The sequence below is a fragment of the Dyella subtropica genome, from assembly GCF_026283965.1.
Taxonomy (GTDB): Bacteria; Pseudomonadota; Gammaproteobacteria; order Xanthomonadales; family Rhodanobacteraceae; genus Dyella_D; species Dyella_D subtropica.
On sequence record NZ_JAPDPD010000007.1, the window covers coordinates 115,344 to 208,082 of the forward strand.

Consider the following 92,739-nt stretch of genomic DNA (forward strand, 5'->3'; position numbering starts at 1 on the left):
CCTGCTGACCGGCGTCTGGTTTGGCCTGGGTTGCTTCGTAGGCCCGCTGATCATCTGGCTGATGAAGAAAGACACCATGCCTTTCGTGGATGACCAGGCGAAGGAAGCGCTGAACTTCAACATCACCATGGCCATCATTGGCGTGGTGCTGCTGCTGATTACCATACTGACCCTTGGCATCGGCGCGATCCTGGCGATTCCTGCTGGCATCGTGATCGGCATTGCCTGGCTGATCCTGGTGATCATGGCGACGATCAAGTCCAACGAGGGCGAGCGTTATCGCTACCCGTTCTGCCTGCGCCTGATCAAATAAGGTTCGACCGTAGTCATCGCTTAGAGAGGCAGCCTTTGGGCTGCCTCTCTTTATGCGGACTTTACTCAGTGATGGCGCTTGGCTGCGTATCGAGCCAGCTCTTCCAGCAGCACGCCGCGTTCACCTAATGGAGCGATCGCATCCAGCGCGGTGGCGGTGAGTTCGGCCAGGTGAGTGCGAGAAGCGTCGAGGCCGATGATCGAGGGGAAGGTGGGTTTATCGGCCGCCGCGTCTTTGCCGGCGGTCTTGCCGATGACGGCGGATTCACCTTCTACATCGAGGATGTCGTCGCGCACCTGGAAGGCCAGGCCGACAGCGTGTGCGTAGCGATCCAGTGCGTCGAGCGTGCGTTCGTCCGCACCGGCGGCCAGCGCGCCGAGGCGCACCGAGGCGCGAATCAGGGCGCCGGTCTTGCAGGCGTGCATATGTTCGAGTTCAGCCAGGCTGAGTTTACGACCGACGGCGGCGAGATCGAGCGCTTGTCCGCCAGCCATGCCTTCCGCGCCGCAGGCGCGTCCAAGCACGCGCAGCATGTTCATGCCGTTGGCGGCATGCACGTCATGGGCGAGCAGCTCAAAGGCCAATGCCTGCAGCGCGTCACCCGCCAGGATCGCCATGGCCTCGCCAAACACGATGTGGCAGGTGGGGCGGCCGCGGCGCATATCGTCATCGTCCATCGCCGGCAGGTCGTCGTGCACCAGCGAATAGGCGTGGATCAGTTCGACCGCGCAGGCGGGGGCATCGAGCTGCGGGCCGTCTTCGCCCAGCGCATGCCCGGCGGCGTAGACCAGCAGCGGACGCAGGCGCTTGCCGCCACCCAGCACGGCATAGCGCATCGCGCGGTGCAGCTCGGCGGGGGATTGCTCTTCGGGAGGTAGGGCCTGCGACAGCGCCTGGTCAGCGCGGGCAATCAGCGACTGCAGGGAGGGCACAAGTTCAAAGTTCGGGTTCAAACGGTTCTGCGCTGTCGGGGGCTTCGGGATCCAGCAGCAGCCTGACGCGCAGTTCGGCCTGTTCCAGGGCTTGCTGGCAATGGCGGTAGAGGCCGATGCCGCGCTCGAACGAGGCGAGGGATTCGTCAAGGCTCAGCTCACCGCCTTCCATACGTGCCACCAGCTGCTCGAGTTCGTCCAGCGAGTGTTCGAAATCGGCGGCGGGAGCGGGTTCTGCAGGGGCGGGAGCGGGCTTGGCCATGACCGGCAAAGCTAACTCAGCACCCGCGCGGAATCAATCCGCGCGGGTGCCTTACGCATCTCAATCACGGTCGTCATGCTTGTCGTGATCACGCCCGTGACCACGTCCATGGTCATCATCGTGCTTGTCGTGGCCACGCTCATGGTCGCGGTCACGATCACGATCCCAGTCGTCGCGGTCATGGTGTGGAGGACGGCCGCCATAATGCTCAATCACGTAGGTGTGTTGCACATACGGCCGGTCCTCATCCAGATCGATGCTGACGCCGCCGGTGCGGACATAGCCCTGGAACTCCATCGGCAGACTGATGCCGCTGCGCCAGTTGCCGCCGTCCAGCCAGAACCACACGCGAGTGTCGGGGGCGTAGTAGACCTCGCCTTCCGGGTAGTAGGTGTAATGGTGCTTGGCGCGCCAGCCATGCGCAGGCGCCCAAGGGGGTGGGCCGCCGGCCCAGACCGGGGCGGCACAGGCGGTGCCGAGAACCAGCAGGGCGGCGCTGAGTAATAGGGTTTTGTGAGACATCGGATGACTCCGCGTGGTGGCAATGCGAACGCTAGGACGTGCCTGGGAAATTCTGGCTGAATGTTCTTAGGCCAGCTGTGACTCAGTCAGCTGGCCGCCAGCATGGCTCGCCTCCGGCCTGTCGAAACCAGGTGTCTCCCGGGTCGCTGCGCCAGCGATCCGCCACGGCGATCAGTTCCCCATCCGCATAGATCAGCGGGCAAGCGGCGCGTTGCCAGGGTGGCATCGTGGCCTTCTGGAATAGATCGCGCAGCTCGCGGGTGTGGCGGTCACCGGCGGGGCGGATACGTTCGCCGCCACGGCGGAGACGCACGATCAGTGGCACGGACAGTGGCGGCCCGGACCATTCCAGCATGCCGCCGTCAGGCAAGGCCAAAGCTTCCCCCTGCCACCTGGCCTGCCAGTCCTCAGGGATCGGCGGACGCGGTGGCAGCGCCCATAGTCGATCCTTCCACACGTGCAGATCGGTGCCCGGCCAGTGAATGCAGGGCAGGCGGCCTGCGCGTGCCTCGCCCACCTGTCGCTCGATCTGGCGGCGCTGAGCGAAGGTGGGTGCCGTGAGGCCACGGGCATGCAGCCAGTGGTCAAGCAGCGGTTCGCGCATTGCGGCCGGCAGGGCCAGCCAGGCTTTGGCGTCCAGGCTGTCGGTGGCTGGATCGCGCAGATGCTCCAACTCGGCCATCCATTGCACGCGCAAGGCATCAGCCGCTGCTCGGCTGTGGGTAGCGCTATGCAGGATCGAATCCACTGCGTGTGGCCAATGTTGCGCAAGGCGCGGCAGGATCTCGTTGCGCAGATAGTTGCGTGACAGCCGGATATCGGCGTTGGACGGATCGTCGATGACGGGCAGATGGTGTCGCTCGACGTAGCCGCGCAACACTGCGCGAGGCGTCGTCAACAGTGGCCGCCAAAGCTGCCCTTGGCCGAGAGAGCGGATTTCGCGCATGCCGCCCAACCCTTCCGGCCCGCCGCCGCGCAATAACTTGAGCAGCACGGTTTCCGCCTGGTCTTCGCGGTGGTGGCCGAGCATCAGCCATTCGCCAGCGCGCAGCGCATCGGCCATCGCCGCATAGCGCGCGTGCCGTGCCGCGGCCTCCAATCCTTCGCCGCTGTGGACGTCCACATTCACGCGCAAGACTGTGCAGTCCAATTCCAGTACCGAGCAGTAGCGCCTTGCCTGTTCGGCCCAGCGGCCGCTATCCGGATGCAAGCCATGATCAACATGGACCGCGCGCAGCTGGCGCACGCGTGCTTCCCGCAGTTGAGCCAGCGCGTGCAGTAATGCGGTGGAGTCCGGTCCGCCGCTGAAGGCGACGCACAGCGGGCCGTCGGGCCGGTCGCGAAGGGCTTGCCGCAAACGATCGGCGAGGGGATCCGGCTTACTCACGAGGCTCCGGCTTCTTCGACTTGTTGCGGATGTAGATCACCTTGGGTCGGCCTTCGCCGGGACTGCGTCGATCCATCTCGAACAGCGTCGTCGCGGAGATCAATTCGCTGAGCTTGCCGTAGCCGTAGCTGCGCGCGTCGAAGTTGGGCCGTTGCTTGGTGATGATCGAACCGACGCCACCGAGCCCAGCCCAGCCATCGTCGTCGGAGGCGGCATCCACCGCATTGCGCAACAGGTTCACCAATCCGCCGTCCTGCTTCAGTTGAGCCGCGGTGCGCGGTTTCAGCGGCTGTTCTTCGTCGGGTTTGGCGACCAGGATGTCGGTGTAAATGAACTTGTCGCAGGCAGCAACGAAAGGATCTGGCGTCTTGCGCTCGCCGAAGCCGTACACGATCAGGCCCGATTCGCGAATGCGCGCTGCAAGACGCGTGAAGTCGCTATCGCTGGAGACGATGCAGAAGCCGTCGAAGCGCCCCGAGTAAAGCAAGTCCATCGCGTCGATGATCATCGCCGAGTCCGTGGCGTTCTTGCCGCTGGTGTAGCCGAACTGCTGGATCGGCTGGATCGACTGCGTGAGCAGTTGCTCCTTCCAGCCTTTCAGGTGGTTGCTGGTCCAATCGCCATAGGCGCGCTTCACGTGCGCGGTGCCGTATTTGGCCACCTCGGCAAGCAGCGCTTCGGCAATCGCCGGCTGCGCGTTGTCGGCATCGATCAGGACGGCAAGCTTGGTGGCGGGCTCGTTGGCCATGGCGCGGTTCGCAGTGATGGACTGCGCCGATGGTACAGCGGCCCTTGCGCGCCGCGCGTCGAAAAAACGACAAGGCCCCGGTGCGTGGCCGGGGCCTTGGATGGATGTACAAGCTTGCCGATGCCGGGGCGAGCGGTATCAGAAGCCGAACGGTGGTGTCAGGCCGGTGAAGTCGCCGATGACTTTGGCGTCGTACGGGCCGTTGAGTTGATTGAAGCTGCTACCGGGTGCGTTGAGGCTTCCCTGGGTAAATACGATGCCGCCGGCGGGAGTGACTTCGATCACGCGGTCGTTGAATTGGTCGCTGATCAGCGTGTCGCCGTTGCGCAGGCGTATCGCACGGGTAGGGAGCGGTGCCGGGTTGCTTCCCGGGTCAAGGTTAGTGATGTATTGCCATACGAAGCCATCGTTGGCATCGACCTCCACGGCGCGGCTGTTGTTGGAATCCGTGAGCAGCGTGTCGCCGTTGTCGAGTCGGCTTGCGAAGGCCACGCCACTTGTCGTGCGACCATCGCTGAACGTCTTGAGGACGTGTTTGCTCACGCTCACCTCGATCGCCCGGTTGTTGTTCTCGTCGGCGATTAGGATGTGGCCGTTCTCGAGCACCTCGGCACTGTTGGGATTGTTGAGGAAATTGTCGGTGCTGCCGGTGACGCCGGTGGTGCCGTACTGCCAGACGATCTTGTGCGCAAGGTTGACCAGGATGATGCGTTCGTTGACCTGGTCGGTGATCAGCACGTGCGCTCCGGGATGGCCCGGAAAATTAGTGACGAACAGCGAGTGCACCGGCGTGTTCAGTTCATTCGGGCCGGAGCCGCCCACACCGGCCTTGCCGTATTGCCAGAGGATCTCTCCGCCGGGGGAGACGATGATCACCCGGTTGTCCGGGCAGCCGTTGACGAGGTCGCTGCAGCCGGGGAAGCCCGGTGGCGTGCCGGTGCCCGACATCAGCGTAAGCGGGCCGATACGTTCGGCATCGTTAACGCCGATGATGGTGTGCGGACCTGGAATGTCCGAGCCGGTGCCGAAACTCCACACGATGCCGTGGGTGGAGCGGTTGACTTCGATCACGCGGTTGTTGAACTGGTCGGCGATCAGCACGTTGCCGTTGTCGGGCCGCGCCGCTGCCGGCGGAGACCAGGCGGCGCCAAGGCCGAGGCCGATGGTTATCGCCGCAGTCAGGGTGCGGCGAAGCATGGGTTGTTGAAACCATCTGCGTGTCATCTGGAACCCCTCCATACGAGTCAGGTCAGCACAAACGCAGGCGCAGGTGCACTTGCCGCACGTCGGCGCCCAACTACGGGCGCGGCACGTCGCGGGTCTCGCCTCGAAGTGTGTGCCGCCGCCGCGAGGCGAGACCCGAGACGTCCTTCTGCCATGAGCGTCGAAGATCCCTGAATCTGCCGGCGCGGCTAGGGCTTCCATGCCTTGCCAGAGTCAATACTCGTGCGTGGGGATACGGTTCAATCAGCCGTTGGAGATAGGCAGGGCGTTGCGGAAATGGATTCCAGCCCGATGCCGGCCGGATCGGCGAGGAGCAGCGGCGTAGGCGGTGTCACGCGGCGGGCATGGCCGTCGCCGCGACAGTCACGCGCAGGCGCCCGATCAGCTCGGTGGGGCGCGTACGTTAACGCGGCCGACGCCGCGCACGCTCAAGGGCGGTTTATTCCTGGTAGGCGCCGTAGCTTCGCAGGCGGCGGTAGCGCTGTTCGAGCAAGGCGTCGACGGGCATGGATTCCAGCTCGTCCAGCTGGTTGAGCAACACGGCCTTCAGGCGCACGGCCATGGAGTGCGGGCTGCGATGCGCGCCGCCTAGCGGCTCGCGCACTACCTTGTCGACCAGGCCCAGTTCCAGCAAGCGCGGCGCGGTAAGGCCCAGGGCCTCGGCGGCGTCCTTGGCCTTGTCCGCACTCTTCCACAGGATGGAGGCGCAGCCTTCTGGCGAGATCACCGAATAGGTCGAGTACTGCAGCATCACGGTGCGGTCGCCCACGCCAATGGCCAGCGCGCCACCGGAGCCGCCTTCGCCGATCACGGTGCAGATGATCGGTACGCGCAGATCGGCCATTTCGAGCAGGTTGCGGGCGATAGCTTCGCTCTGGCCTCGCTCCTCGGCACCGACGCCAGGGTAGGCGCCTGGGGTGTCGATGAGGGTGAGCAGCGGCAGCTTGAAACGCTCGGCCATCTTCATCAGGCGCAGCGCCTTGCGATAACCCTCGGGGCGCGGCATGCCGAAGTTGCGGCGTACCTTGCCCTTGGTGTCGCGTGCCTTCTGGTGACCAATGATCACCACCGAGCGGCCGTTGATGCGACCGATGCCACCCACGATGGCCGCGTCGTCCGCATAGGCGCGGTCGCCGGCCAGCTCGTGGAATTCCTCGCACATCACGCCGATGTAATCGAGCGTGTAGGGGCGGCCCGGATGGCGCGACAGCTGGGTGACCTGCCAGGAGGTGAGGTTGCGGAAGATCTCGGCGGTCTTGACCTTGAGCTTCTCGCGCAGCCGGTCGACCTCGTCCTCGATGTTGAACGCCTGCCCATGGCTGGCGTGGCGAAGCTCTTCAATCTTCGCTTCCAGCTCGGCAATCGGTTGTTCGAAATCGAGGAAGTTAGAGTTCATTCGGTGCAATTCATGACACGGAAGCGGCGCAGTATACCGGGCTGGGAAAAATCCGGAGAACGGAACCGTATGGGTTGCCCGTAGGAGCGCACCTTGTGCGCGACAAACCGGCAGGACTGCTGGTTTGCACGGCGCGAGCCGCCCGGAGCGCGGCCCTCGCGGGCCGGGTCGCCCACAGAGTGGGCTCCTACAAGGGTCAGTCGGATTGCTTCACGATACGCAGCCGCGCCGCCTGCACCCCGGGTAACGCGCGCACGGCACGCAGCAGCTCTGGAATGGCCTCGACGCGCCATTCCTCGCCCAGTTCCAGATCAGCCTGGCCGATTTGATTGTGATAGCCGTGCAACACCACCGTGGCACGGCCATTGCGGTAGCCGGCCAGCGCATGGCGCAGCTGTTCGACGAAAGCAGGGCTGACCCCATTCAGTTTCAGATGCAGCACGCGCGCGAAGCGGCGACAGGCGTCGCCCAGGGTATAGGCGCTGCGGGCACGCAAGGCAAAGCCACCGCCGGAGAAGTCGTCGATGCGCAGGCCGCCTTCGACCACCAGCATTTCGTCGCGGGTGAGCAGCGGGGCGACTTGCTGATATAGCTCGCCGAAGAAGCTCACCTCGATGATGCCGGTGCCATCTTCCAGCCGAACGAAGGCATCGCTCTCGCCACGTTTGCGGATGGCGGTGACCATACCGGCCACGGTCCACGGCGTATCCGGGCCGCGGCGGAAACGGTTGCCGTCGTCGTTGTCGTTCTTGCGCGGCTTGGGCGGCTGGTAACGGTCGGCGATTTCGCCCAGCGGGCAGGTGGACAGCTGCGCCAGTTCTTCGCGCCATGGATCGGTGGGGTGGCCGGAGAGGTAGTGGCCGAGCGTGTCGCGCTCGCCTTGCAGCTTCCGTTCGAGCGGCCATTCTGGCGCGGTCGGCAGGTCAATCTGCACGACCGGTGCCGTCATCCCCATCGCTGCGCCGAACATGTCGTTCTGGCCGGACTGCTTGTCGCGAAGGTGCTGCTCCGCCGCCTTGATAGCGTCGGGCAACTGCAGCATCAGGCTGGCGCGCGTGGGCGCCAGCGCATCGAGCGAGCCAGAGAGGATCAGCGCTTCCAGCACACGGCGATTGAGCTTGGTGGGATCGACTCGGCGACAGAAGTCGGCCAAGTCGGTGTATTTGCCGTTCGCGCGCGCGGCGACGATGGCTTCGCAAGCGCCTTGGCCCACACCCTTGATTGCGCCCAGGCCGTAGCGAATCGTCCGGGCGCCTTGGCGCCGGGACGAAGAAGGCTCGGCGCGTTCGACCGCGACGAACATGAAGTCCGAGGCGTTCACGTCCGGCGGCAACACGGTCAGGCCGATGGCCCGCGATTCGTCGAGGAAGGTCACCGCCTTGTCGGTGTTGTCCATGTCCGACGAGATCGTCGCGGCCATGAACTCGGCGGGGTAGTGCGCCTTCAGCCATGCCGTTTGATACGACACCAGCGCATACGCGGCAGCATGCGATTTGTTGAAGCCGTAGCCGGCGAACTTCTCCATCAGGTCGAAGATCGAGTCGGACTTGTCGGAGGTCAGCCCGTCCTTGGCGGCACCCTCGCGGAACTTGGCGCGTTCCTTCGCCATTTCCTCGACTTTCTTCTTGCCCATCGCGCGGCGCAGCAGGTCGGCGCCGCCGAGCGAGTAACCGCCGACGATCTGCGCCATCTGCATCACCTGCTCCTGATAGACCATGATGCCGTAGGTCTCTTTCAGGATCGGCTCGACGCGCGGGTCGGGATACTCCACTTCCTCGCGGCCATGCTTACGCGCGACGAAGCTGGGAATCAGGTCCATCGGGCCGGGGCGGTACAGCGCCACCAGCGCGATGATGTCCTCGAAGCGGTCGGGCTTGGCATCCTTGAGCATGCGCTGCATGCCGGTGGATTCGAGCTGGAACACCGCCACCGTCTGCGCTTTCTTCAGCAGGTCGTACGGCGCTGGGTCGTCCAGTGGCAGCGTCTCGATGTTCAGCGGTTCTTCGCCGGACGTCGCGCGACGCGCGTTGATGGCTTTTACCGCCCAGTCGATGATGGTCAGCGTACGCAGGCCGAGAAAGTCGAACTTCACCAGGCCGACCGCTTCGACGTCGTCCTTGTCGTACTGAGTGACTACGCCGCCGCCGCCCGCTTCACAGTACAGCGGGGCGAAATCGGTGAGCGGTGTCGGCGCGATCACCACACCACCGGCGTGCTTGCCGGCGTTGCGGGTAAGGTTTTCCAGCTTCAGCGCAAGATCGATGAGCGACTTGGCTTCTTCGTCCTGCTCGTAAAGCTCGCAGAATTCCTTGACGACGCGATCGGTCTCTTTCTTCGACTTCTCCGAACGGCCGAGCGCGTCCGATAGCGTGAGATCGAGCGGACGCGGCGGAATCAGCTTCGCGATGCGATCGACCTGGTTGTAACCCATGCCGAGTACGCGGCCGGAGTCGCGCAGCACAGCCTTCGCGGCCATCGAACCATAGGTGATGATCTGGCTGACGTGGTCGCGGCCGTATTTGCGCGCGACATAGTCGATCACCTCGTCACGGCGATCCATGCAGAAGTCGATGTCGAAGTCGGGCATCGACACGCGTTCGGGGTTGAGGAAGCGCTCGAACAGCAGGTTGAACTGCAGCGGATCGAGGTCGGTGATCTTCAACACCCAGGCCACCAGCGAGCCCGCGCCTGAACCACGTCCCGGACCCACCGGAATACCGTTCTGCTTACCCCAGTTGATGAAGTCCGCCACGATCAGGAAGTAGCCGGGGAAGCCCATCTCGATGATGACGTCCAGCTCGCGTTCGAGACGCGCTTCGTAGTCGGCCAGCGTGTGTCCTGCCGCCAACGGCGCGTCGGCAAGGCGCTCCTTCAAGCCTTCGCGGGAAATCTCGCGGATATAGCTGGCCAGGTCGTGGCCTTCCGGTACCGGGAAGTCGGGCAAGTAGTAGGTGCCGAACGACAGTTCCAGCGTGCAGCGCTTCGCCAGCTCGACGGTGTTCTCGATCGCTTCGGGAAGGTCCGCGAAGAGCGCGGCCATGTCGTCGGGCGTTTTCAGGTATTGCTGGTTGCTGTAGTCGCGCGGGCGCTTCGGGTCGGCCAGCACGCGACCCTGGTTGATACACACGCGCGCTTCATGCGCCTCGAAGTCGTCCTGCTTGATGAAGCGCACGTCGTTGCTGGCGATGACCGGCAGATCCAGCTCGGCGGCCAGCGCGAGCGCGGCGGCGTTCCAGTTTTCCTCGCCTTCGCGACCGCAGCGGGTGAGTTCGAGATAGAGACGGTCGGTGAATTGCCGGGCGAACGAACGCAATCGCACAGCCGCCGCACCTGCGCCCTGGTTCACCGCCACACGGCCGGCTTCGCTGTCGCGGCCAAGCAAGGCGATCAAGCCATTCGTCGCATCGGGCGTGAGCCAGCTGGCATCGACCAAGGGGCGGCCGCTGTGCTGGCCATCGCGCCAGGCACGGGAGACCAAGCGCGAGAGATTGAGGTAGCCCTCGCGGTTCTGGCACAGCAAGGTCAGGCGCGAGGGGCGCGGATCGTCCGGCAGGCTCACCCACAGGTCGCAGCCGCCGATCGGCTTGATGCCGGCGGCGCTGCAGGCCTTGTAGAACTTCACCAGCGCAAACATGTTCGTTTCGTCGGTGAGCGCGACCGCTGGTATGCCATCGCGCACGCAGGCTTCGACCAGCGCCTTGATGCGGATGGTCGAATCGACCAGCGAGTATTCGCTGTGCAGATGGAGGTGGGCGAAGCGGACGGTCATGCAGACTCACGCGGTGAGTAGGAGAAGGCTAACCGCCGCCTCTGTGGCCGGCAAGATTGACATAAGTGGCTTTTGACGGTTGCGGGCATCCACGCGGGCTGGCATGGTTCGACGCTTTGCGCCGCGCTCCTGCGGCATGGCCCTTCCACGCCGCTAGGTTGCTGTCCAATGTCGTTGATCCGCTCGTTGTTCGCCGTCAAGCCCGTCGAGGCTTCCCTTTCCAGTGACGATTCATTACGGCGAACGCTCGGCCTGAAGGAACTGATTGTGCTGGGCGTGGGAGCGGTGATTGGCGCCGGCATTTTCGTCATCACCGGACAGGCGGCGGCCGAGCATGCCGGCCCGGCGCTGACTCTGTCCTTCGTGCTCGCCGGCCTGGCTGCGGCTTTGGCAGCGCTGAGTTACGCCGAGTTCGCCGCGATGCTGCCGGTCTCGGGCAGCGCCTATGTCTATGCCTACGCGACGTTCGGTGAGCTGCTCGCCTGGTTCATCGGCTGGAACGTGGTGGCGGAATACCTGCTGGCGGTGTCCTCGGTGGCGGTTGGCTGGTCTGGCTATGGCGTGGGCCTGTTGCACAGCTTGGGCATCCAAGTGCCGGACGCACTGGTGCATGCGCCACTGAGCTTTAAGGACGGCCGGCTGGAAGCCACCGGAGCGTTGCTCAATCTGCCGGCCTTGCTGGTCGTCGCCGCGCTGACGGCGCTGCTCTACCGAGGCACCAAACAGTCCACTGCATTCGCCACCATCGTGGTAGCGCTCAAAGTGGTTGTGGTGGTGCTGTTCGTGGTGATGGGCGTGCAATACGTCGATCCGTCCTTGTGGCACCCCTTCGTGCCGGCGAATCAGGGCGGCGACCACTACGGTTGGAGCGGCGTGTTCCGCGCAGCTACCAGCGTGTTCTATGCCTATATCGGTTTCGACGCCGTGGCTACAGCGGCGCAGGAGACCCGCAATCCGCAACGCAACGTGCCGGCGGGCATCCTGATTTCGCTGGCGATCTGCACGGTGCTGTACATCATCGTGGCGGCCGTGCTGACCGGTTTGGTGCCCTATGCGCAATTGGGCACAGCGGAACCGGTAGCGACGGCGTTGGCCGCCCATCCGTCTCTTGCGTGGCTGAAACTGTTGACCCAGGTGGGCGCGGTGGCGGGGCTGACGTCGGTGATCCTGGTAATGCACCTGGGCCTGTCGCGCATCCTCTACAGCATGGCGGGTGACGGCCTGTTGCCGAGCTTCTTCGGCGTCGTGCACGACAAGCATCGCACACCGCATCGCACCACTTTGCTGGTGGGCGTTATTGGCGGCCTGCTGGCGGCGGTGTTCCCCCTCAGCCTGCTGGGCGATTTGTTGTCGATGGGCACCTTGCTTGCCTTCGCTACGGTATGCATCGGCGTGCTGGTACTGCGGCGCACTCATCCCAACTTGCCGCGCGGGTTCCGTGTGCCGGCGGCACCGGCGGTATGCAGCCTTGGCGTGCTGGTCTGCCTGTTCCTGCTGGCGCAGATGAACACCGCCAACTGGCTGCTGCTAGCTGGCTGGACGACGCTCGGCATGCTTATCTACATCGGCTACGGGTATCGTCACAGCCGCTTGCGCGGGCGCGGCTGACCGCGCCGCCACATAGCGCCCGCAGCTCATCAACGCGGGCTACGTGGAGATCGTCAACCGGCGCTCAGGTGACGTGGAACCGTTCGTCGCCGACCAGTTGCTCGATGTAGTGCTCAAGGCCGTCGACCTTCAGTGGATGAAGGTTGTAGTCAACGTGCGGATTCTCTCCCGGTTTGACCGTGGCAACGGCCTCCGTGGCTGTGGGTTGCGGCATGGCCTGATCGGCCGGCGTCACGTTCGTGCCGTCAGGCGGGGGGGCGATGGGGCGGTTGGGAAGCATCATGGCTGTGAACTCCTGCGGATCGTCTGGATGCGCCGCTGAGGATGTTCCGCGTGGTTTCGAAAGCCGGGACGCGCGCGGAGGGTTGCACCATGCGTCCTTGCCTCTACGAAGTAGCGGCCGCGCCGTTGGGTCTGGATGGGGGGCGTGGCGGTCGATGACGCAGTCAGTCCACTTCGTCCTGCTCTAACCGGTTGGATGCAGTCCGTACCGAAAACGTTGATTCAGCGCGAAGCATCCGAAGGGATAGAGGCTGAATGACCGAGCTAAGTTCCTCATGAAAACCGGCCCCTGCCGGAGGTCATGCTGTTCGGCCGACGTGCGTATTTTATGCCTTTCGGTGCGTACTGACACATGTCGAAAGGCATGAAGAAATGCGCGTGTGGACCAGGGTGTTTGGCCTTGTCGATGCTTCGTTCGGGCTTCGTTCCGATGAGCGGTAAATAAACGTTTGGACGTCCGGATGCGAGTCGACGAGTCAGGATCAGAACAGCGTGCCCTGATCCAGCAGGAGCTTCACGGGCGCGAAGCTGCGCCGATGTTCGATACACGGGCCAAGGCGCTTGAGCGCCTCGAAATGAGCCGGTGTGGGGTAGCCCTTGTGCGTGGCAAAGCCATACCCGGGATGCATGTCTTCGAGGGCGACCATCATGCGGTCGCGGGTGACTTTGGCCAGGATAGAAGCGGCGCTGATGGCCGGTTCCAGCGCGTCGCCGCCGACGATGGCGCGTCCGGGGCAGGGCAGGTCTTTGGGCAATTGATTGCCGTCGACCAGAGCTTCGTGGGCACCAGGTGAGAGACCGGCGACGGCCCGGCTCATGCCCGCCATGGTCGCCTGGAAAATATTCAGCTGATCGATCTCGGTGACGCTCACGGCGATCACGCAATGCGCGAGCGCCTGCGACAGGATCAGTGGGTAAAGCGCTTCGCGTTTTGCTTCGCTCAGCTTCTTGGAGTCGTTGAGGTCAGCGATCGGGCGCGACGGATCCAGAATGACGGCGGCGACCACCACCGGGCCGGCTAGCGGACCGCGTCCCGCCTCGTCGACGCCGGCCACATACCGCTTAGCCACGGGGACGCTCAATCAAATCGGCGATCGCGGCGGCGGCATGATCGCCGGCCTGGCCTTCCAGCTCGCCGCGCAGCGCGCGGTGCAGCTGTTCGAATGCAGCGACGATCTCTCCGCGCCGCTGGCTGTCGTGGAACAGCGCCAGGGTGGCCGCGGCAAGCTTGTCCGGCGTGCAATCGTCCTGCATCAGCTCCGGTACCAGCATGGCGTGCTCACCCAGGCCGCAGGCGCGCGCGAGGATGTTGGGCAGGGCATAGACGTCGGTCTTGAGCATCTTCAGTGCGCGCGCGATGCGATAGCTCACCGGTGACACGCGATAGCCCACCACCATCGGGCGCTTGGCCAGCATGGCTTCCAGCGTGGCCGTGCCCGAAGCCAGCATCACCACGTCGGCGGCGAGCATCACTTCGTGGGCACGACCTTCCAGCAGCAACGGTGTGTCGTCGTTCTGTGGGGCGTCGCCAAGCAGGGCTTTCAGGCTGGCGTACACCTGGGCATTGGCGGCCGGGATAACGATGCGCAGGCCCGGTAGCTGCGCGGCGACCTGGCGCGCGGCGTCGAGGAAGATGCGGCCCAGGCGCGCCACTTCGGAAGCACGGCTGCCTGGAAGCACGGCGAGTACCGGTGCGTTTTGCGGCAGCTGCAGGAAATCGCGCGCACCGACGCGATCGGAGACCAATGCGAAGCGATCAGCCAGAGGATGCCCCACAAAGCGCGCGTCGACGCCGTGCCGCGCATAGATGTCGGGTTCCATCGGAAACAGGCACAACACGCGGTCTGCGCTGTGGCCGATTTTCTCCGCGCGCTTCTCGCGCCAGGCCCATACGGACGGACTGACGTAATGCACGGTGCGAATGCCGGCGGTGCGCACGCGTTGCTCCACGCCCAGATTGAAGTCGGGAGCATCGATACCGATCACGACGGCGGGTTTCGCCGCAATGAGACGGGCCACCAGTGCCTTGCGCAGACGCAACAGACGCGGCAGGTGGCTGACCACCTCGGCAAAACCGAATAGCGACAGTTCGCGGATGTCGTACCAGGACTCGAAACCCTGCGCTTGCATGCGCGCGCCGCCGATGCCGACGAAGCGCGCCTGCGGATAGCGCTGGCGCAGAGCGTGGATCAGATCGGCGCCGAGTTGGTCGCCGGAGTCTTCGCCTGCAAGGATGGCGATGAGTTGAGTCTTGTCATTGGACATGACTTAACCGCCAGAGCCAGGGCGCATACTTGATTTGTTGATATGCGCGAAGCGCATATCAACGGGCCAACGCGCGTTCGCTGCGGTCGAGGAAGTCCAGCATGGCGCGCACGTCGTCGCTCCCCTGGGCCTGTGTCACCAACTGCTCGCGGGCATCGGCCTGAGTCAGGCCGGCCATGTACAGCGTGCGGTAGGCGCGCTTGATGGCGGCGATGCGGGGTGCTTCGAAACCGCGGCGCTTCAGGCCTTCGCTGTTGATGCCGCGCGGGCGGCCACGCTGCTCGTTCGCCATCATCACGAACGGCGGCACGTCGGAGCCCACCAGGCAACCCATGCCGATGAAGGCATGCGCACCCACTTTGCAGAATTGATGCACGCCGGAGAAGCCGGACATGATCACGAAATCGCCGATCTCCACGTGCCCGGCCAACGCCGAGTAGTTGGAGAACACGGTGTTGTTGCCGATCTGGCAGTCGTGGGCGACGTGCACGTAGGCAAGCAGCCAGTTGTCGTTGCCGATGCGGGTCATGCCGCCGCCGTCGCCGGTACCGCGATTGATGGTGACGAACTCGCGGATCAGGTTGCGATCGCCGATCACCAGCTCGGTGTGTTCGCCGGCAAACTTCTTGTCTTGCGGGGCGCCACCGAGCGAAGCGAACTGGCTGATGCGGTTGTCGCGGCCGATGCGGGTCGGCCCCTCGATCACCACATGGGGACCGATCACGGTGCCCTCGCCGATCTCCACCTCGGCGCCGATCACGCTATACGCGCCGACGCTGACGTTGGCGCCGAGCTTCGCAGTGGGATCGATCTGCGCGGTGGGATGGATCATTTTTCGGACCTCGCTGCGCACATCAGCTCGCAGGAGGCGACCTCCTTGCCATCCACCGTGGCGCGCGCCTCGAACAGGCCCATGCTGCGCAGCAGGCGCTTGAGGGTGACTTCCATGCGCAATTGGTCGCCCGGCGACACGATCGCGCTGAAACGGGCGTTGTCCACCTTGGCCAGGTAGAACAGCGGATTGCCGGTATTGCCCTTGAGGCGGTTGCTGATCTGGGTCAGCAAGCCGGCGCTCTGTGCCATGGCTTCCACGATCAGCACGCCCGGCATCACCGGGTGACCGGGGAAATGACCTTGAAAGAACGGCTCATTGATGGTCACGTTCTTCAGTGTGACCACGCGTTTGTCCGGATCGAGCTCGATCACGCGGTCCACTAACAGGAAGGGATAGCGATGCGGCAACAGATGCTGGATCTGCTCCACGTTTACCGGCAGATGGAAGGGCGTGGTCTGCTCATTCATTGTTACTGTCCTTCTCCAGCGCCGAGAGTCGGCGCACGTACTCATCGAGATGCTTGAAACGGGCCGCGTTGCGCCGCCACTGGCGGTTGTCCTGCAACGGGACCCCCGAAGAATATTCGCCGGGCTCGCGTATCGAATGCGTGACCAGGCTCTTGGCCGTAATGGTAACCCGGTCGGCCAGTTCGAGATGACCCAGCACGCCGGCGTTGCCGCCGATCATGCAGTAGCGGCCGATTTTCGCACTGCCGGCCACAGCAGCGCAGCCGGCCATGGCCGTATGCGCGCCGATATGGACGTTGTGGGCGATCTGGATTTGATTGTCCAACCGCACGTCCTCTTCCAGCACCGTGTCGTCGAGCGCGCCGCGGTCGATGGTGGTGTTGGCGCCGATCTCGCAGTCGTCGCCAATGCGCACGCCGCCGAGCTGAGGCAGTTTGATCCAACTGCCTTGATTGGATGCGCTGCGATCGAAGGCAAGGCCGAAGCCATCAGAACCGATTACCGCGCCGGGATGGACGATCACGCGCTTGCCCAGCGTGACGCGGATGACCAGGGTGACCCGCGCAACCAGACGCGATTGCGCGCCGACCACGCAACCGGCGCCGACGATGCAATGCGGACCGAGAATGGCGCCGTCCTCAATGACGGCATCTTCTTCCACCACGCAGCCAGGGCCGATGCTGGCGGTGGGAGACACGCTGGCGCTGGGAGCAATCACGGCGGTGGCGTGGATACCGATCGGGGAGGCCGCCACGCGTTCGAACAGCGCTGCGATCTTGGCGTAGGTCACATAAGGGTCGTTTGCGAGCAGGGCGGAGGTAGGGCAGTCGCCGAGGTTCTCTTCGCGCAGCACCACGACACCGGCGTGGCTATTCGCCAGCTGTGCGCTGTATTTGCTGTTGGAGAGAAAGCTGAGTTGGCTGGAACCTGCACCGGCCAGGGTGCCGACGCCATCGATGACGCGCGCGCCATCGCCCTTGAAAGCAAGACCGAATCGCTCGGCCAGGTCGGCCACGGTGTATTGGATCGTACTCATGCGGGCTCCCTGACGTTGCGCGCATTGTAGGACGCCAAGCGCAATAACGTCTGTGCAGCGATACAGGCAAAAGAAAGCGCGGCATGGCCGCGCTTTCTCAGGTACAACCTGGGCACAGGTTTAGAACTGGCTGCCGAAGGTGAACTGGATGCGCTCTTCGTAGTGACGGTCTTCTTTCTTGGAGCGAATCGGCACGGCGAAGTTGATGATCAGCGGGCCGATCGGCGCCTGCCACTGCAGGGAGAGACCGGTGGATGCGCGCAGTTCGCTAGCCTTGAAGCTCGAGTAATCCTTGTAGGCATTACCCATGTCGACGAACCAGGATACGCGTGCCGTGTTCACGTCCTTGAGGAACGGTAGCGGCAGGAACACCTGGGCCGTACCCAGCACCTTGAACGCACCGCCGATCGGCTGTGCGTAGCTGTACACGCTGCCGTTGCATCGGCCGTTGGCGTCCGGCCGGATGGGGATTTGCTTGGTGGGATCATTCGGATCGGGGATGGTGCCCACGCATAGACGCGGACCCAGCGTGTTGTCCTGGAAGCCACGTACGTCGCGCACACCGCCGGAGTAGTAGTTCTCCCAGAACGGGAAGTCGATGCTCTCGCCCTTCTTGTAGGTGCTGCCGCCGTCGTAGCTATAGCTCTGGCCATAGGTCTTGCCGTAGCCGAACTGGCCATCCAGGTACAGCACGAAGCCGCGGCCGATCGGCCAGTAGTGGTTGGCTTCACCAAAGATCTTGAAGTACTGCACGGTGGAGCCGGGCAGGGCGATGTCGGTGGAGAGCGACATCACGCCACCGCGAGTCGGTGCCCAATAGCCGTTACGTGTGTCGTGGGTCCAGCCGAGCGTGCCGGTCCACGAGTGGATCGTTTCATGGCCGATCGCGTTCTGGTAATCCACCAGAATCTGCGGCGAGTAGGACACCGAGCTGCCATCGAGATAGCGGTAAGTCAGCAAGATCTTGTTGCTGCTGATGCCCAGGCCTGCACGGATGTTGTCGAAGTCCGTGATGGGGATGCTCAGGAAGCTGGAGAACGACTTGGCACTGCTGCTGTAGTTGACGAAGTCGCTGTTGGTGTTGCCGAAGTCGCTCTTGGTATAGCTGGCGTTGTAACCGATACCCACACCGCTATCGGTCAGGTAGGGGTTGAAGTAGTTCGCACTGATGCTGGTGGTGTAGTCGCTTTTCTGCGCGGCCACCGAGAAGCTGTCGCCCGTGCCGAGGAAGTTGTTCTGCGACACCGAGGCGGACAGGATGATGCCGGAGTACTGCGAATAGCCCACGCCGAACATCAGGCTGCCGGCGGACTGTTCTTCCACCTTCACCGTCAGGTCGACCTTGTCCTCGGTGCCCGGCACCAGCTTCTTGTCGATGTCGACCTTCTTGAAGTAGCCCAGCTGCTGCAGGCGGATCTTGGAGCGGTCGATGGCCGGCTGCGAGTACCAGCTGCCTTCCAGCTGGCGCATCTGGCGGCGCATCACATCGTCTTCGGTGCGGGTGTTGCCCTGGAACACCACGCGGCGCACGTATACGCGCTTGCCCGGCTCAATAAAGAGCGTGAGGTCGACGGTGCGCTTGTCCTTGTCCAGCTTCGGCACCGGCGTCACCTTGGCGAACGCATAGCCGATGCTGGCCAGGATGCCCTTGATGGCGTCGCTGCTGGCCTCGATGGCTTTGCGGTTGAAGGTGTCGCCCTTCTTCTGGAACACCAGCTGGCGCAGGGTGTCTTCCGGCAGTATCAGCTCACCGAGCAGATGAATGTCCGAGACGGTGTAGATATCGCCTTCCTTCACGCTTGCGGCGATGTACATCGCGCGTTTGTCGGGGGCGATAGTGACCTGGGTGGAATCGACGCCGAAGTCGGCGTAGCCGCGGTCCATGTAGTACGACTGCAGCTTCTCCAGGTCGCCGGAGAGCTTTTCGCGCGAGTACTGGTCGTCCTTGGAGTACCAGGACATCCAGTTGGTGGTGTCGGATTCGAAGCCCTTGCGGATCTCCTTGTCGGTAAACGCGGTGTTGCCGACGATGTTGATCTCTTTGATCTTGGCGACCTTGCCTTCGCGGATTTCGATATCGATCGACACGCGGTTGCGATCAAGGTTGGTCACGTGCGGATCGACCGACACGTTGTATTTGCCGCGGTTGTAGTACTGGCGGATCAGTTCCTGCTGCACGCGGTCCAGCGAGAGACGGTCGAAGGTTTCGCCCTCGGACAGGCCGATCTCCTTCAGGCCTTTGCGCAGATCATCTTCTTTGATGTCCTTGTTGCCGCGCAGGGCCAGCTTGGCGATCGAGGGACGCTCGGTCACCTTGATCACCATGATGTCGCCTTCGCGATCGATCTCGACATCGCTGAAGAACTTGGTCTGGTACAGGGCCCGAATGGCGCGCTGGGCGGCATCGTTGGTGAGGCGGTCGCCCTTGTTCACCGGCAGATAGTTGAGCACCGTGCCGGCCGAAATACGGCTGAGGCCGTCGATACGGATGTCGGAAATGATGAAGGGCTCAAACGCAAGCACGTTGGCTGAGAGGGAGGCGAGCAGGATCAGGGCGGCGATACGCTTCATCGTCGATTCCGTTGGTTATTCCGACGAGGCAGCCGTCATGGCCACCCCAATCAAAGAGTGAAGCTGGGAGATTCCCTGCCTCGAAGGAGAAACCGCACCCGCGAGGGATACGGCAGAAGACACCTCAACGCATGGCGCCGTGGCTATGGCGGCAGCATGCGCTGCCACCTCGCCACGGCAGGCCCATCGTCCCCGGACGCTGGCGTTGACCGCGCACGTCACAAAGGCAGGCTGCGATGGATATCGTTGTAAAACGCCAGCCCCATCAGGGTGAACAGCAGGGCGAGACCGATGTACTGCCCGGCCATCATCGCGCGCTCACTCAACGGGCTGCCTTTGACCAACTCGATAAGGTAATACAGCAGGTGACCCCCGTCCAAGACGGGAATCGGCAGCAGATTGAGAATCGCCAGGCTGAGCGAGACCATGGCCAGGAAATTGAGGAACCAGCCCACCCCCATGCTTGCCGATGCGTTGGCGACCTGGGCGATGCCGATCACACCGGAAAGATTCTTGGTCGAGGCCTGCCCGCTAAGCATCTTGCCGATCATGTTGAAGGTCTGGGTCGTGCCATTCCAGGTGGTCTGCAAGGAAGCACCCATGGCCTTCAGGGGCCCGTAGCGCAAGATGGCCGGCTCGCGCTCCAACGAGGACACACCGATCACCCAATTGGTGGGTTGGCCTTCCAGCGATTCCATTCGCGCAGTGACTGGCAGCTGCAGCGTCTTGCCGTTACGTTCGATGGCCAGGTTCAGCGTCGGGGACTTGGCCGCCTCAAGCGGTATCAGCCGCTGAAAGTCGGGATAGTCGGCGACGTTTTGCCCATTGATGCTGAGAATGCGATCCCCGCTCTTCATGCCGGCCTGCGAAGCTGGTTTGCCAGGCAGGACGGTGGCGGCAATCGCCGGCATCGGCGCGAGTTTCAGGCCCAGTTTGTCCAGGTACTGGCCGACATCCTGTCCGGCCGGCAGCTGATTGAGTGGAAGCACTACATGGCGTTCGACACCGTCGGCGCCGCGCACCTGCAGGGGCAGCGGCTCACGGCCGAGCGTGGCATTGGCCACGGCGTCCATCGAGTCGCTCCACGTGGCCATGGGTCGGCCATCGATGCTGAGCAGGCGGTCGCCCGTGCGAATGCCGGCTTCCGCGGCCATGCTTTGCGGTGCGGCCGCGACCACCGGGGCCACGTCGGGCCTGCCCAGCACGAACATCAGCCAGAACGCAGCGATGGTGAAGATGAAATTGAAGCCCGGGCCGGCGGCAACGATGGCGATACGCTGCCAGACCGGCTTGCCGGTGAACTCCTGGCCACGATCAGCTGGATCCACCTCGCCTTCGCGCGCGTCCAGCATTTTTACGTAGCCGCCGAGCGGAATCGCGGCGACCTGGTACTCCGTGCCGTCACGGCCTACGCGTTTCCAGATCGCCTTGCCGAAGCCCACGGAAAAGCGCAGCACCTTCACGCCGCAGCGGCGGGCGACCCAGTAGTGGCCGAATTCGTGAAAGGTCACCAGCACGCCAAGCGTGACAAGTAACCAGAACACTGAGCCGAGGAAAGGATTCATCTGCAAGAGCTTATCAGCATGCGTTGCGAAGGATGCGCCGGGCGGCCTCGCGGGCTGCCCGATCGCGTTCAGTCAGGGACTGCACATCGACCACGGCTTGCGGCGTCAGTTCCACAAGCACGCTTTCGACGACGTCGGCAATCGAGAGGAAGGGAAGGGCGCCGGCCAGGAAGGCTTCCACCGCTACCTCGTTCGCCGCATTCAGGATCGCTGGTGCGTCGCCGCCTGCGCGCAGTGCCTGGAAAGCCAGCGCGAGGCAGCGGAAGGTGGCGAGATCCGGTGCCTCGAAATTCAGCGCCGCATGAGTCGCCAGGTCTAGCGGCGGAACGCCTGCGGTGACGCGCTCTGGCCATGCCAGCGCGTGCGCGATGGCAGTGCGCATATCGGGGTTGCCTAACTGGGCCAGGACCGAGCCGTCCACGTATTCAACCAGCGAATGCACCAGGCTCTGGGGGTGCACCAGCACGTCGATCATCTCGGCGGAGGTGTTGAACAAGTGGTGTGCCTCGATGACTTCGAGGCCCTTGTTCATCAGCGTGGCCGAATCGACCGAAATTTTGCGGCCCATCACCCAGTTCGGATGCTTGCAGGCCTGCTCGGGCGTGATGGCCGCCAGTTCGGCGCGCGTACGGCCGCGGAACGGGCCGCCGGAGGCGGTGAGGATAAGTCGGCGTACACCACTACGACCCAGGTCCGGGCGGCCGCCTGGCAGGCACTGAAAGATGGCGTTGTGTTCCGAATCGACCGGTATCAGTTCGCCGCCACCTTCGTTCAAAGCAGCCAGCAGCAAGGGGCCGGCCATCACGATGGATTCTTTGTTCGCCAGCAGCAGGCGCTTGCCGCTGCGGGCGGCGGCAAGGGTGGAATCCAGTCCAGCGGCGCCGACGATCGCCGCGACAACGATGTCGCATTGCGTGCTTCCGGCGGCAGCCGTGATGGCGTCATGCCCGGCAGCTACGTCGCATGGCACGCCTGCGGCGGCAAGCCGACGCGCGAGTTCGCCTTCCAGGGCCGCGTCACCGATCACGGCCAGCGATGGGCGATACCGGACGCAAAGCTCGACCAGTGCTTCGACCTGGCGATGCGCTGTCAGCACGTTGGCGCGAAAGCGCTCTGGGTGCTGTGCGATGACATCGAGCGTGCTGCCACCAATGGAGCCGGTGGCGCCCAGAACGGCAACGTTCTTGATTGAGCTTGAACTCATAGGCCCAGCAGCAATTTACCGGCCGCGAAGACCGGTATGGCGGCGAACACGCTATCCAGCCGATCCATTAGTCCACCGTGTCCAGGGAACAGGCTGCCGGAATCCTTCACGGCAGCATGGCGCTTCATCAGGCTTTCCAGCAGGTCACCGATGATCGAGGCTACGACGGTGACCATCGATAGCAGCAGCAAACCAACTAGTTGGATGCCCTGCACGCCAAGCAGCCAGCCACCCACGCCAGCCACCAGCGCGCCGACCACGAAAGCGCCATACACACCCGCCCAGGTTTTGCCGGGGCTGATGGTGGGGGCCAGTTTGCGCTTGCCAAACAAACGCCCGCTGAAATAGGCGCCGATATCGGCCGCCCAGACGATGACCAGGGCCAGGACGGTCCACCAATGTCCATGCGGTTCGCTGCGATGGATGGTCATGGCGGCGACCCAGGTGGGGATGATCACGAAGGCGCCGGCACCGAGCTTGATCAGGAGGTTTTCGCGCGTGGGCGCGGCACCGAAAGCGAAATGACGCAACCACAGGCAGACGATCGCCCACCACGCGACGCCCACGCCGATCAGCATCGGCCACAGCGCGGTATCGCGTGCCCGCCAAAGCAGGGCGAAGAGGATGGCGGCAGCTAGCAATAGCGCGCCGCGCACGCGGTCGTCCTTGAGGCCGGCCAAGCGCGTCCACTCCCAGAGCGCGGCAAGAAAGGCGGCGGCAATGGCCGCCGCGAAGAGCCAGGTCGGCGGCCACAGGATCAGCAGGATCGCGAGCGGCGCGAGCAGCAGTGCGGTAAGGGTGCGCTGGAGCAGCATGCGATTCCTTGGGTTACGCCTTGGCCTGGGTGACCTGTTCGCCGGTGCGCCCGAAGCGGCGCTCGCGGCGGGCGTATTCTTCGATGGCCTGTTGCAGGCAGGTCTGGTCGAAGTCGGGCCACAGGGTGTCGGTGAAATACAACTCGGCATACGCCGCCTGCCACAGCAGGAAGTTGCTGATGCGCAAGTCGCCGCCGGTGCGGATGAATAGATCCAGTGGCGGTAGCTCGGCCAGGCTCATCCAGTGGCCGAGCAGTTTTTCGTCGATCTCGTCGGCGCGAAACTCGCCGCGCGCCACCGACTCGGCCGCCTTGCGTGTGGCCTGCACGATGTCCCAGCGCCCGCCGTAGTTCACGGCCACGTTCAGCTGCAGCTTGTCATTGCCGGCGGTATGCGCCATGGCATGGGTCATGCGCTGACGCAGCGAGGTGTCGAACGCGCCGAGATCGCCGATAAAGCGGATGCGCACGCCGTGGCCGTGCAGTTCGCCGACTTCCTTGTCCAGCGCACGGAGGAATAATTCCATCAGCGCGCCGACCTCATCCTGCGGGCGCTGCCAGTTCTCGCTGGAGAAGGCGAATACGGTCAGCGCTTCCACACCCTGGCGTAGGCAGCCTTCCACCACTTCGCGCACAGCTTTGCGGCCGGCGTTATGGCCGAAACTGCGTGGGCGATGGCGCGCCTTGGCCCAGCGGCCGTTGCCATCCATCACGATGGCGATGTGGCGCGGAACCCGTGGAGCCTCGGCGCCGTTCATTCGGCTAAACGTGATGGCGCTCAGAGCGCCATCAGCTCCTCTTCCTTGGTCTTGACGACAGCGTCGACGTCCTTGACGAAACGATCGGTCAGCTTTTGGATTTCGTCCTCAGCCTTGCGCTCGTCGTCTTCGGTAATCAGCTTTTCCTTGAGCAGATCCTTGACCTGCTGCATGGCGTCGCGGCGCACGTTGCGGATGGCAACCTTGGCGTCCTCGCCCTCGTGCGCCACGTGCTTGGCCAGCTCCTTGCGACGCTCTTCGGTGAGCGGCGGCATGTTCAGGCGGATCACGGTGCCGGCAGTGGTCGGGGTGATGCCGATATCGGAAGCCAGCAAAGCCTTCTCCGTAGGACCTACCAGACTCTTGTCGAACGGAGTGATGATGATCGAACGCGAGTCGCCCAGGGACACCGAGGCGACCTGATTGAGCGGCATATCCGACCCATAGGCAGGCACCTTGATGCCGTCCACCAGCGCCGTGCTGGCGCGACCGGTACGCAGGCGGGTCAGGCTGTGCTTGAGCGAGTCGATGCTCTTGCCCATGCGGGTCTGGGCATCGTTCTTGATGTCGTTGAGCATGGGTAGTACCCCTTGAGCGTGCAAGCCTGTGAGTATATCAGGCGGGGCTTGTTGTTAGCCTCCGGTGAAAGGCCGCCCATTGGCGCGAGTGGCTGGAGGGCGGTCGCGGTTCGGAGGTTAGTTGTCCGAGACGAGAGTGCCGATCTGTTCACCGCGCATGATGCGCATAAGGTTGCCCGGCACGGTCATATCGTAAATACGCAGCGGCATGCCATGGTCGCGGCATAGCGCGATGGCGGCCGTGTCCATGACGGCCAGTTTGCGCTCGATCACCTGGTCGTAGGTGAGCCGTTCGTAGCGGGTGGCATCCTGGTGCTTGGCCGGGTCGGCGGTGTACACACCGTCCACCTTGGTGGCCTTCAGCAACAGGTCGGCGCCGGCTTCCACGGCGCGCAGGGCGGCTGCGGAGTCGGTGGTGAAGAACGGGTTGCCGGTGCCGGCGGCGAACAGCACGATGCGGCCCTTCTCGATGTGGCGGATGGCGCGACGGCGGATGTAATCCTCGGCGACATCGTGGATCTGGATGGCGCTCATCACGCGGGCGTAGCCGCCGCGGCGTTCGATGGCGTCCTGCATCGCCAGTGCGTTCATCACGGTGGCCAGCATGCCCATGTGGTCGCCGGTGACGCGGTCCATGCCCGCGGCGGCGAGGCCGGCGCCGCGGAAGATGTTGCCCCCACCAATGACTACGCCGATTTGTATGCCGGCCTTCTGTATCTCGATGATCTCGTCGGCCAGGCGGCCGATGACTTTCGGGTCGATGCCGTAGTCGGCTTCGCCCATCAGTGCTTCGCCGGAGAGTTTGAGCAGGATGCGGCGGTAATTAAGCGGGTTGCTCATGAGATCTCCGGATTGTGTGTGGCAAAACGCACGTATTGTAGCGGCTGGTCGACAAGCGTGCAGCGCGCAGAACGTCCGTAGGACGGCCACGAAGGGGCGATGCGAGCCGTCCAGGTAGGCGGCCGCGTTCTTGTTGGCAGGACGCAAAAAAAAGCCGCGGTTTCCCGCGGCTTTTCGTGGGTTCGAGAGTGAGAGGCGCTTAGACCTGCATCGCCTTCTGCACTTCGGCCAGATAGTCTTCCTGCACCTTCTCGATGCCTTCGCCCACGGCCAGACGGACCACGGCGACAACGTCGGCGCCTTCCTTCTTGAGCGCGTCGCCGACGGTGACATTGGTGTCCAGCACGTACGGCTGACCGACCAGGGTCACTTCCGAGACGATCTTGTTGATCTTGCCGGCGATGATCTTCTCGAGGATTTCGGCCGGCTTGGCCTTGTCCTTCTCGGTCATCTGGCTCAGCGCGATCTCTTTTTCCTTCGCGACGAAATCGGCCGGAACGTCTTCAGCCTTGACGTACGGCGGGTTCATTGCCGCCACGTGCATGGCGATGCCCTTGGCGAGTTCTTCCGAGCCGCCCTTGAGTGCCACGATCACGCCGATCTTGCCGCCGTGCGAGTAAGTGGCGATCGGGCCGTCGTTCTCGACCTGCGCCATGCGACGCACCTGGATGTTCTCGCCGATGGTGGCGATCTTGGCCTTGGCGGCTTCCTCGACGTTGGCGGCGATCGGATGGGCGGCGGCCTTGAGCGCGTCGATGTCCTTGGCAGCGGCCTTCAGGCCAGCCTCGGCCACGGAGTCGGCGAAGGCGACGAATTCCGAGTTCTTGGCGGCGAAGTCGGTTTCGCTGTTGACTTCGACCAGGATCGCCTTGCCATTGGCCTGTGCCGTGGCAACGCGACCCTCGGCGGTGACGCGGTCGGACTTCTTGTCGGCCTTGGCCAGGCCGGTCTTGCGCAGGTGCTCGATGGCGGCGTCGATGTCACCGTTGTTCTCGACCAGCGCCTTCTTGCAATCCATCATGCCGGCGCCCGAACGCTCACGCAGTTCGCTAACCAGTTTTGCGGTAATGGCAGTCATCTGGGTTCCTCAAAATCTTTGGTGCGTCCCGGCATCGAAGGATGCCGGGACGGGAAGTGCTTACTCGGCGTCCGAAGACTCTTCGCCACGGCCGCCGCGACCGCGGCCACCGTCACGACGCGGGGCGCCAGCGCCCTTCTTGGCCGGAGCCGGGCGACGCGGGGCGGCAGCCTTGCGCTCGTCCTTGGCGACCGGGTTGCCTTCCTCGTCGAGCTCGACGAATTCGTTGGCGTCACCCTGGGCGGCGGCCGGGGCGGCAGCCTTGCCTTCGAGGATCGAGTCGGCGGCAGCACGGGCGTACAACTGGATCGCGCGGATGGCGTCGTCATTGCCCGGGATGGCGTAGTCCACCAGTTCCGGGTTGTAGTTGGTGTCGACCACGGCGATCACCGGGATGCCGAGCTTCTTGGCTTCCTGCACGGCGATGTCTTCGTGGCCGATGTCGATGATGAACAGCGCGTCCGGCAGACGGTTCATGTCCTTGATGCCGCCCAGCGAGTTCTCGAGCTTGTCGCGCTCGCGGCGACGGGCCAGCACTTCGTGCTTGACCAGCTTGTCGAAGCTGCCATCGGTCTCGGCGGCTTCCAGCTCCTTGAGGCGGGCCACGGACTGCTTGACGGTGCGGAAGTTGGTCAGCATGCCGCCGAGCCAGCGGGCAGTGACGAACGGCATGCCGGCGCGTGCGGCTTCCTCGGCCAGGGCCTCACGGGCGGAGCGCTTGGTGCCGACGAACAGCACGGTGCCGCGCTTCTGGGCCAGGCCCGACAGGAAGTTCATCGCGTCGGTGAAAAGGGGGAGGGTCTTTTCCAGATTGATGATGTGGATCTTGCCGCGGGCGCCAAAGATGTACGGAGCCATCTTCGGGTTCCAGTAGCGGGTCTGGTGACCGAAATGCACGCCAGCTTCGAGCATTTGGCGCATGGTGACTTGAGCCATGGTGTTACTCCTTCATTGGGCCTTGTGTAGGTGGCCCGGGGGTTGGGACCTCCACGCATCCCCGGCTTCGACCGCGGGCTTCCCGTGCCCATAGGGCGTGGTGGGAATGACCGCGGCACCCCGAAGACGGTGCCGACGCGTGTGTGGCGTTGGTTTGTCCGATTGGCATGTCCAATCAGAGACTTGGGCGATCATGCCGCGTCGCGGTTACAATCGCTTTTCGCTTTGCGACTGCTCGTTCAGGCTGTAAAAACAGTCTCGTGCAGTCAGCAAAACTCCGAAATTATAGCCGGCACCCCGGCGAAGCGGCAAGCAACGGCGGATTCCGTTGAACCGTGGGGCTTGCGGCGCCATTTGAGTGGAACTATGGCCGTTACCCTGAAATCCCCCGCAGACATCCAAGGTATGCGCGAGGCCGGTAAGTTGGCCGCCGAAGTGCTGGCCATGCTCAAAGAGCATGTGAAGCCCGGCGTGACCACCGAGGACCTGGACCGCCTCGCCTACGAGCACATCGTGAACGTGCAGAAGGCCACGCCGGCCAACGTCGGCTACAACGGCTTTCCCAAGACCCTGTGCACTTCGGTCAACCACGTGATTTGCCATGGCATTCCCAGCCCGGGCAAGGTGCTGAAGGACGGCGACATCATCAACCTCGATGTCACCGTCATCAAGGACGGCTGGCACGGCGACACCAGTCGCATGTACTTCGTTGGCACTCCCAACGTACTGGCGAAGCGCCTGGTGGAGGCCACCTTCGAGGCCATGATGCGTGGCATCGAAGCGGTGCGTCCCGGCGCCACTCTGGGCGACGTCGGCCACGCCATTCAGAAGCATGCCGAGGCAGCCGGCTTCTCGGTGGTGCGCGAGTACTGTGGGCATGGCATCGGCAAGGTCTATCACGACGAGCCTCAGGTCCTGCACTACGGCAAGCCGGGCACCGGTCTGGAGCTGAAAAAGGGTATGACCTTTACCGTCGAGCCCATGATCAATGCCGGCAAGCCGCAGACCCGCCAATTGCCGGACGGCTGGACCGTAGTGACCAAGGACCACTCGTTGTCGGCGCAGTGGGAGCACACCATCGCGGTCACCGACGACGGTTTCGAGATCCTCACACCGTGGCCGGATGCCTGACAGCGAGAAGTGAGTGAATAGGAGTAAGAAGTGAGTAAAAGCGAAGAGCCGCTCTCTCCACTTCTCACTTCCATCCACTCACTTCTCATTCGCTATGTCTGCGTTCTACGCCCCTCTGCCACCCTTGCCTCGCCTGCCCACGGCGGTGCCACGCTCGGGTGTGTCGACGGAGGCGCGCCGTGCGCTGCGGCAGTTGCTGGGCGACGTCGATCGCGCGCTGGCCACGGCCTTCCGCCACGGCGCCGATGCCAGCGCGCTGGCACGTCGGCGTGGCGATTCGGTGGCCCGCATCGTGGTGCACGTGTGGACAGCCTGCCTGGGTGAAGTAAACGGCGCGGCATTGTTTGCCGTAGGCGGCTTCGGCCGCGGCCTGCTGTTTCCCTATTCGGATGTGGATTTGCTGGCGCTGGTCGAACAGGCCGAGCCCGCGCGTCTGCGCGCGCTGGAGCAATGCTTCGCCACACTATGGGACATCGGTCTAAAGGTTGGGCATGCCGTGCGCGAGCCGTCGCAATGCCGCGCCCTGGCCGTGCAGGAAGCCAGCGTCTTCACCAGCCTGCTCGATGCGCAGCGACTGGCTGGCGATCCGTCGATGGAAGAAAGCCTGAAAGCGATCGTCGACGATTCCGCACTCTGGCCGCCAGCGACCTATCTGGCCGCACGCCTTGCCGAGCGCGACGTCCGCCACAGCCGCTACAACGACACGGCCTACAACCTCGAGCCGAATCTGAAAGATGGCCCCGGCGGCCTACGCACGCTCGATGCACTGCGTTGGCTGGGGCGTCGCCTGGCGCACGCGGACGACTTCGACGACATGGTCGACGAAGGGCTGCTCGATCCGGCCGAACGCGCCACCCTGGAGGAAGCCGAAACCACGTTGCGCCGTTACCGCTTCGCCCTGCACCTGGAAGCGGGGCGTGCCGAGGAGCGCCTGTTGTTTGACTACCAGCGTGCCCTGGCGGCACGGCTGGGCTTCGAAGATGAGCACGAAAAGAACCTCGGCGTCGAACAGTTCATGCAGGGCTATTACCGCGCGGCCAGCCAGGTGGAGCGCCTGGGTGTGCAGATCGCCGAGCGCTTCGAAGAAATGCTGGAGCCGCCCAGCGAACCCAAACCCATAGGCGAGGATTTCTTGCGCTACGGATCGCGCATCGCCGTGCGCGATCCAGACCTGTTCGTGCGCCGTCCCGCCGCGCTGGTGGAAGTGTTCACCCTGCGCCTGGGCGAGGCGGGCATCGTCGGCTTCACGGCCGAGACCATGCGACGTATTCACCAGGCCACGGCGCTCTTCGGTGTCTCGCTGGCTGACCATCCCGACGTGATGGCCGCCTTCCTGCGACTGCTGCGCATGGGTGCTCCGGCCGAGGAGGCACTGTGGCGGATGAACCGGCACGGCCTGCTGGCGGCGATCCTGCCGGCGTTCGGCAAGGTGTTCGGCCGCATGCAGTACGACCTGTTCCACGTCTACACGGTGGACGAGCACACGCTGCGCGTGCTGCGCAACGTGGCGCGCTTTGCCGATCCGGCCGCGCGCGGCGATTTTCCCATCGCGTGCGGCATCTGGCCGACGCTGGAGAAGCCGGAGCTGCTGCTGCTCGCTGCGCTGTTCCACGACATTGCCAAGGGCCGCGGTGGCGACCATTCGGTCTTGGGTGAAGAGGAGGCGCGCTCGTTCTGCGCCAAGCTAGGGTTGCCGGCCGAAGACGTGGAACTGGTGGCGTGGCTGGTGCGCTGGCACCTGCTGATGAGTGTGACCGCGCAGCGTCAGGACATCACCGACCCGGACGTGGTGCAGCGCCTTGCGGAGGCCGTGGGCGATCGGCTGCGGCTGGATCTGCTCTATCTGTTGACTATCGCCGACATCATCGGCACCAGTCCCAAACTATGGAACGCCTGGAAGGATCGTCTGCTATCGGACCTCTATACGGCTACACGCTACGCGCTGGCTAGCGAAGATGAGCTGCCGCGCGATGCGGCTGCCCGCGTAGGCGAGTGTCGCGAGGCCGCACTCGCGCTGCTGTTGGCGGAGGGCTTCTCCGAAGCGGCCAGCCTGCGTGTCTGGACGGATTTTCCAGAGCAGAGCTTCCTGCGTCACCGACCCGAACAGATCGCCTGGCAGACCGCGGCCATCCTGTGCTCGCACGGCGCCATGCCGCTGATTGAAGTGCATCCGCTATCCGTGCGAGGCACCACCGAGCTGTTCGTCTACACCCCCGATCGCGACGGCCTGTTCGCTGCGGTCACCGCAATGCTGGATCGCCTGCATTTTTCGGTGATGGAGGCACGCATCCTCAACAGCCGCAACGGTATGGCGCTGGATACGTTTCTGTTGCTGGAGGCGGACAGCCAGCAGCCGGCCAGCGCCGATCGCGCTGAGGAATTGAAGCAACGGCTGCATCGTGCGCTCTCGCAGCCTGGCCATACGCACCAGCCTTCCCGGCGCAATATGTCCCGCCACCTGAAGCACTTCCAGGCGGTACCCAAGATCGCTTTCAGTGCCGCCGGCGATCGCACGCGCCTCTCGCTGGTCTGCAGCGATCGCCCGGGACTGCTCGCAGCGGTGACCCAGGCCATGATGGAAGCTGAAGTGCGCGTCCACGACGCTCGCATCGCTACCTTTGGCGAACGCGTGGAGGATTTCTTCCTGATCACCGACCGCCGCAACGCGCCGCTAGGTATCCAGCAGCAGGATCGTCTGTTGCAAGCGCTGCTTGGGCGACTTGGGACGGCCAAGAGGGCTTAAGAACAGGAGCGAGTGGGGAGGAGTGAGAAACGACAGAGAGCAGCGTGTGCCGTGACTCGCTTCTCACTCCTCTCCACTCGTTTCTCCATCTCCCTTAGTCGGTTAGCATGCGTGGGTATCCTCAAGCCTCGCGAACACGCCATGCAAAGCATCGAATCCCTGATCAACGACGCCTTCGAGCGTCGCAACGACCTCACCCAGTCCGAGATCGAAACCCATCTGCGCCCCGCTGTGGGGCAGGTCATCAGCCTGCTCGAATCCGGTGAGCGTCGCGTCGCTGAGCCGGACGGCAATGGTGGCTGGACAGTGAACCAGTGGATCAAGAAAGCGGTGCTTTTGTACTTCCGCATTAATGGCAACCGAGTGGTCGATGGCGGTGCGGCGCTGGCCTTCGACAAAGTGCCGCTGCGCTTTGCCCATGGCCACGATGCCGAGCTGCAGGGCCTGGGCGCACGCGTGGTGCCTGGCGCCTTGGTGCGCCGTGGCGCGCATGTGGCCAAAGATGCGGTGTTGATGCCGAGCTACGTCAACATCGGTGCTTATGTCGGTGCCGGCACCATGGTCGACACCTGGGCCACGGTCGGCTCCTGCGCGCAGATCGGTGCGGGCGTGCATCTGTCCGGTGGCGTCGGCATCGGCGGTGTGCTGGAGCCGTTGCAGGCGAACCCGACCATCATCGAAGACAACTGCTTTATCGGTGCGCGCTCCGAAGTGGTCGAGGGCGTGGTGGTGGAGAAGGGCAGTGTGATCGGCATGGGCGTGTTTCTCGGCCAGTCCACGCGCATCTACAACCGCGCCACTGGCGAAACCAGCTATGGCCGCGTGCCGGCTGGCAGCGTGGTGGTTGCCGGCAGCCTGCCATCGAAGGATGGCTCGCATAGCCTGTACGCCGCGATCATCGTCAAGCAGGTGGACGAGAAGACGCGCAGCAAGACCGGCATCAACGAACTCCTGCGGAGCGCGGAATGAGCCTGACGCTTTATGGCCTGTCGAATTGCGATACCTGCAAGAAAGCGCGCAACTGGCTCGACCGTTTCGAGGTCGAGCATGTCTTTGTCGACTATCGCGCCAACCCCGTGCCGGCGACCACGCTGAAGGACTGGGCGCAGCAGCTCGGCGGCTGGGAAAAGCTGGTCAACAAGGCAGGCACCACCTGGCGCAACCTGCTTCCCCAGCGCAAAAGCCCCGGCAGCGATCCGGAGTGGACCCTGCTGCTGAAGGAGTATCCGGCGTTGGTTCGCCGTCCGGTCGTGGTGCAGGCCGACGGTTCGGTCAGCGTGGGATTCAGCGATAACGGCTTCAAGAAGCTGTTCGCTCGCTGACATGCCGCTGCGTCTGTCGAAAATCCTGGTGGTCGCGGCGCTGGCCTTGCTGATCAGCCTGGTCGCTTTCGGCAACGTTACCGACTACCGCACCAACTTCGCCTTCGTGCAGCACGTACTGGCGATGGATACGATTTTCCCGGACGCAAGCATCCACTATCGCGCGATCACCTCACCGCCACTGCAGCATGCTGCCTATGTGCTGATCATCGCGGTGCAGACGATCACCGCCGTGCTGTGCTGGGCCGGTGTGTGGCGCATGTGGCGCCGCCGCCGCGCTTCGGCAGCCTTGTTTCAGCGAGCGAAGGGTTTGGCGGTGATGGGGCTGAGCGTAGGCGTGGCGTTGTGGCTGGTGGGGTTCATGGCTATCGGTGGCGAGTGGTTCGGCATGTGGATGTCTCCGCAGTGGAACGGCGTTGCTACGTCATTCCGCCTGGTGGCGCTGCTGTTGGGCGCCTTGGTCTATCTGGGGCAGCGCGAAGTCGACATGGATTGAAACCGCCTTGGCGACTTGCCGGTCGTGACCGCGCTAGCCTATGTGACTGCTTACGTTTCACCTTCAAGGATTGCCATGTCTGCCGTGTTCGATCTCACCGCCGAGCTGATCCGCCGCCGTTCGGTCACGCCGGAAGATGCTGGCTGCCAGGCGCTGTTGGCCGAACGACTCGCCCGTGCAGGGTTCATCATCGAGCATCTGCGCTACGGCGAGGTCGACAACCTGTGGGCTACGCACGGTGAAGGCGGGCCGTTGCTGGTCTTTCTCGGTCATACCGACGTGGTGCCTACAGGGCCGGCGGACAGCTGGCAGAGCGACCCATTCCATCCGGTGGTGCGGGACGGCCTTCTATACGGCCGTGGTGCCGCCGATATGAAGGGCTCGGTGGCAGCGATGGCGGTCGCGCTGGAGCAGTTCGTGACAGCGCATCCGAACCATCCTGGTCGAGTGGGATTCCTGATGACCAGCGATGAGGAAGGGCCGACCAATCTCGATGGTGTACGCCGGGTCGCTGAACACTTTCGCCGCATCGGCGAACGCATCGACTGGTGCGTGGTGGGCGAGCCTTCGTCCAAGCAAAGGCTGGGTGATTTGATTCGCGTGGGACGTCGCGGTTCGCTCTCTGGCACTTTGACGGTACGAGGCGTACAGGGTCATGTGGCCTACCCGGAGAAAGCGAAGAACCCCATCCATGCTTTTGCGCCCGCGTTGGCCGAACTGGCCGCGGAGCGCTGGGACGAGGGCAATGCGGATTTCCCGCCGACCTCGTTCCAGGTATCCAACCTCAACGCAGGCACCGGCGCGAGCAATGTGATACCCGGTTCACTCACGGCTCTGATCAATTTCCGCTACAGCACGGCCAGCCGCGCCGAAGACCTGCGTACCCGGGCGGAAGCGATCCTGCATAAGCACGGTCTGGACTATCAGCTGGACTGGAACCTTTCCGGAGAGCCGTTCCTGAGCCCCGCAGGTGGTGCGCTGCGCGATGCCGTGGTTGGCGTTTGTCGCGATCTCTGCGGTATCGAGCCGGAGCAGAGCACCGGGGGCGGCACGTCGGATGGCCGGTTCATCGCGCCACTCGGCGCCGAGGTGGTCGAGCTTGGTCCGGTCAACGCGACGATCCACAAGGTGGATGAATGCGTTTCTGTCGATGATTTGCAGAAGCTTCCTGCGCTGTATCAGACGATCTGCGAGCGTTTGCTTGTTTGAGTTTTGATGCAACGACACGCCAACCGGTGATTGGCGTGTCGTTGCAGAAAGTCCGCTTTATTTGGCGGATTTGGTGGCGGCAGGCGCGCTCGCGGAAGGTTTGGCCTCAGCCTGGATCGGCCGGACAACGTAACCCACCGGAGACCAGCCACTCGACGTCTGCGCCAGCGAGACGGTTTCCAGCGCAGGCGCATTGGCGTGCTTGGCGGCAAAGATCACATTGATGTACTCGCCGGGCGGCAGGCCGTTGGGGTTTTCCACGCGGCCCACCTGCAGCCAGTTGCGGCTTTGCGTGGCGCCCAGCTGCTTCTTTAGATCGCCGAGATACTTGTTCCAATCAGCCTTGTTCACGCTCTTCTGCATGATGGGGCTGCTTCCTTGCCACATGGCATCGGCCTGGTTGTTATCGGCTTGCGCAGCCCAGCGCGTGGCGGCGGCGACAGCGCTGTCCAATGAGGTGCTTTGCTGTGCATGTGCCTGGCCCATGGTCAGCAGTGCTATGAGTGCGCCAGCTGATGCCAGCCGCTTGCTCGCGATGCGGGTCGTACGATGCCGACTCTTGTTGGGTTCCATGTCGTATCTCCTGTCAGGTAGTTGAGACAACGCTATTGGATGAACTCTCCGATGCGCTGCCTTCGTATCCCACCATTGAAGAGATGTTTTGAACACCCCTTTTTGGACGTCCAAATGGATTATTTGTCCAGCGGAGGTCTGTGGATTCGCTGAGTCTTCGGGATAAATCTGAGTTGAGCGATGCCGCGGCTGAAGAGCGCTACGCGAAAGCCCTTCGAGCCTTGCGATATTTCACGGTAGATACGATATCGCCCGCGATGGTTAATGCTTGCTGGTCGGCTCCAGCGTCAACACGTGCTGGTCGGGCCCGGGTAGTAATGGCGTGGGACGACCGTTGACCCAATCCTCGTGACCGGCACCGTAGTAAGGCGATAGCGGGTTGCCGCTTTGGCCGCCCGGCATGTGCAGAATGCTTTGTGCCTCGTGCCCTGGCATAGCATCGATGCGCTCGGAAGCGCCGAAACCGGGTTTGGCGACGCGCGGCATGTTTTCGTCGCCCGGCAGCGGTTCGTCCGGCATGTCGAGCAAGCGGTCGACGTAATCAGGCAATGCGCGTGACAACGGATGCCGAATGGCCGTGCGATTCACTTCACCCCAGCTGCGCGCGGCCAGTCCACCGGGTTGCTGGCCGAGTTCATCGGCGACTTGATGGGCGGCGTTGAGCAACAAAGCGCTCCAATCCGCGTAGCGTGGGTCCAGCAAGTGCATAGGGCGATCGCGGATCAGTGTCCACACGGCAGCTTCTGCACTGCTCGAGCGGGGCCAGCTGAAGTCGCCATGCTGCTGCTTCACCTCCGCCACGAAGGGGGCCAGCACGGCTTCGTGCACCTTGCTGCGGAAGGCACGCACCAAGCGGTAATCCACGCTGTCCGTGGCCGCGCGTCCGCGCCACTGCGCAGTGAGTTGACGCAATTCATCCAGGGCCGGATCGCGGGCGCCGGCCAGCGTGTCCTGCAGTAGACGCTGCCAGCGGGTCAGCAGGAGGGCGCGATGGTCGAGCTGGATGTCGAGCAAGTTGCCCGGCGCGAAGTTATTGCGTGCGCGAAGATCGTCGCGGATCTGTTGTGCGCGTGCGCCGAGGTCATGGCCGCCTTGGCCGAGCAAATCCAGGTCGGCACTGTCGACGGTGCGGTTGTTGGCTGTCCACAGACGGCCATCGGCTGGGTTCTCGATGCGCGGATACTGCGCTGGCGTTGCCCAGCCCTGCCAGCCGGTATCGGGCTGCGACCAGTCGGCAGGCAGTAACGGATCGAAACCGACACGCAGCGGAATGCTGTTGCCGGTGATGGTCCAGCCGATGTTGCCGGCACTGTCGGCCGCCAGCAGATTTTGCGGCGGCATACCCATCTGAGGCGCGAGATCGAGTGCGGCAGTGACGCTGGTGGCGTGCTCCAATTGCATCAAGCCCAGGTTGTAGGCGCGCGGCAGGTCGGCGATCCACGCCAGTGCAAGCGGGGTGCCATCGACGTCCTTGGCGAGGATGGGCCCCCAGCGCGTGATTTCGACTTTCAGTGTGCTCGCCGGTTCGCCCTTGATGCGGATCGTTTCGTCGCGCGTCTCGATGTGGGCCCAGCCTTCAGGCACTTTGTAGCGCGTCGCGTCGTTGGGATCGCGCAATACACGTACCCAATCCAGCCAGTCGCCGTAGCTGTTGGTGAAGCCCCACGCGACCTGTCCGTTGGAACCCACGACCAGCGCTGGGGTGCCGGGCAGGGTGACTCCACTGGCATCGCGCTGTCCGTTGGGTGCGGTCGGATCGGCATAACGCAAACGCGCGCGAAACCAGATATTGGGCACGCGCAGGCTCAAATGCATGTCGTTGGCGAGGATGGCCGCGCCGTTTTCAGTGAGGCTGCCCGCGACAGCGAAGTTGTTGCTGCCTGGGCGCGCCTGATCCAGGGCTGGCGCTAGCGCGGCCGCCAGGGCGCTGGCGTTCGCCCGCGATGCGGTGGGACGATCGCGGAGGTTGAAAACGTCTTCGCCAGGGATCACCGGTGGACGCGACAAATCACCCTTGAGCGGCGCCTCCCAGTCGGGATCCGGCGAGAGCAGGAAATCGACCAGCAACTTGGGCAGCACCGAGCGCATCTGCGCGAAGCTGAGCTCGCGTTCGTTGACGCCATCCCCGTTCAAGTCCAGATAGATAGACGCGATGACCAGGAAACTATCTTCCGGACGCCATGGCTGCGGCTGTGTACCGAGCAGAAAATATTCCCAGGGCTTCACATGCAGGTCGGACAATCCCTGGTTGACACCTTCGGCATAGCGCTCCAGTTCGCGTTTCTGTTCCAGCGGGAGTTGCGCATAGGCTGCCTCGACGGTGGCGCGCAGACGGTGGCGGCGATGATTGAGGTCGGTGTCCCGTGCGGCAGGGCCGATCAACTCGGCCAGTTCGCCGGCGGGCAAGCGGCGCATCAGATCCATCGCGAAGTAGCGTTCCTGCGCGTGCACATAACCCAGCGCGAAGCCGACATCGTCGCGGTTCTTGCCTTGTATGGTCGCCGTGCCGAGCGCATCGCGGCTGATGCTTACGCTGTCCTGGAGTCCAGCGGCGGCTATGTCGCCATCCAGCTTCGCTCGGCTGCCGGCAAGCAGATACCAGCCCGTAGCGACAACACCGATGACCAGCATCAGCAGCGTCAGCAGCAGAAAGCGCAACCAGCGGAAGCGTCGTTGGGTCGTCATCGATCCGGCGGCCTCTGGAAGGAGAGTCGCGAGTGTACCCGTGCCGCGTGGTCGGTCCATGACGCGGGGCAGCGTGATGTCTGTAGGAGCGTTACGGTTTGTCGCTGGTGAAGACCGCGAAGATGCCCGCGTAGGGCTTCACCATAAAGGTCGGCGCACCCGCATAGCCGTCGCCGTCCACGTAGAACTGCGAGATGGTGCCGTCCAGGTACAGCGCGTCGCGGCAGCCGAGTTCGTCGCGGAACAGGCGGGCGAAGGTGTGGAAATTCACGGGCGCTTCGCTCACCGCGAACACTACTTTTTTCGGTGCCTTGGCGCAGACGCCGCTGCGCCATTTGAGGCTGGCGGAGTCGTCGACGAATTGATCGTTGATCTGGCCGTCGATCAGCAGCATCGGGCCGGATTGCGTCGCCCATTGCGCGCCTTTGCCATCTACCTTGAAAGTACTACTGGGGCGCACGGCGGCATGGCCGTCCGGATAGATCGCGAAGACGCCATTCGGCTGGATTGAAAAATTGCCCGCCGCCGGATTTCCGCGCACCAGGTTCAACGGCACCAGCGTCTTGCCGTTTTCTACATAAAGACCCAACGGAGCGAGCTGGCGGTCGTAGATGCCGGCATTGGCGGCGAACAGCAGACGCCGGTCGTGCGCCAGGCCCCATTGGCGAAGGGTCTCGATATCGCCGTACGCTTGGCCGTTCTCCGGGTCCTTCCAGTGCAGGCTCAGCGACTCGCGCTCCAAGTCCACACTCACCACGCGGAAGGTTTGGCTGTCGAACACCACTTCGTCGCTATCCACCGCCTGCGCCTGGCGAGAGCAGCCGGCGAGGCTGCCCATCAGGGCCAGGATCATGAGCCAGCACGGGAGCGATCCGCGGTTAAGAGCCTGTTCCCGCTCTCCGCGTGGCCCGCGCCGGGATCGGTTTGCGCGCAGGATGAAGGCACTGACGAGGGGCGACGTCCGTACTCTACTGAGTGACGCCGCCGCCATGCGGGCAAACAGACCCGGCCCGGAGGGTTGCTTGTCCGTGGGCACCATGCGGCAGCGCGCGGCTGGGCCTGGCAGCCAGCCAGGCGCTGCGCCACGCACTACCACCTGGCACCCACGGACAAGCAACGCGGGCTACGCGGAGAGCGGGAACAGACTCTTAGCGGGCGGTAGGTGGCGGGGGCTGACATATGCCGATGGTCGCCGGGTCAGTGTGATCGGTGCAAGCCCGGACGGCTGCGTCATTCAGGCGCAATGCGTAAACTGCCGCTTTTCCGCAGTGCGCCAAGCTATGCCCTACACCCCCATTGTTGCCACGCTCGGTTACGTTCTCTCGCCGGACCGTCGCCAGGTCCTGATGATTCATCGCAATGCGCGCCAGGACGACCAACACCTGGGTAAGTACAACGGCCTCGGCGGCAAGATGGAGCCGGGCGAGGATATCGCCGCCTGCATGCGCCGCGAGATCTATGAAGAAGCTGGCATCCACTGCGAGTCCATGCAGCTGCGCGGCACCCTCAACTGGCCTGGTTTTGGCAAGCACGGCGAAGACTGGCTGGGCTTCATCTTCGTCATCGAGCGTTACAGCGGCGAACCACACGCCGGCAACCACGAGGGCACGCTGGAGTGGGTGGCGGTGGATCGCTTGATGGAGCTGCCCATGTGGGAGGGCGATCGTCATTTCCTGCCGCTGGTGTTCGATGGCGACCCTCGTCCGTTCCACGGTGTGATGCCGTACAAGGATGGCCGCATGCAGTCGTGGTCGTACTCGCGGCTATGAGTGACGGACTGGCAACGCGAACGATCGAGATCGTCGCTGCCGTCATTCGCGATCCGGAAGGTCGCGTGCTACTGGTACGCAAACGCGGAGCACAGGTGTTCCAGCAACCCGGCGGCAAGCGCGACGATGATGATCTCGACGATTTGCACACGCTGGCGAGGGAGCTGCACGAGGAACTGGGGTGCACCATGCAGCGCGAAGGCGCGCGGCTGCTTGGACACTTCAGTGCGCCAGCAGCGAATGAGCCTGGATGCGTAGTCGAGGCTGTGGTTTACGAAGTGAGCGCCAGCGGGCCGTTCGAGGCGCGGGCGGAGATCGAATCGTTGTGTTGGATCGATCCGGCGCACATGGGCGAGCTACCTGTGGCGCAGCTCAGCCGGGAACAATTGCTGCCCTTGCTGACTTGAGGGGGGGGCGGCAGCCCCATACGCAAGCTTTTGCGTATGGGGCTGCCGCTATATCCCTATCAGGGAGCGCGGCGTAGCGCGATCACTGCATTGAGCCCGCCGAAGGCGAACGAATTGCTGATGGCGGCACGCACGGGCATCTGCCGGGCCTGGTTGGGAACGTAGTCCAGGTCGCAGGCCGGATCGGGGCCAAGGTAGCCGAGGGTCGGCGGCACGATCCCATCGCGCAGCGCGCCGATGACGGCAATCAGTTCCAGCGCGCCGGCAGCGCCAAGCGCGTGGCCGTGCATTGGTTTGGTGGAGGAGATCGCCAGCGCCCGCGCATGTTTGCCGAATACGCGATGGATCGCCCGCGTCTCGGTACTGTCGTTGGCGATGGTGCCAGTGCCGTGCGCGTTGATGTAGTCGACCTCGGAGGGCGACATCTCGCTGTCGCGCAGCGCATAGGCGATAGCGTTGGCTGCACCCACTTCGGAAGGCGCGGCGATGTCGCCCGCATCCGAGCTCATGCCGGTGCCGGTCAGCTCGGCCAGGATGGTGGCGCCGCGCGCCTGTGCCTGTTCCAGTGTTTCGAGCACGAACATGCCGGCGCCTTCGCCAAGCACGATGCCGCGGCGGCCACTGCTGAATGGGCGGCAGGTGTCCGGCGCCAACACGCGCATGGCTTCCCAGGCACGCAGCGTGCCAAGCGTGACGCAGGCCTCGGTGCCGCCGACCACGGCGGTATCCACCAGGCCGGCGCGAATCATCATCGCGGCCTGGGCAAAGGCGTGATTGGACGAGGAACACGCGCTGGCCAGGGCGAAGGCTGGGCCGGTAATGCCGTGCACCATGCTGATCTGGCTCGCCGGCGCATTCATCATCATGCGGATAATGCCGAGCGGATGGAAACGGCCGGCATGCTCGCCATACAGCTTTTCGTACTGGTCGTCGCGGGTCGTCTCGCCACCCACACCGGTACCCACCACCACCGCCGTACGCGCTGCGTACTCGCCCTCGAAGCTCAAGCCGGACTGGCGAATGGCTTCGCCAGCCGCGACCAGCGCGTACTGGCTCACCGGATCGAGCTGGTTGAGCCGCGACTCGTCGAAATAGTGGGTGGGGTCGAAGTCGCTGACCTCAGCCGCGACTCCGCCGTTGCGGAGCTGGCCGGGCAGGATGTGGTGGATCGGGCCGATGCCGCTGCGGCCCTCGGTCATGGCCTTCCAGGTGGAAGGCGCGTCGTGTCCGAGCGCGCAAATGGCGCCCATACCGGTGATGACGATGCGGCGCATGGATTTCAGCTATCGGCTTTCTTGGTGGCGATCTGGCGTTCGACGGCGGCAACCAGCTGGCCCACGGTGCCGTTGTCGAAGTCGGCGTCTTCATTGGGCAGCTGCACGTCGAAATGCTCTTCGAGATCGAAGATCACTTCGATGGCGTCCAGCGAGGCGACGCCAAGCTCTTTCAGGGTGGACTCGGGCGTGATGGTGGCGATGTCGATCTTCGCCTGCTTGGCGATGATTTCAAAAGTTTCCTGTTGTACGTTGCTCATGATCGCTTCCTGGATTCCATGGCGCCAAGGGTTAGGGCATCGGAGAGGGGCATAGGCCCGGGCCGATTGTTTAAAGCCTGACGAAGTGCCGTCGTATTGTCCAGATTGCCAGCGTTCTCATGGCGACGGGCGGCATCCTGCACGTGCAGCCTTTCGTGAATCTTATGAATGATCCCGTCGGTACGGTGGCATATGGCCGGAGGCCCTGACTGCGGGCGCTCGGGGTCGTATGCTATCCGCTGACGCTTCGTGGAAATGCCTTGTGCGGTACCTCAATCAGCTCGAACCGGACGCCCTGGTCGCCCGCTTTGTCGAGCATCCCCCCATCGATTTCCGCGTGCTGGAAGCGGCTGGCACGCCGGCCTTTGTCGCGCCGTTCGACCTGCTCACCACGGCCGACGCGGAGGTGCGCAAGCGGATCGCCCGCGTTCCCGGCTATCGCTGGTGGGGGCGCTTGTTGCGCTGGCGCACGGCTTTTGTCGGTACCACGGTGTCCGAGTACGCCTTGTTTCCGCGTACAGCGGACCCGGCCAGGCTGCCGGGCGAACTCCGCGCACAGCTCGGCCGCGGGCAGCGGCTGATGATCGTGAAGGACATTCCGCAGGACTCGCCGCTATGCGATGCCGCCAGCCGCGACTGGTGCACACGCTTCGCCGAGGCCTGCCAGAGCGGGGGCTTCGTGCTGCTCGAAGGCCAGGCGCTGGCCTATGTGCCAATCGACTTTGCCAGTGAAGACGAGTATCTCGCGCGCCTGTCCTCCAGCCGGCGCAAAGACATCCGCCGCAAACTGCGCAAGCGCGATGAGGTGACGGTAGAGGCCGTGGCCTGTGGTGATGCACGCTTTGTCGACGACGCCGTTGTCGACGCGTACTACCGTCTCTACGAGAACGTCTATGCGCAGAGCGAAATCCATTTCGACAAACTCAGCCGCGATTTCTTCGCCGCCGTATTGCGCGACGCCAGCCACGGTGGTGTCGCGTTCGTCTACCGGCATCAGGACGAGACGATCGGCTGGAACCTGTGCTTCGCCATCGACGGCAAGCTGATCGACAAATACGTGGGCTTTGCCTACCCGCAGGCGCGCGAGCAGAACCTGTACTTCACCAGCTGGTTCCACAATCTGGCCTGGGCACGCGAGCAGGGGCTGACACACTATGTGGCAGGCTGGACCGATCCCGAGATCAAATCCTATCTTGGTGCGAAGTTCACGCTGACCCGCCACGCCATCTACCTGCGCAATCCGCTGTTGCGTGCGCTGGCCCGGCGCCTGGGCCGTTTCTTCGAAAGCGATAGTCAATGGGCAAAGCAGGCCGATGCGCAAACGTGATCCGCTGATCCTGGACTTCGATGGCTCGGTCGGTGAGATCCCGGGCGCCACCACGATTCCACTGGCTGACTGGCAGGAAGCAATTCGCTTCGGTTGCGCGCTGCGTACATTCGATCGCCTGCGCCGTCATCTCGATGCCACCGTTCCCGACGATTACGGCACGGTGCTGATGGGTTCGGGCGATTATCACCACCTGACCTGGCCGCTGGTCGAGCGGCAGCGCGCGCGCGGGCCATTCCAGTTGGTGGTGTTCGACAACCATCCCGACAATATGCGTTTTCCGTGGGGCATCCACTGCGGCTCGTGGGTGCGCAAGGTCGCCATGCTGCCGTACGTCAACCACGTACACGTCATCGGTATCACCTCCGGGGACATCGGCGCCAAGCATGCGTGGGAGAACTACCTGCAGCCGTTGCGCGCGGGCAAGCTGAGCTACTGGTGTATGGATGTGGATGTGTCCTGGGCGAAGCGCTTTGGACTGGCCGACGCCTTCCAGCGTTTCGAGAATCCCGACGCACTCACGGGTGCCTTCATTCAACAATTGCGTCGCGCCCCGCAAGCCACGTATCTATCGATCGACAAGGACGCCTTCAGCATCGATACCGCGCGCACCAACTGGGACCAGGGGCGCATCGAGGAACACCACGCGATGGCGATCATCGAGGCCTTGCGTGGACGCATCATCGCCAGCGACATCAATGGCGAAGTCTCCGCGTTCGCCTACGCTACGTGGTGGAAGCGCATGCTCAGCGGCATGGACGGCCAGGCACCGATTCCGCAAAGCGAGCTGGATGCATGGCAGATGCAGCAGCGCGCGTTGAATGCGCGGCTGCTGGCTGCGATTGCGGAGTGCAGTGTTTGACGATGCGTTAGGTTGGAATGAGGGACAACAAACCCCAGCGGATGGCAGAGCCTCCCAGGCGCTGCGCCACCTGATCCCTCTGCGAAGCAACTCGGGCCACGCGGAGATATTGAACAGCCTGCAGCTGCGGGCTCGCTAAAGATTTGCCACCTGCAGCCGCTGTATACGAAAGAAGTAGAACCCAAGAGGGGTCGGCTCAGACGTCCGCATGAATTTCTCAGTGCTGCCGGATTTTCTCGCCATTGGCGGCCTGATCGCGGTGTTCTGGTCGCTGCTGCGCCGCACACAGCAGACGCGACTGCACTTCTGGCTGGTTGGCTGGGCGATGCTGCTCATCCACATCATGGCCCAGTTCGTCAGCCAGAACATGAGTGAGGAGGAATCTGGCGCCACCGCTATCTCGTTGTCGATGCTGGTGCTGGCCAGCCACGCCTTCATCTGGGCCAGCAACGGTCGCTTCCAACGTAGCTGGCGCAATCTGCTGCAGACGCTACTCAGCGCGCTGCCCGATGTCGCTCTGATCTGCTGCGCTGAATACAGCCTCGCATCGGATGCGCCGTATGTGATCCTGACCTTAGCGGGGCTGGGCACGTCGTTGTGGATGCTCCACGGCGGACGGCGCTCATCGGGTCGCCCCGCCGGCGTGTGGCATCCCAGCATGACGGTTGTCGTCTACACGATGCAGGCTGCGTTGCTGGTTACCGGTTATCGCGAGCAAGCGATAACCTGGATGCTGTGCTGGCACTATCTGGCGGTGGCGGCGTCTTATCGGCAGAGCGCGCCGCGCGCCTCGGCGGGCACGATGTTTACTACGCTCAGCTTTATCGCCTGGGCGTTCGTGTTCCCGGTCGGCGATCTGCTGGATCTACTGCTGCCGAATGTCCACGTCGACGCCGAGGTCTGGAATCTGCCCAAGTTCCTGGTCGCCACTGGCATGATCTTCACCCTGCTTGAGGAGCAGTTGTCGAGCGCAGAGCATGCCTCGCTGCACGACGCTCTGACCGACCTGCCCAATCGGCGCATGTTCGTCAACCGTCTGCAGCAGGCGTTGGAAGCTCTGCCATCGGGTTCGTCGAAGCTGGCGCTGCTGGTGATCGATCTGGACAACTTCAAATTGATCAACGACACCATGGGCCATGCCATCGGCGATGAACTGCTACGGTGGGTGGCCTTGCAGTTTCGCAGCACGGTTCGTCAGGACGACGTCCTGGCCCGACTCGGCGGCGACGAATTCGCGGTGATCCTGAACCCGGTGGCAGACCGCGAGGCGGCGGACGCCGTTGCCCGCAAGTTGCTGTCCTCGCTGCATGAGGGCACCGAAATTCAGAGCTGCACGTTGAGCGTCCGCGCCAGTATCGGCGTGTCGCTGTATCCCGATGACGCGCTTGACGCCACCCATCTGTTCGCGGTCGCCGATCGCGCGATGTACGAGCGCAAACCGTTTCGTCGAGAGCCTGTTCTGGGAGCGGCTAGCGGGGTTAGTTGAACCTCGTCACGTCATATGCAGATATGTCGGGGCTTACTGCCGCTCCACTCCCCCGCGAAGCTATCAAGCGTCACAGGGTGTGCCGGAGATAAGTCGCCTCTCTTCCGTCGACCTACGTGCCATGGAGCAGCTCCTGCCCCTGTGTGCGGCGAATTTTTTTCTTGCGTTCGCAGCATAGTCATCACTGACAGCGTCCTGATTGAAATTTTTTTCACGGAGATCAGCTTCATCAGTGCTGCTGATTGAGGGTGTTTCGAAAGCTAGGTGCAAGCTTTGACGTGCTGAAACGAGACGTGGCGCGCAGACCGCGAAAACACCTCGCATCACGGGCCAGAACAAGTTCTGCTCAGCGCTGAATGGCTTTGCGTCAGCGTCTTTCCAGAGTGACTGTCCATCGGTCAGCATTTGCGTGGAGGCCATCGGACGGGGGGTACCGATGGCAGGTGCGGAGTTCATCTGATGACCCTTGATGGGTGCCTCGACGGGAGCGGGTTCCTTCCATCAGCAGTTTCAAGGGCGAATCATGAAAAGACATTTACTCGCATTCTCTGTGCTGAGTGCCGCCATCGGCCTCGGCATCACCGGCCAGGTCGCATTCGCCGCCGACACGCCGTCGACCACTGCTTCGACACAGGAAAGCGGCAAGCTGGTCACTTCCTATACGTCGCTTGCGGGCTCCACCAATAACGCGCAGGCGCTAGTGGATGGCCTGCACAATGGCACGGCCATCGTGTTGGTGACGCCGGCTACCGCCACCAGCCCGGCGGTGCAGACCACGTTTACGCCGGACACCGGCAAGCTCAGCTACGGCAACCTGAATATCGCGCTGGCACTGGCCCAGGCTGAGCTCACCAAGGCGGGAATCACCCAGCCGTCGGCTGCCCAACTCCAGGCGGCGTTGAACGGCGGTGCGATCACCACATCGGCGGGCCCGGTGCAGCTTTCTGGCGTGCTGGCACTGCGTGCGCAGGGGCAGGGCTGGGGGCAGATTGCCCATACGCTCGGCTTCAAAGTCGGCGAGATAGTGAGCGCCGCCAAGGCCAAGGGGCCCGTGCCGGATCGCGACGACATCGCTCGCGGCGGCAAGGGCGACAAGGACGCGAAAGCGGACAAGGCCGAGAAGCAGGCAGACAAGGCAGAGGACAAGGCCGAAAAGGCGGCAGATAAGGCTGAGCGGGCCGCTGACAAGGCGGAGAGGGCCGATAAGCCGGCCAAGGTCGATCGCCCTGACAAGCCGGAGCGCCCGGCCAAGGCCGATCGTCCTGACAAGCCCGAACGTCCCGACAAGCCGGAACATAGCGGCGGTCGCTGATCCATCTACACAAAAACAATGAATCCAAGGGAGACCTCGCGGAGGTCTCCCTTGCTGCTGTTCCAGAGGAAACCCGAATGAATTTCAAGAACGCGAGCACGCTTTGCGCCCTCGGTGTACTAGGCCTCGTGGCTCAAACTGCCCATGCGGATGACGTCGTCAAGGTGGGGGCAGGTGTCGACTACACCTCCGGCAAGTACGGCACTTCCACCACCACCGACATCACCCAGGTGCCTTTCACCCTGGGCTACGACACCGGCGATTGGTCATTCAAGCTGACGGTGCCGTACATCCATGTGACCGGTCCCAGCGATGTGATCCCGGGCATCGGTCCGGTGAAGAACGGCAACCCCAAGGGGCGTGGCAAGGGCCGGGCGGTGGTAGTGACCCCGACCCCGACGCTCGTGACCAGCAACGGCTCGGCTTCCGGCTTGGGCGATGTGATTGCCGCCGCGACCTACGAGGCTTACAGCAACAAGGCGGCGAATTTCGGCATCGATCTCACCGGCAAGGTGAAGTTCGGCACTGCCGATGCCGACAAGGCGCTGGGCACCGGCAAGAACGACTACACCGCCGCCGTCGATCTGTACAAGGGCTTCGGTGCATGGACGGTGTTTGGCGGCGTGAGCTACACCTGGCTCGGCAGCTCGCAATTCATCCGCCTCAACAACGTGTTTGGCGCCAACGTGGGTGCGAGCTACAAGCTCGATCAGCAGAGCAGCGTCGGCGCCTACTACGACTACCGCGAGAAAGCGTCGAGCACGGGCTTCTCGCGCAGCGAATTGACGGGCTACTACTCGTACAAGTTCGCCAGTGCGTGGAAGGCTCAGGCCTATGCCAGCAAGGGCCTCAGCGACGGCAGCCCGGACTGGGGCGTGGGCGCTTCGGTGGTCTATTCGTTCTGATGCAACGTGCAGGCGCCGCCGGTCTGACCAACTGTCGGCGCCCTGCCTGCGTGTAGGAGCTGGACGAAAGGCATAGGCCTGCGCATGCAGGCACAAGCCATGCATGCGTATGCACTAACGGAAAGCGTTACTGGCTTTGTTGTTCGATGAGGTAACGCTTGTTTGCACAGGGCTTGTTTGCACCGGTCCGCTCGCATAACTACTCGTCACGCTAAATACACCAATCTGAATATTGACTGCATCGCTCCAGGTGACACACTGCGTCACACTAGGTGGCACGCCGCGTCACTCCTGGTAGCACACTGGAAGCACTCCTCTCTGCCATGGAGATCATGGAGGATCGTTAGGCCCGACCAGTTTTGAAGCCCTATGGGGGCTGCAAATGGGCAAATACGGTTCTGCTAACCAGGTGGTGCTGACCGCAGCACCGGTGTCTGCGCGCAAGACGCGACCCTCCGGCTTTACCTTGATCGAGCTGATGATCGTGGTCGCGATCGTCGCGATCCTTGCCGCCATCGCCCTCCCCAGCTATCGCAAGTACGTGCTGCATGGCAATCGCTCCGCGGCGGAGCAGGTCATGCTGGACATGTCAGCTGCGCAAGAACGCTACATGATCGACAACCGCTCGTATGCGGCCAGCGCGTCCAGCCTTGGCTACGCCGTGATGCCGGATACGGTCTCGCCGAACTACACGATGGCGGTGGCCACAAACAGCGGTCCGCCGCCCAGTTTCAACATCACCGCCACCCCGATCAACAGCCAGACCGGCGATACCGATTGCAATGTACTCACGCTCACCAGCTCCGGCAGCAAGTCGGCGAGCGGCTCTTCCACCAAGTGTTGGAAATAGGCCATGGGTATGCGACCGCAGCATGGATATACCGCAGTCGAGCTGATGGTCACCCTCGGGGTGTTAGCCATCATCCTGATGATCGCCGCGCCGCAGATGGGGCCGTTCCTGCGCAAGCAGCAGGTCAAAAACGCCTCGATGGACATCACCTCGGCGGTGGCGCTCGCGCGCAGCGAGGCGGTCAAGCGCAACGCGCCGGTGTATGTGGTGGCCAGCAACGCCGGTTGGACCGGCGGCTGGACGGTCAATACCACCGGTACCGTGCTGCCGGCGAGTTCCAGCAGCACCCTTCGTGCGCAGGCCTCCATGGACGGCATCAATATCACCGAGTCCAACAGCCATACGCAGTTCAACTTCGGCGGCGACGGCCGGCTGCAGTCCACCGGCATGTCATTCACCGTCAACACCAGCATAGCGACCACCGGCGTGACTCCGCTGTGCGTCAACGTGGGCGCGACGGGTCGCGTGCAGACCACCAATGGAGGCTGCTAATGAAGCGCCAGTGCGGCATGTTGTTGATCGAAGTGTTGGTCTCGCTGTTCATCGCGGCGATTGCCTTGTTGGGCGCGGTCGGGATGATGGCCCGCTCGTCGCGCAACGAGATGGAATCCTACGAACGCGTACAAGCGCTTACCCTGATGCAGGACATGGTGTCGCGCATCAATGCCAACCGCCAAGTGGCTACGTGCTATTCCGCGGGCGCCACTGGCGTTGTTCTAGGCACAGGGGCAGCCGCCGCGCCGGTCTGTGCCGCCGGTACGCCGTCGCCAACAGCTGCTCAGGCGGCCACCGCGAACGCGGATCTTGCTGCCTGGAACAATGCGTTGCTCGGCGCAGCCGAGACCTCCGGCGGCAATAGGGTGGGCGCGATGATCGGCGCGATCGGGTGCGTCGATCAGATCGACGCCACCAACAACATCTATCGCGTCACCGTCGCCTGGCAGGGCTTGATGTCCACCGCGACACCTGGCCTGACGTGCGGGCAGGGCAAATTCGGCAACGAAACCTTGCGTCGCACCGTCAGCGTCCAAATCCAGATAGCCAATCTCTCCTCATGAACATGATCTCGTCCAGCGCTTGTGCGATCACTCCGCGAGCCCGCCAGGCCGGCATGAGCCTCATTGAGCTGATGGTCGGCATGGCCATCGGCCTGGTGATGCTGGCCGCGCTCGGATCGTTCTACGTGTCCACCTCCAAGACTCGGACGGAATTCAGCAAGACCGGAGACCAAGTGGAGAATGGCCGCTATGCGATCGAGTTGATGGTGCGCGATATCGAGATGTCCGGCTTCTACGGACGTCCAGGCGTGCCGATCTCGGTGACGCACAACCTGCCGACGGCGTGCGCGACGGCCAAGGCGTCGATGGGTTTCAGCACCACCAGTGGTCTGGTGGTCCCGGTCGGGTTGTCCGGGTTGCCTGTCGGTGCCGCCGCACCCACCTGCTTGCCGAATATTGCCGCGGGCTCGGAAGTGCTGACGGTGCGCTACGCGTCCAGTGTCGTCACCGCCACGCCGGTGGCCGGCGAGTACTACGTCCAGTTGTCCGCATGCCCCACCGATACGGTTTCGCTGGTGTACGACACGAGTGCATCTGCCTTCACCTTGCAGACCAAACTGTGCGTGGCGACCAGTCCGGCCGAGCTGCGCAAATTCGTCGTGCGCAGCTATTACATCGCCACCTGCGACACCTGTACGGGCGCCAATGCAGATACCACGCCTACGCTGAAGGTCGCCGAATTCGTCGGTGGCGCGATCACCGTCACGTCCTTGGTCGACGGCATCCAGGACATGCATTTCAGTTACGGCGTGGACACCGACAACAACGGCTCACCCGATTGCTACGTCAGCGATCCTTCAGTGGACAATTCGGCGGCCTGCACGACGAATACTGGATACGTGTGGACCAACGCCACCACCAACTGGGCGAACGTCACCGGTGTGCGCGTCACGGTGCTGTCGCGGAATATCGCATCAACCGTCGGTTGGAGCGATACGCGCAGCTATAACCTCGGCCGCCCCACCGCGAGCGGTCCGTTCAACGACGCGTACAAGCGCCATGTCTACGGAGCGCTGGCACGCGTGTGGAATACAGGCGGTTTGCGGGAGAGTCAGTGATGAAGACACGATCTTTCGGCGCGCAGCGCCGCCAAAGTGGTTTCACTTTGATGATGACGCTGATTTTTCTGGTCATCTTCATGCTCTTTGCCATCTCCATGGTGAGTTCCAGCGTGGTCAGCACCAGGGTGGCTTCCAACCAGCAATACCGAATGGAGGCGAAGTCCGTTGCGCAGGAGGGGGCTGAGACCATTCTCAATCAACCGTTTACGCTGAATCCGATCACTACCGTCACCAGCGTGCCGATCGATGTCACCGGCAGCGGTAAACCGGCTTTCACGGCGCAAGTGGCCGTGCCCGTGTGTTTGAGTACCAAGCCGGTGCTCAATCAGGATCTGGACTTGAGCAACGCCAGCGATCGCACTTGCATGATCAGCGGCGCCAGTCAGAACACCGGTCTTCTGACCTCTCCGCCGACGCCCAATTACCTGTGCGTGAGCACCAACTGGGAAGTGCAATCCAGCGTCACCGATCCAAATAACACCGCCACTTCCGTCGTCGTGCACCAAGGTGTTTCCGTACGTGTGCCGATCGGAACCGCCTGTCCATGAACTTCGATTTTCCGAGTTCCATAGGATCGCCGTCATGTCCCATACCAATCTGTCGCTGAGTCGCCTTTTGCGCAGCATGGCTCTTGTCTCCGCGGTGGCGGTGTTGCCGAGGTTCGCACTGGCCGACGATGTCGACCTGTTCACCGGCATTTCGCCCACCAACGTCGGTCGAGCCAATGTGCTGTTTATCCTTGATGACGCCTCCGCCGCTCATGCGAACGTTACGTTCACTTGTCCAGCGCCGGGCAGTTCGATTTCCGGCAATCAGATGATTCAATTCGATCAGTGTGCGCTCTACAACGCGGTCGCTGCGATCGGCGGCAACCCGTCACTGGTCGGAAAGCTCAACATGGGACTGATGGCGTTTGGTTCCCCCAGCCCGGGCGGTGGTCAGTTCTATTATCCGAACGCGAATCCGTCGTCGTTGCCGATGATGGATGCAGCCGGGGTCAGTAACTTCGAAAGCTTTATTTTGGGGACGGTTGGGTCCCTCACGGCACCAAAATCGCAGGTGGCGGGCAGCATGCAGGAGGCGTGGGCGTTCTACACCAGTAACGTGGGCGTCTCTGGTACCAGCTACCACACCATCTTTGGGCCATGCCAGAAGAACTTCGTCATTTATATCGCCGACGCCAGGGTAAGCGGTAAGCCTCAGGACAACTCAAACGGGCAGGCCACTCTGGCTGCTGCCGGTGCGAGTGCGGCGCAGCAGACGCAGATCGCAATCAACTCCAAGTACGCCAGCAACTGGGGCGATGAGTGGGCTCGGTTCATGTACCAGGGGCCGGTAGGAAATAACAACCCGCAGAACATCATCACGTACACCATTGCGGTGGATGACCAGGCTCATCCGAACGTCGACTACGACAATTTTGTGAAAAGCATGGCCGATCACGGTGGCGGTAAGTTTTTTTCCGTCCAGGTGGGTGATACATCTGCTTTGACGGCGGCCTTGACCCAGATCTTCAACGAAGTGCAGGCGGTCAACAGCGTATTCGCCTCGGTCAGCCTGCCAGTGAACGTCAATGCGCAGGGCACCTACAGTGACCAGATCTATGCAGGCATGTTTCGTCCCGACGCTCAAGGCAATCCACGCTGGGTGGGCAACCTCAAGCAATACAAGATGGGTTTCGACAGCAGCAACAACGTTGTCCTCGAGGATGCCACTGGCGCCGCGGCGATCAGCAATTCCGGCACCGGCTTCATCTCGCCGAATGCGCTGAGCTATTGGACCGCCGATCACTACACCGGGACGCCTAACGATGGTCCCTTCACCGTTCCTTCGGGTACGTCGGTCGTTGCCAACTGGCCTTCGGGCGGATTCTGGGTCAATAGCCCGAGCGGCACCGGATGGACCTATGACGCCCCGGACGGCGAGATTGTTGAAAAAGGCGGTGCAGCGGAAATGGCGCGCGCGGATTACCTCACGACAGCCACACAGGCAAACCGCACCGTCTACACCTGCAATGGCGTCGGCAGCTGCCCGACGAGCCAGGCCATGCCGACGTTCGACACCAACAATAATTGGCTGACAGGGGCTAGCGGTCAGAGCGCGTTCTTCGGCTCGAACACGCCCAGTGTGAGCGTTACGAGCCTGATTGCGTGGATCAGGGGCAACGACAACATTCCATTGGACACGCAGGGGGCGGAGACGGAGCAAGGTCCAGGGGCGCCGGTTGCCGTGCGCGCTTCGATTCATGGCGACGTGCTGCATTCCCGTCCGGCCATCGTCAACTACTACAACACCACGACGCAGACCAACAATATCGTGGCGTATTACGGCTCCAACGACGGCTTCTTCCGTGCCGTCAACGGCAATCGCACGGGTGTCTTCAACGGAGTCCGGCCGGGTGGTGAACTCTGGTCGTTTATCGCGCCGGAGTTCCTGTCGAAATTCCCGCGGCAGCACGACAACAGCCCGCAGCTCAAGCTCGCCAATACACCGAGCGGCATCACGCCGCTGCCGATGCCGAAGGATTATTTCTTCGACGGCACGACGACCGTCTACCAGGACCTGCGCGTCCCTGCGAGTCCCAAGGTCTATATCTACCTGACGGCGCGTCGCGGTGGGCGCTTGATCTATGCGATGAACGTCACCGATCCGGCGAATCCGCGATTCCTGTGGAAGCGTTCCAATAGTGATATCGCGGAGCTTGGTCAAACCTGGTCGCAGCCCAAGGTGGCGCTGGTCAAGGGCTATACGGATAGCAATGGCGTAGGTATCCCCGTACTGATCATGGGTGCCGGCTACGACACCGCCGAGGACAATGATCCGTACTCGACATCGACCCCGGACAGCCAGGGGCGCGGCATCATCATGCTGGATGCGATCACCGGCCAGCTGGTGTGGGCGGCGCTGCCTTCCTGCACCGGCGTGGCGGCCCCGGCGAAGTGCATTGTGGTGTCGGGTATGACCCGGTCTATCCCAGCCGACATCACCTTGCTTGACCGCAACGCCGACGGCTATATCGACCGTCTTTATGCGGCGGACCTGGGCGGCAATATCTGGCGTGTGGATCTGGAGCCGACCGCCGGCACGGCACCGGCGAACTGGGTGGTGACCAAGTTGGCTAGTCTGGCCAGCAGCGGAGGCAACAACGAGCGCAAGTTCTTCTATCCACCGGACGTGGTGCCTACCAGTACCTACGACGCGGTGACAGCTGCGAGCGGCGACCGCGAGAAGCCGTTGTATTCGAGTCCTTCCGTGGAAGGCACGGCTTACAACGTGACCAACCGTTTCTACATGCTCAAGGACACCAATACTGGCAACAACGTTGCCAATGGATGGACGGCGATAACCGAGAACAATCTTTTTGACGCCAGCGCTGCGGTGTATTCCGCCACCAGCCCGTCGCCGGCAAGCACCAGCACCAACTCGGGCTTCTTCGTTACGCTGACGAACAAGGGCGAAAAGGCAGTCAATGCGCCGCTGACGGTGGCGGGCTATACCTATTTTGGTACCAATCAGCCGTTTGACCCGACGGCCAACCCGAACGTTTGCTATCCCAACCTCGGCATCGCACGAGGCTATGCGATCAGTTTCACAGATGCCACGGGCCTCAATTCGAATCGCAACATCGTGTTCGCCGGTGGCGGTCTGCCGCCCTCGCCGGTGTTCGGGCTCGTGCAGATTCCATCGATCAACGGCGGTATGGTCTTGACGCCGGTGTTGATTGGCGGCGGCAATCAGACCAGCGGAGCAGGCGGTAACGACACATCAACGTTGGGTTCTCAAAAGATCACCCCGCCGGGTACCGGCCACCGCAAGCGCACCTATTGGTATATCGATGGCGTGAAGTAAGTGCGGCGCAGGCATGCCGGATTTACCCGACATGCCTGGTTAAATGCAGCGCGGCCCCGAGTCCTCTGGACGCGGGGCCGATTTGTTGATGACGGTCGATCCCACCGATGACTGCACGTTCTGATACACGAACGAGTACTTGAAGGCCGCCGGCACGTTCAATTGGAGCAGGCGTCTGGAATCGTTCAAGTGCTCCATTTGTCAGTAAGTTGGTGAAAACCCTCGCTCCTGCTGGAGCGAGGGTTCTTCATGCGAAGCAGCGAGCGCCTCAAGAGGTGAGTGCGCGTCCCAGTGCGGCAAAGATTTGCGCGAACTCTTCGTCGCGCAACCAGGGGCTGTTGGTGATCGTCAGAGAGCGCGCGGCGAAGTCGCGCGCGTTGGGCAGGTCGGCCGTGGGAAGCATGCCTCGCAGATAGCCGTAGTCGGGCAGGGCATGAATGAAAAGGCGGCTTACCCCGAGGCCGGAAGTCCACAGCGTTTGCAGCGCGGCGTCACGGATAGCCTCGGTGGGCAGTGTGAGCAGCAGGAAGGGCCATACGCCCCGCGTGCCTATGGCGTCGTCGAAGACAGTGACGCCAGGTAGGTGACGAAGCTGCTCCACTCGGCGCGTGGCTTGCTGTCGTGTGGTGTCGATGAAGTTGGGCAGCCGCGTCATGGCACGTGCGCCCACGGTCTGGCGCCAGCGCCCCAGCGGATGCAGTGGAATATCCGGTCCGAAATCGTCGCCAACGGCGGCCACGGGGTCGCCTTTCGCCAGCGCTTTGCGCAGTGGCGCGCCATAGGCCCACGAAAGCAGGGAGGGGCGATAGGCCACGGCGTAGCCGATGAGTTCCAGTGCGCGCTGCAAGCCCATGCGCAGGTCGGGATGGATCACGTCGTTGCGGCTCTTTGCAAAGGCTTCGCGCAGCGATGCATCGCGCGTGATGAGTACGCCGCCTTCATACAAGGTCAATCCCTTACCGACGGCGAGACTGAAGAAGCCGGCATCGCCGAGCAGGCCCACGCTGCGACCATCCTGCTGTGCACCCAGGGCCTGAGCGGCGTCTTCGAGCACATAGGCGCCACAAGTGCGGGCGATCTGAAGTGCTTGCTGTACATCGGCGACGCGGCCGGCCATATGTGTCGGCACGATGGCGAGTGTGTTGCTACCGCACACCGCCGCCAGTTGCGCTGCGTCCATATCGAAGTGGTTCGGTGCGAGATCGCACAATCGAAGCGTGAGCCCGGCGCGATGGATGGCCAGGGCTACCAGCGGGCAGGTCCACGCGGGCACCACGACTTCATGGCGATCCGGTCGCAAGCGATGCATGGCCTGCAACGCGACTACCATCGCGGCGGTGCCGGAACACTCCAATTGAACTTCATCGATACCCAGCCACGCCGCCATGCGTTCGGCGAACGGGGCACGGCCAGGCAGCAGATCGCTAAAGCGCAGCGGCAGGCCGGCGGTGGGCGGCAGCTCGCGGCGCATGCGCTCAGTCTCCCGCAGCGACGCCTAATGCGCCCTTGGCTTCCGTAGGCGCGTCGTTTTCCGGATGCGCGCCCGTTTCGGCAAAAGCGAGGCAGACGATGCCGGCGACGATCACCAGCGCGCCGAGCACGCGTGGCCAGGTCAGCGGCTCGTTGAACAGCCAGATGGAAAACAGCATCACGCTGACCACTTCAAGATGCGTCACCGCAAAGGCGGGACCGATCGGCGCATGCTTGAGCAAGGTCATCCAGGTGAAGAAGTTGCCGACGTAGCCGATCACCGCGAGATAGATCCACGGATGCCCGAACACACGCACGATCCAGGCCCAATTGGCTTCCGGCGGAAACGCATGATTGCCCGCGTATTTGAAAGCGAGCTGCACCACGGTGTCGAATGCCACCAGGATCAGGAAGCCGAAGAAATAGAAACGCTTCATACGAGCAGGCCCCATACGATCAGGCTCCATGCGATCAGCCTCCACCGGCGATACCTACGATGCATACACCGGCGGTCACCAGCAAAATGCCGGTGACGCGGAGAGGGGTAAGCTTTTCGCGGAACAGAATGCGTCCCGCGATCATGATCACCACGATGTTGATCGAGCCGAGCAACACACCTTCCGAAAGATCGACCAGCGACAGAAAGGCGATCCACACCAGGAACTCGGCGACATAGGACACGATGCCCACCCATAGCCACGGGCGCACGGCCATATAGCGCCAGCGCGCCAGGCCATCGCCGGCCTTGGGATCACTCGCGGCGGCCTTGAAGGCAAGCTGGCCGACAGTGTCGAGCGTGACGTTGAGCAGCCACAGGAAAACCGCCAGCGGAGCCACTGAAACTCCTTAGGCCGCGGCGCGCGCGACGGGCTCGTAGGTGTCGGCGATCTTGCCGAAGAACTCGGCGGAACGATCCACCAGCACGCGGCGTTCCCGGTCGATCGTGATCATGTGGTAGCTGTCTTCGAGCAGCAGCATTTCCACTGGGCCGGACACCGCGCGTTCGACCAGCCAGGCGTTGTCGACGCTGGCGATATCGTCCTCGGTGGCATGCGCAACCAGGCAGGGCGCCGTCACCTTGGGCAGGTCGCGGCGAACCACCGCGGCCATCTTGTACATCTCCGCCAGCGACGGCCAAGGATTGCCGGGCAGGCCGGCGGCGGCGCTATCGCCGCCTAGCATCAGCGAGCTGATCTGGGCGCGGATGCGCTCGTCGCGCAGGCCATAGGGTTCGTTTTCGTGAACCATCCACTTCTTGCCGATGCCCAGCTTCTGAAACAGCGGCAGCATGAAAGAGAACTTGCCGTACCACGGCGTGGCCCAGCCGTCGTAGCGGAACGTGGCGCCATACACGCCCACGCCCTTGACCCATTCCGGGTGATCGGCGGCGAGCTTGAGCGCAAGTACGGCGCCCATCGACAGGCCGGCCACGAACAGGTGGTCCACCTCTTTGCGGTACAGCTCGGCGGCGGCTTTGACGCTGGCATACCAGTCGAGCCAGTCGGTCTTGAGCAAGTCGTCGGCATCGCCACAGTGGCCAGCCAGCTGCATGCCGTACACGCTGAAGCCAGCGCGGTTCAGGCCTTTGCCGACCAGGCGCATTTCGGCCGGAGTACCGGTCAGGCCGTGGATCAACAGCACGCCGCTGCGGCCGCCTTCGAAGCGGAACTCGACATTCTGGATCACGGGCGGAGACTCGTCGGGGCGGCGTCAGACCGCAGTGGGGCAAGATGGCTTATCAGCATGGGCGGCAGTCTGCCGGGCCACTCTTTCTAATAACTTTCGAGAGTTACATGCGGGGCCGCCGTACTCGCTCGATATCGAGGAATATCGCGCTGGTAGGCGCTTAGCGCCCGTTGAAGCGGCTCACGCCGATGGAGACGCCGATGCTGCCCGTGCGGTGCGCGCAGCTGCCCATGTTCTGTGTGATGTTCACCGCGCCGGAGTTATAGGTGCCCGACCCCCAGTGGTTGCCGGTGACCACACCCATGCCCACGCTGCCGTGCACCTGTGGCTGGTTGTAGGTGGCGTCGTCGCAACGCGGCCGCGCATCGGCTTCATCGTCGGCGGCGGTTCGTCCGCTGGTGTCGCCGTAGTAAACACCTGGTGCAGGGTGGGTGGGGTGGGAGCTGTTGTTGGCGGTCTCACGCACGGCTGGATTCACCTGACTGCTGCTTGCTGGGCGGGTGGCCGTGTTGTCGTTCTTGCCTACGTCAGCCGCTGTGGCGCTGGTCGCGGCGCTGCTGCTTTCGGCCGGTACGCTGCCGGGTGGCAATTTGAGATTCAATGGCGAACCGGCCGTCTGCGCCTGAGCGGCGGCCATCAGCAAGCCGATGGCGAGCGCGGCGAGGACTTGCTTGGTATTCATACGAGCTCCAGGGACGCCAACGATAACGAATGAGCCCGCTTGGCGTGCACATCGCTACTTCGATGACGAGTGGCGATGGGAAGTTCCCGTCGCCACTCCGGACGTTATGAGCTCACCTCAGGGCTTGAACGGCTTGAACTCGCCGTAGGGCTTGAGCTGGCCATCGATGGCCTTGGGATCACCGACCACGATGATGCTCTGGTCTTTGGCCGCGAAGTACTTGCGCCCGATCGCCTGCACTTGGTCGGCCGTGACGGCCTGTGCCTTGGCCACATAGGTGCCGAGATAGGAGGCCGGCAAGCCCTCCACCCAGAAGCGCGCCAGAGATCCAGCTTGGGTGCTCTGAATCTGATTGCTGAGCAGATAGCCGCCGATGGCCAGGCGTTTGGCGCCGTTGAGCTCTTCGTCGCTGGGCGCCTGCGTGCCCATGCTGTCGTAGAGCTTGGTCAGCTCGGACAGAGTGGCACCGGTGACCTCGTTGCGCACGTCCACCTGGGCCAGCGCGTTACCGCCTTCGCGGAAGCTGGCAACGCGCGATCGCGGACTGTAGGAGTAACCCTTGTCCTCGCGGATATCTTGGACGAGCCGACTGCTGAACGAGCCGCCCAGGATCACGTTGGTCACGGCCAGGGGGATGTAATCCGGATGATTGGTGGCCACGGTCGGCCGGCCATAGCGGATGTTGGATTGCACCGCGCCCTCGCGTGTAACCAGCAGGCGCTGTGGCGCCACCTGCGAAGGCGCGGCCGGCACAACGGCTGGTTTGGGGCCTTCGCCCTTCCAGCCGCCAAACTGCTGCTCGGCCAGCGTCATCGCCTCGTCCGCGCTGATGCGGCCGGCGATGACCAGCACAGTGCGATCGGGGCGGAAGCGCTTGGCGTGCAGGGCCTTCATGGAAGCCGGTGTGGTGGCTTCAATGCTGGCTGTGGTGATGGAACTGCGCGCGTAAGGATGGTCGCCGAAGGCTGCTGTGGAGAAGGCGCGCTGTGCTTGCCAGTTGGGATTGGCATCGCGCGCTTTCAGGGATTGCAGGGCGTTGGCCTTGGTCAGGATCACCTCTTTTTCGGGGAAGCTGGGATGCAGCACGGTGTCGGCCACCAACTGCACCAACTCTGGAGCATGCGCGGAAAGCGCGTCGGCCGTGATGGTGATGGCGTCATCGCTGGCTTCGGCGCCGTAGTCGCCACCGATGGTCTGAAGGTGCTCGGCGATCTGCTGCGAGCTAAGCGTGTCGGTGCCCTCGTTGAGCAAGCCGGCGAGCAGGCTGGAGATGGCCGGGGTGCTGGCGTCGTCCGATGCTGTACCGCCAAGCACGGCGAGCGACAGGCTTACCTTGGGCAGGCCTTCCGTGCGTGGTACTACCCATACGGTAAGGCCATTGGGCAGCGTGCGCTGGGTGATTTGCGGCACCGGCAGCGGTTTGTCGGGCGCGTAGGCCGGTAGGTCCTTGGGCAACGGTGCGGTGGAGGCCTGTGTTATGCCGGCCAGGCTCAGGCCGAGCGCCAGCGCGAGCGTCTTGAACGTCATGTTCGTCATGGTGGCGATCCTCAGAGGGCCTTGGTGGCAGTGGCGGGTGCTTTGGCAGGGGTGGGCGCCGCGGGCACGCGCACGATCACACTGCGGTTGGCGTCGGTGAGATAGGTGTGCGCCACCCGCTTGAGATCATCGGAGCTCACGTGCTGGATCCAGTCCGGCACCTGGTTGACCACATCGGCACTGCCCCACAGCGTCTGAAGCTTCGCTAGCGTATTGGCGCGGTTGAGGAAGGACTCCAGTCCGCCGTACCACTCGGACAGCATCTTGGTCTTGACGCGCGCCAGCGTGGCATCGTCGACACCGTCCTTGTTGATCTTCGCGATCTCCTCGTTGATCGAGGCGAGTACTTGATCCGGCGTGGCATTGGGTTTGTACATCGCATGCAGCACCAGCTGGGACGGACCGGCGTAGTCCATGCTGGAACCGAGCGGGTAGTTGACGCCGCCGCCGATACGCAACAACTGCTCGCGCCCCTTCACCATGCCTTGGTAGAGGCGTGAGGCGTCATCGCCTACCAGTAGCTGCGACAGCACCATCATGGGGATCTGATCCTTGCTGCCGCGCTCGGGCACTTTCCAACCCACGGCCAGCGCTGGCACCTTGGCCAGGGCGTCGGTTTGCTCCGCGCGCCGCTCCTTGGTGTTCAGCGGCTCGCTCACATCGGGGCGCTCAGGCACAGCACGCGAAGGGATGCTGCCGAAATACTTCTGTGCCAGCTCGAAGGCCTGCGCTGGCGTCACGTCACCGGCGATACCGATGACGGCGTTGGCCGGCTGGTAGAAGGTGTCGTGAAAGGTTTTCACGTCCTCGATGCTGGCGTGGTCCAGATCCTTGAACGAGCCGTAGCCGTCGTGCTTGTTGGCCCACTTGTCGAAGGCCAGGTTGTTGAGGTCCGTCCAGAAGAACAGCCCATAGGGCTGGTTCTTCACGTTGACGCGGATTTCTTCCTTCACCACGTTCTGCTGGTTGGCGAGGTTCTTCTCGCTGAAATCCAGCGTCTTCATGCGGTCCGCTTCCAGCCACAGGATCGGCTCCAGCGCACCTGCCGGCGCCGAAGCGATGTAGTTGGTGTAGTCGGCGCGGGTGGAGCCGTTGAAGGTGCCGCCGCCACCCTGGATCACGCGATCGAACGTGCCTTTGGGTGCGGTGGGCGTGCCTTCGAACATCAGGTGTTCGAACAGATGCGCAAAGCCGGTGCGATTCTGCGGTTCCAGTCGCATACCAACGTGGTAGACCACGCTGACGCCGACGGTGGGCGAACTGTGGTCTTCCGAGACTACGACGGTAAGACCGTTGTCGAGTTTCTTGACGGCGACTGGCACCTTCCAGGTATCTGTGGAGGCGGCGTGGGCCGAGCCGAAGGTGAGGAGGAGCCCGGCAGCAAGTGCGGACAAGCGGGTCATTCGCATGGACAGCTTCCTTGTGGAACAACGAAGCCGCCTTTCTAGCGATAGCTTTGCGAGTCCACAAGTGGCGATTGTCTGCCCGTGGTCGGGTGTGACTTAGGGCACCTCGGCGGTCCAGGCGTCGCTCGCGAACTTGTTGTGCGCAAGTGTGCTGGCCTGCTCAAGTTCGTGAGGCCGGATGTGGTCGAAGTGCAAGCCGTGGCGCGCGTGAAAGGTGTCCATCATCCGCGCGATCACCGCCTCGCGCGGCAAGCCGGTCTGGCTGCGCAGGGGATCGACGCGTTTGGCCGCGCTGGCGGTGCCCTTGTCGGAAAGCTTTTCGCGGCCAATGCGCAGTACATCGAGCATCTTGGCAGCGTCGATGTCGTACGCCATGGTGACGTGATGGAGCACCGTGCTGCCGCGTCGAGCCTGCGCTGCACCGGCGATCTTGCCGGCTTCGGAGGTGATGTCGTTGAGCGGCTGGTACCAGGCCTTGATGCCCAGATCGCCGAGCGCCGCGATCACCCAGGCGTCCATCAGGGCATATGCCTCCTGGAACGACAGGCCCTCGACGAGGCTTAGTGGCGCGTAGATCGAATAGGTGATGGTGTTGCCCGGTTCGATGAACATGGCGCCGCCGCCACTGATCCGTCGCACCACCTCAATGCCGTGGCGTTTCGCTGCCGCGCTGTCCACTTCGTTGCGCAGCGACTGGAAGCGGCCGATCACCACGGCGGGCGAGGCCCATTCCCATACCCTCAGAGTAGGTGCGCGACGACCTGCGGCGACCTCTTCCGTCATCACCTCATCCAGCGCCATGTGCAACGCCGGTGCCTGGGGAGCGGTGTGGATCAGCTGCCAGTCGTGCTCGTGCCACTGGCTGCGAGTCACGCTTCCGCTCCCTGATGCAGGGCACGGCGGACGGCGACGGCAATGGCCTCCGGCGAGATGCCGTACATCAGCACGTCGGCGGCCAGCGCTTGCTGGATAACGTTGGCGAGCGTGGCCTCGTCAGCCGTCGCCGGTTGCCCTTCCAAGGCGGCGTTGATCGAATGCAGCGCGCTGTCCGGTTCCAGGAAGAAGTCGCCGCTGACCTGCACTTGTCGGAGGTGGCCGACATGGACTTCGAGGTCGATGACTACCAGCTTGCCGCCGGGCATTTTGTATTCGCCGTGCATAAGTCACCTCGTGGCTCGCGCCGGGAGACATGGAGCAGGCTCTAACATGAGGCACGTTGTCCCGGCGTGAGCCGGGACAACGTGACGGGATTTAACCCGTAGTTTCGATCCTCTCGACGCGGCGCAGGCCGCGTGGCAGCACATTGCCGCGGGTGGCGCGATTGCCGCCGAACTCCACCAGATCGGACCAGCGCAGGGTGAGTTTGCGCTGTCCCGCGTAAAGCGTGACCTCGCCCTTGCCCTCGGTCACCACCGCCACGCCCGCGACGCGCTCGTCGCCGGATGCGAGCTTGGCTTTGGGAATCTCGATCAACTTGTTGCCCTTGCCCTTGTCCAGCTCGGGCAGTTCGGCCACCGAGAACATCAGCAGATGGCCTTCGGTCGTGACCACCACGATGCGGTCGCGCGCCGGGTCGGCACTGACTTGCGGTGCCAACACTTTGGCGCCGTCGGTGAGGCTGATGATCTGCTTGCCGGCCTTGTTGCGGCCGGTGAGCGCCTCGAAACGGGTGACGAAGCCGTAACCGAAATCGGTGGCGAGGATGAGGCGAGTGTCGTTGTCGCCCGCGGTCACGGCATCGAAGCTGGCGCCCGCCGGCGGACTGAAGCGGCCGGTGAGCGGCTCGCCGTTGCCGCGTGCGGAGGGCAGGGTGTGCGCTGCGACGGAATAGCTGCGGCCGGTGGAATCGATCACGGCCACTTGCTGCGTGGTACGTGCCTTGACTGCCGCGAGCAGGCTGTCGCCCTCGCGATAGTTCAGGCCCTCGGCATCGACGTCGTGCCCCTTGGCGGCTCGAATCCAGCCCTTCTGGCTGAGCACCACGGTGACCGGTTCGCTGGCCACCAGGGCGCTTTCGTCCAGTGCCTGCGCAGCGTCGCGCTGTACCAGGGGCGAGCGGCGGTTGTCGCCATACTTGGCGGCGTCGGCGCGCAATTCTTCCTTGATCAGGCCCTTGAGTTTGGCTGGCGATTTCAGCAAGACGTTGATGCGGGCGCGCTCTTCTTCCAACTGATCGCGCTCGGCATTGATCTTCATTTCCTCAAGGCGGGCCAGCTGGCGCAGCTTGGTCTCGAGGATGTAATCGGTCTGCTCGTCGCTCAGTTTGAAGCGCGCCATCAGCACCGGCTTGGGCTCGTCCTCGGTGCGGACGATGCGGATCACCTCGTCCAGGTTGAGGTAGGCGATGCGCAAACCTTCCAACAGGTGCAGGCGGCGCTCGACCTTGGCCAGGCGATGCTCGAGACGGCGCGTGACCGTGGTGGTGCGGAAGCTCAGCCATTCCGTAAGGATGCGCTTGAGGTCCTTCACCTGCGGACGGCCATCCAGGCCGATCATATTGAGATTGACGCGGAAGCTCTTCTCAAGATCGGTGGTGGCGAACAGGTGCTGCATCATCTCGTCCGCGTCGACGCGGTTGGAGCGCGGCACGATGACGAGACGGATCGGGTTTTCGTGATCGGATTCGTCGCGCAGGTCTTCGATCATCGGCAGCTTCTTCGCACGCATCTGCGCGGCGATCTGCTCGAGGATCTTGGATGGGCTGACCTGATGCGGCAGCGCGGTGATGACAATGTTGCCGTCTTCGCGCTGGTACACCGCGCGGGCGCGCAACGAACCAACGCCGGTCTTGTAGAGCGAGAGCAACTCGCTGCGCGGTGTGATGATCTCCGCCTCGGTCGGATAGTCCGGGCCGAGAACGTGCTCGCAAAGGTCGGCGACGGTGGCGTCCGGATCGTCAAGCAGGCGGATGCACGCGCTGGTCACTTCGCGCAGGTTGTGTGGCGGAATGTCGGTGGCCATACCCACGGCGATGCCCATGGAGCCGTTCAACAACACGTGCGGCACGCGTGCCGGCAGCCAGCTGGGTTCTTCCAGCGTGCCGTCGAAGTTCGGCACCCAGTCCACCGTACCTTGGCCCAATTCGCCGAGCAGCGCTTCGGCGATGGGGCTGAGCTTGGATTCGGTGTAACGCATCGCCGCGAAGCTCTTCGGATCGTCCGGCGAACCGAAGTTGCCCTGGCCGTCGACCAGCGGGTAGCGATACGAGAACGGCTGCGCCATCAGCACCATCGCTTCGTAGCACGAAGAGTCGCCGTGCGGATGGAACTTGCCGATGACGTCACCGATGGTGCGTGCGGATTTCTTGGGCTTGGCGGTGGCGGCCAGACTCAGCTCGCTCATCGCGTAGATGATGCGGCGCTGTACCGGTTTGAGGCCGTCGCCGACAAAGGGCAGGGCGCGGTCCAGCACCACGTACATGGAGTAGTCGAGGTAGGCGCGCTCGGCGTATTCCTTGAGCGGGATCTGTTCGTAATTGGCTTGCAGATTCATGCGGTTACGTCGGGGGAGGTCGCGCGGGTCGCGCGGTTAGCCGGGGGATGGTGCCAGATCGAGGCGGTTGGGGACAGCTTGCTTTTGTGGGTTGGCGCTGGTGGTGAGTGGTCGCTCACGTCTTGGCTCGCCGTGCTCCCTCTCCCCGTCGGGGAGAGGGTTGGGGTGAGGGGGCGGGTGCTCGCGACACTGCTTCTACTTCGTCATCCCTTCTAGGCAGGGATCCAGTGCGTTATCGCTCGGTTGTCGCGTCTGCGCGCCCTGGTTCGCCTGCCGCTGGCCTCCGAACCGCTGCCGCGGTCCGAGTCACTTTCTCTTTGCTGGCCCACGCACCCGCAGGAGCGGGTGCGAACAGCGCAGCTGGCCCGAAGGGCGGAGGGCATGGATGCCCGGAGTAAAGAGAAAGTAACCAAAGAGAAATGGCCTGGGAGCAAGTGGCGTGCTCTGTAGCTACGTCCTTTCCAGGGTCAGGCGTCCGGGATGGGCGGGGCCTGATCGTCCAGCCATCACCGCTGCACAAGGGATCCGAGATCAAGAGCGGAAAAGCCAAGAGCGCGGTGTGTAGCCTCGTACCTGGTCATTCCCTTTTTACGGAAATGCCAAGTTGCTCAAGCTGTTTTTGCACGCTGTCAGGACCAGCCAAATGCCCGGCGCCTACTGCAACGAAGCTCACGCCAGTTTGCTGCATGCGTTCGGCGATGGTTTTTGCCCAGGCTTTGTTGCGTTTGACGATCATGCGTTCGTAGAGCTCGGGGCTTTCTTGTCGCAGGTCTTCGTCTTCGATGCGGGCGATGGTGTCGACGTCGCCGTTGCGCCAGGCGTCGATGAGGTTGCGCAGTTTGGCGGGGCCTTCGGCGATGTCGCTGAAGGTTTGGCGCAGGAAGTCGATCTGCATGGGTTCGGGCATGTCGGCCAGCAGGCGGAGTTGCTGTTCGGCGGTTTCCAGGCCGTCGACCGGTTTGCCGGCTTTTTGCATGCGGGCTCTGAGCAGTTTGTCGACGCCGAGTGCGGGATCCATGCCGGCTTGTACCAGCGGTGCGACGGCCAGGGTGACGGCGGCGAGCCAGGGGCGCATGGGTTGCAGGGTGGCGATGCCGCCGGGGAGCTTGGCGGCAGCGGCGGCGCGTTCGAGGCGGGTGCGGTCGTGCAGGGTGAGTTTGTCGGAGAGCGGATGCGAGAGGTCGAGACCGTATTTGAGCACCTGGGCTTGCATGTTGGCGGCATCGTCGTCGATCAGTTCGACGCTCAGGCGCTGGCTGGCCTCCAAGGCCTTGTCCAACTCAGGCGAGGACCAGTGGGTGTCGGTAGGCAGCAGGTGGACGGTGCCGAACAGGTAGACCGTGGCGTGGTCGTTTTTGGCAACCCACAAGCCGGGGTGCGCGACGACGGGGGCGGCCAATAGCAAGCTCAGCGCCAGCAGCGCGCAGATACGACGGAACAGCTTCAACGTGGTACTCCCTGGAGCGGGTGCGCAGGCCATGCGGCGCCTGCGGATGGAATGGATCAGTGGGCGGCGGCGCGCCCGGCTTCGACATCGAGCAGGAAGCGCGTGAGGCCGTCGAAGTATGTGCGCTGATCATCGTACATCGCCATGTGGCTGCCTTTGGGGCAGAGCAGGAAGCGGCCTTGCGGCAGTTTCTTTGCCATGGCCGCCATATAGGCCGGATCCATGGTGTCGTACTGCGCGCCGATGACCAGGGTGGGCACGGCGATGCGATGCAGGTCTTGGCTGCGGTCCCAGTGTTCGAGGCGGCCGCTGGCACCCAGTTCACTGGGGCCCTGCATCAAGGTGTAGACCTGCTCGTTCAGATGCCCGAACGAGCGCTGCACTGGTTCAGGCCACTGCGCCTGGGGTATGCGCAGCACATGTTTCTCGTAGTGTATGGACGTGAGGATTTGCATGTAGCGCGGGTCGCTGGTGCGACCGCTGGCTTCGAGTTGCTGCACTTCGGCGAGCAGCTTAGGGTCCATGGTAGGCATCAGCACGTTGCGTGCGTACGCGTTATAGGCCGGGATGGAATCCACCATATTGGAGATCACCAGGCACTTCAGGTGCTTCTGGTACTTCAGTGCGTACTCCATCGCGAGGATGCCGCCCCAGGAGTGGCCGAGCAGACAAAAGTTGTCCTTGTCCAGGTGTAGCGCCTGGCGCACCTGTTCCACTTCCTCCACGAAGCGTTCGGTGGTCCATAGCGACTCGTCCTTGGGCTGGTCGCTGTAGGCCGAGCCAAGCTGGTCGTAGTAGTAATACTCGACGCCGGCGGCGGGCATGTAACTGTCGAAGGCTTCGAAGTACTCGTGCGTGTCGCCGGGGCCACCGTGCAGCAACAGTAGTTTGAGTTTGGGGTTGTTGCCGATGCGCTTGGTCCAGACGCGAAATTTACCCTTGGGCGTGTCGATGTCGATCATCTTCACGCCACCGCTGAGCACGTCGTCGCGACCCTGGTGATCGAAATAGGACGAGGCGGCAGCCGGACCACGCACAGCGTTTTCGCCATGAACGGACAGGGCCCCGCAGAGTCCAAGCGTGGCGAGCAAGACAGCAAGTTGGCGTTTCATCACGACCCTCCATCGAATGACCCAGCCCTAGCGCGGTACGCGATAGCCGCCAGGCACGCCGTGCGGACTCAGTGTGATCTGCCAAAGTTGGTCGCGCCGGCTGCGGAACACGGCGGCGGACACGGCGAGATAGAAGTTCCACATACGATGGAAACGGCCGTCGTAGCACTCCGAGAGCGTTGGCCAGGCCGCGTCGACATTGGCCCGCCACGCCATTAGCGTGCGGTCGTAATCCGCCCCGAAGTTGTGCCAGTCCTCCACCACAAACAGGCCCTGCAGCGCTTCGGCCACTTGGTGTGCAGAGGGGATCATCGAATTGGGGAAGATGTATTTCTCGATCCAAGGGTCGGGTCGCGAGGGTGAGCTGTTGCTGCCGATGCTGTGCAGCACGAACAGGCCCTCCTCTTTCAGGCAGCGTCGCGCCGTTTCGAAATAGGTGCGGTAGTTGAGCGCGCCGACGTGTTCGAACATGCCGATGGAAAAGATGGCATCGAACGGTTCGTCGAGCTCGCGGTAGTCCTGGAGACGAATGTCCACCGGCAGGTCGACGCAAAGTTCGCGTGCGAATTCGGCCTGTTCCTGCGATACGGTGACGCCGACGCCCTCGATGCCATAGCGCTCGGCAGCGTACTTCAGTGCCTCGCCCCAGCCGCAGCCGATGTCCAGCACGCGCTGCCCCGGCCGCAAGCGCAGCTTGCGGCAGATCAGATCGAGCTTGGCGACCTGGGCGTCATCGAGGTTGCCGGCCTCGGCCCAGTAGCCGCAGGAATACACCAGGCGCTTGCCCAGCATGGCCTGGAACAGGTCGTTACCCAGGTCGTAGTGGGTGCGGCCGATCTCGAACGCGTGTTCACCGCGCTGCAGGTTGACGAAGCGCGCCTTGAGGTGGGCCAGCAAGGTGTCGAGGGTCTTTAGTTCCTGGTCGATATGCGCGGAGAGCAGGTGGCTGAACATGCCGGGCAGATCATCCGCATCCCACCAGCCGTCCATGTACGCTTCTCCGAGGCCGAGCGAGCCATGGGCGAAAACGCGGGCGTAGAGGCGGTCATCGTGGACTCGCATGTCGGTAGGCGCATCACCGTCGATATGGATGCCGGCGAGTTCAAGCAGGGTGGTGGCGCGTTGTTTCAGCGAATCCCGACTCATGCATGCCTCTTGCGTGATCAGCGTTTGCCAAGTACCTCGAAGCTTGCCGTGGCAGATGCATAGACGACGTCGACGTCGGCGGCACGTACCGCAGCGAGCATCGTTTCGGCTTGTGCCTCGCTCAGTAGGAACTCGACCTTCACGGGTAGATCGTCGGCGAGTTCGAAGAACTGTTCCTCGTGCAGCACGCCGTGACGTCCGTAGCCACCCAAGGCGCGGAACGCCGAGCCGCCGCTGATGCCCTGGCGCTTGGCCTCTTCCAGCAACCATTCGTACACGAGCAAATCATGGTGCCGGGCGCGCAGGTGGCAGTAGAAGCTCAGCAGCCGGCCTTGTCGGATGGTCATGACGCCTCCTCGTTCAACTGCGCAGCAGGGTGCGGGTGAGCGCGATGCCCGCCACGGTCATGGCGATGGAGCCGACCAGGTGCATCGCCACATGGCCGGCGAACCAAAGATACTGCTGACGCAGCAGCAGGGTGGTCGACTCAGCCGAGAAGGTGGAGAAGGTGGTCAGTCCACCCAGGAAACCAGTGGCGACAAACAGGCGCAGTTCGGGCGGCAGTGTCTGGAAATGGTCGAACACGCCCAGTACACCCCCCATCAGAAAGCCGCCCAGCAGGTTCGCGGCGAGCGTGCCCAGGGGAAGAGTAGGGAGCAGGGGGTTGAGCAGCACGCCGAGTATCCAGCGCAGCCAGCAACCGAGCGCGCCGCCTATGCCGACAACCAGGAATCCGGTGTAACCCACGAGTGGTGTCTCCTTTAAAGGCGCTTGGCCCTTCGTGGGAAGCAGGCACATGCCTGCGCCCCGGCGAGGCCGGTGGTGCAGGCATCATCAACCCGAAGGTGGTTTGTTCCGTTGTTGTTGGGCGGAACGGGAGGCATGCCATCTCCCTGCGCCGTGCATGCTAGCCGATGGATGCCGCGGATCGCCAACTGGCACGGGGCGACGGGACAGAGCGCGGCTTATACTCCCGGCCTACGTGCCACCCGCCTTGGGATGCGCAGAATAGATCAGAGCATCCCTTGCCATGACTCCTTCCTCACGCCCCGTGCGGCGTAGCCTGCCGTGGCTGCTCGCCGGTCTGTCGATGATCGGCCCGTTTTCGATCGACGCGGTGTTTCCCGCGTTTCCGCTGATCGGTGGCGACTTTGGTGTAGGCAGCGCGGAGTTGCAGCAGTTGATCAGCGTGTATCTGCTCACCTATGCCGCGATGAGCCTGTTTCACGGCGCCATCTCAGACGCGATTGGGCGCAAGCCGGTGATTGTCGCCGGCATTCTGGTGTATGCGCTGGCTTCGGCAGGGGCGGCGCTGGCTCCTTCTTACAGCATGCTGCTGGCCTGTCGCGCCTTGCAGGGCGCATGTGCCGGCGCGGGCCTGGTGGTGGGGCGTGCGATCGTACGCGACAGCCTGGAGGGTGCTGCGGCGCAACAGCTGATGTCGAGAGTAATGATGATCTTTGGCATTGCGCCGGCGATCGCGCCGATGGTGGGAGCGCAGCTGTTGTCCCTCGATGGCTGGCACGGCATTTTCTGGGTGTTGATGGGGTTCACCTTGTTGCTTGGGTTGGCGCTGATCCAGTTCCTCGACGAAACCCATCCGCCGGCGCACCGCAGCGCTTTTGCGCCCGGCGCCTTGCTGGCTGGGTACCTCGGCTTCGGGCGCGATCGCCCGTTCTGGCCGTTGCTGATTTCCTGCTCGGTGAATTTCGCCGGTCTGTTCCTCTACATATCGTCGGCGCCGCGTATCGTTCGCGAATTGCTGCATTTGTCGAAGCAGGGGTTTCCCTGGTTGTTCTTGCCGGTGGTGATCGGTTTGATCAGTGGTGCATGGCTATCCGGTCGCCTGGCGACTCGGCGCAGCGTAGCGTTCACGGTAAACCTCGGCTACGCCTCGATGCTGTCGGCGTGTGCGCTTCACTTGTTGCTGGCGATCGTTCTGCCGCAGCCGGTGTTGCCATGGTCGATGCTGCCGTTGGTATTGCATGGCGTGGGTGTGCAGCTGGCCTTCCCGACGCTGACCCTGTTGCTGCTGGATCGCTTTCCGCATCACCGCGGTGGCGCTTCATCGGTGCAGGCTTTTTCCAGCCTGATGCTGTGCAGTGTGGTGGCTGGCGTGCTGTCGCCGTTGCTGTCCGACCGTATGCTCTTTCTGGCGTTGGGTGCGAGCACGTTGACCGTGATCGGCTGGTTGGCGTGGCGCTGGTACCAGCGCATGACGCCCAGGTTGCTGCAAAGCGAGCGGGCCGTGCCTGGTGTGGAAGAGGATTTCGAGACGGAGCTGGCGGAGCCGCGCTAGCTGACCCGCTACTCGATGGACGTTGGGGGCGTCAGCGGTGAATCAGTTGGCCTTGTCCGTCCAGCAGTTGCCGCTCGACCAGCCAGCGCCGCGCATTCTCCGCATCTTCGCCGAACCATGCGCGCGTGGAGCCGAGGCGGAAGGAGTAACCCCAGGCGTCCATATCAGCCATGAGGCGCTCACGACCCACGCCCGGTAATTCGTCGGCGAGCACGATTTGCAGATAACAGGTGGCGTCTTCTTCCTCGATGGAATCGGTAGCGTTGGTGTGGACGTTGGTACGACGCTCGGCCGGCAACACGATCAGATGACCGGCTTCATGCAGCAATGAATGCACCGGCGTGTCGCCGCGCGCGTACACCGTGGTGCCGATGATGCCGGCTTCTTCGTCACCCCAGAAGCTGCCTGGAATGGGCTTGCCGGCGGCGACGCGCTGCAAACCCAGCCCATAGCGTGCAAGCAGGTCGCGTGCGATGTCTTCGTCGATGTCTTCCAGCCGCAGGACGTGCGCACCGTCGGCGGTGTCGTGGTTTTGCGCTTGCATGCAAATCTCGCTTCCGGTGGTCGCGTGGCGGGTGCGCCGGAAGGTGATGAGCTGACAAAAGGCGGCGGGCACGAGGCCCGCCGCGATCGTTGTCAGCTGGTGGCGGGAGCCGCCGCGCCGGGCTTGTTGTTGCCCTCGGGCAACGCTACCGAGAGCTCCAGCACTTCGTGCCCGCTATCGCGCTCCAGATTGATGCTGATGGCATCGAGATCGACGTGGACGTATTTCTTGATCACTTCGAGTAGCTCGTTGCGCAACAGTGGCAAGTAGTCTGGCGCACCACGGGTGGAGCGTTCCTGCGCCACGATGATGCGCAGGCGTTCCTTGGCGACCGTGGCGGTGGGTTCCGGCCTGCGCTTCAGGAAATCAAGAATACCCATCGCGATCAACCTCCGAATACGCGCTGGAAGAAGCCCTTCTTCTGCACATCAAGGAAGCGCAGGGCACGTTCTTCACCGAGGATACGGGCCACGGTATCGCTATAGGCCTGGCCGGCGAAGGAGTTCTCGTCGAGGATCACCGGTACGCCGGAGTTGGATGCGGCCAGCACGTTCTCCGACTCCGGGATGACGCCGACCACATTGATGCCGAGGATGTCTTCCACGTCTTTCACGCTGAGCATTTCGCCGACGGCGACTCGTGCCGGGTTGTAGCGGGTCAGCAGCAAGTGCTGCTTGATCGCGCTGTCGCCGCGCTCGGCGCGGCGGGTCTTGCTGGCGAGCAGGCCGAGGATGCGGTCGGAGTCGCGCACGGAGGAGACCTCCGGGTTGACCACCACCACAGCGTGATCGGCGAAGTACATGGCCAAGTGCGCACCCTTCTCGATGCCGGCGGGCGAGTCGCACACGACGTAGTCGAAGCCTTCTTCCGACAGGCCGTCGAGCACTTTCTCCACGCCTTCCTGGGTCAGTGCGTCCTTGTCGCGGGTCTGGCTGGCGGCCAGTACGTACAGGGTTTCGTAGCGCTTGTCCTTGATCAGCGCCTGCTTGAGTGTGGCCTCACCGTGCACGACGTTGACGAAGTCGTACACCACGCGGCGTTCGCAACCCATGATCAGGTCGAGGTTGCGCAGGCCGACGTCGAAGTCGATCACAGCGACTTTCTTGCCGGCGATGGCAAGGCCGGTGGCGAGGGAGGCGCTGGTCGTGGTCTTGCCCACGCCACCTTTGCCCGAGGTGACAACGATGATCTCAGCAGTCAAGGGCTCATCTCCGCGTAGTTCTTGTAGTAGTAGTGGTCGTTCATAGCTCTAAATGATCAGAGCTTGGCAATAAGCAATTTCTCACCTTCGAGCCAGCATTGCACAGACTGGCCCTCAAGGTCCTTTGGGATTTGTTCAAACACGCGGTAGTGGCCGGCGATGGCCACCAGCTCCGCGCGAAAATCGGACACGTAGATGCGGGCCTTGGTATCGCCCTGTGCACCAGCCATGGCGCGCCCGCGTAGGCCGCCGTAGATATGGATGCTGCCGTCGGCGATCACTTCGGCGCCGTTGGCGACGGCACCGGTGATGACCAGGTCGCGGTCGCGTGCGTAGATCTGCTGGCCCGAACGCACCGTGCCGTCGTGGTACTGCGCGCCCAGCGAGTTGCCCGGGGCGGCGTCGAAGAGGATCGGCTCGCTCCTCGGAGCCGGTGCAGGTGCCGGCTCGGCGGGCGCTGGCGGGGCGATGCTGCCGCCGCTGGCCGGCTCATACGCCGCGCGGAACTTGGCGATCAGCGGCAAGCCCATGCGGCGCGACAGTGCTTCGGTCTCGCTGGTGCCATAGGCCAGGCCTACCGGCAGCATGCCCGCACTGCGCACAGCTTCCAGCAAGGCATCGACCGTGCCGTCGTCGGGCAGATCGAGCAAGTGGCTCAGGTCCAGCACCACGGCGGCGCGAGAGAACAGTTGCGGTGCCGCACGGACGCGGCGTTCCAGCTCTTCGGCCAGCGCAGCGGCGTCGACACGGCGTACGCGTACGCAGGCAATTCCGACCTGGCCGAAGCGCAGGTCGCAGGCATCAGTGGTATCCATGCGGGCATTCACGGGCGACCCTCCCCGGCGAGGCGACGCTGGGGAGAGTCATGGTTGAAGGGGCGCGGGCGCTCGGCCAGCCACGGCACGTCGGGCAGGCCGCCGTGGTCGAGGTAGGTTTCGCGCACGTAGGCGTAGCTGGGCAGGTCCTTGGCCAGCAGGCTGACCTGCGGGCCGCTTTCGCCCATGCGCTGCTGGCCCACTTCCTGGAAGCCGTAGGTGCCGTGGAACAGCACGACCACGTCGTCACGGGGCTCGAGGAGTACTTCGCAGGTGAGTAGCGGCACGCGTACCTCGGCGTAGCTGTTCACGTCGCAATAGAAGATGCGGCCCAGGCCGTGGCGACGGTAGGCGTTGGCGATCACGATGCGGTCGATGTAGACAAACTGCGGGTAGTGCTTGCTGAACCAGCGGTAGTTGGGGCTTTCGTAATCACTGCCTTCGCGCATGGCGATCAGGAAGCCTGCGAGGTGGTCGTCGATTTCAGCGACACGGAAGTAGTCGGCGTGCTCGTAGAAATAGCGCAGCTGTACGGCGTCCAGGGCGAGGATGGTGCGGCCGGCGGCGTTGTTGAGCGCCAGTACGGCATCCAGGTCGTGCTCGCGCACGTCGCGGATGGCAAGGGCCATTCGTTGCTCCGCAGTAAGTGTTTCGAAGGAATAAGACCGACTGACGGCCCCGCGTGTGGGGCGCATTATGGCATGCGTCCGAGGTCCGCACATATCACGGCGCACCATGTAAAAGCTTTGTAAAGCCCCTGATGGCATGGCTTCTGGCAGGGGTGGAGCAATGACTTCTCGCGCATTGCACCACGGTGGCGGGAGCCTATGATGGCGACATGCCCTGGCCTTACTTCGATCATCGGCGCGTGTTGCGCTATACCGGCCTGTTCACCTACTTCTGCGTGGGTGTGCCGCTGCTGCAGACCAGTTGGGGGCTGGCCCAGGTCAATACGTGGTGGAGCCAGAGTCCGGCCATCCTGTGGTGGGCGGTCAGCTATCTGCTGTTTGGCGCGAGTTATCTGCTGCTGACTGCGCGGCTTGATTCCGGCCTGCGAGCGGCCAAGCTGGTGGGGCTGGTCGTGCTGACATGCTCCGCCATTGCGGTGGGCTGGTTCAGCCAGAGCGGCTTGTCGGCCATGTTGATGATGGTGATAGCCGTGGTGCTGCCATGGCAGTTGCCGATCGTACCGGGGCTTTTCTGGATGCTGGGGCAGCACCTGCTGTTGATTCCGCTCATTGCCAACTATCAGGGCTGGAGCTGGACGCAGGCGGTCATGCAGGACTGCATATATATGGGCTTGTCCGCGCTGGCCTTCTTCACCTCGGCCATCGCCAGCCAGCAGGTGGAGGAGCGCGAGGTCCAGCGCCGACTGAATTCCGAGTTGCGGGCCACCCGCGCGCTGCTGGCCGAGTCCACCCGCATCGCAGAGCGCATGCGCATTGCGCGCGACCTGCACGATCTGATCGGGCACCATCTCACGGCTCTCAGCCTCAACCTGGAAGTCGCCAGTCACCTCAGCAATCCGTCGGCCGCCGAACACGTGCGCAAGGCGCAGGCCACGGCCAAGCACCTGCTATCGGATGTGCGTGAGGTGGTCAGCGAACTGCGTCAGGACGACGCCATCGATTTGACCCAGGCGCTGAGCAGCCTGATCGAGGGCGTCCCCGGCTTGAACGTGCATGTGGAGACCCCGCCGCGGTTCAGCGTGGAAGATCCACGCCGGGCCCAGGTTCTGCTGCGTTGCGCGCAAGAGATCATTACCAATACCGCACGTCACGCGGGCGCCCGTCATTTATGGCTGAGCTTCACCTATGACGAAGCGAACCTGCTGGGCTTGCATGCGCGCGACGATGGTCGCGGGGCGGCACAGTTCAAGCCCGGGAATGGTCTTTCGGGGATGCGGGAACGCCTGGCGGAATTTGGCGGCACCCTGACCGTGGATGCCAGCGTGGAGCAGGGGTTCGCGCTTAGCGTAAGGCTGCCGTTGGGCGAGGAACCTGCGCTCGCACATACGCCGCCGCGCTTCGAGCCCCCAGCGCTCAGCGTGTCATAGCTTGTTGCTTATGCCGCCCACCGCCGCCGTGCCAGAATGCGCGGGCTTGGATAGCCGCATCGTTTCCCCTGTTGTCCCCGGTCATGGCGCTGTGAACCACAATCGCTTCGAGGATCCGCGATGATTTCCGTTTGTCTTGTCGACGACCAGAACCTTGTACGCCAGGGCGTCCGCTCCCTGTTGGATCTGGCTGAAGACATTCGTGTAGTGGCCGAATGCGCGGATGGCGCGCAGGCGGTGCAGGACATTCCCCGGGTCAAGCCCGACGTGGTGCTGCTGGATCTGCGCATGCCAAACATGAGCGGGCTGGAAGTGCTGCAGACGCTGTCGGCGCGCAACGAACTGCCGCCGACCGTCATCCTCACCACGTTTGACGATGACCAACTGGTGCTGCAGGGCCTGAAGGCCGGTGCTCGCGGCTACCTGCTCAAGGACGTATCGCTGGAACAGCTGGTGGAAGCCGTGCGCACGGTGGCTGCCGGTGGCTCGCTGGTGGCGCCGATGGTCACCCAGCGCCTGCTGGCCGGGGTGGGGCGCATGCAGAACCAGTTCACCAGCCTGGAGCAGCCGGACCCGCTGACCGAGCGCGAGACCGAGATCCTGCGCCTGTTGTCGGGTGGTTACAGCAATAAGGAGATCGCCAACTCCTTGAAAGTGGCCGAGGGCACGGTCAAGAACCACGTCTCCAATATTCTCTCCAAGCTTGGCGTGCGCGACCGTACCCGGGCCGTGCTCAAGGCGCTGGAGCTGGGTATCGTTTAAGTCCGAGAGCAGGGGCGAAAGCCCCTGCCAGGGGGCTTTTCGGACGTCGCCACGGCCCGATAGCGTTCCAGCCCGCGAACCGGTACCATCGGTGGCTTCGGCGCTGGCCGACCCCTGTCACGATGCGATTCCTTCGGGCGTTTTCCCGTGATGGGCTGGTCTCCGGCGACGCCTTCGTGCCGCCTAGAGAGATGTTCGGAGAGCCTTGGAATGATGCGTGTTCTTGAATTCATTGTTGCCCTGGCCATCGTCGCCGTACTCGGCGTCGTGGTGGGCGTGATCATGCCTGGCAGTGGCCATGTGGAGAGGTCGCTGGTAGTCGGCAAGGACATGCGTCAGGTATACGACGTAATCGCCAATTTTCGTCGCCTCCCCGATTACTCGGTGCAGCGCAAGTTTGACCGCAATACCCAGTTCACCTTCTCCGGCAAGGCTTATGGCCCCGGCGCCGAAGTGAGCTGGAGCAGCAATGACGAGAAAGTGGGCAAGGGCAAACTGACCCTGGCCACCGCCGAGCCGGATTTCGAGAAGATCGATCCGACCGCCAAAGAAGCCAAGGTCGTGTGGAACGTCGACAACGACTGGCGCGGTCAGGACAAGCACTTCACGCTCGACCTCGAGCGTCAGGGCAGCCGCGGTCAGCTGACCAAGATCACCTGGTCGTATGACGTCGCCTATGGCTTCAACCTGATCGACCGTTACTCCAATCTGTACATTCACGGTGAGCCGGATGCCTTCATCCAGTTCAGTCTGAACGACCTGCAGAACGTGCTGGCTTCGGTGCAGAACATCGACTACAGCAAGCTGATCCCGTACATCGAGCAAGCCCAGCCGACGCCGGTGCTGCTGGTGTCGACCTCGATCGAGCGTAAGGGTGGCCTTGAAGCCTTGAACGACGCCACGGCCAAGGTCGAAAGCGAGATTCAGGCCGCTGCCAAGAAGCTCGGTGTGAACGTGGTAGGTCCGCGCATCATCTACACCACCAATTACGGCGACCAGACCTACACCTTCGATGTGGCCCTGCCGATTAGCGCGACCAGCCTGACCATCGGTGGACAGAGCCACGAACTGGTTGCCGCCAAGGCACCGGATCTGAACGCTCCGGCCAGCAGCAGCTCGTCTGCCGACGCCGCTAACGCTGGCGACAGCACTGCTCCGGGCAGCAACGACCGCTTCGGCCGCTTGATCGTCGACGGCGACGTGCGCGGCATGCTGGCGTTCGGCGGCTCGGCACTGAAGGGTATCTGGAACGGTACCGCCGCCGGCGTGCCGCAGACCCGCGACATGCTCAAGGCCTACGCCCAGACTCACGGCTACAAGTTCGATGACGTGGTCAACCGCTTCTACGACATCGAAGTGAAGCCGGAAGTGAAGAAGGGCGACGAAATCACCAGCTACGCCCAGTACGCGGTGTATCTGCCGATCACCGACGCCCCGGAAAAGACTCCGGAGCAGGAAGCTGGCCTGCCGCCGCCGACCCTGGACGACGGCACCGGACAGCAGGCTCCGGCCGCTGCCGGTTCCGCTGCCGCGCCGGCTACTCCGGCCGGCGCCGGCAAGTAAGCCAGCGTCCACAGCGAGTTCGAGAGGGCCCTTCCATCGCGAAGGGCCTTTTCATTTGTTGGAGCCCACCTTCCGGACCAAGTGCGGGGCAGGCTCTATGGGTGATCGCCGTGCTAATTACGCTTCGTAGGTTCTTCACTCGGGCCATCCCTGGTCCTCGCCCTACGGGCGGCTTACGCCGTGCAAACCGGCAGTCCTGCCGGTTTGTCGCGCACGGGGTGCGCTCCTGCAGAGGGCTTGGGTTACATTGCTGCGCAGTTAAAGCGCTTGTCGTTCGCGCTCCCTGGTTCCAACGCCGCTCCATCGCGCCCGCCATCCTGCTCTACCGGACATGATCGAAACCGAACAGCTCACCTGTCGCTACGGCGCACTTACTGCAGTGGATGCGCTCAGCTTTCGCGCCGAGCCGGGCCAGGTGCTTGGGCTGCTGGGGCCGAACGGTGCCGGCAAATCCACCGCCATGCGCATGATTGCCGGCTTCCTTGCACCTACCGCCGGCACGGCGCGCGTGTGTGGCCACGATGTACGCAAGGAGCCGCTGAAGGCCAAGCGCGCGCTCGGCTATCTGCCAGAGGGCGCGCCAAGTTATGGCGAGCTGACCGTGCGTGAGTTCCTAACCTTCGTGGTGCGCATGCGCGGGCTGCGAGCCGACCGGGGCTTTCAGCGCTTCGAGGCGGTCGTGAGTCGTCTACAGTTGGAAGAGGTGCTCGATATCGGTATCGACACGCTCTCCAAGGGGCTGCGTCGCCGCGTCGGGCTGGCGCAGGCGATCTTGCACGATCCGCCGGTGCTGATGCTGGACGAGCCCACCGACGGTCTCGACCCCAATCAGAAACATACGGTGCGCCAGCTGATCGACGCGATGGCACGCGAGCGCACCATCCTGATTTCCACCCATCTGCTGGAAGAAGTGCACGCGTTATGCAATCGCGTGGTGATCATTTCCAACGGCCGCCTGCTGGCCGATGCCACACCGGCCGAACTGGAGGGGCGTTCGCGCTATCACGGCGCGGTATCGTTCAGCGCGCCGGGCAGCGGCGTGTCGCAGGAAATGTTGGGGCGTTTGCCGCAGGTCGCTTCCATCGAGGTTGACCCGCTCGATGGCCGCATCACCGTATTTCCGCGCTCGGGCGAACGCATCCTCGAACCGGTGGAAACGCTATTGCGCCAGCAGGGGTTGGAAGTGTCGGAGATCCAGCTCGAGCGCGGCCGGCTCGACGAAGTGTTCCGCCAGATCACCACAGGGACGGAGGGCGGGGCGTGAGTCCGATATCGGCGGTGACGCGGCGCGAGCTGCGCAGTTTCTTCGTGACGCCGGTGGCGTACGTGTTTCTGGTGATCTTCCTGGTGCTCGCCGGGATTCTCACCTTCTATGCCGGCGATTTCTATGATCGCGGCCAGGCCGATCTGCAGCCGTTTTTCGCGATGCACCCGTGGCTGTATCTGCTGCTGGTACCAGCGGTGTCGATGCGTATGTGGGCGGAGGAAATCAAAGGCGGCACGCTGGAGTTGCTGCTGAGCCTGCCGCTCACACTGGCGCAGGCGATGCTCGGCAAATTCCTCGCCGCTTGGCTGTTCATCGGGATGGCGCTTCTGCTGACCTTCCCGATCTGGATCACGGTGAATTACCTGGGTTCGCCGGACAACGGCGTGATCCTCGCTGGCTATCTGGGTAGCTGGTTGATGGCTGGCGCCTTCCTTGCCATCGGCGCCTGCCTGTCCGCGGTGACGCAAAGCCAAGTGGTGGCCTTCATCCTGACCATGGTGGTGTGCTTCCTGCTCATCCTGGCCGGCCAGCCGCAGGTGATGGACTTCCTGCAGGGTTCGCTGCCGCGCAGACTGCTCAATGGCCTGGCGCACTTGAGCATGCTGCGCCATTTCGAGGCGATCGCCCGCGGCGTGCTCGACCTGCGCGACTTGCTGTATTTCGTACTAAGCATTGCAGCCTGGCTGGCCGCGGGTGTGTTGGTGCTCGACCTGAAACGGACACCCTGATCCATGGCCCGTCTGCACTTCAGTCGCCGTACCCGTTTGGCCAGTGCACTGGTGTTGCTGGTGATCGCCTTCGTCTCCGTCACGCTGGCCACCAGTCGCTGGATGCGCGTGGCGCGCTTCGATCTCACCTCGGACCGGCTCTACACGCTGACCCCCGGCACCGTGGATATCGTGGAGAAGCTGCACGCGCCGTTGAAACTCACCCTGTATTTCTCCGAACACTCCACACGCGATCTGCCGCAGCTGCGCAGCTATGAGCAGCGCGTGCGAGAACTGCTGCAGGAGATGGTGGCGCGCGCGCACGGTCGCCTGCGACTGCAGGTGGTGGACCCTGTGCCGTACTCGGACGACGAAGCCGCGGCGGAGGGTAACGGCCTGAGTCCGATCAGCGGCGGTACCAATGGCGAACGGGTGTTCTTCGGGCTGGTGGGCAGTACCTTGCCGGCCGCGTCGGACGCCGAGACCGACAGCGACCTCCATCCCGGCGGCAAGACGCTGGCGATACCGTTGTTCGATCCGAGTCGCGAAACCTTCCTCGAATACGACATCGCCAAGCTGCTGTACGAATTGAACGAGCCGGCCAAGCCGCACATCGGCTTGATCAGCAGCCTGCCTGTGCAGGGTAATCCGGTGATCGGTGAGGAGCCGTGGGCGGTGATTCGCCAGCTGGGCCAGTTGTTCGAAGTGAAGGCGCTGGATCCGGTCAAACTCAAGCGCGTCGGCGACGACATCCAGGTGCTGCTACTGATCCATCCCAAGCGGTTGTCGGACGATGCGCTCTACGCCGTCGACCAATACGTGTTGCGCGGCGGACACCTGGTGGTGTTCGTCGACCCCGACGCGGAGCTGGACACCGCACCCTTCGTCGACAGCAACGGCGTGATCGACGATCACAACTCCGATCTGCACCGTCTGTTCGAAGCTTGGGGTGTGCAGTACGACCCGCAAAAAGTGGTGTTGGACCGGTCGCGTGCGCTGCGCATCGAGTTGGCCGACAACAGCGCCACCAATCATCCGGCCATGCTCGGCCTGGCCGGGCAGGAGCTCAACCACAATGATGTGGTCACAGCCAGCCTGCAGCGCATCAATCTGTCCAGCGTGGGCTATTTCGATCTGGCACCCAAGGCCACCTCGCGCCTGGTTCCGCTGCTGCAGAGCACGACGGATGCCGAAGTGGTGCCGGCGCAGCGAGTGCGCGAATCCACCAGCGATCCGAACGCGCTGCTCGATGGCTATAAGCCGGACAACAACCGCTATGTGATTGCGGCGCGGGTGCGTGGCGCCTTCCCATCGGCATTCCCCGAGTTGGCAAAGCATGCCGGTCATCTGGCGCGTGCAGCCGATAACGCTGAAGTGATCCTGGTGGCGGATACCGATCTGTTGTCCGACCGCCTGTGGGTGTCATATGCGCAAAGCCTGCTGGGGCCGTTGCAGCTCAGCGCATTGGCGAATAACGGCGATTTCGTCACCAACCTTGCAGACAATCTCAGCGGCTCCTCGGCCCTGCTGTCGATCCATGGCCGCAGCAGTTCGCAGCGTCCGTTCACCCGCGTGTTGGCGTTGCAGAGCGCGGCCGACCAGAAGTTCCTGGCCAAGAAGCAGGAACTGCAACGCGAGCTGGTGGTGACCCGCAGCCGCCTGTCCGAACTGCAGCCGGGCAAGGCCGCGCGTGGCGACGCGGTCAGTGCCGAGCAGAAGAGCGAGATCGAGCAGTTCCTGCAGCGCCAGCTGGCCATCAACAAGGAGCTGCGCGACGTGCAGCACCAGTTGAACGCGGAGATCGATGCGCTCGGCATGCGCCTGAAGTTCATCAATATCGTGCTGGTGCCGGCCCTGATCACGCTGGTTGGCCTGGTCTACGGCTGGCGACGTTCACGACGCAACCGCAGACGGCCATGAGTGCGGCGGCAATCTGTCGCAACCCACGCTATCCGGCGGGTGCATGCGAAGGGCTATGCTTGATGGCTGCCGGTCGGTCCCGGCCCGGATGTGATCGATGATGTCGAGCGTGCTCAAGTGGATGGTGCCCTGGGAGTTCTCCTGGGTCTTCCTGCTGACCTTCGTGACCGTCGCCGTGCTGTACGTGCGCGGTTGCCGGCGGGCGCAGGTGAGTGCGGGTCGGCGGCTGGCCTTCTGGGTTGGCATGGCGATCGTCTACCTGTCGCTGCACACCTATTTTGATTACTACGCCGAGCATGAGTTCTTCATGCATCGCATCCAGCAGGTGCTGCTGCATCACCTCGCGCCGCTGCTGATCATCGCTTCTTACCCGGGCGGGGTGTTGCGCGCCGGCTTGCCGCTGTGGTGGCGCGTGCATGTGCTGCGTCCGCTGCTGCGTTCCTGGCCGTGGCGTGTGGTGAGCGCGGTGCTGCTCAATCCTGCGGTGGCGACGATCCTGTTCGTCGCCTTCATCATCGTCTGGTTGATTCCATCGATGCAGACGCTGGCGATGCTGGACTGGCGCATCTACCGCTTCATGAACTGGTCGATGATAGTGAGTGGCCTGATCTACTGGTGGCTGGTGCTGGACCATCGGCCGCATCCGCCGGGGCGCATGACGGCAGGCATGCGCGTGCTGTCGCCGGGCATCACCATGAGCCCGCAGATTCTCGCCGGCGCCATCGTCACATTCTCCAAGAGCGATCTCTATCCGATCTTCGAGATTTGCGGTCGCGCGTTCACCTTCAACGTGCTCACTGGCCAGCTGGTAGGCGGCGTGATCATGTGGGTGCCGGCGGCGATCATCGAATCCATCGGCGGCCTGCTGGCCATGCGGCAATGGGTGCGGCTGTCGCGCAGCGGGCGCATCAAGTCGAAACGGTGGGAGGCGCAGCGCGCCGCTCAATTGGCTGCGGCACGAGTAAGTCCAGCGCAGGATTGAGAGGGGTGGCCCTTAGTGCCCTTGGTGATCCATCGTGTCATTGCCATCCACGGTATTGGCCGGGCGGGCATCGAAGTCCGTGAGCAGCGTGCTGCCATCGGCGAATCGCAGGCTGAGCTTCACCTTGTCGCCGACCTTCACCGGCTTGGTCGCCTTCATCAGCATCAGGTGGTAGCCACCCGGTGAAAGCATGGCCTTGCCATGGGCGGGGATCGACAAGCTGTCCACCATTTCCATGCGGCCCATACCGCCCTCGGTGTTGCTCTTATGCAGCATCACTTCGGCATAGGTCTCGCTGCTCACACTGCGCAGGTTGACCGCCTGAGCGCCATGGTTTTCCAGCGTGACATAACCGCCCGCAGGCAAGCTGCCGGGCATCACGCGAATCCATGCCTGCGATGCTTTCACGTGATCGGCATCGCTGGCGATCGCGCCGCCTGCAAGCAACAGGCCCGAGAGCAGCAAAGGAAGGCAGCGCAAATTCATGGCTTAGCTCCGAGGCCGAGCAACAGGTGCAGATCGTGGACGAGGTCGTCCTGAGGATTGGCCGGCGTCGACAACAGGCGGGCTTTGCCCTCCCGATCGAACAGATAGATGGCCGAGCTGTGGCTGACCTCGTACTGGCCGTCGCTCTTGTCAGCTTCGCGGGTGTAAGCGGAGCGATAACGCTTGCTCAGCGCCTCAATGGCGCGTGGTTCGCCAGAGAGGCCCACAGCGCGCGGGTCGAAGGCGTTGACATAGGCGTGCATCACATCGGGGGTATCGCGCGCCGGATCGACGCTGACGAACAGGATGCGCGCATCGTCAGCCAGCGGCCCCAGACGCTGCATCACCACGTGCAACTGGGCGAGGGTCAGCGGACATACGTCGGGGCAATGGGTGTAGCCGAAATACAGCAACACCACCTTGCCGCGATAGTCGGCACCGGTCACCGCCTTGCCTTTGTCGTCGGTGAGCTTGAAGTCCAGGTCCGGCATATGGCCGGTGACATTGGTCAATCGCCACGGTGCTGATTCGTCACGATGGCAGGCGGCGAGCAGCACCGTGCTGGCGAGCATGGCCAGCAGGAGCAAGGCGCGGGCGAGGCGGGGCTTCATGCGAGAATCTCGATCGATCATTTCGCCAGCATACGACACCGGCCCTGCCGCAGGCCCGAGGAGCCGCTACCGATGCGACAACCTGTCCGCCTTTTTTCCGGTTTGCTGGTGGGCTTGGCCGGTGCCAGCGCGGTGGCGCTGGGTGCGTTCGGCGCGCACGCTCTGCGCGATGTGTTGGACGCTCGTGGCAGCGAGTTGTGGCACACCGCGGTGAATTACCACTTCTGGCATGCCCTGGCGCTGGCATGCACCAGTTTCGCCGCCACTGGACGCTGGCGTCACGTCGGCATGGCGGCTTTCGCGCTGGGCATCGTGCTTTTCAGCGGCAGCCTTTACGCGCTGGCGCTGGGCGCACCGCGCTGGTGGGGTGCGATAACGCCGCTGGGCGGGTTGGCTTTTATCGTCGGCTGGATGGCGTTGGGTTTTGGGCTGGCCCGGCGCAACGCATGAGCTAGGCCTGTCCCAGTGCTAGCGGGGAGGCGACATGCAGCATGAGATCTGCACAGAAATGCGCCAGCATCGCGTGCTCTAGACCGAGTTTCCAAAATAACCCGCCGAACACCAGGCCGACCAGGGCGTTGAGCATGATGTTCTGGCAGATCGCGAATGATGTATGGGGCGTGCCGCTGGCGAATGCAGCCGGCAGATGAGACGCGCCGAACAGCAGGGCGGCGAGCACGATAGCGGCGATGAACATCCACGGCCTTGCCTGCCGCCGCCGGGTCCAGGCCAACAGCCATACCAGCAAACTGACCAGCCCTAACCGGCATACGATTTCCTCGACGGTGCCGCCATAGAGCGAAGCCAGGGCGCCGCGCCAGGCTTGTCCAACGGCGTCGAAGGCAAGCGGTGTTGGACTGGGCTGCATCAACTTAATGCCAATCACCGCTGTCCCGGCCAGAACGCCCAGCACCGCCGCCAACACCCAGTGTGGCCGCCGCGTGGGCATGGGTTGCCGGTAGACCAGCGCGCGCAGCCAGGGGGCATCGAGTCCATGTCGACCGCCTAGATAAAGGCCCAGCCAGGCGAGCAGCCAGCACAGCACGCCAGCTTGCACGACCTGGGCCGCCACGAGCTTCCACAGTGGTACCGGCAGCGTCGCGAACCACGTGGGCATCAATGTGAGTAGATATGGAAAGACCGCGAGCGCGGCCAGCGTGGAGGCCGCGCCAAGCCACAGTGCAAGCTTGAGGTGAGGGCCGCGTACGACAGATTCGGTCGAATCGGACATGGCGGCGACTCAGTGATGGGGCTTGATGTTGAAACCGGCGATCTTGCCGTCGGCGCTGCAGGCCACCTGTGAGTCGACCATGCTTTGACCATAGTGCAGGGCGGTCAGCACGACGGTGTGGTCGCCGAGCTGACTGGACTGAGCCGTCTCGCGTGCACCGCGCTCGCCAAATTGCTGGGGAATGGCCTGCCATACCTGGGACAGCGTGTCGGGGCTGAGCTTGGCTTTCATGGTCGGATCGAAATCAGCAGTCGCGCCGGCATAGTCACCGCGATCCAATGCATCAAGCAGATGTGTCGACAGTGTTTCGCACGGTGTTTCGGCGTGCGCGGTGACGGCAAATGCGGCCAAGGTCATGCAAGCGATCAGTCCAAGCGGTTTCATGGATGACTCCCCCTGAGTGGTTGGGTTATGGGTTTTCGTCGTCGTCGACGGGGTCGCTCGGGCGGGGTTTGAGCCGCCCGCCCTTGCGCAACGCGTCGCGCAACACGTATTCGATCTGAGCATTGACGCTGCGCAGGTCGTCGTCAGCCCAGCGCTGCATCGCCTCCAGCACGGCGGCGCTGATGCGCAGCGGATAAGCTTTTTTTTCGGCGGGCACGCGTGAGCCGCTCAGCCGCCGTAGAGCGTGCCGGCGTTGACCACCGGTTGGGTGGCACGGTCACCGCACAGCACCACCAACAAGTTGCTGACCATCGCGGCCTTGCGCTCTTCATCCAGTTCGACCACGCCTTGCTGGCGCAGGCGGTCCAAGGCCATCGCGACCATGCCAACCGCGCCTTCCACGATGCGTTCGCGCGCGGCCATGATGGCGCTGGCCTGCTGGCGTTGCAGCATGACCTGGGCGATTTCCTGTGCGTAGGCGAGGTGGCTGATGCGCGCTTCGACGACGCTGACGCCGGCTTTTTCCAGCCGCGCCTGAATCTCGTCGCGCAAGTGGTTGTTGATCACTTCGCCGTGGCTGCGCAGCGAGGGTTTGCCGTCGTCATGAGCGTCGTAAGGGTAGCTCTGCGCCATCTGGCGCAGCGCCGATTCGCTCTGGATGTGGACGAAGTTCTCGTAGTCGTCCACGCAGAACACAGCCTCGGCGGTATCCACCACTTGCCACACCACTACCGCGGCGATCTCGATCGGGTTGCCGTCGCTGTCATTGACTTTGAGCTTGCCGCTCTCGAAGTTGCGCACGCGCAGCGAAACACGGCGCCTGCTGTAGAAAGGGTTGGTCCAGCGCAGGCCTTCTTCGCGCACGGTGCCGGCGTACTTGCCGAACAACTGCACCACCTGGCCTTCGTTCGGTGCGACCTGGAAGAAACCTTTCTGCAAGAAAGCGGTGAACACCAGCGTCACCGCGCCGCCCATGAATCGCAGGGCGGATAACTCATGGGCGGCGGCGGTGAGCAACAACGCGACACCGCAGCCTGCCAGCACCAGGCACACCGCGATGAAAGGAATACCTGCAACGGAAAAGCCTTGACGTTCGTTCATGGTGATACCTCCCTAAGATGGGATTATTTGATATCACAATGATATCTAAACGCAAGTGCCTGGGGCCGACTCATCCCCCTCGACCACCGCCCGCGTTGCCGGTCGGAGCCGCGATCGGCATGGTCGGAGTCGTGCCCATGAACTCCCAGGACGGCATGACTTCCTCGATTTGCATGGCGCTGAACAGGTCGGTGGCGGCGAAAAAGTGCCATGGATCGCCATCGCCAGTGTCCAGCGCGATGTGCGTGCTGTCGAAATGGTGCAGCGCTGCGTCGTAGCTTTGCCAGCGCCCGTCGATCCACGCCTGCACCCAGGCGTGCGGCAGGAACACCCGGGATGCGTCGGCGTAGCGGTCGGCATAGACCATGCCGGTGACCACTCGGGCTGGAATGCCCTCGGCACGCGCCATCGCGGCGAGCAGTACCGAGTATTCGGTGCAGTCACCTTGACGGGTGCTCACAACTTCCAGCGCCGAGGCGTAGCCGACGTCCAACCCGTGCTGGGTGATGTACTGGCTCACGAAGCTGCGCAGGCGGCGCATCTTCTGGCGATCGCTGCTGGCGTTGCCGATGGCTTTCGCGGCGAGATCGCGGATGGCGGGTGCATCCGATTGCAGCCAGGCGTTCGCCTGCAGGTCCTCCGGTTGTGGCGGCGCCTGGCCACCGGAGTAGGCGGGACCGATGTCGATCTGCCATTCCTTGTCGCCCAGACGCCGCACGCGCTGCTCATCGGTATTGATGAGCGGCTGTGCGCTGCTGCTCTGGATGCGCACCCGATAACGCAGGAAAGTCTCGCGCAGGTCCGGGGTAAGCGGGCGCGGCGATGCCACCATGGCCGCGTGGAACATATCCACATCCTGCACTGGCGCCATGGCGCAGGCCTGGCTGCAGGCGAGCATTTCCAGTTGCTGGCCAAGCATCGATATGACGCCCTTGCGTGCCTGGCCACGCTCGTCCAGCCACAGATCCATCACCTGGTCGCCGCGCAGCTGATGCAGGCGCTGGCGCTGGTGGTTCAGTATCTCCGTGCTACCCGGGAGTGCCACCGACTCGTTGCCGATCACCTCCACCGCCACATCCATCGCCTGCTGGCTGGCCGGGTCGAACATCTGCAATGGGTAGTGCAAACCCGGCTGGTGGCTGGCTTCGAGCATGGCCCGCCGCTGCCCGTCGTTGAGCAAGGCGCCACTTGGCCAGATCAGGGAGCTTTGCCGCGTCGCGCCGCCCACGGTGATGGTGACCTTGTAGCTCCCATCCGGCTGGCGCTGACCGTCGATCACGCTGTCCATGGATGACATGGAGGTGCGCGAAGCGAAGCCCAGTGGCTGCCCGTCGGTGGTTTCCACGCTACGGATCATGTTGCTCAAGGGAATGCTCTTTCCGCTACGGTTGAGCATGATCGATAGCGTCTGGGTGGTGGTCACCACGCCCTGGCCATGTTCCCGGTCGATCTGCAGATGACCGATCTTGCGGCCGCCGAGCAGCACGCTCATCCAGGTCGTCTCGACGGTGGGCGCGGCCGTATCAGCCATGACCCATGGGGCAGAGCACAACAACAGCACCAGCAAAAGCGTGGCGGTCGGTCGGCGCATTGCAGTTCCCTGGGGATGGGACGAGCACAGTGGATGCCGACTCAAGGCCGGCGTCAATGCGCAGCGCAGCGAGATTTCGCCTTGGACCCGGCGATCCCCCAAACGACCCGCTTACAATGCCCCCTTTTTCCGCCCCCGGAGACCTTGATGAAGCCGTTTGGCACGCCCCATTCCGATCATGCCCTGCGCGTGCTCCTGCTCGGCTCCGGCGAGCTCGGCAAGGAGGTCGCGATCGAGCTGCAGCGCTATGCGGTGGAGGTCATCGCGGTCGATCGCTACGCCCACGCGCCGGCCATGCAGGTAGCGCACCGCAGCCATGTGATTGACATGCTGGACGGCGCCGCGCTGCGCGCGCTGATCGCGCAGGAGCGTCCCGACCTGGTGGTGCCGGAGATTGAGGCCATCCACACGCCGACCCTGGTGGAGCTGGAGAAGGAAGGCCTGAAAGTGATCCCGACCGCGCGTGCCGCGTGGCTTACCATGGATCGCGAAGGCATCCGCCGGCTGGCGGCGGAGGAGCTGGGTCTGCCCACGTCGCCCTACCGATTCTGCGACGACGAGGCGCAATACCACGAGGCCGCAACCACGATCGGCCTGCCGTTCGTGATCAAGCCGGCGATGAGTTCTTCCGGCAAGGGCCAGAGCGTGGTGCGCACAACGGATGAGCTTCAGCACGCCTGGGACTATGCGCAGTCTGGCGGACGCGCCGGCAAGGGGCGGGTGATCGTCGAAGGCTTCGTCGATTTCGATTACGAGATCACCCTGCTTACCGTGCGACACAAAGACGGCACCAGTTTTTGCGCACCGATCGGCCATCGCCAGGAAGACGGCGACTACCGCGAGTCCTGGCAGCCGCAACCGATGAGCGACAAGGCGCTGGCCGAAGCGCAGCGCCAGGCGGCGGCCATCACTGATGCGCTGGGTGGCTGGGGCGTGTTCGGTGTCGAATTCTTCGTGAAGGGCGACAGCGTGATCTTCTCCGAGGTCAGCCCACGTCCACATGACACCGGTCTGGTCACCCTGGTTTCTCAGGATCTGTCCGAATTCGCGCTGCATGCGCGGGCGATTCTCGGCCTGCCGATACCGGCGATCCGCCAGCTCGGGCCTTCGGCCTCCTGTGCCGTGCTGGTTGAGGGTGACGGTGATGCGCCGCGCTATCACGGCGTGGCCGAAGCGCTGGCCGAACCCGACACGCAACTGCGCATCTTCGGCAAGCCTGCCGTCAAAGGCCGCCGGCGCATGGCGGTGACGCTGGCTCGCGATGAGAGCATCGGGGCGGCTAAAGCGAAGGCCGTGCGTGCGGCAGGAAAGTTGCGCGTGGATCTCTAAACGATGTGGTCGGTTATGCGAGCATGACCGGCAACATCATCCAACCCACGACGCGGCCCCAGGTCGCGTCTCTAGGCAGGGAGCAATATGGAAACCTCGGCTTTTGCACATTGGCTGGTCGTGCTGGTGGAAACGTTCGCGGCATTGTTCATGGTGCTGCTTGCCGTGGCCGTGATGGTAGTGCTGGTGCTGTGGCTGGTGGATCGCAACCAGACAGCCAACTCGGTGCTGCGCAACTTTCCCGTCATCGGCCACTTCCGCTACTGGTTCTTGCACCTGGGCGAATTCTTCCGCCAGTACCTGTATTCCAGCGATCGCGAGGAAATGCCGTTCAACCGTGCGCAGCGCACCTGGGTCTATCGCGCGGCCAAGAACGTGGACAACACCAACGCCTTCGGTTCCAGCCGCGACCTGCGTGCGGAGGGCGTGCCTTTCTTCGTGAACGCGCCGTTCCCTGCGCTAGACGAGCAGCACGTGACGCCCCGGCCGGTGACCTTGGGGCCATATGCGCGTGAGCCGTACAGTCACGCTGCGTTCTTCAATATTTCCGCGATGAGCTTTGGCGCGTTGTCTGCCCCGGCGGTGCGTGCGCTTTCCATCGGTGCGGCCAAGGCGGGCATCTGGATGGATACGGGTGAGGGCGGACTTGCGCCGTATCACCTCGAAGGCGGCTGCGACATCATCTTCGAAATCGGCACCGCCAAATACGGCGTGCGCACACCCGACGGCAAGCTCGACGACCAGAAGTTGCTGGCCATCTGCGCGCACAAGCAGGTGAAGATGGTCAGTATCAAGCTGGGGCAGGGCGCCAAGCCCGGCATGGGCGGTCTGCTGCCAGGTGCCAAGGTGACGCCTGAAATCGCCGCTATCCGAGGCATCCCGGTGGGCGAGGATTCGCAAAGTCCCAACCGCCATCACGACATTGGCAGCGTGAAAGAGCTGATGGATGCGATTCGCCACATCCGCGACCTCACCGGTAAGCCGACCGGCTTCAAGGCGGTGATGGGCGGGTTGGAGTGGATCGGCGAGCTGTGCGACGAAGTGCATCGCCGCGGCATCGAAAGCGCGCCGGACTTCATCATCGTCGATGGTTCCGAAGGCGGCACCGGCGCGGCGCCGCAAACCCTGATGGAAGGCGTCGGCCTGCCGCTGCGCGAGTCTCTGCCGGCGCTGGTGAATACGCTGATTAGCCATGGATTGCGCGACCGCATCAAGGTCATCTGCTCAGGCAAGTGCATCACCGCGTATGACGTGGCGTGGGCGCTGTCGATGGGGGCGGATTTCGTCAACTCCGCGCGCGGCTTCATGCTGGCGCTGGGCTGCATCCAGTCCCTGCAATGCAACCGCAATAGCTGCCCCACCGGCATCACCACGCAGAACATCAAGTTGCAGCGCGGCCTGGTCGTCACCGACAAGAGCGAGCGCGTCTACCACTACGCGAAAAACGTGATGCAGGAAGTGGGCATCATCGCGCACAGCTGCGGCGTGGAAGAGCCCCGCCAACTCAACCGCACGCATTGTCGTGTGATGGGCCTCGACGGTGTCTCGCTGCCGCTGGTGAAGTTGTTCCCGTATCCGGAAGAAGCGAGGAGTGAGTAAGGAGGAGTGAGAAACGAGTGAGAGCGCGCCAAGGCTTTCGCAAACCGTCGACGTGAACCTCTTACTTCTCTCCCCTCACTTCTCACGCTCCTGCATATCCACCCACCCGTCGGTGGTGCGGATCTGCAGGGGCTGGAAGCGGCGCTTGTAGTCCATCTTGGGATGGCCTTCGATCCAGAAACCCAGGTAGATCCAGGGTAGGCCGCGGCGGCGGGCCAGCTCGACCTGCTGGAGGATGGCGAAGGTGCCCAGGCCGCGCGCGGTCTCGTCCGGATCGAAGAAGGTGTAGACCGCCGACACGCCGTGCAGGCAGATGTCGGTGACAGCGACACCGAGCAGGCGGGAGCCGAGGCGGAACTCCAGGAACAGCGTGGGGCTCCAGGGCGCGGTCAGGAAGCGCCGGAAGTCGCTGGCGTCGGCTTCGTCCATGCCGCCGCCGGGATGGCGCTGGCGCAGGTAGCTCTCGTACAGCGCATGCCGCTCGGCGTTGTAGCCGGCCATGGATTCAACGATCTCTAGATCGGCGTTGCGCTTAAGGCAACGGCGCTGCGAGCGGTCAGGCTGGAACCGCGCTGCGTCGATGCGGCAGGGCGTGCAGGCGCGGCAATGGCTGCAATAGGGGAAGTAGAGGTGGCCACCGGCACGGCGGAAGCCTCGTTCCAGGGCCGGGCCGTACAGTTGGTCTAGCTGCGGCGCGGCCGGATCGATCACCAAATTCTGCGCCGTGCGGTCCGCAAAATAGCCGCAAGCGTGAGGCAGGGTTTGGAAAAGGCGGACGCGGTCGGAGCGCATGTGCTGATTCTATGTCCGACGCGGCTTACTGTGACAAGAGTCTCAGTTTTCCGGCGTGGGCTATAGCACTCCGAGATAGCGCAGCATCAGGACCACAAAGGCGCCGGCCACGGCCAGCATCACGATGCGGCGCGCACGCGTGGCCACGCTTTGGCGCCGCAGCTCCGGGGTGGGGTTGCGTGCCAGGGCCAGCTCCTCGCCGTGACGTATCACCGGCTCAATGCCGATTTCGCGCAACAGGATACGGGCCTGGGTGTAGTCGTCGGCCTTGGTGACCCAGACCTGCGGCCAGCGGTCGCGGTTTTCCTTGCGCTGCGAGTAGCTGAAGCGCTCGTAGCTCGGCTTGTTCCAGTTGGAACGGTTGGCAACCGTGCATTCGATGCCGTGCTCGCCGAGCAGGGCAACCACACGGTCGATGTTTTCAGGGCGGGGAGAGGTATAGAGCTGGCGCATGCCGGCAGTTTACCGCCGCTGGAACCGACCGTCTCAGTTGCGCAGACGGATCAGGCCTTCCTGCGCGGTCGAGGCCACCAACCGCCCATCGCGACTGAAGATCTGGCCGCGGGCCAGACCGCGAGAGCCCTGTGCGGTGGGACTGTCGAACGAGTACAGCAGCCACTCATCCACACGGAACGGGCGGTGGAACCACAGCGCATGGTCCAGACTCGCCATCTGGACGTTGTGCGTGTAGTAGGAGATGCCATGCGGCAAGGTGGCGGTGCCGATCAGGTTGAAGTCCGAGGCGTAAGCCAGCAGGGCGCGATGCAGCACCGGCGAGTCCTCCACTGGCGCGGTCAGCCGGAACCAGATGTGCTGGTAAGGCGGGCGCTTGCTCGGATGCAGCTTGTTCTGCGGCCACACGTGGCGGAATTCGATCGGCGCATCCACGCCCAGCCAGCGCTGCAGCTTCTCCGGCAGCTTGGCCAGCTTTTCCGGCGGTAGCGGCTGCATCGGTTCGATGTCTTCCGGCGCCGGCACTTCCGGCATCGCGATCTGGTGCTCGAAACCGGACTCCGGCACCTGAAACGAGATCGAGCCATTGAGGATCGGCTGGCCGTGCTGGATCGCTACCACCCGGCGTGAGGAAAAGGTGCCACCGTCACGCGTGCGCTCCACGCTATAGACGATCGGCGCGTTGATATCGCCGGCGCGCAGGAAATAGGCATGCAGCGAGTGCGCCTCGCGCAACGGTTCCACCGTCTGCTGGGCGGCCGACAGCGCCTGGCCGAGCACCTGCCCGCCGAACACGAAATGCGTGCCGATATCGCGGCTCTGGCCGCGAAACAGGTTGTCTTCCAGGCGTTCGAGCTGCAGCAGGTCGACCAATTCGCGGACGTGGTTTTCCGTCATGGGGTGAGGCTCGGTGTAGCGTTGCGATGGGCCGCGAGTATAGCCGGCCTCGGATATTTCACCCTTAGAGCCTGTTCAAAGTCTCCGCGTAGCCCGCGTTGATCCACAGAGCGCGCCATGCGGCGATGCGCGGCTTGGCCTGACAGTCAGTCAGGCGCTGCGCCACGCCCCACCACCTGGCGCGCTCTGTGGATCAACGCGGG

General features: G+C 63.4%; 90 protein-coding genes and 1 riboswitch (1 of these 91 cut by a window edge). Of the genes, 32 read left to right on the forward strand and 58 right to left on the reverse strand.

Features of this window, described 5'->3' with window-relative positions; translation table 11 throughout:
* Positions 1–313 carry the 3' portion of a DUF4870 domain-containing protein gene (locus OUZ45_RS07845; RefSeq protein WP_323137531.1) on the forward strand. 125 nt of this gene lie to the left of the window's left edge, so only the last 313 of its 438 coding nucleotides appear in the window; the start codon falls outside the window, past its left edge; its stop codon occupies positions 311–313.
* Positions 314–378: 65 nt separating this feature from the next.
* On the opposite strand, the gene OUZ45_RS07850 is transcribed toward OUZ45_RS07845, so the two are convergent.
* The 8 genes from OUZ45_RS07850 to dnaE all read right to left on the reverse strand — a co-directional run bounded on the left by OUZ45_RS07850 (position 379) and on the right by dnaE (position 10,553).
* A complete protein-coding gene (locus OUZ45_RS07850) occupies positions 379–1,266 on the reverse strand; it encodes a polyprenyl synthetase family protein (RefSeq protein ID WP_266169377.1) in 888 nt (295 codons plus the stop codon).
* A complete protein-coding gene (locus OUZ45_RS07855) occupies positions 1,250–1,507 on the reverse strand; it encodes an exodeoxyribonuclease VII small subunit (protein WP_266169378.1) in 258 nt (85 codons plus the stop codon). The genes OUZ45_RS07850 and OUZ45_RS07855 overlap by 17 nt, the downstream gene beginning before the upstream one ends.
* A 60-nt stretch (positions 1,508–1,567) precedes the next feature.
* Positions 1,568–2,029, reverse strand: a complete 462-nt coding sequence (locus tag OUZ45_RS07860) for a hypothetical protein (protein ID WP_266169379.1) — start codon at positions 2,027–2,029, stop codon at positions 1,568–1,570.
* Positions 2,030–2,111: 82 nt separating this feature from the next.
* Entirely contained in the window at positions 2,112–3,416 is a 1,305-nt protein-coding gene (gene tilS, locus OUZ45_RS07865) for a tRNA lysidine(34) synthetase TilS (protein ID WP_323137532.1), read from the reverse strand.
* Positions 3,409–4,164 (reverse strand): NYN domain-containing protein, encoded by a 756-nt coding sequence (locus OUZ45_RS07870; RefSeq protein ID WP_266169380.1) that lies wholly within the window; start codon positions 4,162–4,164, stop codon positions 3,409–3,411. Before OUZ45_RS07870 ends, tilS begins: the two co-directional genes overlap by 8 nt.
* Before the next feature lie 138 nt (positions 4,165–4,302).
* The gene (locus tag OUZ45_RS07875) at positions 4,303–5,388 is read right to left on the reverse strand and encodes an NHL repeat-containing protein (protein ID WP_266169381.1); all 1,086 of its coding nucleotides are present in this window, start codon (positions 5,386–5,388) and stop codon (positions 4,303–4,305) included.
* Between the two features lie 439 nt (positions 5,389–5,827).
* On the reverse strand, positions 5,828–6,784 hold the full coding sequence (locus OUZ45_RS07880; protein ID WP_266169382.1) for an acetyl-CoA carboxylase carboxyltransferase subunit alpha: 957 nt from the start codon (positions 6,782–6,784) through the stop codon (positions 5,828–5,830).
* 196 nt (positions 6,785–6,980) lie between these two features.
* A complete protein-coding gene (dnaE, locus tag OUZ45_RS07885; protein ID WP_266169383.1) occupies positions 6,981–10,553 on the reverse strand; it encodes a DNA polymerase III subunit alpha in 3,573 nt (1,190 codons plus the stop codon).
* A 168-nt stretch (positions 10,554–10,721) separates the two neighbouring features.
* Between dnaE and OUZ45_RS07890 the strand changes: the two genes are divergently transcribed.
* Complete coding sequence (locus OUZ45_RS07890) at positions 10,722–12,161, forward strand: amino acid permease (RefSeq protein ID WP_266169384.1); 1,440 nt, start codon at positions 10,722–10,724, stop codon at positions 12,159–12,161.
* Positions 12,162–12,225: 64 nt separating this feature from the next.
* Here OUZ45_RS07890 and OUZ45_RS07895 read toward each other — a convergent pair whose 3' ends face one another.
* From OUZ45_RS07895 to rpsB, 15 genes are all read right to left on the reverse strand, one after another.
* Positions 12,226–12,444, reverse strand: coding sequence for a hypothetical protein (locus tag OUZ45_RS07895; protein ID WP_266169385.1), 219 nt, complete (start codon positions 12,442–12,444; stop codon positions 12,226–12,228).
* A gap of 481 nt (positions 12,445–12,925) precedes the next feature.
* Positions 12,926–13,513 (reverse strand): ribonuclease HII, encoded by a 588-nt coding sequence (gene rnhB, locus OUZ45_RS07900; RefSeq protein WP_266169386.1) that lies wholly within the window; start codon positions 13,511–13,513, stop codon positions 12,926–12,928.
* Positions 13,506–14,708 (reverse strand): lipid-A-disaccharide synthase, encoded by a 1,203-nt coding sequence (lpxB, locus tag OUZ45_RS07905; RefSeq protein ID WP_266169387.1) that lies wholly within the window; start codon positions 14,706–14,708, stop codon positions 13,506–13,508. Before lpxB ends, rnhB begins: the two co-directional genes overlap by 8 nt.
* A 58-nt stretch (positions 14,709–14,766) precedes the next feature.
* A complete protein-coding gene (lpxA, locus tag OUZ45_RS07910; RefSeq protein ID WP_266169388.1) occupies positions 14,767–15,540 on the reverse strand; it encodes an acyl-ACP--UDP-N-acetylglucosamine O-acyltransferase in 774 nt (257 codons plus the stop codon).
* Positions 15,537–16,010 carry a 3-hydroxyacyl-ACP dehydratase FabZ gene (fabZ, locus tag OUZ45_RS07915; protein WP_266169389.1) on the reverse strand — a complete coding sequence of 158 codons (474 nt, stop codon included), beginning with the start codon at positions 16,008–16,010 and terminating at the stop codon, positions 15,537–15,539. Before fabZ ends, lpxA begins: the two co-directional genes overlap by 4 nt.
* Positions 16,003–17,046 (reverse strand): UDP-3-O-(3-hydroxymyristoyl)glucosamine N-acyltransferase, encoded by a 1,044-nt coding sequence (gene lpxD / locus OUZ45_RS07920; protein ID WP_266169390.1) that lies wholly within the window; start codon positions 17,044–17,046, stop codon positions 16,003–16,005. The genes fabZ and lpxD overlap by 8 nt, the downstream gene beginning before the upstream one ends.
* Positions 17,047–17,166: 120 nt before the next feature.
* The gene (gene bamA / locus OUZ45_RS07925; protein WP_266169391.1) at positions 17,167–19,617 is read right to left on the reverse strand and encodes an outer membrane protein assembly factor BamA; all 2,451 of its coding nucleotides are present in this window, start codon (positions 19,615–19,617) and stop codon (positions 17,167–17,169) included.
* A 218-nt stretch (positions 19,618–19,835) separates the two neighbouring features.
* Complete coding sequence (gene rseP, locus OUZ45_RS07930; RefSeq protein ID WP_266169392.1) at positions 19,836–21,182, reverse strand: RIP metalloprotease RseP; 1,347 nt, start codon at positions 21,180–21,182, stop codon at positions 19,836–19,838.
* A 13-nt stretch (positions 21,183–21,195) separates the two neighbouring features.
* Positions 21,196–22,386: a 1-deoxy-D-xylulose-5-phosphate reductoisomerase gene (locus OUZ45_RS07935; RefSeq protein WP_266169393.1), complete on the reverse strand. Its 1,191-nt coding sequence runs from the start codon at positions 22,384–22,386 to the stop codon at positions 21,196–21,198.
* A complete protein-coding gene (locus tag OUZ45_RS07940; RefSeq protein ID WP_266169394.1) occupies positions 22,383–23,201 on the reverse strand; it encodes a phosphatidate cytidylyltransferase in 819 nt (272 codons plus the stop codon). Before OUZ45_RS07940 ends, OUZ45_RS07935 begins: the two co-directional genes overlap by 4 nt.
* A gap of 13 nt (positions 23,202–23,214) precedes the next feature.
* Entirely contained in the window at positions 23,215–23,958 is a 744-nt protein-coding gene (gene uppS / locus OUZ45_RS07945) for a polyprenyl diphosphate synthase (RefSeq protein ID WP_266169395.1), read from the reverse strand.
* A gap of 20 nt (positions 23,959–23,978) precedes the next feature.
* Positions 23,979–24,536: a ribosome recycling factor gene (gene frr, locus OUZ45_RS07950; protein ID WP_266169396.1), complete on the reverse strand. Its 558-nt coding sequence runs from the start codon at positions 24,534–24,536 to the stop codon at positions 23,979–23,981.
* Between the two features lie 117 nt (positions 24,537–24,653).
* Positions 24,654–25,376, reverse strand: coding sequence for a UMP kinase (pyrH, locus tag OUZ45_RS07955; RefSeq protein ID WP_266169397.1), 723 nt, complete (start codon positions 25,374–25,376; stop codon positions 24,654–24,656).
* 199 nt (positions 25,377–25,575) lie between these two features.
* Positions 25,576–26,454 carry a translation elongation factor Ts gene (gene tsf, locus OUZ45_RS07960; protein ID WP_266169398.1) on the reverse strand — a complete coding sequence of 293 codons (879 nt, stop codon included), beginning with the start codon at positions 26,452–26,454 and terminating at the stop codon, positions 25,576–25,578.
* Positions 26,455–26,514: 60 nt separating this feature from the next.
* Positions 26,515–27,390 carry a 30S ribosomal protein S2 gene (gene rpsB, locus OUZ45_RS07965; RefSeq protein WP_266169399.1) on the reverse strand — a complete coding sequence of 292 codons (876 nt, stop codon included), beginning with the start codon at positions 27,388–27,390 and terminating at the stop codon, positions 26,515–26,517.
* Between the two features lie 366 nt (positions 27,391–27,756).
* On the opposite strand from rpsB, the gene map reads away from it, so the two are divergent.
* The 6 genes from map (at position 27,757) to dapE (ending at position 34,291) form a co-directional block, all read left to right on the forward strand.
* A complete protein-coding gene (gene map, locus OUZ45_RS07970; RefSeq protein ID WP_266169400.1) occupies positions 27,757–28,521 on the forward strand; it encodes a type I methionyl aminopeptidase in 765 nt (254 codons plus the stop codon).
* Between the two features lie 94 nt (positions 28,522–28,615).
* Positions 28,616–31,264 carry a [protein-PII] uridylyltransferase gene (gene glnD / locus OUZ45_RS07975; protein WP_266169401.1) on the forward strand — a complete coding sequence of 883 codons (2,649 nt, stop codon included), beginning with the start codon at positions 28,616–28,618 and terminating at the stop codon, positions 31,262–31,264.
* 141 nt (positions 31,265–31,405) lie between these two features.
* Positions 31,406–32,233, forward strand: a complete 828-nt coding sequence (gene dapD, locus OUZ45_RS07980) for a 2,3,4,5-tetrahydropyridine-2,6-dicarboxylate N-succinyltransferase (protein WP_266169402.1) — start codon at positions 31,406–31,408, stop codon at positions 32,231–32,233.
* On the forward strand, positions 32,230–32,586 hold the full coding sequence (locus tag OUZ45_RS07985) for a Spx/MgsR family RNA polymerase-binding regulatory protein (RefSeq protein WP_266169403.1): 357 nt from the start codon (positions 32,230–32,232) through the stop codon (positions 32,584–32,586). The genes dapD and OUZ45_RS07985 overlap by 4 nt, the downstream gene beginning before the upstream one ends.
* A 1-nt stretch (position 32,587) precedes the next feature.
* Entirely contained in the window at positions 32,588–33,082 is a 495-nt protein-coding gene (locus OUZ45_RS07990) for a DUF2165 family protein (protein ID WP_266169404.1), read from the forward strand.
* 75 nt (positions 33,083–33,157) lie between these two features.
* Positions 33,158–34,291, forward strand: a complete 1,134-nt coding sequence (gene dapE / locus OUZ45_RS07995; protein ID WP_266169405.1) for a succinyl-diaminopimelate desuccinylase — start codon at positions 33,158–33,160, stop codon at positions 34,289–34,291.
* 57 nt (positions 34,292–34,348) lie between these two features.
* On the opposite strand, the gene OUZ45_RS08000 is transcribed toward dapE, so the two are convergent.
* The 3 genes from OUZ45_RS08000 to OUZ45_RS08010 all read right to left on the reverse strand — a co-directional run bounded on the left by OUZ45_RS08000 (position 34,349) and on the right by OUZ45_RS08010 (position 38,402).
* Positions 34,349–34,864, reverse strand: coding sequence for a DUF4019 domain-containing protein (locus OUZ45_RS08000; RefSeq protein WP_266169406.1), 516 nt, complete (start codon positions 34,862–34,864; stop codon positions 34,349–34,351).
* A gap of 261 nt (positions 34,865–35,125) precedes the next feature.
* Positions 35,126–37,549: a penicillin acylase family protein gene (locus OUZ45_RS08005; RefSeq protein ID WP_266169407.1), complete on the reverse strand. Its 2,424-nt coding sequence runs from the start codon at positions 37,547–37,549 to the stop codon at positions 35,126–35,128.
* A gap of 91 nt (positions 37,550–37,640) precedes the next feature.
* Positions 37,641–38,402 carry a phosphodiester glycosidase family protein gene (locus OUZ45_RS08010; RefSeq protein WP_266169408.1) on the reverse strand — a complete coding sequence of 254 codons (762 nt, stop codon included), beginning with the start codon at positions 38,400–38,402 and terminating at the stop codon, positions 37,641–37,643.
* Positions 38,403–38,829: 427 nt separating this feature from the next.
* Between OUZ45_RS08010 and OUZ45_RS08015 the strand changes: the two genes are divergently transcribed.
* Positions 38,830–39,318 (forward strand): NUDIX hydrolase, encoded by a 489-nt coding sequence (locus tag OUZ45_RS08015; RefSeq protein WP_266169409.1) that lies wholly within the window; start codon positions 38,830–38,832, stop codon positions 39,316–39,318.
* Positions 39,319–39,362: 44 nt separating this feature from the next.
* Complete coding sequence (locus OUZ45_RS08020; RefSeq protein ID WP_425601677.1) at positions 39,363–39,725, forward strand: NUDIX hydrolase; 363 nt, start codon at positions 39,363–39,365, stop codon at positions 39,723–39,725.
* 59 nt (positions 39,726–39,784) lie between these two features.
* On the opposite strand, the gene OUZ45_RS08025 is transcribed toward OUZ45_RS08020, so the two are convergent.
* Together OUZ45_RS08025 and OUZ45_RS08030 are read right to left on the reverse strand one after the other, a co-directional pair.
* Entirely contained in the window at positions 39,785–40,999 is a 1,215-nt protein-coding gene (locus OUZ45_RS08025) for a beta-ketoacyl-[acyl-carrier-protein] synthase family protein (RefSeq protein ID WP_266169411.1), read from the reverse strand.
* Between the two features lie 5 nt (positions 41,000–41,004).
* Complete coding sequence (locus OUZ45_RS08030; protein WP_266169412.1) at positions 41,005–41,259, reverse strand: acyl carrier protein; 255 nt, start codon at positions 41,257–41,259, stop codon at positions 41,005–41,007.
* 262 nt (positions 41,260–41,521) lie between these two features.
* On the opposite strand from OUZ45_RS08030, the gene OUZ45_RS08035 reads away from it, so the two are divergent.
* The 11 genes from OUZ45_RS08035 to OUZ45_RS08090 all read left to right on the forward strand — a co-directional run bounded on the left by OUZ45_RS08035 (position 41,522) and on the right by OUZ45_RS08090 (position 53,969).
* Positions 41,522–42,586 (forward strand): GNAT family N-acetyltransferase, encoded by a 1,065-nt coding sequence (locus tag OUZ45_RS08035; protein WP_266169413.1) that lies wholly within the window; start codon positions 41,522–41,524, stop codon positions 42,584–42,586.
* Positions 42,573–43,448 carry an arginase family protein gene (locus OUZ45_RS08040; RefSeq protein ID WP_266169414.1) on the forward strand — a complete coding sequence of 292 codons (876 nt, stop codon included), beginning with the start codon at positions 42,573–42,575 and terminating at the stop codon, positions 43,446–43,448. The genes OUZ45_RS08035 and OUZ45_RS08040 overlap by 14 nt, the downstream gene beginning before the upstream one ends.
* 208 nt (positions 43,449–43,656) lie before the next feature.
* Entirely contained in the window at positions 43,657–44,934 is a 1,278-nt protein-coding gene (locus tag OUZ45_RS08045) for a GGDEF domain-containing protein (RefSeq protein WP_266169415.1), read from the forward strand.
* A 523-nt stretch (positions 44,935–45,457) separates the two neighbouring features.
* The gene (locus OUZ45_RS08050; protein WP_266169416.1) at positions 45,458–46,246 is read left to right on the forward strand and encodes a hypothetical protein; all 789 of its coding nucleotides are present in this window, start codon (positions 45,458–45,460) and stop codon (positions 46,244–46,246) included.
* Between the two features lie 77 nt (positions 46,247–46,323).
* Complete coding sequence (locus OUZ45_RS08055) at positions 46,324–47,151, forward strand: transporter (RefSeq protein ID WP_266169417.1); 828 nt, start codon at positions 46,324–46,326, stop codon at positions 47,149–47,151.
* 478 nt (positions 47,152–47,629) lie between these two features.
* Positions 47,630–48,001, forward strand: coding sequence for a type IV pilin protein (locus OUZ45_RS08065; RefSeq protein WP_425601678.1), 372 nt, complete (start codon positions 47,630–47,632; stop codon positions 47,999–48,001).
* 3 nt (positions 48,002–48,004) lie between these two features.
* On the forward strand, positions 48,005–48,493 hold the full coding sequence (locus tag OUZ45_RS08070; protein ID WP_266169418.1) for a GspH/FimT family pseudopilin: 489 nt from the start codon (positions 48,005–48,007) through the stop codon (positions 48,491–48,493).
* A complete protein-coding gene (pilV, locus tag OUZ45_RS08075) occupies positions 48,493–49,059 on the forward strand; it encodes a type IV pilus modification protein PilV (protein WP_266169419.1) in 567 nt (188 codons plus the stop codon). The genes OUZ45_RS08070 and pilV overlap by 1 nt, the downstream gene beginning before the upstream one ends.
* A gap of 2 nt (positions 49,060–49,061) precedes the next feature.
* Positions 49,062–50,117 carry a PilW family protein gene (locus OUZ45_RS08080; RefSeq protein ID WP_266169465.1) on the forward strand — a complete coding sequence of 352 codons (1,056 nt, stop codon included), beginning with the start codon at positions 49,062–49,064 and terminating at the stop codon, positions 50,115–50,117.
* Positions 50,117–50,668: a type IV pilus modification PilV family protein gene (locus tag OUZ45_RS08085; protein WP_266169420.1), complete on the forward strand. Its 552-nt coding sequence runs from the start codon at positions 50,117–50,119 to the stop codon at positions 50,666–50,668. The genes OUZ45_RS08080 and OUZ45_RS08085 overlap by 1 nt, the downstream gene beginning before the upstream one ends.
* Positions 50,669–50,702: 34 nt before the next feature.
* Positions 50,703–53,969, forward strand: coding sequence for a pilus assembly protein (locus OUZ45_RS08090; RefSeq protein ID WP_266169421.1), 3,267 nt, complete (start codon positions 50,703–50,705; stop codon positions 53,967–53,969).
* 268 nt (positions 53,970–54,237) lie between these two features.
* Here the strand turns inward: OUZ45_RS08090 and OUZ45_RS08095 are convergent, their stop codons facing one another.
* The 15 genes from OUZ45_RS08095 to crcB all read right to left on the reverse strand — a co-directional run bounded on the left by OUZ45_RS08095 (position 54,238) and on the right by crcB (position 68,693).
* A complete protein-coding gene (locus OUZ45_RS08095; RefSeq protein WP_266169422.1) occupies positions 54,238–55,440 on the reverse strand; it encodes a DegT/DnrJ/EryC1/StrS family aminotransferase in 1,203 nt (400 codons plus the stop codon).
* A 4-nt stretch (positions 55,441–55,444) separates the two neighbouring features.
* A complete protein-coding gene (locus OUZ45_RS08100; protein WP_266169423.1) occupies positions 55,445–55,876 on the reverse strand; it encodes a DMT family transporter in 432 nt (143 codons plus the stop codon).
* 34 nt (positions 55,877–55,910) lie between these two features.
* Positions 55,911–56,276, reverse strand: a complete 366-nt coding sequence (locus OUZ45_RS08105; RefSeq protein ID WP_266169424.1) for an EamA family transporter — start codon at positions 56,274–56,276, stop codon at positions 55,911–55,913.
* A 9-nt stretch (positions 56,277–56,285) separates the two neighbouring features.
* Positions 56,286–57,125, reverse strand: a complete 840-nt coding sequence (locus OUZ45_RS08110; protein ID WP_266169425.1) for an alpha/beta hydrolase — start codon at positions 57,123–57,125, stop codon at positions 56,286–56,288.
* 160 nt (positions 57,126–57,285) lie between these two features.
* Positions 57,286–57,807, reverse strand: a complete 522-nt coding sequence (locus tag OUZ45_RS08115) for a hypothetical protein (protein ID WP_266169426.1) — start codon at positions 57,805–57,807, stop codon at positions 57,286–57,288.
* 117 nt (positions 57,808–57,924) lie between these two features.
* Positions 57,925–59,343: a M16 family metallopeptidase gene (locus OUZ45_RS08120; protein ID WP_266169427.1), complete on the reverse strand. Its 1,419-nt coding sequence runs from the start codon at positions 59,341–59,343 to the stop codon at positions 57,925–57,927.
* 11 nt (positions 59,344–59,354) lie between these two features.
* Positions 59,355–60,752, reverse strand: a complete 1,398-nt coding sequence (locus tag OUZ45_RS08125; protein ID WP_266169428.1) for a M16 family metallopeptidase — start codon at positions 60,750–60,752, stop codon at positions 59,355–59,357.
* Positions 60,753–60,845: 93 nt separating this feature from the next.
* Positions 60,846–61,622 (reverse strand): lipoate--protein ligase family protein, encoded by a 777-nt coding sequence (locus OUZ45_RS08130; protein WP_266169429.1) that lies wholly within the window; start codon positions 61,620–61,622, stop codon positions 60,846–60,848.
* Positions 61,619–61,909, reverse strand: a complete 291-nt coding sequence (gene lplB, locus OUZ45_RS08135; RefSeq protein WP_266169430.1) for a lipoate-protein ligase small subunit — start codon at positions 61,907–61,909, stop codon at positions 61,619–61,621. Before lplB ends, OUZ45_RS08130 begins: the two co-directional genes overlap by 4 nt.
* A gap of 91 nt (positions 61,910–62,000) precedes the next feature.
* Positions 62,001–64,241 carry a DNA topoisomerase IV subunit A gene (parC, locus tag OUZ45_RS08140; protein WP_266169431.1) on the reverse strand — a complete coding sequence of 747 codons (2,241 nt, stop codon included), beginning with the start codon at positions 64,239–64,241 and terminating at the stop codon, positions 62,001–62,003.
* Between the two features lie 577 nt (positions 64,242–64,818).
* A complete protein-coding gene (locus OUZ45_RS08145; protein ID WP_266169432.1) occupies positions 64,819–65,688 on the reverse strand; it encodes a TraB/GumN family protein in 870 nt (289 codons plus the stop codon).
* A gap of 56 nt (positions 65,689–65,744) precedes the next feature.
* Entirely contained in the window at positions 65,745–66,800 is a 1,056-nt protein-coding gene (locus tag OUZ45_RS08150) for a proline iminopeptidase-family hydrolase (RefSeq protein ID WP_266169433.1), read from the reverse strand.
* Positions 66,801–66,827: 27 nt separating this feature from the next.
* Positions 66,828–68,003 (reverse strand): cyclopropane fatty acyl phospholipid synthase, encoded by a 1,176-nt coding sequence (cfa, locus tag OUZ45_RS08155; protein ID WP_266169466.1) that lies wholly within the window; start codon positions 68,001–68,003, stop codon positions 66,828–66,830.
* Positions 67,964–68,293, reverse strand: a complete 330-nt coding sequence (locus tag OUZ45_RS08160) for a DUF190 domain-containing protein (protein WP_266169434.1) — start codon at positions 68,291–68,293, stop codon at positions 67,964–67,966. Before OUZ45_RS08160 ends, cfa begins: the two co-directional genes overlap by 40 nt.
* 13 nt (positions 68,294–68,306) lie before the next feature.
* Positions 68,307–68,693 carry a fluoride efflux transporter CrcB gene (gene crcB, locus OUZ45_RS08165; protein WP_266169435.1) on the reverse strand — a complete coding sequence of 129 codons (387 nt, stop codon included), beginning with the start codon at positions 68,691–68,693 and terminating at the stop codon, positions 68,307–68,309.
* A 71-nt stretch (positions 68,694–68,764) separates the two neighbouring features.
* Positions 68,765–68,848, reverse strand: a riboswitch (Fluoride riboswitch).
* A 128-nt stretch (positions 68,849–68,976) separates the two neighbouring features.
* Between crcB and OUZ45_RS08170 the strand changes: the two genes are divergently transcribed.
* Entirely contained in the window at positions 68,977–70,245 is a 1,269-nt protein-coding gene (locus OUZ45_RS08170) for a multidrug effflux MFS transporter (protein WP_266169436.1), read from the forward strand.
* A gap of 31 nt (positions 70,246–70,276) precedes the next feature.
* Here the strand turns inward: OUZ45_RS08170 and OUZ45_RS08175 are convergent, their stop codons facing one another.
* The 5 genes from OUZ45_RS08175 to OUZ45_RS08195 all read right to left on the reverse strand — a co-directional run bounded on the left by OUZ45_RS08175 (position 70,277) and on the right by OUZ45_RS08195 (position 73,434).
* On the reverse strand, positions 70,277–70,789 hold the full coding sequence (locus OUZ45_RS08175; RefSeq protein WP_266169437.1) for a hypothetical protein: 513 nt from the start codon (positions 70,787–70,789) through the stop codon (positions 70,277–70,279).
* 92 nt (positions 70,790–70,881) lie between these two features.
* The gene (gene minE / locus OUZ45_RS08180; RefSeq protein ID WP_266169438.1) at positions 70,882–71,169 is read right to left on the reverse strand and encodes a cell division topological specificity factor MinE; all 288 of its coding nucleotides are present in this window, start codon (positions 71,167–71,169) and stop codon (positions 70,882–70,884) included.
* A gap of 5 nt (positions 71,170–71,174) precedes the next feature.
* Positions 71,175–71,990 (reverse strand): septum site-determining protein MinD, encoded by an 816-nt coding sequence (gene minD, locus OUZ45_RS08185; RefSeq protein ID WP_266169439.1) that lies wholly within the window; start codon positions 71,988–71,990, stop codon positions 71,175–71,177.
* Positions 71,991–72,046: 56 nt separating this feature from the next.
* Positions 72,047–72,805 carry a septum site-determining protein MinC gene (minC, locus tag OUZ45_RS08190; RefSeq protein WP_425601675.1) on the reverse strand — a complete coding sequence of 253 codons (759 nt, stop codon included), beginning with the start codon at positions 72,803–72,805 and terminating at the stop codon, positions 72,047–72,049.
* Positions 72,806–72,813: 8 nt separating this feature from the next.
* Positions 72,814–73,434: a GNAT family N-acetyltransferase gene (locus OUZ45_RS08195; protein WP_266169441.1), complete on the reverse strand. Its 621-nt coding sequence runs from the start codon at positions 73,432–73,434 to the stop codon at positions 72,814–72,816.
* A 209-nt stretch (positions 73,435–73,643) separates the two neighbouring features.
* Between OUZ45_RS08195 and OUZ45_RS08200 the strand changes: the two genes are divergently transcribed.
* The 7 genes from OUZ45_RS08200 to OUZ45_RS08230 all read left to right on the forward strand — a co-directional run bounded on the left by OUZ45_RS08200 (position 73,644) and on the right by OUZ45_RS08230 (position 82,062).
* Entirely contained in the window at positions 73,644–74,861 is a 1,218-nt protein-coding gene (locus tag OUZ45_RS08200; protein WP_266169442.1) for a sensor histidine kinase, read from the forward strand.
* Between the two features lie 120 nt (positions 74,862–74,981).
* Positions 74,982–75,623, forward strand: coding sequence for a response regulator (locus OUZ45_RS08205; RefSeq protein WP_266169443.1), 642 nt, complete (start codon positions 74,982–74,984; stop codon positions 75,621–75,623).
* 210 nt (positions 75,624–75,833) lie between these two features.
* Positions 75,834–77,186, forward strand: a complete 1,353-nt coding sequence (locus OUZ45_RS08210) for an SRPBCC family protein (RefSeq protein WP_266169444.1) — start codon at positions 75,834–75,836, stop codon at positions 77,184–77,186.
* A 331-nt stretch (positions 77,187–77,517) separates the two neighbouring features.
* Positions 77,518–78,450: an ABC transporter ATP-binding protein gene (locus OUZ45_RS08215; RefSeq protein ID WP_266169445.1), complete on the forward strand. Its 933-nt coding sequence runs from the start codon at positions 77,518–77,520 to the stop codon at positions 78,448–78,450.
* Positions 78,447–79,181, forward strand: a complete 735-nt coding sequence (locus OUZ45_RS08220) for an ABC transporter permease subunit (protein ID WP_266169446.1) — start codon at positions 78,447–78,449, stop codon at positions 79,179–79,181. Before OUZ45_RS08215 ends, OUZ45_RS08220 begins: the two co-directional genes overlap by 4 nt.
* 3 nt (positions 79,182–79,184) lie before the next feature.
* Positions 79,185–81,080: a GldG family protein gene (locus tag OUZ45_RS08225; RefSeq protein WP_266169447.1), complete on the forward strand. Its 1,896-nt coding sequence runs from the start codon at positions 79,185–79,187 to the stop codon at positions 81,078–81,080.
* Between the two features lie 97 nt (positions 81,081–81,177).
* Positions 81,178–82,062 carry a cytochrome c oxidase assembly protein gene (locus OUZ45_RS08230; RefSeq protein ID WP_266169448.1) on the forward strand — a complete coding sequence of 295 codons (885 nt, stop codon included), beginning with the start codon at positions 81,178–81,180 and terminating at the stop codon, positions 82,060–82,062.
* Positions 82,063–82,074: 12 nt separating this feature from the next.
* Here the strand turns inward: OUZ45_RS08230 and OUZ45_RS08235 are convergent, their stop codons facing one another.
* Positions 82,075–82,548, reverse strand: a complete 474-nt coding sequence (locus tag OUZ45_RS08235; RefSeq protein ID WP_266169449.1) for a copper chaperone PCu(A)C — start codon at positions 82,546–82,548, stop codon at positions 82,075–82,077.
* Complete coding sequence (locus OUZ45_RS08240) at positions 82,545–83,159, reverse strand: SCO family protein (RefSeq protein ID WP_266169450.1); 615 nt, start codon at positions 83,157–83,159, stop codon at positions 82,545–82,547. The genes OUZ45_RS08235 and OUZ45_RS08240 overlap by 4 nt, the downstream gene beginning before the upstream one ends.
* 72 nt (positions 83,160–83,231) lie before the next feature.
* Between OUZ45_RS08240 and OUZ45_RS08245 the strand changes: the two genes are divergently transcribed.
* The gene (locus OUZ45_RS08245) at positions 83,232–83,609 is read left to right on the forward strand and encodes a DUF423 domain-containing protein (protein WP_266169451.1); all 378 of its coding nucleotides are present in this window, start codon (positions 83,232–83,234) and stop codon (positions 83,607–83,609) included.
* Between the two features lies 1 nt (position 83,610).
* Here OUZ45_RS08245 and OUZ45_RS08250 read toward each other — a convergent pair whose 3' ends face one another.
* The 5 genes from OUZ45_RS08250 to OUZ45_RS08270 form a co-directional block, all read right to left on the reverse strand.
* The gene (locus tag OUZ45_RS08250) at positions 83,611–84,390 is read right to left on the reverse strand and encodes a CPBP family glutamic-type intramembrane protease (RefSeq protein WP_266169452.1); all 780 of its coding nucleotides are present in this window, start codon (positions 84,388–84,390) and stop codon (positions 83,611–83,613) included.
* Between the two features lie 9 nt (positions 84,391–84,399).
* Positions 84,400–84,774 (reverse strand): DUF3887 domain-containing protein, encoded by a 375-nt coding sequence (locus tag OUZ45_RS08255; protein ID WP_266169453.1) that lies wholly within the window; start codon positions 84,772–84,774, stop codon positions 84,400–84,402.
* A gap of 25 nt (positions 84,775–84,799) precedes the next feature.
* Complete coding sequence (locus OUZ45_RS08260; protein ID WP_266169454.1) at positions 84,800–84,991, reverse strand: type II toxin-antitoxin system antitoxin; 192 nt, start codon at positions 84,989–84,991, stop codon at positions 84,800–84,802.
* A gap of 11 nt (positions 84,992–85,002) precedes the next feature.
* On the reverse strand, positions 85,003–85,875 hold the full coding sequence (locus OUZ45_RS08265; protein ID WP_266169455.1) for an SPFH domain-containing protein: 873 nt from the start codon (positions 85,873–85,875) through the stop codon (positions 85,003–85,005).
* Positions 85,876–85,945: 70 nt separating this feature from the next.
* Positions 85,946–87,466, reverse strand: a complete 1,521-nt coding sequence (locus tag OUZ45_RS08270) for a transglutaminase-like domain-containing protein (protein WP_266169456.1) — start codon at positions 87,464–87,466, stop codon at positions 85,946–85,948.
* A 147-nt stretch (positions 87,467–87,613) separates the two neighbouring features.
* Between OUZ45_RS08270 and purT the strand changes: the two genes are divergently transcribed.
* Together purT and OUZ45_RS08280 are read left to right on the forward strand one after the other, a co-directional pair.
* Positions 87,614–88,795: a formate-dependent phosphoribosylglycinamide formyltransferase gene (gene purT, locus OUZ45_RS08275; protein WP_266169457.1), complete on the forward strand. Its 1,182-nt coding sequence runs from the start codon at positions 87,614–87,616 to the stop codon at positions 88,793–88,795.
* 87 nt (positions 88,796–88,882) lie between these two features.
* A complete protein-coding gene (locus tag OUZ45_RS08280) occupies positions 88,883–90,394 on the forward strand; it encodes an FMN-binding glutamate synthase family protein (RefSeq protein ID WP_266169458.1) in 1,512 nt (503 codons plus the stop codon).
* Between the two features lie 75 nt (positions 90,395–90,469).
* On the opposite strand, the gene OUZ45_RS08285 is transcribed toward OUZ45_RS08280, so the two are convergent.
* From OUZ45_RS08285 to tesB, 3 genes are read right to left on the reverse strand one after another with little or no spacing between them, the layout of a single operon-like run.
* Complete coding sequence (locus OUZ45_RS08285) at positions 90,470–91,186, reverse strand: arginyltransferase (protein WP_266169459.1); 717 nt, start codon at positions 91,184–91,186, stop codon at positions 90,470–90,472.
* Positions 91,187–91,246: 60 nt separating this feature from the next.
* Positions 91,247–91,639 (reverse strand): putative signal transducing protein, encoded by a 393-nt coding sequence (locus OUZ45_RS08290; protein ID WP_266169460.1) that lies wholly within the window; start codon positions 91,637–91,639, stop codon positions 91,247–91,249.
* A 33-nt stretch (positions 91,640–91,672) separates the two neighbouring features.
* The gene (gene tesB, locus OUZ45_RS08295) at positions 91,673–92,536 is read right to left on the reverse strand and encodes an acyl-CoA thioesterase II (RefSeq protein ID WP_266169461.1); all 864 of its coding nucleotides are present in this window, start codon (positions 92,534–92,536) and stop codon (positions 91,673–91,675) included.
* Positions 92,537–92,739: the final 203 nt, after the last annotated feature.

What these genes read in the sequence shown, in the direction of transcription:
- pilV (WP_266169419.1), top strand. Translation starts at nt 48,493, where the DNA reads ATGAAGCGCCAGTGCGGCATGTTGTTGATCGAAGTGTTGGTCTCGCTG.
- OUZ45_RS08010 (WP_266169408.1), bottom strand. Translation starts at nt 38,402, where the DNA reads ATGATCCTGGCCCTGATGGGCAGCCTCGCCGGCTGCTCTCGCCAGGCG.
- OUZ45_RS08170 (WP_266169436.1), top strand. Translation starts at nt 68,977, where the DNA reads ATGACTCCTTCCTCACGCCCCGTGCGGCGTAGCCTGCCGTGGCTGCTC.
- OUZ45_RS08095 (WP_266169422.1), bottom strand. Translation starts at nt 55,440, where the DNA reads ATGCGCCGCGAGCTGCCGCCCACCGCCGGCCTGCCGCTGCGCTTTAGC.
- dapE (WP_266169405.1), top strand. Translation starts at nt 33,158, where the DNA reads ATGTCTGCCGTGTTCGATCTCACCGCCGAGCTGATCCGCCGCCGTTCG.
- lpxA (WP_266169388.1), bottom strand. Translation starts at nt 15,540, where the DNA reads ATGATCCATCCCACCGCGCAGATCGATCCCACTGCGAAGCTCGGCGCC.
- OUZ45_RS07895 (WP_266169385.1), bottom strand. Translation starts at nt 12,444, where the DNA reads ATGATGCTTCCCAACCGCCCCATCGCCCCCCCGCCTGACGGCACGAAC.
- purT (WP_266169457.1), top strand. Translation starts at nt 87,614, where the DNA reads ATGAAGCCGTTTGGCACGCCCCATTCCGATCATGCCCTGCGCGTGCTC.
- rpsB (WP_266169399.1), bottom strand. Translation starts at nt 27,390, where the DNA reads ATGGCTCAAGTCACCATGCGCCAAATGCTCGAAGCTGGCGTGCATTTC.
- OUZ45_RS08200 (WP_266169442.1), top strand. Translation starts at nt 73,644, where the DNA reads ATGCCCTGGCCTTACTTCGATCATCGGCGCGTGTTGCGCTATACCGGC.
- OUZ45_RS07940 (WP_266169394.1), bottom strand. Translation starts at nt 23,201, where the DNA reads ATGCTGCTCCAGCGCACCCTTACCGCACTGCTGCTCGCGCCGCTCGCG.
- tesB (WP_266169461.1), bottom strand. Translation starts at nt 92,536, where the DNA reads ATGACGGAAAACCACGTCCGCGAATTGGTCGACCTGCTGCAGCTCGAA.
- OUZ45_RS08240 (WP_266169450.1), bottom strand. Translation starts at nt 83,159, where the DNA reads ATGAAGCCCCGCCTCGCCCGCGCCTTGCTCCTGCTGGCCATGCTCGCC.
- OUZ45_RS08250 (WP_266169452.1), bottom strand. Translation starts at nt 84,390, where the DNA reads ATGTCCGATTCGACCGAATCTGTCGTACGCGGCCCTCACCTCAAGCTT.
- OUZ45_RS07855 (WP_266169378.1), bottom strand. Translation starts at nt 1,507, where the DNA reads ATGGCCAAGCCCGCTCCCGCCCCTGCAGAACCCGCTCCCGCCGCCGAT.
- OUZ45_RS07990 (WP_266169404.1), top strand. Translation starts at nt 32,588, where the DNA reads ATGCCGCTGCGTCTGTCGAAAATCCTGGTGGTCGCGGCGCTGGCCTTG.
- glnD (WP_266169401.1), top strand. Translation starts at nt 28,616, where the DNA reads ATGTCTGCGTTCTACGCCCCTCTGCCACCCTTGCCTCGCCTGCCCACG.
- OUZ45_RS08175 (WP_266169437.1), bottom strand. Translation starts at nt 70,789, where the DNA reads ATGCAAGCGCAAAACCACGACACCGCCGACGGTGCGCACGTCCTGCGG.
- OUZ45_RS08000 (WP_266169406.1), bottom strand. Translation starts at nt 34,864, where the DNA reads ATGGAACCCAACAAGAGTCGGCATCGTACGACCCGCATCGCGAGCAAG.
- OUZ45_RS08085 (WP_266169420.1), top strand. Translation starts at nt 50,117, where the DNA reads ATGAAGACACGATCTTTCGGCGCGCAGCGCCGCCAAAGTGGTTTCACT.
- OUZ45_RS08045 (WP_266169415.1), top strand. Translation starts at nt 43,657, where the DNA reads ATGAATTTCTCAGTGCTGCCGGATTTTCTCGCCATTGGCGGCCTGATC.
- OUZ45_RS08040 (WP_266169414.1), top strand. Translation starts at nt 42,573, where the DNA reads ATGCGCAAACGTGATCCGCTGATCCTGGACTTCGATGGCTCGGTCGGT.
- OUZ45_RS08025 (WP_266169411.1), bottom strand. Translation starts at nt 40,999, where the DNA reads ATGCGCCGCATCGTCATCACCGGTATGGGCGCCATTTGCGCGCTCGGA.
- OUZ45_RS07875 (WP_266169381.1), bottom strand. Translation starts at nt 5,388, where the DNA reads ATGACACGCAGATGGTTTCAACAACCCATGCTTCGCCGCACCCTGACT.
- OUZ45_RS07860 (WP_266169379.1), bottom strand. Translation starts at nt 2,029, where the DNA reads ATGTCTCACAAAACCCTATTACTCAGCGCCGCCCTGCTGGTTCTCGGC.
- OUZ45_RS08150 (WP_266169433.1), bottom strand. Translation starts at nt 66,800, where the DNA reads ATGAAACGCCAACTTGCTGTCTTGCTCGCCACGCTTGGACTCTGCGGG.
- pyrH (WP_266169397.1), bottom strand. Translation starts at nt 25,376, where the DNA reads ATGAGCAACCCGCTTAATTACCGCCGCATCCTGCTCAAACTCTCCGGC.
- OUZ45_RS08160 (WP_266169434.1), bottom strand. Translation starts at nt 68,293, where the DNA reads ATGACCATCCGACAAGGCCGGCTGCTGAGCTTCTACTGCCACCTGCGC.
- frr (WP_266169396.1), bottom strand. Translation starts at nt 24,536, where the DNA reads ATGCTCAACGACATCAAGAACGATGCCCAGACCCGCATGGGCAAGAGC.
- lplB (WP_266169430.1), bottom strand. Translation starts at nt 61,909, where the DNA reads ATGCACGGCGAATACAAAATGCCCGGCGGCAAGCTGGTAGTCATCGAC.
- OUZ45_RS08015 (WP_266169409.1), top strand. Translation starts at nt 38,830, where the DNA reads ATGCCCTACACCCCCATTGTTGCCACGCTCGGTTACGTTCTCTCGCCG.
- minC (WP_425601675.1), bottom strand. Translation starts at nt 72,805, where the DNA reads ATGGATACCACTGATGCCTGCGACCTGCGCTTCGGCCAGGTCGGAATT.
- uppS (WP_266169395.1), bottom strand. Translation starts at nt 23,958, where the DNA reads ATGAACGGCGCCGAGGCTCCACGGGTTCCGCGCCACATCGCCATCGTG.
- OUZ45_RS08055 (WP_266169417.1), top strand. Translation starts at nt 46,324, where the DNA reads ATGAATTTCAAGAACGCGAGCACGCTTTGCGCCCTCGGTGTACTAGGC.
- OUZ45_RS08065 (WP_425601678.1), top strand. Translation starts at nt 47,630, where the DNA reads ATGATCGTGGTCGCGATCGTCGCGATCCTTGCCGCCATCGCCCTCCCC.
- OUZ45_RS07935 (WP_266169393.1), bottom strand. Translation starts at nt 22,386, where the DNA reads ATGAGTTCAAGCTCAATCAAGAACGTTGCCGTTCTGGGCGCCACCGGC.
- OUZ45_RS08215 (WP_266169445.1), top strand. Translation starts at nt 77,518, where the DNA reads ATGATCGAAACCGAACAGCTCACCTGTCGCTACGGCGCACTTACTGCA.
- OUZ45_RS08050 (WP_266169416.1), top strand. Translation starts at nt 45,458, where the DNA reads ATGAAAAGACATTTACTCGCATTCTCTGTGCTGAGTGCCGCCATCGGC.
- rseP (WP_266169392.1), bottom strand. Translation starts at nt 21,182, where the DNA reads ATGAATCCTTTCCTCGGCTCAGTGTTCTGGTTACTTGTCACGCTTGGC.
- OUZ45_RS08125 (WP_266169428.1), bottom strand. Translation starts at nt 60,752, where the DNA reads ATGCGAATGACCCGCTTGTCCGCACTTGCTGCCGGGCTCCTCCTCACC.
- OUZ45_RS07880 (WP_266169382.1), bottom strand. Translation starts at nt 6,784, where the DNA reads ATGAACTCTAACTTCCTCGATTTCGAACAACCGATTGCCGAGCTGGAA.
- fabZ (WP_266169389.1), bottom strand. Translation starts at nt 16,010, where the DNA reads ATGAATGAGCAGACCACGCCCTTCCATCTGCCGGTAAACGTGGAGCAG.
- OUZ45_RS08270 (WP_266169456.1), bottom strand. Translation starts at nt 87,466, where the DNA reads ATGCGCCGACCGACCGCCACGCTTTTGCTGGTGCTGTTGTTGTGCTCT.
- OUZ45_RS08080 (WP_266169465.1), top strand. Translation starts at nt 49,062, where the DNA reads ATGATCTCGTCCAGCGCTTGTGCGATCACTCCGCGAGCCCGCCAGGCC.
- tsf (WP_266169398.1), bottom strand. Translation starts at nt 26,454, where the DNA reads ATGACTGCCATTACCGCAAAACTGGTTAGCGAACTGCGTGAGCGTTCG.
- OUZ45_RS08205 (WP_266169443.1), top strand. Translation starts at nt 74,982, where the DNA reads ATGATTTCCGTTTGTCTTGTCGACGACCAGAACCTTGTACGCCAGGGC.
- OUZ45_RS08230 (WP_266169448.1), top strand. Translation starts at nt 81,178, where the DNA reads ATGATGTCGAGCGTGCTCAAGTGGATGGTGCCCTGGGAGTTCTCCTGG.
- OUZ45_RS08115 (WP_266169426.1), bottom strand. Translation starts at nt 57,807, where the DNA reads ATGAATACCAAGCAAGTCCTCGCCGCGCTCGCCATCGGCTTGCTGATG.
- OUZ45_RS08005 (WP_266169407.1), bottom strand. Translation starts at nt 37,549, where the DNA reads ATGACGACCCAACGACGCTTCCGCTGGTTGCGCTTTCTGCTGCTGACG.
- OUZ45_RS08280 (WP_266169458.1), top strand. Translation starts at nt 88,883, where the DNA reads ATGGAAACCTCGGCTTTTGCACATTGGCTGGTCGTGCTGGTGGAAACG.
- map (WP_266169400.1), top strand. Translation starts at nt 27,757, where the DNA reads ATGGCCGTTACCCTGAAATCCCCCGCAGACATCCAAGGTATGCGCGAG.
- OUZ45_RS08235 (WP_266169449.1), bottom strand. Translation starts at nt 82,548, where the DNA reads ATGAATTTGCGCTGCCTTCCTTTGCTGCTCTCGGGCCTGTTGCTTGCA.
- OUZ45_RS08255 (WP_266169453.1), bottom strand. Translation starts at nt 84,774, where the DNA reads ATGAAACCGCTTGGACTGATCGCTTGCATGACCTTGGCCGCATTTGCC.
- OUZ45_RS08210 (WP_266169444.1), top strand. Translation starts at nt 75,834, where the DNA reads ATGATGCGTGTTCTTGAATTCATTGTTGCCCTGGCCATCGTCGCCGTA.
- OUZ45_RS08195 (WP_266169441.1), bottom strand. Translation starts at nt 73,434, where the DNA reads ATGGCCCTTGCCATCCGCGACGTGCGCGAGCACGACCTGGATGCCGTA.
- OUZ45_RS08285 (WP_266169459.1), bottom strand. Translation starts at nt 91,186, where the DNA reads ATGCGCTCCGACCGCGTCCGCCTTTTCCAAACCCTGCCTCACGCTTGC.
- OUZ45_RS08225 (WP_266169447.1), top strand. Translation starts at nt 79,185, where the DNA reads ATGGCCCGTCTGCACTTCAGTCGCCGTACCCGTTTGGCCAGTGCACTG.
- OUZ45_RS08090 (WP_266169421.1), top strand. Translation starts at nt 50,703, where the DNA reads ATGTCCCATACCAATCTGTCGCTGAGTCGCCTTTTGCGCAGCATGGCT.
- OUZ45_RS08100 (WP_266169423.1), bottom strand. Translation starts at nt 55,876, where the DNA reads ATGAAGCGTTTCTATTTCTTCGGCTTCCTGATCCTGGTGGCATTCGAC.
- OUZ45_RS08265 (WP_266169455.1), bottom strand. Translation starts at nt 85,875, where the DNA reads ATGAACGAACGTCAAGGCTTTTCCGTTGCAGGTATTCCTTTCATCGCG.
- OUZ45_RS07890 (WP_266169384.1), top strand. Translation starts at nt 10,722, where the DNA reads ATGTCGTTGATCCGCTCGTTGTTCGCCGTCAAGCCCGTCGAGGCTTCC.
- lpxD (WP_266169390.1), bottom strand. Translation starts at nt 17,046, where the DNA reads ATGAGTACGATCCAATACACCGTGGCCGACCTGGCCGAGCGATTCGGT.
- OUZ45_RS08245 (WP_266169451.1), top strand. Translation starts at nt 83,232, where the DNA reads ATGCGACAACCTGTCCGCCTTTTTTCCGGTTTGCTGGTGGGCTTGGCC.
- OUZ45_RS08070 (WP_266169418.1), top strand. Translation starts at nt 48,005, where the DNA reads ATGGGTATGCGACCGCAGCATGGATATACCGCAGTCGAGCTGATGGTC.
- dnaE (WP_266169383.1), bottom strand. Translation starts at nt 10,553, where the DNA reads ATGACCGTCCGCTTCGCCCACCTCCATCTGCACAGCGAATACTCGCTG.
- minE (WP_266169438.1), bottom strand. Translation starts at nt 71,169, where the DNA reads ATGGGTATTCTTGATTTCCTGAAGCGCAGGCCGGAACCCACCGCCACG.
- OUZ45_RS08120 (WP_266169427.1), bottom strand. Translation starts at nt 59,343, where the DNA reads ATGACGAACATGACGTTCAAGACGCTCGCGCTGGCGCTCGGCCTGAGC.
- bamA (WP_266169391.1), bottom strand. Translation starts at nt 19,617, where the DNA reads ATGAAGCGTATCGCCGCCCTGATCCTGCTCGCCTCCCTCTCAGCCAAC.
- lpxB (WP_266169387.1), bottom strand. Translation starts at nt 14,708, where the DNA reads ATGTCCAATGACAAGACTCAACTCATCGCCATCCTTGCAGGCGAAGAC.
- OUZ45_RS08290 (WP_266169460.1), bottom strand. Translation starts at nt 91,639, where the DNA reads ATGCGCCAGCTCTATACCTCTCCCCGCCCTGAAAACATCGACCGTGTG.
- dapD (WP_266169402.1), top strand. Translation starts at nt 31,406, where the DNA reads ATGCAAAGCATCGAATCCCTGATCAACGACGCCTTCGAGCGTCGCAAC.
- OUZ45_RS07870 (WP_266169380.1), bottom strand. Translation starts at nt 4,164, where the DNA reads ATGGCCAACGAGCCCGCCACCAAGCTTGCCGTCCTGATCGATGCCGAC.
- parC (WP_266169431.1), bottom strand. Translation starts at nt 64,241, where the DNA reads ATGAATCTGCAAGCCAATTACGAACAGATCCCGCTCAAGGAATACGCC.
- OUZ45_RS08030 (WP_266169412.1), bottom strand. Translation starts at nt 41,259, where the DNA reads ATGAGCAACGTACAACAGGAAACTTTTGAAATCATCGCCAAGCAGGCG.
- OUZ45_RS07985 (WP_266169403.1), top strand. Translation starts at nt 32,230, where the DNA reads ATGAGCCTGACGCTTTATGGCCTGTCGAATTGCGATACCTGCAAGAAA.